This window comes from Leptolyngbya sp. FACHB-321, from assembly GCF_014695975.1.
Taxonomy (GTDB): domain Bacteria; phylum Cyanobacteriota; class Cyanobacteriia; order Leptolyngbyales; family Leptolyngbyaceae; genus Stenomitos.
In genome coordinates this window covers 1-115,343 of record NZ_JACJPI010000065.1, presented here as the reverse complement: position 1 = coordinate 115,343, position 115,343 = coordinate 1, and the positions used below count along the sequence as shown (strand labels likewise).

At 50.4% G+C, this 115,343-nt stretch carries 78 protein-coding genes and 2 pseudogenes (1 of these 80 running past the window's edge); 32 read left to right on the top strand and 48 right to left on the bottom strand.

Annotated elements, in window-relative coordinates:
- On the bottom strand, positions 1 to 1,690 hold the 5' portion of the coding sequence (locus H6F76_RS17490; protein WP_190510213.1) for a M48 family metalloprotease. 830 nt of this gene lie to the left of the window's left edge; only the first 1,690 of its 2,520 coding nucleotides appear in the window; its start codon is at positions 1,688 to 1,690; its stop codon lies beyond the left edge, outside the window.
- 66 nt (positions 1,691 to 1,756) lie between these two features.
- Positions 1,757 to 3,385 (bottom strand): peptide chain release factor 3, encoded by a 1,629-nt coding sequence (prfC, locus tag H6F76_RS17485; protein WP_190510211.1) that lies wholly within the window; start codon positions 3,383 to 3,385, stop codon positions 1,757 to 1,759.
- A gap of 43 nt (positions 3,386 to 3,428) precedes the next feature.
- Here prfC and H6F76_RS17480 point away from each other — a divergent pair, with 43 nt between their 5' ends.
- From H6F76_RS17480 to H6F76_RS17470, 3 genes are all read left to right on the top strand, one after another.
- A complete protein-coding gene (locus H6F76_RS17480) occupies positions 3,429 to 3,587 on the top strand; it encodes a hypothetical protein (protein WP_190510209.1) in 159 nt (52 codons plus the stop codon).
- 123 nt (positions 3,588 to 3,710) lie between these two features.
- Entirely contained in the window at positions 3,711 to 4,046 is a 336-nt protein-coding gene (locus H6F76_RS17475; protein ID WP_190510207.1) for a DUF4870 domain-containing protein, read from the top strand.
- 130 nt (positions 4,047 to 4,176) lie between these two features.
- Positions 4,177 to 4,530 carry a DUF4870 domain-containing protein gene (locus H6F76_RS17470; RefSeq protein WP_190510206.1) on the top strand — a complete coding sequence of 118 codons (354 nt, stop codon included), beginning with the start codon at positions 4,177 to 4,179 and terminating at the stop codon, positions 4,528 to 4,530.
- Between the two features lie 69 nt (positions 4,531 to 4,599).
- On the opposite strand, the gene H6F76_RS17465 is transcribed toward H6F76_RS17470, so the two are convergent.
- Complete coding sequence (locus tag H6F76_RS17465) at positions 4,600 to 5,619, bottom strand: class I SAM-dependent methyltransferase (protein ID WP_190510203.1); 1,020 nt, start codon at positions 5,617 to 5,619, stop codon at positions 4,600 to 4,602.
- A 164-nt stretch (positions 5,620 to 5,783) separates the two neighbouring features.
- Between H6F76_RS17465 and H6F76_RS17460 the strand changes: the two genes are divergently transcribed.
- The 3 genes from H6F76_RS17460 (at position 5,784) to H6F76_RS17450 (ending at position 10,810) form a co-directional block, all read left to right on the top strand.
- Complete coding sequence (locus H6F76_RS17460) at positions 5,784 to 8,381, top strand: M1 family metallopeptidase (RefSeq protein ID WP_190510201.1); 2,598 nt, start codon at positions 5,784 to 5,786, stop codon at positions 8,379 to 8,381.
- 267 nt (positions 8,382 to 8,648) lie between these two features.
- Entirely contained in the window at positions 8,649 to 9,209 is a 561-nt protein-coding gene (locus H6F76_RS17455) for a GDSL-type esterase/lipase family protein (RefSeq protein ID WP_190510199.1), read from the top strand.
- 104 nt (positions 9,210 to 9,313) lie between these two features.
- Positions 9,314 to 10,810 (top strand): glycosyl hydrolase family 57, encoded by a 1,497-nt coding sequence (locus H6F76_RS17450; RefSeq protein WP_190510196.1) that lies wholly within the window; start codon positions 9,314 to 9,316, stop codon positions 10,808 to 10,810.
- A 228-nt stretch (positions 10,811 to 11,038) separates the two neighbouring features.
- Here H6F76_RS17450 and yidD read toward each other — a convergent pair whose 3' ends face one another.
- Positions 11,039 to 11,731 (bottom strand): membrane protein insertion efficiency factor YidD, encoded by a 693-nt coding sequence (yidD, locus tag H6F76_RS17445; RefSeq protein ID WP_190510194.1) that lies wholly within the window; start codon positions 11,729 to 11,731, stop codon positions 11,039 to 11,041.
- Between the two features lie 295 nt (positions 11,732 to 12,026).
- On the opposite strand from yidD, the gene H6F76_RS17440 reads away from it, so the two are divergent.
- From H6F76_RS17440 to cobT, 4 genes are all read left to right on the top strand, one after another.
- Complete coding sequence (locus tag H6F76_RS17440; protein WP_199322174.1) at positions 12,027 to 12,407, top strand: hypothetical protein; 381 nt, start codon at positions 12,027 to 12,029, stop codon at positions 12,405 to 12,407.
- 54 nt (positions 12,408 to 12,461) lie between these two features.
- A complete protein-coding gene (locus tag H6F76_RS17435) occupies positions 12,462 to 12,959 on the top strand; it encodes a universal stress protein (protein ID WP_190510193.1) in 498 nt (165 codons plus the stop codon).
- A 167-nt stretch (positions 12,960 to 13,126) separates the two neighbouring features.
- Positions 13,127 to 13,960 (top strand): DUF2232 domain-containing protein, encoded by an 834-nt coding sequence (locus tag H6F76_RS17430; RefSeq protein ID WP_242036716.1) that lies wholly within the window; start codon positions 13,127 to 13,129, stop codon positions 13,958 to 13,960.
- A gap of 29 nt (positions 13,961 to 13,989) precedes the next feature.
- Positions 13,990 to 15,183, top strand: coding sequence for a nicotinate mononucleotide-dependent phosphoribosyltransferase CobT (cobT, locus tag H6F76_RS17425; RefSeq protein WP_190510191.1), 1,194 nt, complete (start codon positions 13,990 to 13,992; stop codon positions 15,181 to 15,183).
- Positions 15,184 to 15,254: 71 nt separating this feature from the next.
- On the opposite strand, the gene H6F76_RS17420 is transcribed toward cobT, so the two are convergent.
- Entirely contained in the window at positions 15,255 to 15,599 is a 345-nt protein-coding gene (locus tag H6F76_RS17420; RefSeq protein WP_242036715.1) for a hypothetical protein, read from the bottom strand.
- An 886-nt stretch (positions 15,600 to 16,485) separates the two neighbouring features.
- Here H6F76_RS17420 and H6F76_RS17415 point away from each other — a divergent pair.
- Both H6F76_RS17415 and H6F76_RS17410 read left to right on the top strand, forming a co-directional pair.
- A complete protein-coding gene (locus H6F76_RS17415) occupies positions 16,486 to 17,136 on the top strand; it encodes a phycobiliprotein lyase (RefSeq protein ID WP_190510188.1) in 651 nt (216 codons plus the stop codon).
- 3 nt (positions 17,137 to 17,139) lie between these two features.
- The gene (locus tag H6F76_RS17410; protein WP_242036714.1) at positions 17,140 to 18,375 is read left to right on the top strand and encodes an extracellular solute-binding protein; all 1,236 of its coding nucleotides are present in this window, start codon (positions 17,140 to 17,142) and stop codon (positions 18,373 to 18,375) included.
- On the opposite strand, the gene H6F76_RS17405 is transcribed toward H6F76_RS17410, so the two are convergent.
- From H6F76_RS17405 to H6F76_RS17360, 10 genes are all read right to left on the bottom strand, one after another.
- On the bottom strand, positions 18,320 to 19,117 hold the full coding sequence (locus H6F76_RS17405; protein ID WP_206754392.1) for a hypothetical protein: 798 nt from the start codon (positions 19,115 to 19,117) through the stop codon (positions 18,320 to 18,322). The two genes, H6F76_RS17410 and H6F76_RS17405, sit on opposite strands and share 56 nt — an antisense overlap.
- Positions 19,068 to 19,571, bottom strand: coding sequence for a late competence development ComFB family protein (locus H6F76_RS17400; protein ID WP_199305129.1), 504 nt, complete (start codon positions 19,569 to 19,571; stop codon positions 19,068 to 19,070). The genes H6F76_RS17405 and H6F76_RS17400 overlap by 50 nt, the downstream gene beginning before the upstream one ends.
- A gap of 312 nt (positions 19,572 to 19,883) precedes the next feature.
- Entirely contained in the window at positions 19,884 to 21,269 is a 1,386-nt protein-coding gene (locus tag H6F76_RS17395; protein WP_190510183.1) for an ATP-binding protein, read from the bottom strand.
- Between the two features lie 2 nt (positions 21,270 to 21,271).
- Complete coding sequence (locus H6F76_RS17390; protein ID WP_190510181.1) at positions 21,272 to 22,945, bottom strand: FAD-dependent oxidoreductase; 1,674 nt, start codon at positions 22,943 to 22,945, stop codon at positions 21,272 to 21,274.
- A gap of 181 nt (positions 22,946 to 23,126) precedes the next feature.
- Entirely contained in the window at positions 23,127 to 23,711 is a 585-nt protein-coding gene (locus H6F76_RS17385; RefSeq protein ID WP_190447449.1) for a cytochrome b/b6 domain-containing protein, read from the bottom strand.
- Between the two features lie 171 nt (positions 23,712 to 23,882).
- Positions 23,883 to 25,010 carry a trypsin-like peptidase domain-containing protein gene (locus H6F76_RS17380; RefSeq protein WP_190510179.1) on the bottom strand — a complete coding sequence of 376 codons (1,128 nt, stop codon included), beginning with the start codon at positions 25,008 to 25,010 and terminating at the stop codon, positions 23,883 to 23,885.
- A 63-nt stretch (positions 25,011 to 25,073) separates the two neighbouring features.
- Positions 25,074 to 25,790 (bottom strand): methyltransferase domain-containing protein, encoded by a 717-nt coding sequence (locus H6F76_RS17375; protein ID WP_190510177.1) that lies wholly within the window; start codon positions 25,788 to 25,790, stop codon positions 25,074 to 25,076.
- Positions 25,791 to 25,876: 86 nt separating this feature from the next.
- Positions 25,877 to 27,211, bottom strand: a complete 1,335-nt coding sequence (locus H6F76_RS17370) for an amino acid permease (RefSeq protein ID WP_190510175.1) — start codon at positions 27,209 to 27,211, stop codon at positions 25,877 to 25,879.
- 469 nt (positions 27,212 to 27,680) lie between these two features.
- Positions 27,681 to 28,076: a hypothetical protein gene (locus H6F76_RS17365; protein WP_199322172.1), complete on the bottom strand. Its 396-nt coding sequence runs from the start codon at positions 28,074 to 28,076 to the stop codon at positions 27,681 to 27,683.
- Complete coding sequence (locus H6F76_RS17360) at positions 28,076 to 28,447, bottom strand: DUF6152 family protein (RefSeq protein ID WP_199322171.1); 372 nt, start codon at positions 28,445 to 28,447, stop codon at positions 28,076 to 28,078. Before H6F76_RS17360 ends, H6F76_RS17365 begins: the two co-directional genes overlap by 1 nt.
- A 545-nt stretch (positions 28,448 to 28,992) precedes the next feature.
- On the opposite strand from H6F76_RS17360, the gene H6F76_RS17355 reads away from it, so the two are divergent.
- On the top strand, positions 28,993 to 29,412 hold the full coding sequence (locus H6F76_RS17355; RefSeq protein ID WP_190510173.1) for a hypothetical protein: 420 nt from the start codon (positions 28,993 to 28,995) through the stop codon (positions 29,410 to 29,412).
- Between the two features lie 23 nt (positions 29,413 to 29,435).
- Here H6F76_RS17355 and alr read toward each other — a convergent pair whose 3' ends face one another.
- Together alr and H6F76_RS17345 are read right to left on the bottom strand one after the other, a co-directional pair.
- Positions 29,436 to 30,599 carry an alanine racemase gene (gene alr / locus H6F76_RS17350; RefSeq protein ID WP_190510365.1) on the bottom strand — a complete coding sequence of 388 codons (1,164 nt, stop codon included), beginning with the start codon at positions 30,597 to 30,599 and terminating at the stop codon, positions 29,436 to 29,438.
- 255 nt (positions 30,600 to 30,854) lie between these two features.
- A complete protein-coding gene (locus H6F76_RS17345) occupies positions 30,855 to 31,682 on the bottom strand; it encodes a hypothetical protein (protein WP_199322170.1) in 828 nt (275 codons plus the stop codon).
- Positions 31,683 to 32,117: 435 nt separating this feature from the next.
- On the opposite strand from H6F76_RS17345, the gene ctpB reads away from it, so the two are divergent.
- Positions 32,118 to 33,437: a carboxyl-terminal processing protease CtpB gene (ctpB, locus tag H6F76_RS17340; protein WP_190510171.1), complete on the top strand. Its 1,320-nt coding sequence runs from the start codon at positions 32,118 to 32,120 to the stop codon at positions 33,435 to 33,437.
- Between the two features lie 107 nt (positions 33,438 to 33,544).
- On the opposite strand, the gene H6F76_RS17335 is transcribed toward ctpB, so the two are convergent.
- The 5 genes from H6F76_RS17335 to H6F76_RS17315 form a co-directional block, all read right to left on the bottom strand.
- A complete protein-coding gene (locus tag H6F76_RS17335) occupies positions 33,545 to 34,054 on the bottom strand; it encodes a MogA/MoaB family molybdenum cofactor biosynthesis protein (protein ID WP_190510170.1) in 510 nt (169 codons plus the stop codon).
- Between the two features lie 116 nt (positions 34,055 to 34,170).
- Positions 34,171 to 34,506 carry a photosystem II reaction center protein Psb28 gene (gene psb28, locus H6F76_RS17330; RefSeq protein WP_190447464.1) on the bottom strand — a complete coding sequence of 112 codons (336 nt, stop codon included), beginning with the start codon at positions 34,504 to 34,506 and terminating at the stop codon, positions 34,171 to 34,173.
- 318 nt (positions 34,507 to 34,824) lie between these two features.
- Entirely contained in the window at positions 34,825 to 36,792 is a 1,968-nt protein-coding gene (gene acs, locus H6F76_RS17325) for an acetate--CoA ligase (protein ID WP_190510168.1), read from the bottom strand.
- 116 nt (positions 36,793 to 36,908) lie between these two features.
- The gene (locus H6F76_RS17320; RefSeq protein ID WP_190510166.1) at positions 36,909 to 38,108 is read right to left on the bottom strand and encodes a PRC-barrel domain-containing protein; all 1,200 of its coding nucleotides are present in this window, start codon (positions 38,106 to 38,108) and stop codon (positions 36,909 to 36,911) included.
- 315 nt (positions 38,109 to 38,423) lie between these two features.
- Positions 38,424 to 39,821 (bottom strand): hypothetical protein, encoded by a 1,398-nt coding sequence (locus H6F76_RS17315; protein WP_190510163.1) that lies wholly within the window; start codon positions 39,819 to 39,821, stop codon positions 38,424 to 38,426.
- A gap of 544 nt (positions 39,822 to 40,365) precedes the next feature.
- On the opposite strand from H6F76_RS17315, the gene H6F76_RS17310 reads away from it, so the two are divergent.
- Positions 40,366 to 41,064: a glutathione binding-like protein gene (locus tag H6F76_RS17310; RefSeq protein WP_190510162.1), complete on the top strand. Its 699-nt coding sequence runs from the start codon at positions 40,366 to 40,368 to the stop codon at positions 41,062 to 41,064.
- A gap of 97 nt (positions 41,065 to 41,161) precedes the next feature.
- On the opposite strand, the gene H6F76_RS17305 is transcribed toward H6F76_RS17310, so the two are convergent.
- Both H6F76_RS17305 and H6F76_RS17300 read right to left on the bottom strand, forming a co-directional pair.
- Positions 41,162 to 41,905 carry a class I SAM-dependent methyltransferase gene (locus H6F76_RS17305; RefSeq protein WP_190510160.1) on the bottom strand — a complete coding sequence of 248 codons (744 nt, stop codon included), beginning with the start codon at positions 41,903 to 41,905 and terminating at the stop codon, positions 41,162 to 41,164.
- 95 nt (positions 41,906 to 42,000) lie between these two features.
- Positions 42,001 to 42,180, bottom strand: coding sequence for a hypothetical protein (locus H6F76_RS17300; protein ID WP_190447475.1), 180 nt, complete (start codon positions 42,178 to 42,180; stop codon positions 42,001 to 42,003).
- A gap of 414 nt (positions 42,181 to 42,594) precedes the next feature.
- Here H6F76_RS17300 and H6F76_RS17295 point away from each other — a divergent pair, with 414 nt between their 5' ends.
- Positions 42,595 to 45,135: a mannose-1-phosphate guanyltransferase gene (locus H6F76_RS17295; protein ID WP_190510158.1), complete on the top strand. Its 2,541-nt coding sequence runs from the start codon at positions 42,595 to 42,597 to the stop codon at positions 45,133 to 45,135.
- A gap of 30 nt (positions 45,136 to 45,165) precedes the next feature.
- Complete coding sequence (locus H6F76_RS17290; protein ID WP_190510156.1) at positions 45,166 to 45,660, top strand: single-stranded DNA-binding protein; 495 nt, start codon at positions 45,166 to 45,168, stop codon at positions 45,658 to 45,660.
- Positions 45,661 to 45,718: 58 nt separating this feature from the next.
- On the opposite strand, the gene H6F76_RS17285 is transcribed toward H6F76_RS17290, so the two are convergent.
- The 3 genes from H6F76_RS17285 to H6F76_RS17275 all read right to left on the bottom strand — a co-directional run bounded on the left by H6F76_RS17285 (position 45,719) and on the right by H6F76_RS17275 (position 53,311).
- Positions 45,719 to 45,994, bottom strand: coding sequence for a TIGR02450 family Trp-rich protein (locus tag H6F76_RS17285; RefSeq protein ID WP_190510154.1), 276 nt, complete (start codon positions 45,992 to 45,994; stop codon positions 45,719 to 45,721).
- 14 nt (positions 45,995 to 46,008) lie between these two features.
- Positions 46,009 to 46,353 (bottom strand): STAS domain-containing protein, encoded by a 345-nt coding sequence (locus H6F76_RS17280; RefSeq protein ID WP_190447481.1) that lies wholly within the window; start codon positions 46,351 to 46,353, stop codon positions 46,009 to 46,011.
- Positions 46,354 to 46,609: 256 nt separating this feature from the next.
- Positions 46,610 to 53,311: a HAMP domain-containing protein gene (locus H6F76_RS17275; RefSeq protein WP_190510152.1), complete on the bottom strand. Its 6,702-nt coding sequence runs from the start codon at positions 53,309 to 53,311 to the stop codon at positions 46,610 to 46,612.
- 251 nt (positions 53,312 to 53,562) lie between these two features.
- Here H6F76_RS17275 and H6F76_RS17270 point away from each other — a divergent pair, with 251 nt between their 5' ends.
- Together H6F76_RS17270 and H6F76_RS17265 are read left to right on the top strand one after the other, a co-directional pair.
- On the top strand, positions 53,563 to 53,940 hold the full coding sequence (locus H6F76_RS17270) for a hypothetical protein (protein WP_190510149.1): 378 nt from the start codon (positions 53,563 to 53,565) through the stop codon (positions 53,938 to 53,940).
- 254 nt (positions 53,941 to 54,194) lie between these two features.
- Entirely contained in the window at positions 54,195 to 54,977 is a 783-nt protein-coding gene (locus tag H6F76_RS17265) for a pentapeptide repeat-containing protein (RefSeq protein WP_190510147.1), read from the top strand.
- A gap of 394 nt (positions 54,978 to 55,371) precedes the next feature.
- Here H6F76_RS17265 and H6F76_RS17260 read toward each other — a convergent pair whose 3' ends face one another.
- The 3 genes from H6F76_RS17260 to H6F76_RS17250 form a co-directional block, all read right to left on the bottom strand.
- Positions 55,372 to 57,432 (bottom strand): amylo-alpha-1,6-glucosidase, encoded by a 2,061-nt coding sequence (locus tag H6F76_RS17260; RefSeq protein WP_190510145.1) that lies wholly within the window; start codon positions 57,430 to 57,432, stop codon positions 55,372 to 55,374.
- A 349-nt stretch (positions 57,433 to 57,781) separates the two neighbouring features.
- Positions 57,782 to 58,696 carry a histone deacetylase gene (locus tag H6F76_RS17255; RefSeq protein WP_190510143.1) on the bottom strand — a complete coding sequence of 305 codons (915 nt, stop codon included), beginning with the start codon at positions 58,694 to 58,696 and terminating at the stop codon, positions 57,782 to 57,784.
- 36 nt (positions 58,697 to 58,732) lie between these two features.
- Positions 58,733 to 59,167 carry a hypothetical protein gene (locus H6F76_RS17250; protein WP_190510141.1) on the bottom strand — a complete coding sequence of 145 codons (435 nt, stop codon included), beginning with the start codon at positions 59,165 to 59,167 and terminating at the stop codon, positions 58,733 to 58,735.
- A gap of 284 nt (positions 59,168 to 59,451) precedes the next feature.
- Here H6F76_RS17250 and H6F76_RS17245 point away from each other — a divergent pair, with 284 nt between their 5' ends.
- Entirely contained in the window at positions 59,452 to 61,779 is a 2,328-nt protein-coding gene (locus H6F76_RS17245) for a hypothetical protein (protein WP_190510386.1), read from the top strand.
- A 214-nt stretch (positions 61,780 to 61,993) separates the two neighbouring features.
- Here H6F76_RS17245 and H6F76_RS17240 read toward each other — a convergent pair whose 3' ends face one another.
- The 4 genes from H6F76_RS17240 to H6F76_RS17225 form a co-directional block, all read right to left on the bottom strand.
- Entirely contained in the window at positions 61,994 to 63,424 is a 1,431-nt protein-coding gene (locus H6F76_RS17240; protein ID WP_190510139.1) for a 1-acyl-sn-glycerol-3-phosphate acyltransferase, read from the bottom strand.
- 136 nt (positions 63,425 to 63,560) lie between these two features.
- Positions 63,561 to 64,928 (bottom strand): recombinase family protein, encoded by a 1,368-nt coding sequence (locus H6F76_RS17235; protein WP_190510137.1) that lies wholly within the window; start codon positions 64,926 to 64,928, stop codon positions 63,561 to 63,563.
- 7 nt (positions 64,929 to 64,935) lie between these two features.
- Positions 64,936 to 65,595 (bottom strand): signal peptidase I, encoded by a 660-nt coding sequence (gene lepB / locus H6F76_RS17230; protein WP_242036713.1) that lies wholly within the window; start codon positions 65,593 to 65,595, stop codon positions 64,936 to 64,938.
- On the bottom strand, positions 65,592 to 65,954 hold the full coding sequence (locus tag H6F76_RS17225; protein ID WP_190510135.1) for a VOC family protein: 363 nt from the start codon (positions 65,952 to 65,954) through the stop codon (positions 65,592 to 65,594). The genes lepB and H6F76_RS17225 overlap by 4 nt, the downstream gene beginning before the upstream one ends.
- 282 nt (positions 65,955 to 66,236) lie before the next feature.
- Here H6F76_RS17225 and H6F76_RS17220 point away from each other — a divergent pair, with 282 nt between their 5' ends.
- The gene (locus tag H6F76_RS17220; protein WP_190510133.1) at positions 66,237 to 68,024 is read left to right on the top strand and encodes an N-acetylmuramoyl-L-alanine amidase; all 1,788 of its coding nucleotides are present in this window, start codon (positions 66,237 to 66,239) and stop codon (positions 68,022 to 68,024) included.
- Positions 68,025 to 68,059: 35 nt separating this feature from the next.
- Here the strand turns inward: H6F76_RS17220 and H6F76_RS17215 are convergent, their stop codons facing one another.
- The 5 genes from H6F76_RS17215 to H6F76_RS17195 all read right to left on the bottom strand — a co-directional run bounded on the left by H6F76_RS17215 (position 68,060) and on the right by H6F76_RS17195 (position 73,852).
- Positions 68,060 to 69,988, bottom strand: coding sequence for a DUF3685 domain-containing protein (locus H6F76_RS17215; protein WP_190510131.1), 1,929 nt, complete (start codon positions 69,986 to 69,988; stop codon positions 68,060 to 68,062).
- A gap of 443 nt (positions 69,989 to 70,431) precedes the next feature.
- A complete protein-coding gene (locus tag H6F76_RS17210; protein ID WP_190510129.1) occupies positions 70,432 to 70,773 on the bottom strand; it encodes a HepT-like ribonuclease domain-containing protein in 342 nt (113 codons plus the stop codon).
- Entirely contained in the window at positions 70,770 to 71,063 is a 294-nt protein-coding gene (locus H6F76_RS17205) for a nucleotidyltransferase family protein (RefSeq protein ID WP_190510127.1), read from the bottom strand. Before H6F76_RS17205 ends, H6F76_RS17210 begins: the two co-directional genes overlap by 4 nt.
- Positions 71,064 to 71,456: 393 nt before the next feature.
- Entirely contained in the window at positions 71,457 to 73,454 is a 1,998-nt protein-coding gene (locus H6F76_RS17200; RefSeq protein ID WP_190510124.1) for a hypothetical protein, read from the bottom strand.
- A gap of 131 nt (positions 73,455 to 73,585) precedes the next feature.
- On the bottom strand, positions 73,586 to 73,852 hold the full coding sequence (locus tag H6F76_RS17195; RefSeq protein ID WP_190510122.1) for a hypothetical protein: 267 nt from the start codon (positions 73,850 to 73,852) through the stop codon (positions 73,586 to 73,588).
- 270 nt (positions 73,853 to 74,122) lie between these two features.
- On the opposite strand from H6F76_RS17195, the gene H6F76_RS17190 reads away from it, so the two are divergent.
- On the top strand, positions 74,123 to 77,254 hold the full coding sequence (locus tag H6F76_RS17190) for a PAS domain S-box protein (RefSeq protein WP_190510120.1): 3,132 nt from the start codon (positions 74,123 to 74,125) through the stop codon (positions 77,252 to 77,254).
- 5 nt (positions 77,255 to 77,259) lie between these two features.
- On the top strand, positions 77,260 to 78,420 hold the full coding sequence (locus H6F76_RS17185) for an ATP-binding protein (protein ID WP_190510118.1): 1,161 nt from the start codon (positions 77,260 to 77,262) through the stop codon (positions 78,418 to 78,420).
- Here H6F76_RS17185 and H6F76_RS17180 read toward each other — a convergent pair.
- Both H6F76_RS17180 and H6F76_RS17175 read right to left on the bottom strand, forming a co-directional pair.
- Positions 78,387 to 79,997, bottom strand: coding sequence for an ATP-binding protein (locus H6F76_RS17180; protein ID WP_190510117.1), 1,611 nt, complete (start codon positions 79,995 to 79,997; stop codon positions 78,387 to 78,389). The two genes, H6F76_RS17185 and H6F76_RS17180, sit on opposite strands and share 34 nt — an antisense overlap.
- 269 nt (positions 79,998 to 80,266) lie before the next feature.
- Positions 80,267 to 82,285: a sodium:proton antiporter gene (locus tag H6F76_RS17175; RefSeq protein WP_190510115.1), complete on the bottom strand. Its 2,019-nt coding sequence runs from the start codon at positions 82,283 to 82,285 to the stop codon at positions 80,267 to 80,269.
- Positions 82,286 to 82,822: 537 nt separating this feature from the next.
- Between H6F76_RS17175 and fbp the strand changes: the two genes are divergently transcribed.
- The 4 genes from fbp (at position 82,823) to opcA (ending at position 88,246) form a co-directional block, all read left to right on the top strand.
- On the top strand, positions 82,823 to 83,875 hold the full coding sequence (gene fbp, locus H6F76_RS17170; RefSeq protein WP_190510113.1) for a class 1 fructose-bisphosphatase: 1,053 nt from the start codon (positions 82,823 to 82,825) through the stop codon (positions 83,873 to 83,875).
- Positions 83,876 to 83,963: 88 nt separating this feature from the next.
- Complete coding sequence (tal, locus tag H6F76_RS17165) at positions 83,964 to 85,109, top strand: transaldolase (protein WP_190510111.1); 1,146 nt, start codon at positions 83,964 to 83,966, stop codon at positions 85,107 to 85,109.
- 106 nt (positions 85,110 to 85,215) lie between these two features.
- Positions 85,216 to 86,745: a glucose-6-phosphate dehydrogenase gene (gene zwf / locus H6F76_RS17160; protein ID WP_190510108.1), complete on the top strand. Its 1,530-nt coding sequence runs from the start codon at positions 85,216 to 85,218 to the stop codon at positions 86,743 to 86,745.
- 169 nt (positions 86,746 to 86,914) lie between these two features.
- The gene (opcA, locus tag H6F76_RS17155; protein WP_190510106.1) at positions 86,915 to 88,246 is read left to right on the top strand and encodes a glucose-6-phosphate dehydrogenase assembly protein OpcA; all 1,332 of its coding nucleotides are present in this window, start codon (positions 86,915 to 86,917) and stop codon (positions 88,244 to 88,246) included.
- A 146-nt stretch (positions 88,247 to 88,392) separates the two neighbouring features.
- On the opposite strand, the gene H6F76_RS17150 is transcribed toward opcA, so the two are convergent.
- Positions 88,393 to 91,395: a UPF0182 family protein gene (locus H6F76_RS17150; RefSeq protein WP_190510360.1), complete on the bottom strand. Its 3,003-nt coding sequence runs from the start codon at positions 91,393 to 91,395 to the stop codon at positions 88,393 to 88,395.
- Between the two features lie 136 nt (positions 91,396 to 91,531).
- On the bottom strand, positions 91,532 to 91,975 hold the full coding sequence (locus H6F76_RS17145; protein WP_190510104.1) for a hypothetical protein: 444 nt from the start codon (positions 91,973 to 91,975) through the stop codon (positions 91,532 to 91,534).
- A 1,136-nt stretch (positions 91,976 to 93,111) separates the two neighbouring features.
- Between H6F76_RS17145 and H6F76_RS17140 the strand changes: the two genes are divergently transcribed.
- Positions 93,112 to 94,734 carry an ammonium transporter gene (locus tag H6F76_RS17140; protein ID WP_190510102.1) on the top strand — a complete coding sequence of 541 codons (1,623 nt, stop codon included), beginning with the start codon at positions 93,112 to 93,114 and terminating at the stop codon, positions 94,732 to 94,734.
- A 208-nt stretch (positions 94,735 to 94,942) separates the two neighbouring features.
- Here H6F76_RS17140 and H6F76_RS17135 read toward each other — a convergent pair.
- Positions 94,943 to 95,080, bottom strand: a pseudogene (locus tag H6F76_RS17135) (LuxR C-terminal-related transcriptional regulator); the annotation flags it as partial.
- Between the two features lie 134 nt (positions 95,081 to 95,214).
- Between H6F76_RS17135 and H6F76_RS17130 the strand changes: the two are divergent.
- Positions 95,215 to 96,218, top strand: a pseudogene (locus tag H6F76_RS17130) (sensor histidine kinase KdpD); the annotation flags it as partial.
- Positions 96,219 to 96,280: 62 nt separating this feature from the next.
- Here H6F76_RS17130 and H6F76_RS17125 read toward each other — a convergent pair.
- Positions 96,281 to 96,541 carry a hypothetical protein gene (locus H6F76_RS17125; protein ID WP_190510100.1) on the bottom strand — a complete coding sequence of 87 codons (261 nt, stop codon included), beginning with the start codon at positions 96,539 to 96,541 and terminating at the stop codon, positions 96,281 to 96,283.
- Between the two features lie 117 nt (positions 96,542 to 96,658).
- Between H6F76_RS17125 and H6F76_RS17120 the strand changes: the two genes are divergently transcribed.
- The gene (locus H6F76_RS17120) at positions 96,659 to 99,784 is read left to right on the top strand and encodes a response regulator (protein WP_190510098.1); all 3,126 of its coding nucleotides are present in this window, start codon (positions 96,659 to 96,661) and stop codon (positions 99,782 to 99,784) included.
- Positions 99,785 to 99,884: 100 nt separating this feature from the next.
- Positions 99,885 to 100,286 carry a response regulator gene (locus H6F76_RS17115; protein WP_190510096.1) on the top strand — a complete coding sequence of 134 codons (402 nt, stop codon included), beginning with the start codon at positions 99,885 to 99,887 and terminating at the stop codon, positions 100,284 to 100,286.
- 152 nt (positions 100,287 to 100,438) lie between these two features.
- On the opposite strand, the gene H6F76_RS17110 is transcribed toward H6F76_RS17115, so the two are convergent.
- The 3 genes from H6F76_RS17110 to H6F76_RS17100 all read right to left on the bottom strand — a co-directional run bounded on the left by H6F76_RS17110 (position 100,439) and on the right by H6F76_RS17100 (position 107,887).
- Positions 100,439 to 105,925 (bottom strand): ATP-binding sensor histidine kinase, encoded by a 5,487-nt coding sequence (locus H6F76_RS17110; RefSeq protein ID WP_190510094.1) that lies wholly within the window; start codon positions 105,923 to 105,925, stop codon positions 100,439 to 100,441.
- Between the two features lie 205 nt (positions 105,926 to 106,130).
- Complete coding sequence (locus tag H6F76_RS17105; protein WP_347240405.1) at positions 106,131 to 106,913, bottom strand: ABC transporter permease; 783 nt, start codon at positions 106,911 to 106,913, stop codon at positions 106,131 to 106,133.
- Positions 106,910 to 107,887: an ABC transporter ATP-binding protein gene (locus H6F76_RS17100; protein WP_190510092.1), complete on the bottom strand. Its 978-nt coding sequence runs from the start codon at positions 107,885 to 107,887 to the stop codon at positions 106,910 to 106,912. The genes H6F76_RS17105 and H6F76_RS17100 overlap by 4 nt, the downstream gene beginning before the upstream one ends.
- A 202-nt stretch (positions 107,888 to 108,089) precedes the next feature.
- Here H6F76_RS17100 and H6F76_RS17095 point away from each other — a divergent pair.
- On the top strand, positions 108,090 to 115,343 hold a 7,254-nt coding region (locus tag H6F76_RS17095; protein ID WP_190510090.1), incomplete at its 3' end, for a non-ribosomal peptide synthetase.

Genomic DNA, 115,343 nt, shown 5'->3' with positions numbered 1-115,343 from the left:
CAGACTCAATGGGCGCGTAGGGGTAAACACTGCCGATCGTGGTTGCCATCCGCTGACCCAACGGCAGCAGTAGATCAAAACCTTCTAGTAAGTAGCTCGTTTGTTTCTGGGTTTGGGCTTCTTTTGCTGTGCCGATCGCAAGCTTCAGTAGGGCACGAGTGAAGCCATTAGGATTGCCCGTTAGCTCTGCCGCCACGCGATCGCTATAGTAGACTCGCTGGCGCGCTAGCCAGAGACCAGTCCATCGTATTAAGGCATAAACCCCATAGCTAACTGCTGCGATGAGACTGGCTGAGAAGCGTGAAATGGCTGCTTGTTTGCGATCGCCCCAGACACTAACCTGCCAGTAGATGGTGTAAGGAATTTGCATCAGCACCATCACGAGCGACAGCAGCGGCACGTTAAAGCGGGAGATATGCCCTACCTCGCTAGCGTAGATCGTCGCAATTTCATCGTCTGCCAGTTGTTCTAGGAGCCCCTGACTGACCACAGTACGTGTCACACGAGGCAAGCAGCCATAGCTGAACGCGAGTGGTGCAGCCGTTGGCAACAGCCCCAGTGTTGGTATGGGGATACCCTGTTGACGGCAAAAACGCTGTAGTGACTGGGCAGTTTCGGGGCTGTAGGTTGCCAGCTTACTTAACGTCAGTGGTTGCAACCCATAGCCAGTAGTCAGCAGCCCATCGAGCAGCCAGCGAGACGCGATGAAGAGAACCACCAAGAGTACCAAAACAGGTACAACGGGTGGACCGAAAATTTGATGCGGTATGTTGAGAAAGGGAATTGCAGTGAGCGCAATGCGGTAGTAAAACGCAGCGTAGTAAGCGATCGTCTGCACCATCCAGAACAACGCGATCGCCGTACCTGCCTGTAACAGCAGCAAGTGCAGCAGCTTAACTTTACCCAGCGATTTGCCTTGTTTAAGCCGCCCTGCCTGCCGCCAAACTGCTTGATAGAGAGACTGTGGCTCCTCTAACGCGGTCGGTTGCGACGGATTACTAGCGATCGCTGCTGCCGTTCCCTGTGGTCGCTTTTTGCCCGAAGAAACCGCAGGAGATCTTACCTTGCTTATGTTTTGCCCTTCTAAACGAACTGCCGTCTCTTCAGCGTTAGCAGTCGATCGATTGACCTTTGGCAACACTACGTCTGGTTGCTCAGAGCCACCGTCAACAGCTTGCGGCTCAGAACTTTGCGGGTGCAGCGCGGCAGGATCAAACGGCGTAAAGCCACTGCGATCATCTGTAAACGTCGGCGGAGCAGTAGGGTCAAAGGGTGTAAAGCCAGTCAGGTCAGCGTTATCTGAGGCAAGGCTGGATGATGACGGTGTTGCAGCCAGATCCGGGCCTGTTTCAAGCTGAGCGTCTCTAAGCCGATCGTCTTGAAGCTGATCGACCTGCGGGTAGCGTTCGGCTAGGCTTGCCAGCGTTTTACTTGCCCACTCGCTAACCTCAGGCGTTTCGCTTTGCTGGAGCGTTTGGCAAAGTGCAGCGGCTCGCAACGGTTCACCTGTACGGGCATAGGCAACTACTAGCCCCATCTGCGCTTTTGCAGTTAGAGGATGCTGGGGGAGCAGTGGTGCCGCTTCTAATTTGGCGATCGCGGTTTTATAATCACCCTGCTTTAGTGCTGACAGTCCGGCTTCCAGGTCGGAGTCATGGGCGATCGGTGACGGATCAGGAACCGGAGGCATAGCGCTTCTCCTACTCAAAAAGGGATAGTAGACTGCTGGGCATTCTACAACCTTTTTAGAATAGCTTTATGAAGCCGCTGGTTCGGTCCCAGAAACTACGGGGGCGATCGAGTTTAGTTGTAACTCCGGATGGTCTGCCTGTACTTGGCTCACGTTCCATTCGTTGCGGAATAGTAAAACGGGACGGTTCCAGCTATCTTTGACCGCAACCGTGTTGAAGAGACGACCGACCTTTGTGAGAGCCTCCCAACCGCCATCAACCCAACGCGCGACGCTGTAGGGCAACAGTTCAAGCTGCGTTTCGACTCCATACTCGTTTTGCATCCGAAATTGCACCACTTCAAACTGGAGTTGCCCCACGGCAGCCAGGATGGGATCGCGCTTTGCTTCATCAGCAGAATACATAATCTGTACTGCGCCTTCTTCCTGCAGCTCCGAAACGCCCTTGCGAAACTGCTTGAACTTAGACGGATTGGGATTTTTTAGGTAAGCAAAGAGTTCAGGTGAAAAGCAAGGAATGCCTTCATACTCTAGCTTCGAGCCAACATAGATGGTGTCGCCGATCGCAAATACACCCGGATTATTCAACCCAATGACATCACCGGGATAGGCTTCTTCAATCACCTCTCGGTCTTGAGCAAACAGTTTTTGCGGACGCGACAGACGCACTGTTTTGCCCGATCGGGCATGACTCACGGTCATATCTTTCTCAAACCTGCCAGAACAAACACGGACGAAAGCGATGCGATCGCGGTGTTTTGGGTCCATGTTGGCTTGCAGTTTAAACACAAAGCCCGAAAACTCAGGATAGGTTGGCGGAATGTCACCCTTATTGCTGGCGTGCGATCCAGGCTTGAGCGCATAGTCCAAAAAGGCGTTTAAGAACAGCTCGACCCCAAAGTTGGTCATGGCACTACCAAAAAAGACAGGCGTCATTTTGCCATGATGAATGCGCTCTAGGTCTAGCTCCGGACCCAAGCCTTCTAGCAGTTCTAAATCGTCTTTGAACTGATGGTAAAGCGACTGTTCTAGAAGCCCTTCAATACGGGGATCACCCAGATCAATCGCCGTATCAACTGCCTCTCGCTGACCGTGGGCACTCCGCTCAAACAGATGAATCTGAGCACTGCGACGATCGTACACACCCTTAAAGCGATCGCCCATGCCGATCGGCCAGTTCACCGCATAGGTCTGTAAGCCTAATTCCTGCTCAATCTCGTCCAGCAGATCCAGTGGTTCGCGTCCGGGGCGATCGAGCTTGTTAATGAAGGTGAAAATGGGCAAACCTCGCATCCGGCAAACCTCAAACAGCTTGCGGGTCTGTGGTTCCAGACCTTTTGCCGCATCAATCAGCATCACCGCATTATCAGCCGCCGCAAGCGTGCGGTACGTATCTTCACTGAAGTCCTGGTGTCCGGGGGTGTCCAGCAAATTGATCTGGCAGTTTTGGTAGGCGAACTGTAGCACTGTAGACGTGATCGAAATCCCCCGCTGTTGCTCCATTTCCATCCAGTCAGAGGTGGCGTGTCGCTGTGCCCGTCGTGCTTTGACGCTTCCTGCCTGGTGAATTGCACCTCCGTACAGCAACAGCTTTTCAGTTAGCGTCGTTTTGCCCGCATCGGGGTGAGAAATAATGGCGAAGTTGCGCCGCCGCTCGACTGCTGTTTGCAGTTCAGCCTGAAGTTCTGTAGACATACGTTTAACAAGTGGAGAGCCAATGGCTGGTGGAATTTAATTGGTGGCTGTGGTGGTGGAAGGAGCGATCGCGGTTTTCAGAAGCTGCTTAACCACCTGCTCTGCTGTCCAACCACTTCAAGGCATTGATGTCGATCGGGAGTTTGAGTTTAGCAATACCTTAACGATAGCGGCAATCGCCAGAGTGCAGAGAGTAAAATGAGGCAAACGATATTTGATAGCTCTAAGTCTGGAAACGTGATATCACTCACTGTTTCTTATGAGAGGGCAGTCTGCTCCCTTAACGAGCCTTTATCTGTCTACCACTGGTTTACAAAGGAGGGATATGGACGACTTTAGTCAACGTAAGCTCTTATCCGCCGCGTGTCACGGTGCCATTTTCTTCAGCTCTACCATTGTTTCAATCGGTATTCCGATCGCTATCCTCGTAGTTTCCGACGATCCAGTGGTTAAGGAAAACGCTAAAGAATCCATTAACTTTCATATCAACTTATACATCTACGGCATTATTTTTGCCTTGCTAATTCTCGTGGCGATTGGTATTCCGCTACTTATTCTGTTAGCGATCGCTAGTTTTCTCTTGCCCATTATTGCGATCGTCCGCGTTGCCACCGACCCACAAAAACCCTACCGCTATCCCTTTATCTTGCGATTGTTGTGAACACTAGGACTAATCATCTTTGGGATGGGTAAGTGATAACGTAACCGATGCAAGCGTTAGGTTAACTCAGAAAACCCAGCCTGCGATTACCTTTAGTCTCACTACACTCACATAAATAGCGAGAAACGATATGGATGACGTTCGTCAGCGCAAGCTCTTATCTGCTGCGTGTCACGGTGCCATTTTCTTCAGTTCCTCCATTGTTTCAATCGGTATTCCGATCGCCATTCTTTTGGCTTCCGACGACGCAGTGGTCAAGGCAAATGCTAAAGAAGCAATTAACTTTTATATCAACTTATACATTTTTTACGCAATCATTTTTGTCTTGCTAGTTTTCGGTTCGCTCAACAATCCAGGACCTATCCTGCCAGCGTTCCTTTTGCTAGCGATCGCTAGTTTTTCCCTGCCCATTATTGCGATCGTCCGCATTGCGAAAGACCCGCAAAAAGCTTACCGCTATCCCTTCATCTTGCGGCTGTTGTAACCCTTCAAACACTTCCACAGTTGACGCTTTTTTCGTGGCGGTCAGTAGCTTCATGTCAGGGACATTGACTTATTGTCGTTGAGCAACGATCGAGCGGTGGCGTGGACTGTTAAAGGTGACGGTCGGTTGGGTAAAACCAGCAGCGGCGATCGTCTCCTCAAGATCCAACGAAAAGTATTCATCCAAATACGGCTCCGTGCTTTTCAGCAACGTCTTCACGTAGGGCGGCATCTTCGCAAAGATTTCCGATTTGGGGTTCATGTCCATAATGGCGAGATGACCACCGGGGCGCAATAGACGGCGCGCTTCCCGAATGATGGCAATCGCGGCACTTTGTGGCAACTCGTGGAACAGCAAGCACGCAGAAACGAGGTCAAAGGACGCATCCGGTAAACCTGTCGACTCAGCCGCAGCGTGGAGCCAGATGGGGGAGTGGGGAGTAGGGATTGGGGCGTGGGGACTTGAGGGAACTGTTAGTTGTTGGTTATTAGTTGTTAGTTGCGATTCTTCTGCCTTCTGCCTTCTGCCTTGTGCCTCCTGCCTTCCCCCCTCTCCTCTATACTTCGCCACCGCCAAGAAGTACGGCGACAAATCTAAGCCCGTCACCTGCGCGTTAGGAAACGCGTTTTGTAGTGCGAACGTGCTCATGCCAACACTACAACCGATGTCTAGAATCGTAGTGGGTGTCTTTGGTAGCTGGGCTTTCAAAACATCGTGGTAGCTTTGGCGCAGTTGAGCATCTCCCTTCGCTCCAGCGTCCTTCCAGATACGGGCATGGGCAGCATAAGCCGCAACTTCGACTTCCAGCGCTGGCTGCCAGCCTAGATTACCTTCTTCATACGCATGGAACGAGGTGACGTAGTAGTCCGGGTAGTTTAGATCAGGCTTTTGCACCTGTGCCAAGTCAGGTTCCCAAGCTCTTGCGCGCAAGGCATCGACTTCGTTTGTCCAGTAAATGCCGATCGACTCTGCCCGTTTAATCATCATCTGACGTGCCTGACGTTTTGCCAGGTTTGCCAGCGGTTTAATGGCTAGAATACCGTTAATTAAACGCGAAGCCAGATGGGGAGAAACACTTGAAGCAGTCATAAGCGTGAAAGGATGATTGCAACGCACATAGCCTATTTACGCATATTAGCTACATCGCGGACGCAAGATACACGTTACGCTAAAAAGAACAGCCTTTACAGTCAAATTGGACTAAAAAAGCTTCCCCAGCATTCTTTCTCAGCTTTGCAGAGCATCCTACATCTATGTCACAGGTTTTTCTTGATTCCGAAAATAGCCATAAGTCCTTCGAGCTGCCTGGCGCGAAACCTCATTACAACCCCGATCGCCCCGGACAGGTAGAGCATATTTTTCTGGATCTAGCGCTTGATATTCCTAACCAAAGTTATCAAGGCACCTGTACCATTCGTCTCAACCCGGTGCGCGATGGCATCGATCGCCTGACGTTGGATGCCGTGAATTTGCAGATCGAATCTGTCCAGGTTGGCGAAACGAAACAGTCGTTTGACTACGACGGGGAACTCTTACACATTCAGCTAGAGCCAACGACGAAGGTTGGAGAAGCGATCGAAGTGGCGATCGCCTACAGTGTCAACAAGCCCCAGCGCGGCATCTACTTCATCGCGCCTGACAAGCATTATCCTGACAAACCCGTACAGGTGTGGACTCAGGGCGAAGACGAAGATTCACGTTTCTGGTTTCCCTGCTTTGACTATCCAGGGCAACTAGCCACCTCTGAAATCCGGGTGCGGGTGCCTAGGCAACTCATGGCAATCTCCAATGGCGAATTGGTGAAGACTGAAGCCGATGGCGATGACAAAATCTATCACTGGCACCAAAAGCAGGTGCATCCAACCTACTTGATGACGCTGGCAGTTGGTGATTTTGCCGAATTGCAAGACGAGTGGAACGGCAAACCTGTCACCTACTATGTGGAAAAGGGCAAAGAGCAAGAAGCCCGCATCAGCATGGGCAAAACGCCCCGCATGATTGAGTTCTTTAGCGAAAAGTACGGCTACGCCTATCCCTACCCTAAGTACGCGCAGGTCTGCGTGGATGACTTTATCTTTGGTGGTATGGAAAATACCTCTACCACGCTGCTGACCGACCGCTGCCTACTGGATGAACGGGCTGCTCTAGACAACCGGGGTACAGAAAGCCTGGTTGCCCACGAACTCGCGCACCAGTGGTTTGGCGATCTGGTCGTGATCAAGCACTGGTCGCACGCCTGGTTGAAGGAAGGTATGGCATCCTATTCGGAAATTATGTGGACGGATTACGAGTACGGTGCCGAAGATGCCGCCTATTACCGCCTTAATGAAGCCCGTAACTATTTGGATGAGGATAGCTCGCGCTATCGCCGTCCCATTGTCACCCACGTATATCGGGAAGCAATCGAACTCTACGATCGCCACCTCTACGAAAAAGGTGCCTGTGTCTATCACATGATCCGCGCCGAGTTAGGCGATGACTTGTTCTGGAAAGCGGTTGCCACTTTTGTGAATGACAACGCTCATAAGACTGTAGAAACGGTTGATTTGTTAAGGGCGATCGAAAAAGCCAGCGGACGCAACCTACTCTTCCTCTTCGATCAATATGTCTACCGTGGTGGACATCCCGACTATAAGGTTGCCTACTCCTGGGACAATGACAGCAACCTTGCGAAAGTCACTGTTACTCAAACCCAGGCAAAAGAAGGTAACGGCAGTCAGAGTGAGTTGTTTGATTTGAAAGTGCCGATCGGGTTTGGGTATGTGGGAGATGAAGCAGAAGGCAAAAACGCTTCAAAACTCAAAACTTTTTCCGTCCGCATTCATGAAAAAGAGCAAGCCTTCTACTTCCCACTCGAGAAGAAGCCGGATTTTGTAAGCTTTGACGTAGGTAATCACATTCTGAAAACGGTGGTACTAGAGTATCCGCTGCCAGAACTCAAAGTGCAGCTAAAGGCTGATCCCGATCCGCTCTCGCGCATTGTTGCTGCCGAAATGCTGGCTAAGAAAGGGGGACTAGAAGCAGTCAATGCTCTTAATGACGCACTCAAGCAGGAGCCTTTCTGGGGGGTGCGCTTTGAACTTGCTAAAAACCTTGCAACGATTAAGCTAGACCAGGCATTGGAAGGCTTGACGGCTGGACTTAAGGATGCGGATGCGCGAGTGCGACGGGCAACGGTGGAAGCACTGTCAACCATCAAAACCCGCGAGAGCTACAAAGCGCTTAAACCGATTGCTGAAGAGGGTGATGCCAGCTACTACGTGGAAGCCGCCGCGATTCGTGGGTTGGGCAGCATTGTTACGGGCAGCCTGGGTAGCTCGAAAGAAGAGAAAGTGCTGAAGCTACTGAAGTCGGTGCTAAGAGAACGGCAGGGCTGGAATGAAGTAGTGCGATCGGGGGCGATCGGTGCCCTCAGCCAGATGAAAACGTCTGAAGAGGCTCTGAATCTCATTCTGGAATACACGGCTCCCGGTACACCACAAGCACTCCGCCTTGCTGCCATTCGTGCACTCGGTGCTGTCTCAAGTGGACAAACCAATAGCAGTCTGGAACGGATTCTCGATCGCCTCCAAGAGCTATCGCGCGAAACCTTCTTCCTGACACAGGTATCAGTCGTCATTGCGCTAGGGCAGATGGAAACGGCACGGGCGATCGGTATTCTGCAAGCCCTTGCTGACCAGACACCAGATGGTCGTGTCCGCCGCATTGCCGAAGAAGCCGTCCAGCGTGTGCAGAAGAATGTTGGTTCCGACAAAGCCGTGAAGCAACTCCGCGAAGAACTCGATCAACTGAAGCAGGCGAACCAAGAACTAAGGAGTCGCTTGGAAAATCTTGAAGCGAAAGCAAAGTAATAGAGGTTAGCTCTCCAAAGTCTTCAAGGCTCCGGAGAGCTAAAGAAAAGATTGACTGTAAATCAGACTAATCAAGCCTTTTTTTGGCTTTCAGTTTTATTGAATGCGTTCTTTCTTGCTTTAGGCGTTTGGTTTATTCTCAAGCGTGGTGGTTTATCGTATCTGACAACGAGGCTACTACTACTAAGAAAGTTCGGCATAAAAAACATTCAGGGAACGTTCTTTATTTCTCCCTACTACTATCATCGTAAAAGCCAACTTTCTTTATTGCCCATTTATTCGTCTGATATCGTTTTTCTCGGAGACAGCATTACGGATGAAGGGGAGTGGGCAGAGTTATTAAGCCATCCTGCTATCAAGAACCGGGGTATTTCTAGTGACACAACGATCGATATGCTTGATCGATTGTCTGAAATTGTTACCCCGCAGCCGCAGAAACTCTTTTTAATGATTGGCGTGAACGATCTGTCAAATCTAGGGCGATCGCCAACTGAAATCACGCAGACTTATAGAGAAATTCTGACTCGTATCCATGACCTTTCGCCGCAGACTCACGTCTTTGTTCAAAGCGTTCTACCCATTAATTCAAGCCTTTTCTTTGGGCAGGCAACTAATAGCAGCATTCGCGAACTAAACAGCCAGCTTCAGACATTGGCGAAGGAATTTTCGTGCTCATACATTGATTTGTTGGCTCATTTTACTGATGCTCATGGTCAATTAGATGCTCAGTACACAACAGACGGCATTCACTTAAACGGTGTAGCTTATCAACGTTGGGCAAAACTCATTGCATCTCATGTTTTGTCAGAAAACTCGGCAGCCGTTTGACTGCTAAAACTGTTTAGAAAGTGATGACTTAGGGTTGGTTAAACTGAATGAGCGGTGTAGGGTGAAGTATTGGGATCATGAGTCCACTTACCTCAAGGCTTCCTATGGTTTCCTCCACGCTTACAACTAGCCCAGCGCCGATTCCCGAATTGATTGATGATTTGCCTAACATCTCAGGTTGGGAAGCAGATGTACAGGCAGTGACGAGTGAGCAGCATCCCGTCTTTTTGCCAACGACAAATCTGCGGCTAGACGATCTTGCGGCAACCTTTGCGATCGCCCTGCATATGCATCAGCCGACCGTTCCTGCTGGCTACAATGGCGCGCCGATCGGTCATCTGCAATATATGTTTGAGCATACAGGTGAGGGCGACAACCACAACGCAGGAGCCTTTGCCTGGTGCTATTCTCGCATGGGTGAATTTATCCCAGAACTGGTCGCCAACGGCTGCAATCCCCGCGTCATGCTGGACTATTCTGGCAACCTGCTGTGGGGACTACGGCAAATGGGGCGCGGCGACGTACTGGACAACCTGAAGCGCATTACCTGTGATGCCACCTATCAGCCCTACGTGGAGTGGTTAGGCACGATGTGGAGCCATTCTGTAGTGCCCTCCACGCCCATTCCCGACATCAAGTTGCACATTCAGGCGTGGCAGCACTACTTTGCGGCGGTGTTTGGCTGGGAGGCGTTGGCACGAGTGAAAGGCTTTTCGCCACCAGAAATGCATTTGCCTAACCAACCTGATACGCTCTACGCCTTCGTTAAAGCGTTGAAAGAATGCGGCTATCGCTGGCTGCTTGTGCAGGAACATTCTGTTGAAACGCTTCAGGGAGAACCGCTGCACGATAAGCATTTGCCTCACCAACTGATTGCCCGCAATTCGCATGGAGAAACGGTCAGTATCACGGTGCTAATCAAAACGCAGGGTTCGGATACCAAACTGGTGGCGCAGATGCAGCCTTATTATGAGGCAAAAACGCTGTCACGTCGATCGCTCAATGGCATCTCCATTCCCCCGATCGTCTCGCAAATTGGCGATGGCGAAAACGGTGGCGTGATGATGAACGAATTTCCGCCTGCCTTTAAGCAAGCCTGGTATCAGATGGCAGAAAATGGCGGCAAGTCTGGTGTCGTTGGTGTAAACGGGACAGAGTATCTGGAATTACTGGAAGCAGCAGGTGTAAAGCCAGAGGACTATCCTACCTGTCAGGCGATCGCGCAACACCAAATCTGGCAGCGTGTCTCGCCCGAAAACATCACGCCTGAAGCCGTAGCAGAGGCAATCGCGGCGATCAAGCAAGAAAACTCCAACTTTCATATGGAAGGCTCGTCGTGGACGAACGATCGTAGTTGGGTCAAAGACTATGACAACGTGCTGACACCCATGAATCAACTCAGCGCTCACTTTCACCAAACCTTCGATCCGCTCTTGCAAGCACAAGATACTGCTGAACCGCTTACACGCACATCCCATTACCGTAAGGGGTTGCTATACAATCTGCTACTGCAAACAAGCTGCTTCCGTTATTGGGGGCAGGGCGCGTGGACAGACTATGCACGGGAGCTTTATCAGCAGGGAGAAGTGGCGATCGGGTGAGGTGAGCTGGGGAAGTAAAAGAAGCAGGGGGAGCAAAGAGCAGGGGCAACAGGGGCAGATTGAAGTTGAATCTCTTTTAGGTTTATTTCCTGCACCTGTGAACGAAACGCCTGCCAGTGCTTGCTTTGTAGGTTTATAACTGTCAATTTTCCTACAGAGCCTTTAGAAGCGCTTCTCTTGCCTCCTCTGCTTTGCCCTTTACTGTCACGACTCTTTGACCGTCAATCCTTAACTACTACAGTCACAGCTACCGACATCACAACTGCCACAGTCGAGGCTGCTGCAATCACAGCCCTGCCAAGCACCAGTATTGCAGTCCATACTGCTACAGTCAGTACTGGAATAGTCGATTGCGTCACAGCCCAAGCTTGTACAGTCGAGTCCATCGCAGTTCCAGCCTGAGCCGGTGTTCTGGGTTGTGCCTGTAGAGTCAGCGTTGTTGACAGTGGGAGGTGTTCTAACACTGCCGCTCATGCCGTTGTGTTGTTGCTTGGGTTGAGTGTCATCTGGCGCAAGCGTTCCATCCGACGAGTCAGTTTCATTGCCGTCTAATGGCTCGTTGTCTAAGGGCACATCATCAAGAGGAGCCTCTTGGCTTGCTACCCAGGTCGGTAAGGTTGAGCGATCGCTTCGCTGTTTTGGTCGGCACTGACGTTGCACTTTAAGGGTTTGATTAGCAGCTTTGCAAGCCTGAAAGCGCTGCCGAATAAGGGGTAGTGCCTGACTAATGCCAAGCTCAGCAATAACACGCTTTGTGTACTGAGAGCAGGATTCACTGCAATGCAATACACGATATGCGCAAGAAAACCCTTTATAAGGAGAAAGCTGTTTTTGATAAATATTAATGAAAGTAGAGGCAGTTTGACGGGTTAGAAGGTCGAGCAGGCTAGGCGATCGACGTTGCGTTTCAGTCGTTTGCATGGGTTGAGCGAGTATGAAGCTGAATTCAAAGGCACATTGTCTAAGTAGCTGTGCGTCATTCAACGAAGGCTGGTTTTGAGGCAAGGGCTTGGCATGAGCGCTCAGCCAAACAGTACAACGCTCTGCCTTGAGGTAATGTCCTAAACCCCCTCCTACAAGTAGTTAGGGCTATCTACTTACTTTCGTCATTAGTTAAGCGAATCTTGAGATTTCTATCGTTTTGTTTGGACTTACTCCTATCTGAGTTACACATAGTGAACGCAGAGCTTACTGTTGAACTTACTTCACTGAACTAATGCTTGATTCCAGTCCTTTGCTTGAGTTTTCCCATACGCACTGCGTTGCTATCTGCGCCTTTTTAGTACCCGCAAATCTGCTGTCTACCTTGCAAACGATCGTCTATGTTGGGCTAAAACGTCCGGTAGGTCAGATCTGGCAAGCGGTTGGGCTGGCAAGTTTGTTTGCGTTGTTGATGGTGCTACACGTCTTGACCTGGTTTGTCGTTGGTGTTGTGATGCTACCGACATTTGTGCTGCTGGTGCTTGGTAGCGTTTGTTTAAGCACTAACCTGTGGGCAGCTCTGCATCCTCAAAGTATGCGCCGTTTGCTCCACTATCTTGGTTGCAAGTTGAAAGCGTTATGGGCTTTTACAGCGTCAGGTGCCACCTTAAGCTGATCCCTCTCCAGCAGCCTTGTAAAATAGAGGCATGGGGCGAATGGAGAAACCAGTATGAGTTTTCATAAAATTGTGGTTGCGCTTGACGACTCTTCACTCAGCAACGCTGTTTTTGAGCGGGCGGTTGCTCTCGCTCAAGCAACAAATGCCCAACTGCTACTCTTTAGCGGCATTAGTGAAGACCTAATGGTTTCACCTACGCCTTTTCCAGCGGAGCTGGGATCGTTAAACGCCGGTCTTATTAATAGTAACTATCAAGCCCAGCAAGTTAATTTTGAACACCACATGGAGGCTTTGAAAACGGTACTGAAGCGTTATCGTGAGGCAGCACAAGCAAAGGGTGTGCAAACAGAGACCGTGTTTCAACCTGGTGACATTGAAAAAGTAGTGTGTGCGATCGCTCAAGAATGGGGTGCTGATCTGCTAGTAGTGGGGCGGCGAGGACGTAAGGGCTTTTCAGAAGCGCTGTTGGGTAGCGTGAGTAACTACGCTGTCCATCATGCCCACTGTTCGGTTTTGGTGGTACAGGGCGAGGCTGAAGCGCATAGCTAAGGGGTTGAGTGATGCTGCTTGACGAGTGGGCTATGAGGAGTATCTGACGCAAAGTGAAGGGTAAGAAAGTGAAAAAGTTAAGTAAGGATGGCTGCCAGCCGAAGTGTTAGTGAACTACGATCGCGATTTTAGCTTTAGAGTAAAGCTGCTACCTTTTCTAAGACTGCATGACTGATTCGTCTGAAGACAACGCATCCAGGCAGACTGGCGACCCGGCACCTGATCCGGCAAACGTCGATCAGCGTGAAGCTGCTTCAGTAGAAGCATCCTGGCTAGAGGTAGAGGCTGAACTGTCGCGCCCTATTGAAGCGCTAGAAGCTGATGACCCATTAGAAGCAAAGATGTTTGGGCAGCGTCGTCTCCGGGTGCCACGGACGGTTGATCCAGCCGTGCCACTGATGATGGTGGAAACAGCATTTCTGGCAAGTGCGGCTAGTTTGGTTTACCTGGTGAACTATTACTTTCCGATCGGTCCTCTACTGCGGCTCTTTTTCTCGATTCCGATCGCGCTCATCTATTTGCGCTGGGGTAATCGCGCTGCCTGGATGGGTGCCCTAGTGTCTGGCTTGCTGCTGAGTGTGTTGATGGGTCCTGCACGCAGTATTCTCTTTGTCATGCCCTATGCGTTGCTGGGCGTGTTGTTGGGCGTGCTGTGGCACCGAAGCGCTCAATGGGCTTTTTCGATCGGCGTTGGCAGTATTCTCACTACGTTTGGTTTCTTTTTTCGCATTTGGCTGGTTTCCTTGCTGTTGGGTGAAGATCTCTGGCTCTACGCTACGACGCAAACAACAGAACTGCTGGAATGGCTGTTCATCAAGTTTGGTTTTTTAGCGCAGCCCAGCCTGGAACTGGTGCAAGCAGCGATCATTGTCATGGTTCTGCTCAACAGTCTGGTTTATCTCTTTATCGTTCACCTTGCAGCATGGCTGCTGCTCGATCGCTTGGGTACGCCTATCCCTAGACCACCAAAGTGGGTGCAGGTGTTGATGGACTATGAGTAAGGCTGAAGGCTAAAAATGAGGGATGAGGGATGAGGGATGACTGGCTGGGGGATGAAGGCAGAGGGAGCTTGAATCAAACTTCTACTGCTCCACGTCTCTGCGTCCCTGCGGTTTCCTCTCCTCCTGTTCGGGTCTATACACAACAAGAGCAGGGAAACCACTGGTTACAACAACACCGAGGGCAGCGGCCTGCTTTTGCATGTGTGTTGGGGTTTACAGCGACGGGGCTACTATCAGGTATTTCGGCAGCAGGCGCTACACCTGAAGATCGACAGTACACCGCGATCGCGGATGCCGAGTTTCTGTACCGTGGGGCACAACCGTCTCCCAGTTATCCGTTGCCACCACTGACGGTAGGAGCATCGCCTGTACTGATTTCACGCGCGATCGTGGCAGCACAACAGCTACCATTGTTTCTCTTTAATGCTGGACTACCAATCCCTCCAGCCGTACCCACGATCAATCTAGGTGGCACTCCTGCCTGCTGTCTGAGTCAGGGGCAAGCGTTACCGCTGTCAATCGTAGAACATTTACTGCATCAGGGGTTGCTCTGGGGGGCAAAACTGGCGGCAGCAAGCTCTGGCTATGTCATTTTAGGTGAATGCGTTGTAGGTGGTACGACGACTGCTTTAGCCGTTTTAACAGGGTTGGGGATCGCCGCTGCTGGCAAAGTGAACAGCAGCCACCCTACCTGTAACCACAGCCAAAAGTGGGCGCTGGTGCAAGCAGGCTTACAGCAATCGGGTCTCTGCTCCCCCTTCTCACCGCTTCAGCTTATTGCGGCTGTCGGCGATCCCATGCAAATTGTTGTGGCAGGGATGGCGATCGCAGCAAGCCGTACGGGCGGTGTTCTACTGGCAGGCGGTACGCAAATGCTGGCTGTCTACGCCCTCTCACGGGCGATCGCGCGATCGCGCAACCTGAAATGGCAACCCGATCAGGTCGTCGTTGGCACTACTCGCTGGGTGGCAGATGATCCCACCGGAGATACGGTCGGGCTGGCGCAGCTAGTAGGTGATGTACCCCTGCTGGCGACTCAGCTCAACTTCACATCATCGTGTTATGAAACGCTGCGGGCGTATGAGCAGGGCTTTGTGAAAGAAGGCGTTGGTGCAGGCGGTTGTGCAATCGCGGCTCATCTCTACCAAAACTGGTATCAAGCTGATTTGCTAGCGGCGATCGAAGCATTGGCACATCAGCAGCAGATGAGCCGTAGCGAGTGAATGCGTGATTATGAGGTAGCTAGAGATTGAGGCTTTTGGCTCGCTCATGTACGTAGCTACCTGCGATTGGGCTAGCTATGAATCCGTCTAGACAGCAGTTGCTCCTCTAAAGCGGCAATGCGATTGTAAGCAGCGGTTAGCTGTGCGGTCAGGCGTTGCACTTGCACTTCAGGGGCAAGCTGACGATCGCCATTATGGGTCATCGAATCAACCCCGTTGCGATCTGCCAAAACATCTTTGTGTTCCATACTAGAACCAAGCCCTACATAGGTTTGGTAAGACTGATGCTGAACGGTTTCATTACCCTCAGGGTGCTGTAGCTGAGTCGCTCCAAACTTGCATTCGACTGCAACATCCGATAGCTTGTTGCTAAGTTGCTCGATAAGCTGATATAAAGCATCAACCTTCGTGCTCATAATATTAATCTGCTGTTGCAGTGTATTCATTCAGTCTCTCAATAGCCCTAACGTTCTAAGCGTAATTCTAAAGAGTGAATGACGGTTATGAGAAGTATTCCTGAATCATTTAACGTTTGATAACGTTTGAGTTGAGTGATTGTTGATGGTAATCGAATGATATTGGTCTAGGTCAAACGCCTTTGCCACAACATTGCACAGAGCAAGAGATGACGTAAACTCGGTTGTTTTTTGCGCTTTGGGTAGAGAATCAAGCGCTGAACCAAAGATGACGCAAGTTCGGTTATTTTTTGCGCTTTGGGTAGAGAATCAAACGCTTTCAACACCTTAACGTGCTGCTCAATCTAAGTAGCTAGCGCCGCAGCAGTTACAACCACGTTCCGACAACAGAGAACTTAAACTTGAAGCAACTAGTGGTTTGATGTTAGCGATCGCTCTGTTCCGCAAAGCCAAAACATAGCAGTCGAAGAGAACGTTAGGACAGACATAAACCTTGAAACTTCCTTCGAGCAAGGGTTTCTATTCATCCCTCATCTGTCATCCTTTTGTATAGTCAGCCTTAAGGGGAACGATCGCGCTCCTCCCTCGGCTCCCGCCGCAGCGACAGCGATTAGTGGTTTAAACATGACTCCTAGCGCTCTTCGGATGACATTGCCGCTCATAGCTTGTAACGGCTTGCTATAGTTGCATTGTTGCTTGTCGAAGCAGATTGCCATGTCGCCTGAAGTTGAGTTTGATCAGGAGCGGAAAGGAGCGGTTTTGCATACGGCTTTAGCGCTTGTTCGCCCCAAGTAGGTACCCGCTGGAGTTGCCACAAACGGTTACAAACGCCTTTAAAGAATTTTGATGAAAGAGAGAATTAACCCCTTCAGATTGTCAGCGTAAGATGCTAAGTTTTCAAGCTTTTTTTGTTACTTGTACCGGGCTATGGACGACGGAACGCACGTATCACTCCACACTACGCGGTGAGGTCGAGCGGTCTTATACCGAATTTCGTGTTGATCCTCTGACGGCAGCAGATAAGCAAAAAGTTCTCTCTCTGTCTCAGGTTAATGGAGCTGCCCAAGCACCGTCCTTTGATCTAGTGACGCTGGCAAGTGATGAGACGCTTTGTCCTGGTTTTGCGATCGCCTTTGACACTCGCTCCGAAAAAGGTGAGCAGGTTTCGATGAGCCTGAAGGCGCTGTTTGTTCCCGATCGCTACCTTGCTGCACCCTTTTCAGACATACCACCGCCCCCACTGGCTGCTCAGGTAACGACAGAACCGGCGGGAGAAACCATCCAGGGTTTTTATCTGCGCGATGAAGGCTATTCTGAAGCAGGCGCGATCGCAGGACGCTTTACCTATCAGCCCACTCGCCAGACGCTAGAAATGACAACCTACTATCGGCGATCGTGTGCGGTCGATCAAATGCGAATCATTGCGCCCGATCTGCGACTCCGCACCATTGTCACTTATCAACGCCCAGAGGGAAATGTACCACCAAGCGTGATTGACTTGGTTGGCTTTGGTGTTGAGCGGAAGCAGCCTGCTTAAGGTATGACTTATAAAATGCCCGTAACCCATATATCCTACCGCTCACACTCTACAGCTCTGATCAACCGCCGCTCTTTTTTGACAGGGGCAGGCGGCGTTGCCCTTAGTAATCTACTGATGGGTTGTTCTGGGCAGAATCGCCAAAGGTTGAGCCTGCGAGTGTTGAATGGCTCGATTCCGCCTCAGATTGTAGGTGAGTACCGCAAGCACTTAAGGCAAGCGGCGATCGCTGGTTCGTTGGAGATTGCGATCGAGCCACAGTTGCAGTCAGCCTTTAACGGGTTGCAAGCATGGACGCGCAACGGGCAGGCAGATGCGTCTGCATCCGATCGCTTTGGCTGGGTGCCGTTCATTGGCAAACGCTCCAAGCCAATACCTGACCTGGTGACGATCGGCAATTATTGGCTTGAAAAGGCAGTGCAGCAAGGGTTGATTCAGCCATTCGACCTCAAGCTATTGTCGGGATGGCAGGCTTTACCACCAGCCTGGAAAGAGATGGCAACAAGATCTTCCGCTACACCGACTGAACAGCGGCTCTGGGGCGCACCCTATCGGGGAGGTAACACGGTCATTGCCTACCGTCAGGATATTTTTAAGGAAAAGGGCTTGCCGCCGCCAACGGATTGGTCTGACTTATGGCGATCGGACCTACGCGGACATATTTCTCTCCTTGATCAACCGCGTGAAGTCATTGGGTTGACGCTCAAAAAACTGGGGCAATCTTACAACACTGCCAACCTGGAGACGGTGCCAACGCTGCAAGGTGAACTAATGGCACTACACCAGCAGGTCAAACTCTATAGCTCTGACGCTTACCTGCAACCATTGCTGCTGGGCGATACCTGGTTAGCCGTTTGCTGGTCTACCGATCTATTACCGCTGACGCAGCGCAACCAGAAGCTGGCTGTTGTGGTGCCGAAGTCGGGTACGGCTTTATGGGCAGACCTCTGGGTGCGTCCAGCCGTTGCAACGCCTGCCTCGTCTTCACTTGCGGCGGATTGGATTAGTTTTTGCTGGCGACCAGAAATTGCCAGTCAACTCTCGCTGATTAGTCGAGCGATGTCGCCAGTGGTACTGACAACGCCAGTAGCTAACCTGCCGATCGAGCTGCGGCAAAATCCTGTGCTGTTACCTGCTGCTGCGACCCAAGCGGCAAGCGAGTTTCTCCAGCCCCTCGATCGCGCTACGGTTTTGCAGTATCAAGTGCTTTGGCAGCGCCTGCGCCAGGTAAGCGGTTAGAGCCACCTCGTAACCCTCCTCTGCCGGAGGAGTCGAGCAGGATGCTACAGGCGATCGTATCGGCTGGAGGGGTCGGTAGTGAAGCCTCTAACGCAGTAGGCTCAGTGTCTGCTAGACCCTCAGACAAGGGGCGGTTCTGCAAATCATCAATGTTAATGGTGCTGAAATCGCAAGTGGATGCGCCAAGCAACGTTGCCTGTCCATCAAAGACGCGCACATTGTAGCCGTAGTCGCGAGCCGTCTTGCCAAAACGGTGGATGAAGGCATAGCGATCAAGGTAGTCCAGCAAACTCCATAGCTGGCGATTTACCACCAAATCCACCCGACCGGGACGACCACTACTGGGATACGCTAACCAGTTCTCCAGCAAGTTATTGCCGTACGTCTCCTGGTCGGCAAGCTGATCTCTGAGCCACCAGAGGCTAGGAACCGTTAATTGTGTGAGCGAGATTTTGTTGGCGGTCACCACGTAGGCGGGCGTGTTTCCGAGTGCCAGGGCTTCTAGATCTAACGGTTCTAGATCGGGCTTCAACGTTAAGCCTGGTTTAGTCGGTGCATCAGTCTCGATCGTCTGAGCGCCAGCATTGACAGCTAGACCAGAACCGATTCCAGTTAGCCCAAGTGAAACTACCAGCAGAACACTGCTAAACTGCTTGCTACAGTGCATCAGCCGCTCTCTACAGGTAAGAGATCTACAGGTAATAGCGGCTGTCTTGCCATTCGTTGCGTTGCGCTGCTGCATTGCCTCGTTTTCGCCAGGTAACTTCTCCCCGTGCCGTACGGATCAGGGCATTTTCGACCGCATCTGCCACATTGCGCCAGGAAAGCTCCTTCTGACCCAACAATTCTTTTAACTCCTGAAGGCCGAGCTGTGACTCTTGATCACCACTACTTTTTAGAGGCACTACGGCTCGCAGTGGATCTCGCTGAACTGCCGCGATCGCCTGACGGACCGCTGCAATAACTTGGGTATGCAGTTCTTTATGCGCCCGGAGACGCTGCTGCTCTAAACCTTTCTCACTGGTAGCATAGAGCGCTGGCAGGCGATTAAGGGCAAAGGCAATTACTTCTGCCTTGTTCACATAATTGGCGACTTTGGCAGACAGTCTCTGAAACTGCTTTTCCACCTCTTCTACAACGAGCGACTCCATCACGTTGCAGTAAGTTTGAGCAAGATTGGATTGATTAGTAGCCATGACGAATTTCAGGAGTGAGAGGGCTGAACAAGAGCCTAAGAGCATCGTTGAAAATGCTTTTTCAGTAACTTGAAGCAATGCACCTGATCAATATAAGTACGTAGTATAACCTAGCTAAGATTGAACTCAGGCTAGCTCTACATTTCATCAGTATTTTCAAAACAATTTAATACTAAGTTTAATTTTTTCGAATAAAGATAATAGTGTCTTTATACGTTGCTAACTGATGATTCCGTGAATACACGCTTGTCAGAATACCGATCAAAATAGGCATGGGCTTTCTGCCTTTATGGGTATTGAACTGCGATCGCGTTACTTTTGGTGCATGGGTAGCCAGATCTGAAAGCGCGTGTCGCCCGGCTGAGAGGTCACGCGGACTTCGCCATGATGTCGATTGACAATAATGCGACGCACAATATCAAGCCCTAAACCGGAACCGTCACCCACACCTTTGGTTGTAAAGAATGGCTCAAAGATGTGAGTTTGCACGGCTGGTGGAATGCCTGATCCAGTGTCGGCAATCTCAATAAATACCTGGTCATGGTCGATCGCCGTCCGAATAGTCAAGCTGCCTTTACCGTTCATCGCATAGGCGGCATTGTCAATTAAATTTGTCCATACCTGGTTTAGTTCGCTGCCGTAAGCGCTGATGCGGGGTAGGTTGGAGGCGTACTGACGATCGATCGTAATGCCGTATTTGAGTTTGTGATTGAGGATCGTGAGCGTACTCTCCAGTCCTTCATGCAAATCGACTTCCTGTAACGGCGCTTGATCCATATAGGAGTAGGATTTGATGGCTTTTACCAGCGTTGAAATGCGGCTGGTGCTCTGCTCCACTTCGTTAACTAAGCTTGCTAGGCTCAATGTTTCAGCCAGCCAGGAAAGTCCTTCGGTCAGTGCCTCTGAGGTTAGCTGTTGGGTGAGTTTATCGAGCTGTGCTATGTCTACACCACCTGCAACCAGCACGGGGGCAAGCGTCCAACCGTTTGCAAAATCATGGTCGTCGAGCCAGTCGGTCAAGGCATCTTCGCGATCGCTCTGCTCTAGTGGTGCTAATCGATGACCGGCTGTAAGGTAGGCGATCGCCGACTGCTGTACTGTCACCAGCGCTTCTCGTTGAGCAGCGGGAAACAGCTCGTCGCAGAGTTTCAGCAAGCGCGTTTGAATGGTGGCGATCGCCTCCCGTAATTGTTGAGCAGCTCTGTGTCCGGCAGCGGCAGGGTTGTTTAGCTCGTGGGCAAGTCCGGCTGACAGTCTACCCAGCGCGGCTAATTTTTCTTGCTGCTGTAGTTGAAATTCGACTTCGTGTGCCCGCCCGACCATCGCGTTCAAAATCACTGACCCACCCTGAGAACACTCAACGAGAATGCGCTTGAAGGTGGGAGGGTCAATTTCTAAAACGCGACTGGAGCCTAGCGATCGTGCAGTGGCGATTGCTGGGGTACCCGTAAGCATGGACAAATCACCTGTGAACTGCCCCCGCTTGTGCAGGGCAAGGATCTGCGTTTCACCATGCACGGTTTTGGTAATCTGCACTTCCCCCTCTAGCACCACGTAGAACTGATAGACGGGGTCGCCTTCCTGAAAAATAGTGACCCCATCCATAAGCTGCAATTCGCGCCCGTGTTCCCGCAAGCGCTGGAGTTCTTCGTCAGATAGTGTAGGAAAAAGTCGATCGGCGTTGGGATCGTGGAGCATAGCTACACCTTACTGAGATAGCGATGAATGAACTGAACCGCGATCGCGCCTTCTCCAACACCAGAGGCAACTCGTTTTATGGAGCCAAAGCGAACATCGCCCGCCGCAAAGATACCGGGAACGTTCGTCTCCAGTAAGAAGGGGCTACGTTCTAAAGTCCAGCCGTGGGGTCGATCGCGATCAGGATGATCGCGCAGCAGATCTGGTCCCGTTAGAATAAAGCCCTGTTTGTCGCGCTCGACAAGACTATCGAGCCAATCGGTGCGGGGCGTGGCACCAATGAAGATAAAAAGTGATTTGGCAGCAACAGCCTCTTTTGTGCCCGTCGCTGCATTGGCAATAACGATCGACTCCAAATGCCCATTACCTCTGGCTTCCACCACGCTACACTCTGGGCAGACTTGAATGTTCTCCACTGACGCAATCTGGTCAATGAGGTATTGAGACATACTGGCAGTCAGAGACGTGCCTCGTAGCAACATCACGACACGGCGGGCGTATTTAGAAAAATGCATTGCTGCCTGTCCAGCCGAGTTTGCACCACCCACGATGTAAACATCCTCGCCTTTGCAGGCGATTGCTTCGGTCATCGCTGCGCCGTAATACACGCCAGCACCCGTCAGTGCTTCCATGCCGGGTACATCTAGCTTTCGGTACGAAACGCCCGTCGCAACCAGCAAGGCATGACAGCTGAGTTCACTACCATCTGAGAGGGAAACAATTCGGTAAGAGTCTTGCAGACGAACGCCTCGCACCTCTTGCGGTGTGAGAATCTCGACCCCAAAGCGACGCGCCTGGGTAACAGCACGACGTGCCAAGTCTGCACCACTCAGTCCCACCGGAAAGCCCAGGTAGTTTTCAATGCGAGAGCTAGAACCTGCCTGCCCTCCCGGTGCTTCACGCTCGATCATAACGGTGGTGAGACCTTCGGAAGCACCATAAACGGCGGCTGCCAGCCCTGACGGACCCCCACCCACGATTACTAGGTCGTAAAAAGGTCGCTCTGCCTGAGTTTGCAGTCCAATTTTGGCAGCGATGTCTAGATTGGAGGGCTGTACCAGACGAGTGCCATCGGGAAAGAGCACTAAGGGGAGCGATCGCTGCCCATCAGTTTCCGCATACGCCACCAGTGCTGGAGCTTCTGGAGCTAGTTCCATGTCAAGCCACTGGTAGGGCACCTGATTCCGCGCCAAAAAGTCCTTGACCTGGTGTGAGAGCGGCGACCAGCGATTTCCAACGACGCGAATGCCTTCAAACGGTGGGCTACTGGTTGCCTGCCAATCATCCAGCAGGTCGTCCAGCACGGGATATAGCCGCTCTTCGGGCGGGTCCCACGGTTTTAGCAGGTAGTAGTCGATGCGAGCGCTATTAATGGCACGAATGGCAGCATCAGTATCAGCGTAAGCGGTAAGTAGCGCGCGCTTGGCATCAGGAAAAATGGTGATCGCCTGCTCCAAAAACTCTACCCCGCTCATATGAGGCATCCGCTGATCAACGACAAACAGCGAAATTGGTTCATTTCGCAACTTCAATTGCTGTACGGTGTCGAGGGCTGCTGCGCCAGAGTCTGCCCGGATGACACGAAAGCGATCGCCATACTGCCGTCGCAAATCACGCGACACAGCTTGTAAGACTTCTGGATCATCGTCAACGCTTAGAATTACAGGTTTTGCCATGAAAATACCGCTTGACACGCATCCAAAGTCTAAACCCTAAAGCCGTTGCAGGGATGTCAACCAGATCGCACTTTGACACAAGTGCACGGAAAAATGTGATGGAGTGGAAGGGTGGAGGGGGAGAAGGGTGAAAGGGGATCAAAGCCTCGACTCATCCTTGCAACAGCTTTCCAAGAGGCTTTTAAGTAATGGTTTTGGTGATTGCCTTGTAGGAGCGTCGTGCGATCGCGCGCAAATACTTTTGCTGCTGCAAACCGTGAAGCAAAATGCAGCCAAGAAAGGTATAGCTTAACCAGAAATGAGCATTGCGACCGAACTCAGCCAGTGCTTGATTAGCGCCAATCAACGGCGGCAGCGCAATGCCTGTACCGAAAATAACGACACCTTTACCATATGCGTTGGAGAACAGATAACCACTTAGCGGCACCAGCAGCATAAAGGTGTAAAGAACGATGTGGAGTGCAAATTTCTGCCACCAATGAGCGGTCGTTTTAGGCAGTCGGCGACGATATTTGTGCAGCACAACGCCTATCAAGACGGAGATTCTGGCTAATAGCAAGCTCATTACTACAACGCCCAAGGTTTTGTGGAAGGTGTATAAAGAGCCGCGATACGTCACTTCTCTAGACAGATCAGCCATATAAATGCCGCCTGCAAACAGCACTAGATAAACGACTGCCATCAACCAGTGCAAAAACCACAACCGTTGAGCAGCAGACTTTTGAGGCTTAGGGGCACTTGAATTGCTTTGCTGGGCAACTGCCACGTTCAAACCTCCTGGTGTTAATTACTACTCAGTATGAAATAGGACTTTTACATAAGGTGTTTAGATCCCTGGCTTCTAGTTAAGAGCCAGCCTTATAAGCTGACCCTAACGTAGAAGTCGGGAATCTCTGTGTACCCTAAAAAGCTTGCAGCCTTAACGCTTTACGCTTGCTTAAGACTGAGCTTGAGTCGGAAATTCGCCTGGGCTAACCGAGATAGTAAGCGGTTGACCGTTGCGATCGACCTGAATTGGCAAGCTAGCACCAATTTTGCTAGCTTCAATCACCTGCTGCACGTCATCGGCTGTTTTGACCGATCGCCCATTCACCGATTGAATCACGTCTCCGGCTTTGAGTCCGGCGCTGGCAGCGGGTGAGCTACGTGCGATTCCCACCACGACAACACCCTGATCGGCTTTGACTGTTGTCCCCAATTCGGCATCCTGGTTCAAGGCTTCTTTTGTCGCCGCAGTCAGGTTTGTCATCTGCACGCCGATGTACGGATGATCAACCTTGCCGCTGGCAATCAATTGGCTAGCAACTTGCTGTGCTCGGTTGATCGGGATGGCAAACCCAAGCCCCTGAGCGCCACCAATGATGGCAGTATTCATGCCAATCACCTGCCCTTTTTGGTTGAGCAACGGACCGCCAGAATTGCCTGGATTAATGGCGGCATCGGTTTGGATGAAGCTAACGCGCTTATCGGGTGCGCCGACAATGCCGCTCGATCGTCCCGTACCACTGATGATCCCAGCCGTCACCGTGTTATCTAAACCAAGAGGATTGCCGATCGCGATCGCCCATTCGCCTGGTTTGATTTGGTCTGAGTTGCCGAGCGGCGCGATGGGTAAGTTGGTTGCCTGAATTTTCACCACTGCCACATCCGTCAGCGTATCTTTGCCTAAAACTTTCCCTGTAAATTCGCGTCCGTCCTTAAGCGTAACGGTGACACTGGTAGCACCATCCACCACATGAGCATTCGTCAGAATCAAGCCATCTGCCTGGGTAATGAAACCAGAGCCGCTACCCCGCACCATACGACCATTCGACTGGGGCGATCGACGGACGGTGCGAGAAGAATCAATCCGCACAACAGCAGCACCCGTTTTATCAGCTACTGCTGCAATGAAGTTGTCACCGGAACCAGTCACCGGGGCAGAGGGTATTTGGGCGATTGACGGTTGGGTCGATACCGCATTCGTTGGTACAAACTGTGTGCCGACCAACAGTCCACCAAGAGCACCCATAGACAATAACGACAGGGATTGCAGCGACAATTTGCGCGAAAGAGGTTGAGACATGATACGTTTCCTTAATGAGAGAATGAGTCGTTTGAGCCTACCCTGATGCTGGTTCCAGTCCTGCTACCGTAAATTGGCAGGAACTTCGTCAGGGATCACCCAGTAGTAGACAGTGTGTTGGCGACCGCCAACGTCAATTTTTTCAGTCCGTTCGGGCTTCCAATCACCCATGTCAAAGTCGTGGGAGACAACCCGCGTTCCTGGCTTGAGTTCCTTGAAGAGCTTGGGGCGCAGTTTCAAATTCAGATCAGGTAGAAGATAGAGCGTGACGACCGATGCCTGGCTTAAGTCAGTTTCAAACAGGTCTTGCTGGCGAAACTCCACGCGATCAGTCACTTTTGCAGCTTGAGCATTTTCATTTGCCTCTTGAATGCGCTGGGGATCGATGTCAATGCCGACCCCTTTAGCACCAAGCTTTTGAGCTGCCGTGATGACAATACGACCATCGCCACTGCCCAAGTCATAAATAACGTCGTTGTTTTTCACCTTTGCTAATGCCAGCATTCGAGCAACCACCTCATTAGGGGTTGGAACATAAACCACATCGGGTCGTCGCTGTGCCGTTTCCGGTGCTGGTTCTGCTGTGGTCATTGCTGGTGTTGAGGCGGAAGCAGCAGGGGTTGAGGCAGAGGCAGCAGGGGTAGAAGCTTGTGCGTTGCCTTGAGCGCCCTCTTGAGTACTGTCTCGTTGCTGTCCACAGCCTGCTAATGTCAGACTTCCAGCGCTTAAACCGATAATGAGCAAGCGTGCAATGTTTTGTCTTTTTTGTTGTAGACGCATGGTGCTTTCTCCTAATGAATAGTGTTGTGTCAAGTAACTGAGAGCTGAATGACTGTTGTAACGTCAGGTACTTGCTGACGATCGCCCTACGGTTGAACCCGCTTTCGCATCAGCCACAGGATGGGAACGCCGATCGCTAGCACTGCCACCCCCACTAGCGCACCCAAGCCTGTAAAAACGAGGCTGGAGTAAAGCAAATAGAGGCAAACGCTACAAAAGAGCAGGGGCACTAGGGGAAACAACGGCACCCGAAACGGTCGAGGAGCCTCTGGTTCACGCCAGCGCAGCACGAACAACGCAATGCCTGACAGCAGAAAGAAGAACCAGAACACTGGGGCAGTGTAGTCCACCATCGTTTCAAAGCCTTTGCGGGTCAAAGCGCCCAGCAGTACGAGCGCCAGCGCGATCGCGCCCTGTACCAGCAGCGCATTAGCAGGGACGTTTGCGCGATTGTTCCAGCGTCCCAATAAGGCAAACGCTGGAAAGTCCCGCCCAAGTGCGTAGTTTGTGCGTGCGCCCGTAAAAATGGTGGCGTTTGTCGCGCCCAAGGCTGAAACGGCAATCAAAAAGCTGATGAATTTAGCGCCACCCTCGCCAGCGACCTGTCGCATGAGGTCGGCTGCTACTGCCTCGGAGCCTGCCATACCTGCTAGACCTAACCCTTGTAGATACGCTAGGTTAATCAGCAAGTAGATGCTGACAATAATGCCAATGCTCCACAATAAGGCTTTCGACATATTGCGCTGAACGTGGCGTATTTCTGCTGACAAGTGAGCTGCTTCATTCCAGCCGCCGTAGGTCAGCAGTACAAAGAGCATCGCTAACCCAAATGACCCTTGAGACGCTGGCTCTGCTGGCACAGGTGCAGTAGTTGTCGTTGCTGCTAAACCTGCCACAATAACCAGTAGCAGCCCTAGCACTTTTGCCAGTGTCAGCAGGTTCTGCGTCCACTTCCCTTGCTCGACGCCTGTAAAATTCAGCCCTGTCAACACGACAATACTGAGCATGGCGTAGAGAAACGAACTGTAGCTGCCCAACGGCAAAAGCTGTGCAGCGTAATCACCAAAGATAAATGCCAGTAGCGCGATCGAACCTGTTTGAATCACTGCCATCCGCGCCCAAGCAAAGAGAAAAGCAAGGTTTGGACCATACGCCCGCATGAAGTAGTGATAGCTACCGCCCGCATCCGGAAACGCGCTTGCCAGCTCTGCATAGCACAGTGCACCCACTAGCGACATGGCACCACCCAGAACCCAAATCGATAGCGCCATACCTGCACTACCCGCATTAGCAGCCACTAACGCAGGCGTCTCAAAAATGCCTGCCCCCACGACCATGCCAACAATGATGGCAGTGGCATCCGTGACGGAAAGCGTTGACTTTAGCAGGGTTGGCTGTGGCTCGATTGACTTGATTGTCATGTCCTACTACCTGAACGTTTTTGCATAAGAGACTTTGGACACTGAGCTAATTAGAAATTGTCAGGAACGCATCAAGGGAATGGCGATCGCTGCACCAGTGCCTGAACCAAAGCTGCTCTAACTCAATTTCAAAAGTACTGCTGGTAGCTTCCCTCTCAAGAGAGAACTATGACTAAAGATGGACGGAGCTAGAGATAACATCTGCTTTTAGAAATAGCTGTTGTTAAAAAGGACAGAACGCTGGGATCAAAGGGAGGTTTAGGTCTTAGCCAGGGGTTTTACGCTGTATCTTGTCCTAATTAATCTGACTGCTGTTGATCCAGCTATCCTCTGCACCAGTAACGCTGGCTGCAAAGCCTGTAAGCAATAGGAGCATGACTTTAGATATAAGCAATCAAACGACCACAGATAATGACAGCTACCCAGAGCAGCAGCGAGACAACAGCGATCGCTCGTACAGTCCATGGAGTCACGACCCCACGATTCCACATTCGAACCGAGCGATAGTGGAAGTGAAACAGCGCTGCATTGATGCCAGTCGCGGTAATAAGCAGTAGCTTGAGGCGGAAGGCAGGATTAGTGGCAAGCTGGTTGGCATCAACCGCAAACAACAAAAACCAGTTACAGCAGCGATCGCAAAACCCAGGTATGCCCAGGGCAGCAAATGCCACGCCATATCAGTAATCCAGAGCTGACGCGAGAAGCCTAACAGTCGTAGATCAAACATGACGATCGACCCAAACAGTAGCGCCAAGCCTAAAAGATGCAGGCTCTCGATCGCCGGATACAGCCACAGCCACTGGCGAATCGTGTGAGATAAAACACTTTGTTCTAGCCATAGCCAGCCAGATACCGCCAGCAGCATCAGCGCAGTTCAACGGTGCGATCGCCGACAATGAGCCGCTCCACTCGCATCTCATTTGCTTCACTACGATGCGGATACCCTACTAATCTCACTGTTTGTCCTGCCTTTAGTGACCCTTGTGGCAAGCCTCGTCGCTCCATCCGCGTTGGTGGCGCCAAAACAGCCGTCCAGACTTTATTCCCAGATTTCAAGCGAATTGTTGTGTGTGGGTTCCCAGCACTAACCTGCTGAATTTTGCCCGTCACATTAAGCGTCTTCTGATCGTTGTATTCACTCCAACCATGATGAGCGCTGGCTTCATTAGCATCAACCGTCAGAGTGGCGATCGATGCTGCTACGACTGCTGCGTACATCAGCCCTTGTTTGGACATAAATCATTAGCTCCTACTGCTGTGATAGTCCGACTGTTGTGATATTTCTACTGTTGTGATGGAGAAAGCGTTAGCTGCTAGAGAGTGACTAACAGCTAACGACTGATCGCTTCAGTTGTGTAACCGTCTCGCAGATCTGGGTGCGATGTTGCAGTTGTTGTGACCCAACTCATCTCACCCATGTCCTTAGTGTGAAGACTGAATATGACAGAAAAATGTCAGGGGCGATCGTGCTAGAGATCAGCAGCCAGCCGTACCAATGCAAAAAGTGCTGGCAACAGATTCCCCTTTTGTTTCCCCTCAATCTCCCTTTACGGTAGGGAAGCTGCGGCAGGAGGCTCTTGCTTCGTAGCGTGTCAAACGGGAAGGGGTAGAGTCTGCGATCGCCGTTAGAACACTGCGGCTTCAGAAGTTGTAGTTAAATCGACCTTACAAACAGCGTCATGCTCTTGAAAATCCTGGCGGTTTATGAATAATCTTGAAGTAAATAGACAGCAATTTTGCCCTTCCTGGCTCTTGCAGCCATTCCCATAAAGGAGTCGTGAGTGAACGCAGCCGAACAGGCAACGTCCCTGGAAACAACCAGCAAAATCGCCGCCGCCGCCAACCTCTTTAAAGCCGAGTTTCCTGATGCCAGATCAGACCTGAAACCCTGGGTGAACGATTCTGACACGCGAGAACTGGTTGATCCCGAGTCGATCGATATTGGGTTTCACTTTCCTGGGTTTTCGCGTTTGCTCCAAAGCCGTAGCCTGTTGCTGCAAATCCGCTTTTACCAAGAAACCCAGACTGGAGAACGCCGGGCGATCGGTGCAGAGATTGCAGGTTTTGACCATCGCGGCAAACAGTGGTGGCTTTCTACCGTAGATAACTGGGCGTTTGAAGGCAGCAACTACCCCACGCCCGAAATGGGAGAGAAATTGAAAGCGTTTCTAAGAAACGTTTTGGCACTGTTTAACAGCTAGACTCAGCCGTTGCTCCTCACGTCTCACTTGCCGATCGCAATTCTCGGCAGTCGATGCTTGAAGCCACAGAGGATTTCCCACGAAATGGTATCAAGCATGGCTGCCCAGTCGTCTGCTGCGATCGATTCGTTGCCGTCTTTCCCTAACAGCGTCACAACTTCGCCTTCCCGCAGATCGGGGATCGCACTCACATCCAGCATAAGTTGATCCATTGTCACCGCACCAATTTGCGGTACTCGCTGCCCCCGAACGATCGCCTCCATTTTGTTGGATAGATTGCGCGGCACACCATCGGCATAGCCGATCGCCACGACAGCAATTTGTCGTTCCTGGTCTGCCACATATCGGTGTCCATAGCTCACGCCCGTTCCAGGTGGAATCGTTTTCACTTGCGTCACTCTTGCTCTCACCTGTAGGGTAGGCTGGAGGTCAAGTACAGCTTTCAAGTGGTCTGCCGGATACAGCCCGTAGATTGCCAGACCAACCCTTACCATGTCGTAGTGAAACGTTGCATCTGACAAGGTGCCGCCAGAATTCGCCAGATGCAACCGCGGTGGGTAAATGCCGCAAGCGTTAATTTGGGCGATCGCCGCTTCAAACCGCTGTTGCTGCTGCTTGGCAATGGTTTGGTTTGGGTCTTCTGCCGTTGCCAAATGGGAGTAAACGCTGTCAATTTGCAGCTTTGGCAACCGCTGCACCAGTTGCACAAACTCGGCTGCTGCCTGCCAGTCAGTACCCAACCGCGACATACCAGTATCTAGCTTGAGATGCACTGATAGAGACGGCTGTTGAGTTTGTGCCAGCACGTCTGCAAAGATAAGCGCCTGACGCGGTGTGCATAAGGTTGGTTGCAGTTGCCAATGGACGATCGCCCGAATTTGCTCTGGAGTGTGGTTTGCGCCCAACACCAACACTGGCGCATTGATCCCGGCTTCCCGGAGTTCAATCCCTTCAGGGATCGTGGCAACGCCCAGCCAGGTTGCTCCAGCGTGCAGCGCTGCCTGAGCAACGGTTGTCGCACCATGACCGTAGGCATCTGCTTTGACCACTGCCATTAGCTCTGTCTGGTCTGACAGCAGCCTGCGAATTTGCTGGACATTTTGGGCGATCGCGCTGAGGTTTACTTCAACCCATGCCCGTTCGCGTCGCATCAACGCAATTCCTGGGCTTTGCTCCCAACTCAACATGGCACTTGGCTCCTCCACTCGTATCATGAAAGCGTTTAGCGATGAGCTTATAAGTCCGATCGCTGACCGCTTTTTATAAATGAACAGAACCTTACCAGCTTTTTGCCGACTTGCAAAATGGTGGACGATCGCAAACAAGCAGCAAGACATGAAGCCTATGTAGCGATCCTATCTGGATTGTGAGCAAGGATTTTACTGGAATCCTTGCTCACAAAGCCTCTCAATCTCACAACTGATTTAGGACTGCTATACCATCTAGGGTTGTGGTTTCGGTGGGGTGGCATTGGGTAAGAAAAAGATTAGCTCTCCATCTTTCACACGCGTTTGACCACCCAGCGCCAAAATTTCCTTCTTGGCTCGCTCTTGCGTCGTTTTGTCATTCGCAGCAACAGCCTGGTAATAAATTGATGTCCAGGCTTGAAACCGTACTGATATGCTATTCGGGTCTTGCCGCAAAAACGTTACTGTTTGTTGAAAGATGGGTTCAAGCTCTTGATAAGAAGTGCCCTGTACCCATTTGGCTGCCATTGCGTGCGAGTTGATTGAACCAGGAACATCGCCTAGCAATAGTAGTTGATCCAGCCCTTTAAACCGCCAGACTTGAAAGGCTCTGGGGTGAATTTGGGGCGATAAGGCAGCAGTACCCCGATCCATAAACCGCACGGCAGTTCGTGGTTCACCTAACTGATAGGAGATAGTCCCTGAAAGGAACAGATAAACATCGACAAAGCGCGGGTCTAAGTGCGTAATGATATCAAAGTACTCAGTACTAAGGGCATAACCAGTGTTAACGCGAACCGCATCGTCGCCGTAGTACTGCAAAAAATTGAGGAACGTCCAGTCTGCAACTAGGTTATTGAAGCCAAAGGTGGGGAGTTGCTTTAGCAGGCGTAGCCGAACGGCTTCTTGTTGCTCTGCCTGCTTCGGGTTAGAGAGCCAGACGGACGGACGGGTTAGCTGCGATCGTTGCATCAAAACTACGCCAGCCAGAGCTGCGATCGCGATCGCACCACCAACAAAGGGCTGCCACCATCGTGATTGTCCTCTCCCTGCTGCACTTGCCTTGATGCCTTTAGCTACCATGTCTCGCCCATTCTGTTCTATACACAGCAATCTTTTTTATCCAGTTGTCCCGCTTTCTCCCAGCACAGGCTCACAACTTTCAAAAACTTTACAAAACTCTACCAAACTCAAAATAAAGGTTTAGCAAAGTTAATGGCGTTCCCCCTATGCCAATCTCTTGAGATTCGGTTAGATTGGCTGAAAGGTTTCAATCTAAATCCTATCAGGGTGTTGGTATGAGCATACGTTGAGTGCTTGGGGATGATTGTTAAACCGTCTTCTCTGCACTGGGCTATAGTCATGCTAACTGGATATTTTGCATTCACAATTTGTTGAAATCACCTAATGCCCTCGCTGCGATCGGGTGAGCGCTTTCGGTGATACTGCTCGCTTCAACCCAGTCCGGCTGCTACCGCGCCTATCTACCTTTTAAGCCAATTCATTTATTTACCATCAATGAACCGACCCTCAAAGCGCGCTCCTTTGTTTCACCTTGCTCTCTGTGGTGGGGCTATCGCTGCCACAGCGGCTGTGTCTCTTTTTGTGCCTAGTCTGACCCGTGTACGTGCGGCGCTGCAAGAGAGTCCGAAGACGGTTGTTGATGAAGCGTGGCAGATTGTCAACCGCGAATACGTTGATGGCACTTTCAATCAAACCGATTGGCAGGAGATCCGTAAATCACTGCTTGGCAAGAACTACACATCGCGTGAGCAAGCATACGTAGCACTGCGATCGGCATTGGAGAAGCTGAACGATCCCTACACTCGCTTCATGGATCCCAAGCAGTATGAGGCACTGAGTAGTCAAACCTCTGGGGAACTATCGGGCGTTGGTATCCGGTTGGAGGTCAGCGAGCAAACGAAAGTGCTGACGGTCGTCGAACCGATCGAAAACTCTCCAGCGATTAAAGCGGGGCTTCAGGCGGGGGATCAAATTCTGGCGATCGATGGCAAGCAAACGAAAGGCATGACCGTTGAGGATGCTTCCAACCTGATTCGTGGCGACGTAGGTACAAAAGTAAAGCTTGAGGTTGGGCGGCAAGGCGCAAGCAAAAAGAGCGTAGCCCTCACCCGCGCCCGCATTGAGCTACCGACTGTGCGCTATGCACTCAAGCAAGAAGGTGGCAAGCGCATCGGCTACATCCGCTTGAATGAGTTTAGCGCTCATGCTGCCGACCAAATGCGGCGCGCCATTCAGGATTTGAACAGCCAGCAGATTGAAGGCTATGTACTCGATCTGCGTGGTAACCCTGGTGGGCTGCTCCAGGCAAGTATTGACATTAGCCGGATGTGGATGGATAAGGGATCAATCGTGCGCACGGTCGATCGCCGAGGCAACAATGAGGAAATTGGAACCAACCGCACGGCTCTGACTAAACTACCGCTTGTTGTTTTGGTTGATGGCAACTCAGCTAGCTCCAGTGAAATTCTCACGGGTGCGCTAAAAGATAACGGGCGTGCAACGGTAGTGGGTAGCCAAACTTTTGGCAAAGCGCTGGTACAGTCAGTTCATTCACTCTCGGATGGATCAGGTCTGGCAGTGACGATCGCGCACTACTACACGCCTCTGGGCACTGACATCAGCCACAAAGGCATTACGCCAGATGTCAAGATTGACCTGAGCGACGAGCAGCGGCAAAAGCTGGCTTCTAATCCCAAACTGGTAGGGACTAAAGATGATCCGCAATATGCGCGTGCTCTCGCAACCTTACAAAAAGTTGCCCTGACGCAACCTGCGCCAGCTACAGCACAGCAAGCCATTCAAAGTCAGAAGTAACAACGTCTGGCTCTCAAAAGTTTGGCTGTTGAGAAATGGGGTTAACAGTCGCTTGCCGATCAGCGACTGTTAACCCCACTTTTTTTGGAACTGTCGGTTATTGTTTGTTACTGGTTGTTTGTGTGGATCTGGCCCACTAAATGTCTTAGCTCTGGCAAGATTAGCGTCTGCATAGCAAGCGTCACAGCACCTGTAGAGCCAGGAATCGAAAACACGAGCTTGGCACGAAAAACTCCTGCGATCGCCCGTGATGCCATTGCCCGCGAACCAATGTCTTGATAACTAAGCCAGCGAAACAGTTCGCCAAAACCAGGTAATGTCTTTTCTAGGAGTGCAGCGATCGCGTCGTAGGTGGTGTCTCTTGGCGCAATACCAGTGCCACCGTTAATAATGACGGCTGCTACGTCTGTTCGTTGACTAAGTTGCTCAAGCTCGGTCTGAATCTGCACAGGCTCATCTTTGAGAATGACATAAGCAGCAACCTCATGCCCTGCATCATGCAGCAGTTGTCGGATTAGCTGCCCACTGCGATCTGTTTCGACGGTGCGGGTATCACTGACGGTCATGATCGCACAGTTAATAGCAACGGCAGAGTCAGGATGAGGAGTGGCTACCATTGCTTACCGATAATAGTGAGAGTTCCTTTAAAGCTTGTTGAGGGGTTGAAAACGTGCAAGAAACAACCCCAAGCTAATCAGTGATCGATCGTGCAAGAACAACCGCTAACGCGCTTCTACGATTTACTAAACTCCAGCCCATGGTCGTTCGCATAGCGCTCCATAAAGCGCATAAAGCGATCCCATTCCTGAGGCGATCGAATAATATAAGTTGCTTCTAACGCATCAGGCTGACCGTTCACAAATTTAGCATTTACTTCTCGTGAAACCAGTTCACCTTCTTCGTCCACTAAATACATCCCGGTGATGGCATCAGTGCTGGTGCTGCTGAGTGCGGTAGGGCTTTGAAAGTAAAAAATGGCTTTGCCGTTGCTACCGTCACGGGAGCGAGTCAAACTAATATCAGGGACGACATCTTCATCAATACCTCTAGCAAATTGAATTTGAGCCATAATTCTCAATCAGCGTTTGTGTTAGGTGGAAGACTATTCTCCCATGTTACGGTAGGCGCAAAAACAGGCTGTTTAAAAAGGCAGCTTTTGCAAGCCTAAATGCCTTGCTGCTGAAGCTTAAGAGCGATCGCGTCACTGTTATGTAGTGCCTGGAGCAGTTGAACAACCTCAAAAAAGCATCACGAAAAATCCAGGTTTCGTTATAGGTCGTGAAAAAATAGGAGAGTTACTGCTTCATCAAGTACTGCTTTGCTTCGGTCTACAACGGCTGCTTGCGATCCCCAACTAGTTAAGAAAACGGGGATCGTTTCTTTAGGGCTAGCCTTGGCGCAGTTTTTCTAGTACGCTGCGGTCCTCCAATGTGGAGGTATCGCCTGAAATTTCGACACCGCTTGCCAAATCGCGCAGCAGGCGACGCATGATTTTGCCAGAACGAGTTTTGGGTAAGGCATCGGCAAAGCGAATCTCACCAGGACGGGCGATCGCACCAATCTCTTGCACGACGTGCTGCTTGAGTTCCTTCAGCAGGGCATCACTGGAACTATACGTGCCTTCCAGCGTGACAAATGCCACAATCTCTTGCCCTTTAAGCTCATCTGGTTTACCTACGACAGCGGCTTCAGCAACGGCAGGATGGGACACCAGCGCCGACTCAATTTCCATTGTGCCGAGGCGATGCCCAGCCACGTTGATCACATCGTCTACCCGACCCATCACCCAAAAGTAACCATCTTCATCACGACGGGCACCATCGCCTGCAAAGTAGGTGTACTGTCCATCTTTAGGTGGGATATGCTCCCAATAGGTACGACGGAAGCGATCGGGATCGCCATAGACTGTGCGTAGCATACCGGGCCACGGATGCCGTACAGCTAGATAGCCTCCCTCGTTTGCACCGACAGAATTGCCATCCAGATCAACCACATCTGCCAGAATGCCGGGAAACGGTAGCGTTGCTGAACCCGGTTTGGTGGGGATCGCACCTGGTAGCGCTGTAATCATGATGCCGCCTGTTTCCGTCTGCCACCACGTATCTACGATCGGGCAACGTCCACCGCCAATAATTTGTTGATACCAGATCCAGGATTCTGGATTGATCGGCTCGCCGACTGTGCCAAGCAAGCGCAGAGACGATAAATCCCGCGCTTTGGGATGCTCGTCACCCATTTTAATAAAGGCTCGAATTGCTGTAGGCGCGGTGTAGAAGACGTTAACACCATGCTTTTCAATGACATCCCAAAAGCAGCCGGGGTTGGATGCTCGGGGCGCACCCTCGTACATGACGGTCGTTGCACCATTGGACAAGGGACCATAGACAATATAGCTATGTCCCGTAATCCAGCCGACATCGGCAGTACACCAGTAAACATCGGTGTCTTGCAGGTCAAAAATCCACTTAGTGGTGATGTGGGTGTAAAGGTTGTAGCCACCAGTCGTATGCACAACGCCTTTTGGCTTGCCAGTGCTGCCGGAGGTATAGAGAATGAAGAGCAGATCTTCACTATCCATTGGTTCAGCGGGGCAGTGGGCAGAAACCTGGGACTGAAGTTCGTGCCACCAATGGTCACGATCGCCCTGCATTTGCACATCCTGCCCAGTACGCTTAACGACGATCATGGCTGAGACGCTGGGCACGCTACCATTTGCCAACGCTTTATCAACCTGTTCCTTTAACGGCACGATCGCATCTTTACGCCAACCGCCATCTGCTGTAACGACGACTTTTGCTTCGCCATCGACCAACCGATCGCGTAATGCCTCAGCGCTGAAGCCACCAAACACAACGGTATGGGCAGCACCAATCCGCGCACAGGCTAGCATGGCGATTGCCGCTTCAGGAATCATCGGCATATAAATGCCCACGCGATCGCCTTTCTGCACACCCAGATGCTTCAAGGCATTGGCAAACTGGCACACTTCTCGATGCAATTGAGCGTAGGTGAGGGTGCGCGAGTCTCCTGGTTCACCTTCCCAAATCAGCGCTGCCTTATTGCGTCGCCAGGTAGTGAGATGACGATCGAGACAGTTGTAGGAGATATTTAATTTGCCATTCACAAACCATTCTGCAAACGGCGGTTGCCAGTCCAGCACTTTATCCCATTTTTGAAACCAGTGCAGTTCAGTTTCTGCCAGGTCTGCCCAGAATGCTTGAGGATCGGCTTTAGCCTTCTCGTACAGGCGCTGGTAGTCCTCCAGGCTCTTGATATGTGCCTTCTCGGAAAACTCGCTCGCTGGATGAAAGAGACGATTCTCGTGCAGGATGGATTCAATAGTCGGCTGTGACATGGCGTGTTAAGGGATTGAGTCTACGCACTCAAACAATATTACAGCATACCGATTTGCGACCCCATCACTCTCATCTGTTGACATTTGTTGCACACCTAGGAAGCACTGGTCACGTGTTAAATCCAGGGTTCATCATCGTCCAGGTCATCGACTTTAGAATCAGGCTGTGTAGAAGCAGGCGGTTCGGTTGTTGGCTGGGGAGGCTTGATTGGAGTGGGTGGGGCGATCAATTCATCGGCAATCCAGGGTTCGTCATCAATCCAGGGCGCATCATCGTCAAGGTCAGTTGCTTCAGAAGGGATTGCTGAAGGAGCAGTTGAGAAAGTCTCTGGGGACGCTTGGCGGCTGTCGGGTACGCTGGATTGCTTTGCAGCGTCTTCTGGTGCCGATGGGGCATCTAACTCATCGGCTAGCGTGGGCTCGAGGATTTCCTTCGCCTGCACTGTGAGCGTTTGAATGCCGTCTTCGACTTGTTCGGTGAGGATTTGAATGCTGTCTCCAAACTGGGCGCTGAAAGTCTGAGTGCGTTCTTTCATACGCTCGGTAAGCTGTTGGCTGTTTTCTCGAGTCTGTCCAACGATCGTCTGCGCGTCTTCCTGAAGTTGTTCGTTGAAGGTTTGGATGGTCGCTTGCGCCTGTTGAGAGAGCGATCGCGCCCGCTCTTTAAACTGCCCAGTCAGTGATTGAAGCCGTCCCTTTGCCTGTTCGGTAACGGTTTGTGCCTGTTGAGAGAGCGATCGCAATTCTTCGGTTGCTTGACCGTAATCTTCTTGTAGCACTGCCTTCGCTTTCGCCAACGTTTGTTTAATGCCTGTCTGGTACACCGCCAGATTTTGGGCAACGCTTTCAGTCACCAGTACGCGCCTGCGCCCAAGGCTAAGTATTTGTGATGGAGGCAGTTGGTAAAGATCGCCTGCAATGCCTGCCCACCCGCTAGATGCCAACAAATAGCAGTTAATTTCACCCGTCCTCAGGCTAAACAGGTAGTCAATGATTTTGCCGCTTTTATTGCCGGTATCGCTCCAGACTTCGCATTGCAGAAGTGATTCGAGCTGGCGGACTTTGGTAGCATCCGTTTCTTCAGGCTGGTTGTGGGTCAAAATGCCGTTAGAACCTAACGTGCTGATTTGAGCTAACCTAAAGGCTGTTTTTTTCGTTCCAAAGCTGCCTGCTTTGCAAACAAAGCCCAGTACGCGATGGGCAGAGGGATACATCCACATCACTTCTACTCGCCCCAGGGTTTCCATTGTGCTGCGATCGAGCACCAATTGGTTGAGCAAATCACTTTGCCGGATCAGGTCTGGTGGTGTCGTCATCGTCTCTTTGCGCCTGTTGCAATCTCTGCCGTCAGAATTGATCTCTCTTTCGATTCTATGCTGCCCAAAGTCAAGTGGTTGGCTGAAGCACCTGCAAGCTTGACGCAGTTATAGCATCGGCTTCAGTTTGAGTTTCAAATAACTACTGAGTCGGCTGCCTCGCAACCAACTGCAACATTACGTCTAGCAGCGTTGTTCGATGGAGCTTCATAGAGAGGAAATTAGGCTTGTCGCTTCACTTTTTCACTAAAGAAGTTGCTGATTTCTTTGAACGTTGTTGGGTTCTGGCTCCTGCTGATTGGCTTTATAGTGCCTCTACACCTTACTTTCTACGCTTAACCCACGTACAGCAATCTTACGGTTTTCAAAGACTTGCACAATGCCGTTCGTGATCGTTTCAACCACAGTGCGATCACACGCCTTTAAAAAGGCTTCTGCCGTCAGTGTGCCTTTGAAAAACTCCTTTGCCTGCGCCAACAAACGACGCGACTCTGCAAACCCAATGGACTTAATAATGTACGTTGCTACAGGTGAATTTTTGATGTCGTAAGACGATGCCTGCCCTCGTCCTTTTTCTACCAGACTCAACACATCCCATTCCAGATCGGTTGCTGGGGCAACGGCCATCGACAGTTGAGGCAAAAAGTTTTCTAGCTGCGCCACAGATCGCCCCTGCGACGGCAACTCTCCCATCATGGTTGCCAGGGGAATATCGCGCCCAAGACGCTGCGAGAGGGCTTCAATGACGGCGATCGACAAGAGTTTGCTGCCTAGATAGAGACGTGCGACATCGAGATTTCGCTGAGTGCGTGTAATAAGTTGCTGATAGACCAACGCGCTCGGTTCTGCCCCAAAGGTCTGAAAAACCAGTTCGGGCTTCAGATAGTACATGAAGCCCTCCATCTTTTGCAGCGATACGCGATAGCCATGCACTGTATAGGAGTTCGCATTCTTTAGATCGTGATTGGTTTCAGGCAGCAGGTTCCAGGTGTTGTCAAGAAAGTCAGCCGCAGAAGGATAGGCAAAATTTTCTACATCGCGGTTTGCCAATCGTACCGATCGCTGCACCACACTGCTTAACTGCTCATCGTTCCAGCCAAAGTTCATGACCTGGTTAACATAGTGCAATCGCTCGTAGAGGCTATCACTTGGGCTTAACCCTGAAGCCGAATGCTTACGAAACGGGATAGTCGCCTCAATACAAGCCACTACTTGAGCAATCTGTGCCGCTGGAAGCGCGTGCTCCAAAAACTTGGCGGCAATCACAGCGCTGAGAAATTCATTTTGCCCAGCCGTAGGCAACAACACTTGCTCTGGCACAAAACCAAAAAGCTGCGATACTATCTCGAACATGATGTCGTTAGGCAGTTCTGTACGATCGCGAATGACCAGTTGCCCTGTAATTTCCTTGACGAACGCAGAAATATAGCCACTGATGTTGACGCTTACGCCTTGATCGACCTGGACGTACACCAGATCATGAAACAACGCTGCCAACACTTCGATCGCGTCGCCCGACTCACCCACCTCAAAGATATGCTCAGGCGTATGAAAAAACCGCCACGGACCCGTCATGGTCTGAATCACAAGTTCGGCAGTTTTGCTCAACTGCGCGGGATCAGCCTTCCCTTCTAACTGCTGAATCGCCCACTGCAACTTTGCTAGGCAGCGTTCTTGGTCCTGTCCTGCCTCCCAGTCCCGTTCAAGCGCCATAGGGGTTTCTCCACTCAGATTGAGCACGATGCACAAGTTTGTTGCATGGTAGCAGGAAGACCTATCAGGTACGACACCGCTTGATACCATTCCTTACGTTTCACCATTACATAGTCAGAATATATTCAGACAATGCAATGGAAGGTGGGGGGTAGGCGATACCCAAATAGCTTTCTGCACCGCCTGCTTCACTACCCAGAGATTAGCAGTTTTAGCTAAAGCTGATTCTCTGCAATTAGGTTAAGCGTGCCCCAAATTCTGGCTGAACTCGCACAGGCGCTACTGCATTAAAATGAACCTAGAATGCTCAACCTGTTTCAACCTGTTTCTGTCATGACAGAACGGTTTCACTTACCCCACAGTGCTTAATATCTTACTTGTTCCACCTGCTTGATTATTAGATAGTCATAATAAATTGTAAGAGAGAGTTTAGGGGCGTGGCTTGCAGGCAGGGGCTTCTACCCCTCCACCCCAAAAGCATCTTTAGCTCTATGCCATCCGGTTACTTCTTCCCTATACCCTCTGTCTACTCCCTACCAAAAATATGATTGATCTTTATTACTGGACAACGCCAAACGGTCATAAAATTACTCTTTTTCTAGAGGAAGTTGGCTTACCTTACAATGTGATCCCGATCAATATTGGTAAAGGCGATCAGTTTAAACCTGAATTTCTTAAGCTTGCGCCCAATAACCGCATTCCTGCCATTGTGGACAACGATCCAGCTACAGGTGATGCGCCTCTTTCGGTCTTTGAGTCGGGTGCAATCCTGTTATACCTGGCAGAGAAAACGGGCAGGCTCATTCCTACCGATCTGCATGGGCGTGTTGAGGTGTTGCAGTGGTTGTTCTGGCAAATGGGGGGTTTGGGACCGATGGCTGGGCAGAACCATCACTTCAGTCAATATGCGCCAGAAAAAATACCGTATGCGATCGCACGCTATGTCAACGAGACAGGGCGGTTATATGCCGTAATGAATCAGCGACTTAGCGATCGTGAGTTTCTAGCAGGCGACTACTCGATCGCCGATATTGCCTCTTATCCGTGGATTGTGCCCTACGAGAAACAAGGGCAAAACCTCGCAGACTTTCCTCACCTGAAGCGATGGTTTGAAGCCATTCAGGCGCGTCCTGCTACGGTGCGTGCCTATGCAAAAGCAGACGCATTCAAAAACCAGACGATCGATCCAACCCAGGCAAGAGACTTGTTGTTTGGTCAGTCAGCGAAGACGATTCAGGATTGAACCTGAACCTTTCATACTGTACAAGCCCCTTATAAGGTAGACCTAGGCAATTTTAGCGCTCGCGCTTGAAAAGACTCATACCTAAAACTGCACGTTCTTAAAACTGCACTTTGAAAAGCTGGAAAAGTTCTCCAGGGAGCGTCTTCACAATTTTGCCACCAGATGCATGGACGGTTTTCTGCCAACTGGCGATCGGCTCTAAAAAGACTTCGGTGCCCAGGTACATTTCTAGAATCGCCCAGTTCTCAGCCAGGGGTGTTTCTGGATCGAGGGCATCAAAGACAAACACGCCGCCTGGTTTTAACACGCGCTTGACTTCTGTTAGTACCGCTGCCCAGTAATCGAGGGGATAGTAACAGCTAACGCCTGTGGCGATCGCGAGATCAAACTGCTTGGCTTCGTAGTCTAACTGGTGCGCCGCACCTAACGCCACGCCTTTAAACAGCTTCGAGTTGAGCTGCGGTCCACGAGCGTTCAAAATATCGCGCGCGACGTTGCTGATTTCTTGCCCATAAAAGAGTGCTTCCCACTCGCGCCACGGGTAAATCAAAAAGCTGACCCCGCAACCTAAATCCAGGCATTGCTGATTTTTCTTCGGTTTGGCGAGTTCCCAGAAGGGCGAAGTCAGCTTTGCCTGAAGCGAACCGGATGCTCGCTCTCGAAAGATCGGCATAGCTTCCACTTCTTCTGGCAGTTCAAACGCTTCGCCCCGATATTCGCGGTTAAAGCGGGTTGTGACGGCAACCATCTGGGTCTGCCAGTCCTGCAGGGTACTTAGTTCGCTGAAGTAGCTGTTGCTAGAAAATGCTCCTTGGGAGTCAGACGCTTGTTTTTTTGCCATGCCCAGATCGATTCCTCTAGCAACGGTATTTATTGAGCTAGCAGCTAGCAGCTACCAGTCGCACTTTATCAAACGGCTAAGCGCTAGCGCTTCCATCAACGTCCGGTCAGCGCTCGGGTAAAGTTCTGACGGTAAGGCTTATTAAAAATGAGGACGGGCCACAGCAACGCTAGATAAACGCGACCACTGCTGAAATTGGTGCGTCTGAAGCCCGTCCAGAATTTCCAGATGCCAATGCTATAGCCGATTAGTGCCAGAAAACCAATGATTCCCATGTCTCGATCCTCAATTAACTTACAACAGTTGACTGACAAACCTTGCAGTTGAAGCTACACCGATCGCATCGGTCACTCCGGATAGATGCGATCGTCAAAAACAGCGTTCCACGATGCGGTAAACAGCGCAAGTGTGAAATAGCAAACAGACCTCAGCTTTCAATTGGAGTAACCTTGACCAATCAAAGTATGACTTTGGAGTGGCAGGTATCCCCTACGATGGCTGAGAGACATGCTTTCCCTAGTTCTATCCTATCTGTAGCGACGATCGCACGACCACTTTTGCTGGGATGATTGCTCCCGATACGCTCTCGACCCCAGGTAAGGATGTCTAAATCGCTGTAAACATACGACACTAGAGGGGAGCGGTTGTGCCTTTCTTTAACAGCTTGGAATCAACAGGATGGCGATCGTATGCGAGCAGTTTTGATGGCGGGTGGATCGGGCACGCGATTGCGACCGTTGACGTGTGATTTGCCCAAGCCGATGGTGCCAGTATTAAATCGCCCGATCGCAGAGCATATTGTCAACCTGCTCAAGCGCCACCGTATTACCGAGATTATTGCAACGCTGCACTACCTGCCCGATGTGATGCGCGACTACTTTCAGGATGGTAGTGATTTTGGCGTGCAAATGACCTATGCCGTGGAAGAGGATCAGCCGCTCGGCACAGCAGGCTGCGTGAAGAATATTGCCGAGTTGCTCGATCGCACCTTTCTGGTCGTCAGTGGCGATAGCATTACTGATTTTGACCTGAGCGCTGCTATTCGGTTTCACAAGCAGCGCCAGTCGAAAGCAACGCTGATTTTAACTCGCGTGGCAAACCCGATCGAATTTGGCGTGGTGATTACTGACCGGGACGATCGCATCCTCCGCTTTCTCGAAAAACCTTCGACCAGTGAAGTGTTTTCGGACACTGTGAATACAGGTACATACATTCTTGAGCCAGAAGTACTGGATTATTTGTCTGAAAATCAGGAAGCCGATTTTTCCAAAGATCTATTTCCGTTGCTATTAGAGAAACGGGAGCCAATGTACGGCTATGTTGCCGAAGGCTACTGGTGTGATGTCGGTCATTTGGATACCTACCGCGATGCTCAGTACGACGGCTTAGAGCGAAAAGTAAAGCTGGACATTGCTTACGAGGAGCGATCGCCCGGTTTATGGGTGGGTCAGAATACTTTCCTCGACCCCACTGCCAAAATTTCAACGCCTGTAATGATTGGCAGTAATTGCCGCATTGGTGCGCGAGTGCAGCTTGAAGCGGGCACCGTCATTGGCGATAACGTGACGATCGGTGCCGATGCCGACCTCAAGCGTCCCATTATTCTCAATGGCGCAATTATTGGTGAAGAAGCCCATCTGCGAGCGTGTGTAATTGCACGCGGTACACGGGTTGATCGTCGTGCCCATGTGCTGGAAGGTGCAGTCGTGGGTCCTTTATCGACGATCGGCGAAGAAGCGCAGGTTAGTCCGGGTGTACGGGTGTGGCCCAGCAAACGAGTTGAATCGGGTGCCACGCTGAATATCAACCTGATCTGGGGACACGCTGCTTATCGCAATCTTTTTGGGCAACGTGGTGTATCAGGCTTAGCGAATGTCGATATCACGCCAGAGTTTGCGGTGAAGTTGGGTGCGGCGTATGGTTCCACGCTTAAGCCTGATGCTCAAGTTGCTGTCTCGCGAGATCAGCGCAGCATTTCACGGATGGTGTCGCGATCGCTCATTGCTGGGCTGATGTCCGTTGGCGTGAATGTGCAAAACCTGGAAGCCACTGCCATTCCACTAGCGCGTACGATTGTCCCCACACTGTCGATCGCGGGTGGCATCCATGTGCGAATGCATCCTGATCGTCCCGACCACATTCTGATTGAGTTCTTCGACTACAACGGCATCAATATTTCTAAAGCCCGTGAAAAGAAGATCGAAGGTGCTTATTTCAAAGAGGATTTCCGCCGCGCCCAAATTCAGGAAATTGGCAATGTTGTTTATGCCAATCAAGTCGTAGATATTTACGGTACCTGCTTTGAAAAACATCTGAATGTTGAAGCGATTCGCCACAGCAGTTCAAAGGTGGTTATCGACTACGCTTATGCGGTTTCGGGTGCCGTGCTGCCACAGCTACTAGCTAAATTTGGTTGCGATGCTGTCGTGCTCAATGCCAGCCTTAGCCACACCGCGCCCAACCCCTCCGATCGTGAAGTCTTGCTGAGTCAACTGGGTCATGTAGTGGAAGCGTTGAAAGCCACTTTTGGTGTGCAGGTTTCTGCTAACGGCGAGCAACTGATTCTGGTTGATGAAGCGGGTAGCGCTATTCGGGGCGAAGTGTTAACAGCACTCATGGCAGATATGCTGCTGGTACATCATCCAAGAGGTACGATCGTCGTCCCAGTCAATGCTTCTAGCGCTGTCGAACAAATTGCTCATCGACATGACGGCAGGGTGATTCGCACAAAGGCAAATCCAACTGCGCTGATGGAAGCATGCCACGCTAGCCCCAACGTAATTTTGGGTGGCAGTGGCGATATGGGCTTCATCTTTCCGCAGTTGCATCCCGGCTTTGATGCCATGTTTTGCATTGCTAAGCTGATTGAAATGCTGACGATTCAGGAGCGATCGCTCGGTCAAATCCGTGCTGAACTCCCTCGTGTTTGCCACAAAACCTGCATGGTTCGCTGCCCTTGGACGGCGAAAGGTGCCTTAATGCGGCATTTGGTTGAGACCCATCCTATTGATAGTTTGGAACTGGTAGATGGCGTGAAAATCTTTAATCATCAGCACAATAGCTGGGTGCTCATTCTGCCCGATGCTGGCGAACCGCTGGTTAATATCTATGCCAATAGCAACGATCGCGGTTGGGTTGATGAAACGCTGCGCGAATATCGCCTCCGTGTACAAGAATTCGTTAACCAGCACCAGGAGGCAGAAGCAGCGAAAGCGGAAAGCCAGTATTAGAATAGAGTATTAGTTTTTAGTTGATGCTCCATGAATAGCTGCATCTTGATGGCAGAAATTGTCCAGGCTCCCGAATTGCGCTACACGTCTGACACTCAAACTCCGATCGCGGAAATGTTTGTGGAGTTTCCTGGCTTGCGTGCCGAAGACCCACCTTCGCGGCTCAAAGTAGTGGGTTGGGGCAACCTGGCTCAGGAGATTCAAGAGCGCTTCCACCAGGGCGATCGCGTGGTCATTGAAGGAAGTTTGAGAATGAATACGATCGATAGACCCGAAGGCTTCAAAGAAAAGCGCGCCGAACTCACTGCCCAACGCATTCATAGCCTTGGAGCCGATACCGCTCTGGAAACCTCTACTGCCTCTACACCCGCGCCTGCCAGCAATCAAGCTGCTAAACCAAGTGGTGCAGCACCATCGGCAAAACCAGCTCCAGCAACCCCTACCGCTAAAGCTAAAACAGGCAAATTTCAGACACAACCTGAACCAGCGACTGCAACACCAGACTTTGATGATATTCCGTTCTAAACGGGCGATCGCCCTATAAGTTTGCTCGTACGGCGGTGCCCGATCGCCGCTCGTTCTACTAAGCGTTGCTCTGCTTAGCGGCTTGGAGTACTTGATCCCACGACTCTTGCTCTTGAAGCGACTGCCAGCCTGCCTGCCAGAGTGCTTGATCCTTCAAGAGCCGCGCATTGACCCAGAAGCGTACCGTTGGATCGCAGGCAGCAACCATTTCGGCGAACACCCACTGTCCTTGATTTTTGCGATTAGCAACCTGAAAGTGCCGCCAGCCGTCAACGGCTTGGTGCGCGGTCCACTTGGATTGCAGTAGGTGCGGAAACTTTTGCTTACGTGGCATACCGCCATTATCGTCTACTTTGCGGACGGTTCGCCTGTATTGCTACTATCCAGAGCACGATCGAACGCTTCTGGTGTGTCGTAAATGTCAAACACCTGATCCATCCCGCTATGCTCAAGCACCATATATGCCTGTCCGTTGAGTCGGCAAAGCCCCAGACGACCATTTGCCTCGTTCACTTGCTTCAGCAGTAGCACCATTGCTGACAGACCAGTGCTGTCCATAAACATAACGTGCTGAAAGTCAATCAAAATATTGGTGATGCCATCCTCAAGCGTACGGGTGATGTCTTCAAGCAGATTGCCCGTCGTTGAAGAACTCAAAATTCTTTTGGGATAAAACGTTTGTACAACAGCCATCGATCAACCCTCCAGAACTTCTATATCGTTAGATCTCCCAGTACGGCTGGGTCAGCAGAAGTAGGAATGTTCTTTACACCAAGGGGGTAACTCTGATTCCTACCTGCTCTCCCTCTAAGGACTAAAGACCGAGCCTTAAATACTCTGTGAACCTCACAATCTGTAAGGATACGGATTGCCACCCTTACATAAAAAAGCTAACTCTATTTAAGCAGAACCCTTAGCCACAAAGAGGGATGAAAGTACAACGACATTACTATTCGTATAGCCAAACCCGTAGTAACGACAGTAACTGTTCCATATCGACTGGTTTTGTAATGTAATCGGACGCACCTGCTTCGATGCATTTTTCACGATCGCCCTTCATCGCTTTGGCGGTCAAGGCAATGATAGGCAAGGTGCGAAACTGCTCTAGCTGACGAATGGCACGCATTGTTTCGTAACCATCCATGTCTGGCATCATGACATCCATTAACACAAGGTCGAGGTCAGGGGTGTTTTGCAGCAGTGTAATGCCGTCTCGTCCATTTTCGGCATAGGTCGTTCGGATCTGATACCGTTCCAGCATACTGGTTAGCGCAAAGATATTGCGTACATCGTCGTCAACAATGAGCACAGTCTTGCCCACCAATGCGGGATCAACCTGCTGTAATTGCTCCAGCATCAAACGCTGAGGCGCGGGTAGATTTTCATGCACTCGATGCAAGAACAGCGCGGTTTCGTCTAGCAGTCGTTCGGGCGATCGCACATCTTTCACAATAATTGTGTCGGAAATGCGCCGCAGTTCGGTTTCTTCTTGAGCAGTCAGTTCTTTGCCCGTGTAGACGATGATGGGTAGACGCTGAAGACCAGGTTCTTGCTTAATCTGTTCAATCAGTGCAAAGCCAGCAATATCAGGTAGACCCAGATCCAGTACCAGGCAGTCGAAATGACCCGTTTTGAGTGCTTCCAGGGCTTCTGCACCTGTACCGACAGCCGTGCTTCTCACGTCACTATTGCCAATCAGCTCTACAATGCTGTGGCGTTGCGTTTCGTCGTCCTCAACAATCAGTAGATGCTTGACCGGACGTTCGATAAAGCCCTTAATATCGTTGAGTGCTTTCGAGAGCGCTTCGCTGCTAGCAGGCTTTTGGATGAAGGCGATCGCACCAAGCTGTAAGCTGCGCTTCTGACCCTCCTCAACCGACATCATATGCACCGGAATATGCCGCGTAGCAGGATTATGCTTGAGTCGATCTAAGACTGCCCAACCCGTCATAAACGGCAGCCGGACGTCCAGCATAATGGCGGCTGGTTTTAATTCTTGCGCCATTGCTAAGCCCACATCACTACGAGCGGCTACTAGCCCTTTAAAGCCTTGTTGTCGTGCCATATCCAGAAGGATCTGGGCAAAGGCAAGGTCATCTTCGATGATGAGGAGTACCTGATCGTCGGGCTGAATCGTATCGCGATCATCGTCAATGGCTGGTTCACTCAGTAGTGACGCAACGATGGCTTCCTCTTCTTGCAGGCTTGTGCGCCGTTCGCTGTTTGTAAGTCGCTGCGCTGTCTGCCTTGATGGCGAAAGTAAACCAGTAGTCTGTGCCTTAAATGTTCCTCCCTGTGTTGGATGGCGATCGTCGAGCAGGTCGCTGTGAGCGTCTGTTGAGATGTAAGACAGTGGCAAATAAAGCGTAAAGGTGCTGCCTTGACCGGCTTCACTTTGAAGTTTAATTTCACCACCCAAGAGTTGAGCAATCTCCCGGCTAATCGACAGCCCCAAGCCAGTGCCCCCGTATTTACGGGAGGTGGTGCCATCCGCTTGCTGAAATGCCTCAAAAATGACCCGTTGCTTGGCAGCTGGTATGCCCACCCCGGTATCGCAAACCGCAAAGGCAATTACTGTCTCTGCCTGATTCAGTTGTTTTTGGTCGCGGCTCCAACCGTGGGTAGCAACGCTAATCTGTAAACTGACTTCCCCTTGCTCTGTAAATTTGAACGCATTCGCAAGTAGATTCTTCAACACCTGCTGAAGGCGCTTTGAATCGGTATACATCAAACGTGGCAGGTGTTCATTGAGGTGAATGTGGAAGTCTAACCGCTTCGTTTGCGCGATTTGGCGGAAGGTGCGCTCCATATGGTTACGAAGGTCGGTAAAGAGGGTCTGGTCAATGTCTACCGACATCGTGCCTGACTCAATTTTCGCCAAGTCGAGAATATCGTTAATGAGCGTGAGTAAATCGCCACCAGAAGCATGAATCGTGCGGGCGTATTCGACTTGTTTAGCAGTCAAATTACCTTCACTGTTGTCACCCAGTAGCTGTGCCAGGATCAGCAGGCTGTTAAGCGGTGTGCGTAGCTCATGGGACATATTCGCCAGAAACTCAGACTTGTACTTGGAGGTCATCGCCAGTTGTGTGGCTTTTTCCTCTAAGGACTGTCGAGCTTGCTCAATCTCTCGGTTTTTGCGCTCCACTTCTTGATTTTGCATTGCCAGTAGCTCGGCTTTTTCTTCCAACTCTTCGTTGGTTTGTTGAAGCTGGTCTTGCTGGTTCTTGAGCAGTTCTTCAGAGGCAGTGAGGGATTGCGCCTGTTGCTCTAGTCGCTGGTTGGTTTCAGTCAGCTCCTTCTGTTGCATTTGCAGCTCTTCTGCCAGGGATTGCGATTGCTTCAGCAGCTCTTCTGTCCGCATACTGGCGGCGATCGTGTTAAGGACGATCGCAATACTCTCAGTTAATTGATCAAAGAACGTGAGGTGAATTTCACTGAAGCGACGGAAGGACGCTAATTCGACCACTGCTGTGACTTGTCCCTCAAACAGTACGGGCAGCACAACGGCATTTAGTGGAGTCGCTTCGCCCAAACCGGAACTAATTTTGATGTAGTCGCTGGGCACTTCGGTAATCAGAATGCGCTCCTTCTCCAACGCGCACTGACCGACCAAACCTTCGCCTAAGTGGAACTGGTTTGCCAGGTGTTTGCGTTCGCGGTAAGCATAAGTGCTGAGCAGTTTTAGGTAGGGAGGATGCAACTCGCTGCTTTCCATCAGGTAAAAGACCCCATGCTGTGCCGAAACCAGCGGAGCCAATTCTGAGAGGATGAGCTTAGAAACCGCTTCTAGATCGCGCTGCCCCTGTAGCATACGTGTGAACTTTGCCAAGTTGGTTTTGAGCCAGTCTTGTTCAGTGTTCTTCTGAGTGGTTTCGCGCAGGTTGGCAATCATCTGGTTGATGTTATCTTTCAGGATTGCCACTTCGCCTTCTGCTGCGACGGAAATCGATCGTGTCAGGTCGCCCTTCGTCACTGCCGTTGCCACTTCTGCGATTTCGCGCACCTGGGTCGTGAGATTCGCTGCCAACTCGTTCACGTTATCCGTCAGGTCACGCCACGTTCCCGATGCACCCGGCACTTTCGCTTGACCGCCTAGCTTCCCTTCAATACCCACCTCACGCGCTACGGTTGTCACCTGATCGGCAAAGGTTGCCAGCGTATCAATCATCTCGTTGATCGTGTCGGCAAGGGTTTCGATCTCACCCTTCGCTTCCAGCATGAGCTTCCGCTTCAGGTCCCCGTTAGCTACTGCCGTCACCACTTTCGCGATGCCTCGTACCTGCGCGGTCAGATTGCCTGCCATAAAGTTCACGGAGTCGGTCAGATCTTTCCAGGTGCCTGCCACACCACGCACCTCTGCTTGTCCACCCAGAATCCCTTCCGTGCCCACTTCACGTGCGACCCGCGTTACCTCAGAGGCGAAGGAATTAAGCTGATCCACCATGACATTGATAGTGTCTTTCAGGTCGAGAATTTCGCCCTTCACATCCACCGTGATTTTCTTGGAGAGATCACCATTAGCAACAGCTTTCGTTACTTCGGCAATGTTCCGCACCTGTGCGGTCAGGTTGCCAGCCATTGAGTTCACGTTATCGGTCAAATCCTTCCAGGTGCCCGCTACACCACGCACATACGCCTGTACACCGAGTTTTCCTTCGGTGCCCACTTCCCGCGCCATCCGTGTTACTTCAGAGGCAAAGGAACTGAGCTGATCCACCATTGTATTAATCGTGTTTTTTAGCTCCAGGATTTCGCCCTTCACATCCACGGTAATTTTCTTCGACAGATCGCCATTCGCCACAGCAGTCGTCACTTCGGCAATGTTTCGTACTTGCGCTGTGAGTGAGCCTGCCATGAAGTTCACCGAGTCGGTCAGGTCTTTCCAGGTGCCTGCCACACCACGCACCTCTGCCTGCACACCGAGTTTTCCTTCGGTGCCCACTTCGCGTGCGACCCGCGTGACTTCAGAGGCGAAAGAGTTGAGCTGATCCACCATCGTATTGACGGTGTTTTTTAGCTCGAGAATTTCGCCTTTCACATCTACCGTAATTTTCTTGGACAGGTCACCGTTTGCCACAGCAGTCGTTACAGCAGCAATGTTCCGCACTTGTGCGGTTAAGCTACCCGCCATGAAGTTCACCGAGTCGGTCAGGTCTTTCCATGTACCCGCTACACCACGCACATCGGCTTGCACACCCAGCCGTCCTTCGGAACCCACTTCGCGTGCGACCCTAGTTACTTCTGAGGCAAAGGAGCTGAGTTGATCGACCATGACGTTGATGGTGTCTTTTAGCTCCAGAATTTCGCCTTTCACCTGCACCGTAATTTTCTTGGAGAGGTCACCGTTTGCCACAGCAGTCGTCACTTCGGCAATATTTCGTACCTGTGCGGTCAGGTTGCCTGCCATGGAGTTCACACTGTCGGTCAGGTCTTTCCAGGTGCCTGCAACCCCTCGCACCTCTGCTTGTACGCCCAGCTTGCCTTCCGTGCCCACTTCGCGTGCGACCCTGGTTACTTCTGAGGCAAAGGAGCTGAGTTGATCGACCATGACGTTGATGGTGTCTTTTAGCTCCAGAATTTCGCCTTTCACCTGCACCGTAATTTTCTTGGAGAGGTCGCCATTTGCCACAGCGGTCGTCACTTCGGCAATATTTCGTACCTGTGCGGTCAGGTTGCCTGCCATCGAGTTCACACTGTCGGTCAGGTCTTTCCAGGTGCCTGCTACGCCTTTTACGTCTGCCTGCACACCCAGTTTGCCTTCGGAACCCACTTCCCGTGCCACTCGCGTCACCTCAGAGGCGAAGGAGTTGAGCTGATCCACCATGACGTTGATCGTGTCTTTTAGCTCCAGGATTTCGCCTTTCACATCCACAGTGATTTTTTTGGACAGGTCGCCATTCGCCACCGCAGTGGTTACTTCCGCAATGTTTCGTACCTGTGCAGTCAAGCTGCCTGCCATGAAGTTTACGGAGTCGGTCAGGTCTTTCCAGGTGCCTGCTACGCCTTTTACGTCTGCTTGCCCACCTAGTTTGCCTTCGGAACCCACTTCCCGCGCGACCCGCGTCACTTCAGACGCGAAGGAGTTAAGCTGATCCACCATAATGTTGATGGTGTTTTTTAGCTCCAGGATTTCGCCTTTGACATCCACCGTGATTTTCTTGGAGAGGTCACCATTGGCGATCGCCGTTGCCACTTCGGCAATATTTCGTACCTGTCCCGTCAAATTGCCTGCCATTGAGTTCACGTTATCGGTCAGGTCTTTCCAAGTGCCTGCTACACCCTGAACTTGTGCCTGCACACCCAGTTTCCCTTCGGAACCCACTTCTCGTGCGACCCGCGTGACCTCAGAAGCGAAGGAGTTGAGCTGATCCACCATCGTGTTGATCGTGTTCTTCAGCTCCAGAATTTCGCCTTTCACATCCACTGTAATTTTTTTGGACAGGTCGCCGTTTGCCACAGCGGTCGTCACTTCCGCAATGTTTCGCACCTGCGCCGTCAAACTACCTGCCATGAAGTTTACAGAGTCCGTCAGGTCTTTCCAGGTGCCTGCTACACCCCGGACTTCTGCCTGACCACCCAGTTTGCCGTCAGCGCCCACTTCTCGCGCGACCCTGGTTACTTCTGAGGCGAAGGAGTTGAGCTGATCCACCATGATGTTGACGGTGTTTTTCAGCTCGAGAATTTCACCTTTGACATCCACCGTGATTTTTTTGGACAGGTCGCCATTCGCCACCGCAGTGGTTACTTCCGCAATGTTTCGTACCTGTGCGGTCAGGTTGCCTGCCATCAGGTTCACGCTGTCGGTCAGGTCTTTCCAGGTGCCTGCGACACCTTTGACTTCTGCCTGCACACCCAGTTTGCCTTCGGTACCCACTTCCCGTGCCACCCGCGTGACCTCAGAGGCAAAGGAGTTGAGCTGATCCACCATCACGTTGATCGTGTCTTTCAGCTCGAGAATTTCACCTTTGACATCCACGGTGATTTTTTTGGACAGGTCGCCATTCGCCACCGCAGTGGTTACTTCCGCAATGTTTCGTACCTGTGCGGTCAGGTTGCCTGCCATCGAGTTCACGCTGTCGGTGAGGTCTTTCCAGGTGCCTGCGACGCCCCGGACTTCTGCCTGTACGCCGAGTTTGCCTTCAGTACCTACTTCTCGCGCGACCCGCGTTACTTCAGAAGCGAAGGAGTTAAGCTGATCCACCATTGTGTTGACAATGCGAGCCGTTTGAAGGAATTCTCCTTGCAGAGGTCTGCCTTCAATTTCGGTGGCGATCGTTTGCGAGAGGTCACCATTTGCCACCGCTCGAATTACTCGTGCGGTCTCTGCTGTGGGCTGCACAAGATCTGTAACCAACGTGTTGACTGAGTTTACGCAGGCTTTCCAGGAGCCTTTCGCGTTGCCTAAAGAGGCACGTTCACTGATCTTGCCTTCTTTACCAACGACGTTACTAACGTGCTCTAATTCGTTGCTTAACCGCTCATTCATCTCAATGATGTCGTTGAGCGTATCGGCAATTTTGCCAGCCATACCTGTTTGGTCGATCGACATTCGTACCGAGAAGTTGCCCTTCTTAACCTCTGCCAGAACGCTCAAAAGCTGCTTGGGGTCAAGATTGTCTGTGCTCACTGGTGCTTGTGCAGTTGACATGGCTTAATTCTTCTAGAAGGTGCGATGACTCTTAACAGGTGGCAATGCAAACTCTACCGAATGATAGAGCCAGAGATCTACCCCAGAATAACGTTAGGGTCACTCTAAATACTTATTATGATGTCAGTACTCTGCTTTAGGCTGTCTCTCCTAGGATAGATGCTGATTAAGTAGCTAAGATGCATTGAATACATACACTCCCTATCGTCCCTCTTACCACTCAGCGAGCGAGACGACTAGAGCAACTGCTAATGCCCAGATGGCGATCGCACCCGACCAATTTACTCTTTAGCAAGTGGCTAGAACTTTTGACCAACAGTATGGATGATGTCAAGCCAAACCTAGACGAGCTGATTGCAGTGGTTGTTAAGGCTGTTGCTAGTGCTTATCAGACTCAAGAGCTTGACAACGCTTTAGTGATTCGAGATGAACTGAAGCGCCTTCCTGACCATTTGACGACAGAAGTACTCAACGGGGTGATTCTTAGCTTGGTAAACACAGATCCCGACCTTTGTCGCTGGTTTATTCTAGATATTTTTCTACACGGCTCTGATCCTGAGGGACGAGCTGATGTTGCAGAACGCATTAATCTCCTAATGGCTGATTTGAATACCCAGCAGGATGTCTAGAGATTCAAAGAAAAATGTCGCTGGTCTTGCCTGTTTCTTTGCCCACTACTCATTCACCTGGCATTGCTGATAACCTTTGACCGTTGCTTAATTAGGCAAATGGGTCACTCTCTATGCCTAACATCCGTGCTTTTGTATCTTTAATCTATATAAAGGTGCAAAAATTGCTTGAATTTTTGGGGTTGGTGTGCTGTCAGCGTCAACTTAGAGTTAAATAGTGAGACACTGCTGCAAATCTTTTTTAGCCAATCGCCATGAGTTTCAACCTGCCAAGCAAAACAGCAATTCCTGTAGGCTTCACAGCTTTTCTGACAGCTAGTATGGCGGTGCCTGTATGGGCAGAAAACCTAGAGCATACGCAAAAGCTGCTGGCAACCAGGCAATGCTCTAGCTGTGAATTACGCAATGCTGGCTTGGTATACGCCGATTTGCGTGGTGCGGATCTGAGGCAGGCAGACTTGACTCAGGCAAATCTGAGTCGGGCAAACTTGCAGGGAGCCGATTTGCGTGGCGCAATTTTGGTCGGTGCCAGTTTGTCTGGTGCCAATTTGACTGAGGCAAAGCTTGATGGCGCAAACTTAAATGCGGTTGACCTGCGCCATGCTTACATGATTAACGCGACTGTTGCAGGAGCTAATCTGGAGCAAGCAATGTTGCAGGGTGCGATCGGTCTGCCTGCTGAGATTGGTAAGGCAGAGGATTTTTACAAGTGGGCGGTCGCTCATGGCGAACAGAAAAACTATGCGGCAGCCGTTGAGAACTTCAATCAGGCGCTAGCGCGGCAACCAGATTTTGCTCAGGCATACCTGGGGCGTGGCTTGGCGCGGCTCCAAACGAGCGATCGTACAGGGGCGATCGCTGACCTTAAACAAGCAGACAAATTGTTCACTGCCAGCGGTGACACCAAAACAGCACAGGGCATTCAACAGTCGATTAAAGAATTAGAAACTCCTCCAGCCAAACCCAAAAAAGGAAATGGCTTTGGCATCAACTTACTCAGCGCGTTTGCCACCCTTTTACAGTTCTTTTTGCCATAGGAAGAAGAGGCAGCGTCTGGGAGCAATGGGAGCAGGGGGAGCAGCGGTAAGCTCAAACGATTACCTCTCTTCGGGACACTGCCTATAGCAAAAGGATGGAGGATGAGGGCAAAGTTTCTTTCCCAAGAGGAGAGGGATTGAGGGTGGCTCGATTGATCTGTAACGTCTAGTTTTAGATTTGGTATTACTCAAAGGAAGTTTCAAGGTTGATGTCTGCCCTCACGTTATGTTCGACTGCTATACCTCGTAGAACACTAAAGTGCCACAGGCTCGTCGCTCTGAACTGCTCTTTGCAAAAGGTTGCTCAGAACATTCCACAAATTTCCACGGAACTTAAACTCCTGCTTTCTCTGCTCCTCTTGCTTCCTCTGCTCCTCCTACTTACCACCTCTTCCTATACCAACTCCTCCCATTGGCGCAGCAGTTCAGCGATCGCGCTGGCACTGGCGATCGCGCCGCGCGGTTGATGGGGTGCATCACCATCAAAAATTTCGGCGATCGCATCAAAGCAGCCTTCGTGCTGAAAGTGCGTTAACAATGGCTGTAAATCAAGTGGCAGTGGTTCTCCTTCTGCGGTACAAAAGCGGCTCCAGGCACGACTAAAGGGACCAAGGAGCCAGCTCCAGACGGTGCCCTGATGGTAGGCACGATCGCGCTGATCAGGGGTGCCGTTGCACATACCGTGATATGCAGGATCAGCTGGGTCTAACGTGCGGAGTCCGTAGGGCGTAAGGAGTCGCGCGCGTGCTGTATAGAGCACCTGACGCGACTGCTCGGTGGAAAACGCGCAGTGGTGCAGTGATAAAGCCAGTACAGCATTAGGGCGGATCGTGGCATCCAGGCGATCGTTTGGCTCCAGGCGATCGTAGAAATAGCGTTGCTGGGCATTCCAGAACTTTTGCATTGAGGCTTTCACCTGATCTGCCTGCTGAGCATAGCGTCGTGCCAGATTGAGGAGGCGATCGACATTCTCGACATCGGGGCGATCTGCCAGCAAGGTCGCCCACTGGGTAGCCCAGCAGAGTGCCGAGTACCAGAGTGCATTAATCTCAACTGGCTTACCGTTGCGTAAGGTAACTGCTTCACCCCCGACGATCGTATCCATCCAGGTCAACGGCACACTGGTGTCATCCCAGGTAATCAGCCCGTCGGAGGCATCAATGCGAATGTTATATAAGGTACCAGTCGTAAATGCTTTGTAAATTTGCTTGACGACTTCGTATTGCTCCAGCAAAAACTCCCAATCTTGCGTTGCTTCTAAATAAAGCCCCAGTGTTTCGATCCACCACAGCGCACAATCAATGTTGCGATAGCTGACGTCACCACCATAGACAGGCAGTAGGTTGGGGATTAGCCCCTGACAGCACAAGCGCCCAAGCCGATCAAGCATTTTGCGGGCTAGCGAAAACCGTCCAGTCGTGAGGGTCAAACCGGGTATGGAAAGCAAGGTATCGCGGCTACGATCACCAAACCAGTGATAGCCCGCAACGATCGTCGGCGTTTGCTGAACGGGTTGCCAGGCAAAGAAGCGATCGCTTGCTTGTAGCAGTCGTTCCCACAGCACCATTGTTTCTGGTGCAGTAGAGACAGATGAGACAGCGTGGAAGGGCAGGAATGCTTGCTCCAATCGCTGTTGCTCTGCCTGCATTGTCCAATCGACGATCGCTGGAAGCTGGTCTGGCAAAGTTGTGGAAGGTAAACCTACCCTTGCTTCTAGCGTGACCGTTTCACCCGGTTGTAGCCAGACCGTTAAGTAGCCAGGGCTAAATAAATCCTCCAAATAATCTAAGCCACGACGCGCTTCGACAGGATAATAGTAGCTCCAGTACCAGGTTTCTTCAGGATGGTACTGCCCTTGGCTCCAGGAAAGACTCCAGGGTGTCCCTGTTTTACCAGCCTGTAGCGCTTGCAAAAAAACTTGATTCGCACTGATCAACTGAGAGAACGAAAGCGCAGGTATTTCTTGCTGGTGCTGATGGAAGTCACGATCGCCAATAATCGGTCGCAGCCGCAAAAGCGCCTGTTGGCTGCCCATATAGCGATACTGCACCAGCACACGATTGACAAAAGGCGGCATGGCTTCGAGCGATCGCTCCTCTGTCACCATGCCGTAGGGCATCATGATCTGACGATGCAACTGCCACTGATCGCCTAAACTCCAAACCCAGGTTGGTACAGGATCGACGCTAAATTCACGCAACAGACGGTAGCCCAACGGCTCAACTTTCTCAACCTGATTAGCGAGCCAGAAGTTTGTTCCAAGCGCAAAAATGAGTCCGCCCACTTCCAGGCTGGCTTCCAGGTGAGAAAACAACAGCATTCGTTGAGCGGGTGGGTCGAGTGCCGCGACGAGCCAACCGTGGTAGGTGCGTGTACGGGCATCACAAACCGTGCCACTGGCAAAACTACCCAACCCATTCGTTAGCAGCCATTCGCGCGTATCCAGCTCATCCATTGCAATTTAGTCTTAATCAGCGCTCTTACGTAATTCGGTCTGCAAAAGGCTCGACGAGTTAAAAATATCACACCGTACTGCACTTGATCTTTTTGAAGACGAGATCGAGCAGTTACTTATTTAGAGAGGCGCTCACTAAGAAGTCTAGACACAATGACCGAGCAGTCTAGCACCAGGCAAAAGTAAGTAAGGGCGATCGTTGCGGGTGTAGATACTTCTTGTTAACGGCTTGCTGACAGCTATAGATTTCTTTTCTGCAGAAGTCTGCTGACTGCACGATAGATACCCTACTCCTCACAGCCAAACTCATACTATGGGCTGACCTAGCAATAGCAGTAGCAAACCTGCTTTACAAACACGGCTCGATGGTTGCGACGACTGATCGCCCGATCGCATCCAAATCATAGCCACCTTCTAACCCAAAAAGAAGGCGATGAGTGAGCGCTAGACAGTAACGTGTAAACACGCCGAAGTCCTCTGGTTTCAAAGAAATGCCAGCCAGTGGATCGGCATGAGTTGCGTCATACCCTGCGCTAATAATTAGCAAGTCAGGCTGAAAAGCAGTCAAAAACGGCATCACTTGCTGGACAAAAGCAGGTTCGTAGTCTGCCATTGTGCTACCGGGCGACATTGGCACATTCAGTACATTGTTATGCAGCCCACGCTCCTGCTGGGCGCCTGTACCGGGATACTGCGGCGACTCGTGCAGCGAACAGTACGCAATCTGAGGCTGTTTCTCAGTAATCGCCTGTGTACCGTTACCGTGATGCACATCCCAATCGAGAATGGCAACGCGAGCGACACCCGGTTGCTTCAGCGCATAATGAGCCGCGATCGCAGCGTTGGAAAAAATGCAAAAGCCCATACCCATCTCGCTTACAGCATGATGACCGGGAGGACGCGCTAACACAAACGCTGGCTGATCGGTTGCCAACACACGATCGACTCCATCCATCCAGGCACTCACTGCCAGCAGCGCTACATCATAGGTCTGCGCCGAAACAGGTGTATCCGCATCAATATAGCCACCGCCCCGCTTTGCCAGCCGTTGCACTCCTTCGATATAGCGCTGAGAATGCACTTGCTGTACGTGCGGCATTACCGGACGGGTTTCAACGGGAGTCGGCGATCGCCAATCAAGCTGATCTGCCCAGGGCGAAGCTTGCAACGCTGTTTTGATAGCTGTCAAACGGGCTGGCTTTTCAGGATGAAAGGAACCTGTTTCGTGCAGCAAAAAAGCGTCAGAGTAAATAATCGGCAGCATAAGGCGTAGGGAGACTGGCAATGCTTTGATTTTAGGCTACTGGCTGGATTGCTGCGGTGTTGTCTGAGTGGCTTGCTTAAGGCTGTCTGGGTCGAGCCGAATGCTCCAGAGGTACTCTGTTGTAGGCACAACTGAGGCCGCAACGTCACTACTGGAGCGATCGAAATCAAGCCCTACACTGAAGACTCTACCAAGATACACCTGCCCCAGTTTACCAATACCTTCGATCTTGTTTGGGTCAGTGATGACACGCTGCGTGAGGCGAATGGTCGTTTGTCCGCCATGCGAGAAGTAGATCGTAGCGAGGTTTTGCTTAAACTGCACCTGCACGTCATACTCACCGCCCGTTTTGTATGACGTTACTTTGGCAGGTAGTTTGATGCCATCTAAATTCTTGCCCTGATACTCAACGGCATGGGCAGGTGCTGTCAGCAGTAATAAGGCAGTGAGAATGAACCCAATTTTTTTCATTGCTTCCTCTTTTATCGCGGTTCGCACGCCTTCTCTAGCGTAAAACAGCCGATGGCGTTTGTGTGTCGATCGCCTCGCTTCCTACCGACGCTCGCTAGATAGCCCATGCATCAGCTGTTCATCATGGCTAATCAGCGTCAGAAGGTATTAATTACCGAGGCTATGAGTTTAAGATCGAAGGAGCAGGATAGGATGGCTGAGTCACTAAATTTTGTTTAAGTAAACAGATGTTTTTGGCATAGAACTATATAGTGTTCTTGCTCATTCATCTACTGTAGTCTTGAATGAAGCATCTCACTATCGGGGCAGTTTTTATGGGTTTACCGTTTGTTCTGGATATTGCGATTGGCTTAATTTTCATTTATTTGATTCTTAGCTTACTCGCGTCAGAGCTTCAAGAGCTACTAACTACTTTATTTCAGTGGCGAGCAAAGCACCTTAAGGAATCGATCGAAGTCTTTCTTGCTGGTGGCAGCGCTACTCCTGAAGAAGAAAAAGTAAGAGAGCTGGTTAACAAACTCTACGACGATCCGCTCCTTAAAAATATTAATCAAGAGTCGAAAAGCCTTGTTGCTAGAGGCGCACGTAGAATCACTCGCTGGTTCATTCCTAGTAATAGAAAGGGTGCTTTTGGCACCAATCAATCTACTGGGCCGTCCTACATTGCTCCCGAAACGTTTTCAACCTCTTTACTAGAAAGATTGGGGCTTTCAATCCTGTCGAAAAAGCTTATAGAAGTCAGGCTAGAAAAGTTTGCTACGAGGATTGTAGGGAGCCTTAATGCAGATACGATCAAAGCCCCTGTAAGCAATTTTGAAAAAGGAAGAATTAGAATCATTGCCGAAAAAGCGAACAAAGATTTAGCAAGTGATGCTAACTTCATAACGCTTGTAGAGGAGTACAATGACATTCTTCACGACTTTAATATTGGAGAAATAACCTTAGTAACGTGCGTCGAGCGGATGGGTGAAAGCCTTGATGCTTACATTACTAACTATCCGTTATCAGCTGCTCAAACTCCTGCACTTACTGTTGCACCAGAGGCATTGCAAGCAGCTCGCTTTAATACTTACCAGCCAGAACCCGACCCGTCGGCTGCTTATGCATCAGAACCGTATCAGTTAGATGCAACTCAGCCTGACCAACCAGAAATTTACTCATCCGAAACGGTTTCACCCACAGAGCCTCAGCCGGAGGTAACAATGCCTGCGGACGGTGCAGGCGATGAAGATTTGCTCTACTTTGCCAAACGTCTCAGGGCTTTTAAGTTAAGTATTTTTGGTGAAAAGAACGAAAGAGCAATTTTGTCCGGTGGGCTGCGTCCAAGTTTAGCTGAAATCGCTCAATTGGTAGATGAAACTAGCACCACACATCGAGAAGTGTTTGGTGCCTATGAAGCAATGCTTGCACAAGCAGAGCCACTAGAAGCACAGGTTAACCCTGAACTGGAACAACAGCTTTTAGAAACATATCCAGAAGCGATCGAGAAAGAGATTGTGCAGGCGTATCCTGAAACTGTAGAAGAGCAATTTTTGTTAGTAGCACCTGATGTTTTTCAAAGCGTTGAAAAGCAGCTTATCGATCGCAGACGTAGGATTTATCGCGCTAACTTGAATTCGCAAACTAATCTGCTCAAGCAACAACAACGAGCGCTTCATACAGCGTTAGGTCAGTTGGGCGGCGGGCAACGGCAACAGATTTTGAGCGCAGTTCTAAACCAGTTTGGGGGCGAACAACGAACGTCTATTATTAGCCAAAGCATGGAACAACTGAGCAATGAGCAACGGTATGCTGTCATCGATCTTGCTTTTACAAAGCTAGGTTTAACGAACGACGATCGCTCAACCTATGACAATTACCAAACCTATAAGTCGATTCAACAAGTCTTAGGTAAGCTGCCCAATTCTATTAAGGAAAGCTTTTCCATTCTTGCCAGACGTGCTCAGTCTAAGGTGCAGCGGACGGGTCATGATCTCAATCAATTTCGTGAAGAGATTTCAAGCTGGTTTGACAACTCTATGTCTCGGGCTTCGGGCGTTTACAAACGCAATGCAAAAGGCGTAGCCATCTTAATTGGGCTAATACTGGCAAGCTCTACTAACTCAGATGCCTTTTTTATTGTCAATCGCCTCTCAAATGATGGCGATTTACGGAAGGTCATCACTGACCGAGCCAGCGGCATTTATCTTAACCAAAACCTTGCTGACGGCACGATCGCCCCTAATGCCTCGACGGCTCCTGCGGTTGCCAATTCACTCGAAGCGGTAAAGCAGCAAACTGATGCCGCACTAAAAGATCTTTCCTTGCCGATCGGCTGGAAACCAGAAAACCTGGTTCAACAATTTGGCTGTCAGCCAGCAGCATTCAACGTTAATGCTAATGCTTGTCAAGCTTTTTCTAATCAGCCAGGAGCGGTCAATCCTGTCACAATCGCTCAACTTCTGATCGCGAAACCGCTCGATTTACTAAAGCTCGTTTTTGGCTGGGTTGTTAGTGGGCTTGCCATTGCGATGGGTGCGCCCTTCTGGTTTGATTTGCTTGGCAAGGTGATGAATGTGCGAAATTCGGGTGGTAAACCGAAAACAGAGGCAGTGAAGGAAACGGCTAAGTAGGTGAAGAGTGAGGGGAAGCAGAGGGAGCAAGAGGGGAGTAGGGGAAGCAGATGTTAGTTGGGGTATTGCGTGTGTTTGCTAGAACATCAATCAAGTTCTGAACTGATTTTCGTTACCGCCCTCTTTTACTGCCCTTAGCCGCTCTCGCCTTCCTAACTCTCTCAATTGCCCTTGCTCCCCTGCTATCCTCGCTCCCTCAGCCGCCCCCTTCGTTTTACTCTCGAACTGCCATTTGCTCTAACGCCGTTTGCAGGTCTTGCGTAAGAGTCATAACGGCTTGTTTGGCGTTGCGGCGGTTGCCTTCATAGTCGTGCCAGCGATCGGACACAGAGAGGGGTTGACCGATCGTTAGAACAGCCTTGAGTCGACCAAGTTTGGGGCGATCGAAAGGATTTTCACCTTTGATACGGGCGACCATATCCCACATCAGCAGGGTGGTTTCAGCGAAGCGCTCAACGCTAGGTTTCTCCAGGACGTACTTGCCTGTGACTGCAACAAAGCTTTCGACCATGCGCATATGCCAGAGACAGTGATTTGCCTCTTCAGCGATCCGATCAGCTAGGCAGTGCTCCAGGGGCGAAATTTGCTCGATCGCCTTCAGGTCTTCGCGGTAGATATAATCCCAGCCTGCTTGCTCTAACCGCCGACAGCGATCAATCACGCTACCTTTGGGCTGGAGGTTAAAATATTGTTCTGCGACCTTAAGTGCGGCATCCATCAACGTGTTTAGACGCACCGCAAACGCTTCATGGGAAAGAGGTATACCGGGATCAGTCGGAGCGGCAGCACGATTATCTTGCTCGAGCGATGGGGGCGTAGACAACGGTTGCTGGTAAAAGCGACTATAAAACTCCTCCATTAACGACAGTAGATGTTCACCCAAACGATACAACCGCCCATACAGTAAACGCTCGTTTGGAGCATCTTGAGGATTAACCGCCGTCACCACTAACCCAGTATCCGCTTCTAACTGACTTAAAAGTTGGTCAATTTCCCGCCAGGGTGGCGTGATGTAGCGATACTGAATGCCGATCGGCACAACCAGTACGTCTTCAGTCCGATTCGCTTTGCGTAAGTCTTCTACGCACCAGAAGGCAAGCTGGCTGAGTCCGGGTTCTAGTGGGCTAACAATTTCGGTATGACCGTTGGTGGCACCTTCAGGCGCGGCTGCAAGCGGGAGGGAGCCATTGGCAAACAAATCGCGGGCAGACCGCAAGCCAACGCGATCGACCTTGCCCCGATGAATTGGAGTGCCGCCCAATTGCGAATACAGCCAACCCATAAACGAGCCAGCCCAGAGCGGAATGCCGCGATCATACATAAAGTGGGCATGAATCGGTCGGTGCAGCGCGACTCGTTGCTGCCGTGCAACCTTTGGCACGATACGCCCGAGGAGGTATGCCATCGAGAACGGATCGTTAACGCTGGGATGCCGAAATGCTAGCAAAAACCGAATTTTTCCCTCATGAAATTGGCGCAATAGATCAACCAAAACTTCGACGTTAGTTGCTTCGACCCGGCGAATGGCTGTCCGCGAGCGCATGATGGCGGGCAACAGCCATTGCAACATTTTCACGACAAAAAGATTGAGCTTTGGCGGAATAAATTCCAGGGGCGGTTGCGCTTGGCGAATGGTGCGAGGCAAGAGGGTCTCCTTTAGATGGAAGGCAGAGGGTAGAAGGCAGAAGGCAGAAGGCTAAGGGCAGAAGGCTAAGGAAAGTTTTGAGCTTTGAGTTCTGCTCCTGGCTTCTGACTCCTCTCCCCTCACTCCTGACTCATCTCTAAAAAATAAACATCAGCTTTAGTTTCCACGTTTCCTGATGGCGGATCAGGTCAATTTGGCGGATAAATTCGCGGAAGTAGAAGCGGCGCTCCGCTTCGGAGAGATCGAGCCAGAACTGCGGGATGGAGACAGTTTGGGCGATCGCCTTTAAGTTGACTGGGGGTAGTTGTGCCAGCTTTCCCTGAAGGGCGGCAATTTCAGTCTGTAATTTGTAGCGCCGTAGATCAGCCGTTTCCTGATCCAGTACGCCACTCATAACCAACGGCGGTAGTTGCACCAGGATGGCTTGCTTGGCAGCGATCGCTCCATCAAGACGTTGCTTTATTGTGCCCATATCGGGGAGATCTACACCTGCCACAGCGCGAGGCAGGTCTTCACAGATGCGCTCGATCGCCTGCTGGAGTATCTGTTCGTAAGCGATTGCTCCGCACTTGGGTTGTTGGGTGCATCCCGTTGGGCGTAGGTAGAGATATTCGCGATCGCGCCGGGGTGCTGAAACGCGGGTAACGGTCATTGGCGAGCGACACTCGCTGCATACCACTAAGCCTGCGAGCGATCGGGGGGCACTGGCGGTACGAGGTGGCAGTCGTCGATTGCGTCGCAGCAGGCGATCGATTTGGGCGGCTTCTTCTCGTGAGAGGATGGCAGCATGGGTATCGCTGACAAGCTCACCATTTTGATACGCTAGATCGCCTCGATACACAGGATTGGTCAGCCAGCGATGCCCGGTGGAGACAGCAATTTTTTTACCATAGCGCTTTGCCAGATAGCGAACTGCGCCGCTGAGTGAACCGTAAAGTAAAAACTGCTCAAAAAAGTCTTTGACTACTGGGGCTGTGCTGCGATCGACTACATAACGATGTTTGCTACGCCGATAGCCATAGGGCGCTTTTCCAGGTGGCGGCAGTGCCATAACACGATTTTGTGCGTGTCCCTGCCGGATGCGTCGACTCCGCTGTTCGCGCTGTACCTGCTGCAACAGCTTTAACAAATCTGCCTGCAAGCCCGCACTCTGTAGAATCGGCTGCGCGGCTAGTGTCGGTGGTATTGCCTCAGTCGCTTGCTCTGTAACGATGAGCCGGATATGCAACGCTTCAAGTTCAGCCAGTCGCTCGCCCACTGCCTGTACCGAATCGCCCAATTCCTCAACACGACGCAGCAGCAAATAGTCTGCCGGTGCTGCCTGACAATCCTCTAAAAGCTGTTGCCACTGCTGACGGGGAACGATCGCGGTTTCTTTTCCTTGTTTGGGTACGGTTGCGATCGCCAAATCTTGATAGACGCGATCGACCTCCCAGCCCCACAGGTCGCGATCAGGCGTTGGTTCTAGCAAGGGGTCGCTGTAGAGGTAAGCAATGATTCGCATGTGACGACTAACGTTCGAGCGAGCCTGTGCGATCAAAGGGATAATAGCGCCAGATGGCTTGCCCAATGATTAGCTCACGCGACACAAACCCCCAATAGTGGCTATCGTAAGAGTTATTGCGATTGTCCCCTAGCATAAAATATTGCTTTGGCAGTACAACCTGTGGACCCCATTTGTAGTCCGGCGGTTCTGATATGTAAGGTTCTTGCAACGGTTTGCTATTAACGTAGACTTTGTTTTGCTTCACCTCTAAACGTTCGCTCGGTAAGCCAATAATACGCTTGGTAAAAGCATCTTTGAAATTCTGCCCTCCTAGGCGTTTGGTTGGTTGGAAAACGATTAAATCGCCTCGTTTAGGAGCCTGGGAACAGTAAGCTGTTTTATCAATAATGAGGCGATCGTTCACTTGCAGCGTTGGCAACATTGCCTTTGAAGAAATGTAGCGAGCTTCGGTGACAGCAAGACAATTTTTTAGCGAAGGGTCTAGCCAACGAGTGATGTTTTTGAAAATAGCAATACATTCAGCCGCTGTCGGTTTCTGATTGAGTGTAGGACAAACCGCAAAGGCAGGGTCGCTAAAGATGCCAATTAGCCCCAGCACAGTCATCAAGGAAAAGAGCTTAGACGATCGCAACTGGAACTGTCTCAAGCAAAAGCTTTGATTCATAGTTCCCCCAGTTCAATTACATTGCCGTCTGGATCTTGGGTGAACAGTGCTGCGCGTCCAGAGGCACTCATTTGCAGCGGGCAGTTGTGAGCCAGCAGGCGTTCCTTCGCCGCTTCCAGGCTAGCGACCGAAAAGGCAATGTGTCGGTTCCGTCCCCACTTTTCGGGATTATCTAAGCCTCCCTGGCTGTTACTAGCAACCATCAAATGAATCTGAAAGCCAGCCACTTCATACCAGGCTCCAGGGAAGCGCAGATCACGATCGATTTTCTCTAACTCCAGTACTGATTCGTAAAAGTGCTGCGATCGCTCCAGGTCTGAAACCAGCAGTGCTACGTGCAGACAGCGAGTAATATTCATAATCAGTCAGTTTTTGCATACTTACGTTCAGCATACCGAACTGCTTCTTCAGCGAAAAACATTTGGTAACGCAACGGCTGCTGACAAGCCAGAGTCAGCAATTCGCTGTCCAAGGCGTTTGAACAGCGTTCTCTACCGCCGAATGTATGCGCGTTTGCGATCGCAATCCGATACAATGCGACTGCAACTCAGTACCTTGTCATTGCCGACGGTGGCATTACATACGGTTAGCCTTGCAGAAAGTTGCTGCCTCAAACTTTGATACGCCGTTCTACGCAGTTGATGAAACAATTCTTTGTCCCACTCTCCTTTTGTTTGACGATCGCTAGCAGCATCGTCGCAGCCCCTACCCATGCTGCTCAACCGCTCTATGTTGCCTATCCACCGGCTAACCACGAGACTACGTCCGATCGCATTTTTCTGATTGGTACGGCACCACCCGGAGGAACCGTTTTGGTAAACGGCACGGCGATCGTTCGTAACACTGCTGGGCATTTTGCGCCAACCTTTCCGCTGCAAGTTGGGGTGAATCAGTTTGATCTGCGCTACGGCAAGCAATCTGTCAAGCTGACGGTAACGCGATTAGCCGCTGCATCAGAGTCGCCACAAGGATTAACGTTTGGCACTCTTAGCCCTGCTGTCGATGTCGCTCGCCTACCCAATGAATTGCTTTGCTTTACGGCGATCGCACCGCCTACCGCCACCGTGGCAGTCAAACTCGCCGACCAGACGATTCCCCTTGTGCCCCGCCCACAGTCGATCGCCCTGCCCGACAACGCTGCCGTTCTAACTCAGCAAAACCAGCCCACGATCGCGGCTGGACGTTTTGAGGGCTGTACACGCACCGTTTTATTGGGCGACCTGGGTAAACCTGAATGGCAACTGACGCAGAATGGACAGACGATCAAGCAAACTGGCTTTGGCAGCATCAAAATTTTGTCGCCCACTCGGTTAGAAACTGCCGTTGTTACAGCAGAAGCAGGTACGGCTCGTACGGGGGCAGGCACAGATTATTCTCGTTTAACACCCTTACCGAAAGGGACGCAAGCCCTCGTAACAGGCTCTGAAGGCGACTGGGTGCGGTTAGACTATGGCGCATGGATACGACGCAGTGAGGTACAAATCTTGCCTGCTGGCGCACCACCCACGTCGCTCATTCGCAGCATTAAGGCGAGGCAGACAGGCGGCTGGACAGAAGTCATGTTTCCGCTGCAAGTACCCGTGCCCGTAAGCGTGCAGCAGGGCGATCGTACCTTCACGCTCACTCTTTACAACACCACGGCGCAAACCGATATTATCCGGCTGGATGACGATCCACTCATTGCCCGTCTCGACTGGCAGCAAAGCGCTCCAGGGCAAATTCAGTACACTTTTAACCTCAAGTCGAGCCAGCAGTGGGGTTACAAACTGCGGTACGAAGGCACGACCTTAGTGCTATCGCTGAAGCATCCGCCCACTGTCGGGAGTCGAGAGTCGGGAGTTGGGAGCAGGGGAGCAGGGGAGCAATTCAAAACGCTCTCTGGCACCAAAATCCTGCTCGATCCAGGGCACGGTGGCGCGGAGGATTTGGGTTCCAGAGGACCCACGGGCTATCCTGAAAAAACGGTAGCGCTGCTGATGGCGAAGCTGGTGCGAGAGCGTCTACAGCAGCGGGGTGCAATGGTGTATCTGACTCGCGAAACAGATGTTGATGTGCCGTTGCAAGACCGGGTGGCAATGATTGAGAAAGTGCAGCCAACGGTGGCTCTTAGTTTGCATTACAATGCACTGCCTGATAATGGTGATGCGGTGAAAACGAAGGGCATCTCTATGTTCTGGTACAACACTCAAGCCCACAGTCTGGCAGTGTTTTTGCACAATCACCTGACTAAAACCTTGAAGCGATCGTCCTATGGCGTGTTTTGGAATAATTTGGCGCTGACTCGTCCCGCAACAACTCCAGCGGTGCTGCTAGAACTCGGTTTTATGATCAACCCAGATGAGTTTGAGTGGATCACCAACCCAAGAGAGCAACAACGACTGGCAACGGCGATCGCTGATGGTGTCACACTATGGCTACAGAAACCGTAGGCGGACAGCCGTCAGCTATCAGCTATCAGCCCAAATCACCGCCAGCGTTCACTGTTGCGGTTGGGCTTTGTATCCTGCAGGGCGTTGCCAATCCCTTTGATCATGCCGCGCCCAATGAGACCAATGCCGCGCCCAATGACTTCAGTCAGTACATAGACCACACCTCTACCCAAAAACGAAATCGCAATGCGTAGTCGAGGCGCGATCGCATCGCGGGCTTCAAGCGCTAAGGTCACGAGAAACGGTAGACCAGCTAGTTGCGCTAACTCGTCGCTACGCGGTGCATAAATGGCGGTTTTACTAATACCGTTGTCTGTCAAGACGAGCAAATTAAACTGGCTTTCAAAAATAGCCGTTGGTTCTGCAAATAGGCGATCGGTGCGATATTTCCAGGATAAGTCATTGCGAAAACGTTCAACATCACGACTGGAAAGCAGCCGTTTGTCATAAAACGTTTGCTTGATCGCTACAAGATCACCAAAGCGATTAAGTAACGGCTGCATCACTGCATTGGCAATTTGCAGCATCACATTTTGTAGCAGCAGTTCCATACGTGCCATTGCTTCTACAGTGCCAGCCGCGTAGTTCGCATCATCGATCGTAAGTGGCGTTTGAAACAGTAAGTGAGCTAAAAACTCTGGAAACAGCGGCATTTTGTCGAGAATTGCAGTCTGCACAATATCTAGATCTTGCAGCAAAACAGCAACGACATCGATCGGCTGTGTCCCCATCTGCACCGTATAGTATTTGCCAAAAAAATCAATCACTGTTGCTTGCCAGATATCTTGCAAAATAACGCGGTGCCTTATTTCAAGCTGTTCTGGCGGCAGGTTTGAAAGACGCAATGCTTCCAGGCTAGCTTGCAGCGATCGCAGCACCGTATAAAGCAATTCGCGCTTTTTTTCGTCCTTTAAAACATCAATTTCTAAAGCTGTGGCAGTAAGGTTTGGTAACCTGTTTTGCAGCTTGGCAACTGTTGCCTGAAATAGGGCTGTTAGTGGTGATTGAATGTCGTTGACGATCGTCTCCGCGAGTGCAGTGGAACGCTCGTCTGCTAAGGGTTCGGAGGGGTTGGCTATGGCTTGGCTACGGTGATCGGGCTGAAGTGATCGGCTTGCATCGGTTGGCAGTGACACTTGTGAGCCGAGTTCTGGTGCTGGCTCATCTGACGTCTTTAACAACCGCTTGACCAGCCAACGAGCCGTACGCAGCTCACGTCGTTGCCCTTCTAAAACTAACTGATCCAGGACTGACCGATCAGCCGTTTGCAATTGGTCATCCAGTTCGGCGATCGCCCGCTCAATTTGCCGCACGCCTGACTCCCGCACGTTACGCCGCCAGACCGTCAGCAGATTTTGGCTTCCTGAGATTGCCGGGAGCGTGTTTTGGGGAGCGCGATCAGTGAGTGGTCGAGCCGTTTGCGCTGTTAGTGAAGTGGTATTCGGAACTGGTGTATTGAGGGACTGGGCGATTGCCTGGATGCCTTCTGTCCAGTAAGGCTGCCCGGACGCGACTTGACGGATGGCTGTCACTAGTTCCGTCACGCTCGTTCCTTTCAAGCAGTAGCCACCCGCACCTGATTGAAATGCAGTCGCCAACCGCGTCAGTTCTAGCGTTGCTCCTAACAAGAGCAAAGGTGTATCGGCATACTGCGTCCTAAGCTGCTGACACAGCGCCAGCCCAAGCCCCTGACTGGCTGTTGTCTGCCCCAGGTCAAGGTTAAGGATGATTAAATTGAGCGATCGTGCGGGTGCAACGGACCGATCGGCTGTCTCCATTTCATCCGGCAACTCTCGCAGCAGTTGCAGTGCCCTTGCAGGCGAATCTGCCTCTAGCACGACCTGCAAATCGTCAAACGACTGTAGACAGGCAGCTAGCCCCAACCGAAACACTGGATCATCCTCAATCAGCATGAGCCTGCACACACGGTTCTGCTGACGATCGGCATCGCGTGAATGGCTCATACGGTCGCCCACCCTGCGGTAAAGAGCAAACAGCAAACAGCAGAAGACAAAGAATCCGCTCCAACAAGGATACTGTATAAGTTCAGTGGCAGTGAGTTAGGAACCGGAAAGGGGCAAACAGAAGGAAAAGCGGCAAGCAAAAAGCGATCGTTCTAGATGAACTACGGCAAATCAGCTAAAACACTTAATAAATAACCTTTCAGCGGTTAGCGTCATCCAGTAGTTGTTCAGCTGTCTCTGGTTAATTAGCATGAGCATTACACCCCTCTTTGGTGAGCCTGCCTTCAGTGGCATAGTTCAAAACTGACTGACTATATATGTTGAGTTGCTCTTGAGCAGTTTTCAAGTGTTTAAACCCTTTATTAAGTTCCAAAAAAGCTCCCCAATTTTTGCAATAATGCGCCGGTGTTTATTGATGGGAGCAAGCAAAATTTCAACTTACTTCAATAATCCCTTAAAACTTCAGATATCATTGTTTTCAACTGAGGAACATCCTCCTGAACAGCTTTCCAGATAATTTCTACATCTGTATTGAAATAATCATGGATTAGTTTATCTCGCATTCCGGCAATATCTCTCCAGGGAATATCAGGATATTGGCTCCTCACTGAATTTGGGATTCGCTTCACCGCTTCCCCAATAATTTCGATCGCCCTTGAAACCGCAAATACCTTTTCTAAATTTTGTGAGAAAGCTTCAAACTCAATAGCTGTTGTAAACTGCTCGATCGCCGCAATCGCATCCAAAATATCCAGTAAATAATCTTCAACTTCCCGCTTGGTCACAGATAGACTACCTCTGCCAAAATCCGCTCTTCGATGCGTGGCTTTAAACCAGTCTTGTGCACCAAATCGACCTTGACTCCCAGATTGTCGCTAAGGTAGTTTTCTAAATTGATAAATTTCAATAAGCTTGGTGTCTCCGAAAATTCTACCAGCACATCCACATCGCTGGCTTCTGTCTGCTCCTGCCTTACATAGGAGCCAAAAACACCTAATTCCCGAACTTTATAATGTTCTTGCAACAATGGCTTCTGTTGCCCAAGCTGTTGCTTTATTTCTTCTAGTGTCTTCATAGGCTCTATCTTCCCCTAAGGTACACACAGTGCATGATCTAGCTTACCCTGCTCTTTTCTAAGGGATAAAAAGGGTATCAAAAGCTACTTAACTGTCTTGGTTCTCTACTGAATGGATGTCGTTATCTCGCTTATAGCAAAAGGATGAGGGATGAAGAGAAGTTCTTGCTTAAAGGACGTTTCAAGGTTTAGGTTTGTCCTAACGCTCTCTTTGACTGGCTGTATAAGTGCAGTCGTCAGTGATTCAAAAGGCAGAGGGTAAAAGGCAGAAGGACTAGCTAGCTGCGCTAGACGTTACCATCCTCTTTCCGCTTGACCCTTTCACTTCTCCACCTCTTGTCCCCTTCACCTCATTACTCTTTCACTCTTCCACTCGTTCACCCTTCTACACTCCTACGGCGGCGGTAGATCTTGCGAGTCGGGCGCTTCAACTGGAGAGTTATAGCCTGAAGAGGGGCGACTAGGTTCTGGTAATGAGGATGGCTCATCGCGGCGGGAGCGACGTTCCCTTAGGATGGTGTCGCGTTGGTCAGACCAGCGAGCGATCGCGCTTTGAGCATCGTCATACAAAGCTCGTCCGTAGCCAATTTCAGAGGCAAAGCTGATGGCTCTGGTGAGACGACCTCGATCAGCTAGCGCTCTCGCTTCATCAAGCAGGGATTGGTCTTCGGCAATTTGAATCTGAGCAATCCAGTCGTTGGCAGCGGCTTGCGCGTCTTTGTAAAGCGCTCGATCGGCGCGAATTTTGTTGGCTGTTTGGATGGCTTCTGTCAACTTGTTCTGCTTTGCCAGTGCTCGTGCCTGGTTCAGAATGGGTTGGTCTTCAAGGGTTTGAATCTGGCGTGTCCATTTAGCAATCAGGTTTTGAGCTTCTAACCGTAGCGCCCGTCCCGGTGCAACTTGCCGTGCTTGAGCGATCGCGGCATTAAGCTTCGGCAGTGTGCCCGCCGCTGCTAACTGCTGCGCCTGAGTGAGGTAAGGGCGATCTTCAAGCTGCTGAATTTCTTTGCGCCACTGAGCAATGAGCGTTTGAGCATAGAGCCGCCGAGGACGACCGGGTGTAATGGGTTGCACCAACGCGATCGCGCTCTGGAGCGTTGGAAGCTGCTTTAACCTGCCAACTGTCTGGGCCAGTTGAAGCTGGAGCAAATCTTGCGTCTGCTGCTCTAGCCGAGGTATAAGGACTTTCGTTTGGGCAGCAAGGGGGCTATCTGCCCGAATTTGCCGCACTTGAGAGAGTGGTAGCCAAAGCTGCCAGAACTGCTCCAATGGGGGCGTGGTCATCAGGTTACTGGTTGCTAACGGCTGGGCACGACCAATCCAGAGCAGATCGCGAGCAACGGGCGGCAACGGCAAACTAAAGGGCAATGACTGAGCAGTGACGATCGCCCCTGCCATATCAGCCTGCCCTAACTGGGCTGTCAGGCGATTGAGTAAAAACTGTCCCCAGGTCTGAATATCCAACTGGGCAGCGCTACGGGCATAGCTGGCAGGAAGACGCTCTGCCAGAGCGATCGCCTTGCCAATCACGACTACATCTTCGGGTGCACTGGCTGCGATTTGGCGGGCTTGCTGCAATTGCTGGTAGGTCGTGCGTTCGGTGACCAACTGCTGACGCAAGCGATTGAGATTTTGTCGCGCATACTCGTCATCCAGCCGGGTCAAAGCCTGCATCTGTAGCGTCGCTGTTTGCCAGTCTTGTTGCTTCAAAGCTCTTTGAATCGCAGCATTGATCGTCTGCCCAAGATTTTGCGCTTTTTGCCAGCCCAGCAGCGCTGTTTGCGCGTCGGCATGAAGGGGGCTGCTAGCCGGAATTTTTTTTGCCAGGGCGATCGCCCCTGCCAGGTCGCCTTGACCCGCTTTGGTGTCTGCGATCGCTAACAAGGACTTTGACCATTCTGTAACATCACGGTTAGCGCGATGGCGGAGGGGATGATCAGGCGACCAATTTTTGACCAGTGCCAGTCCTGCCAGCAGGGCTTCTACCTTGCCCGATCGCGAGGCTTGCTCGGCGCAGTAAAGCTGCTCACTATCAGAAGCAGGCGATGGCATTGTTTGGCAATTGGGCACAGGTGGCAGCGTCGTCAGCCACAAAAAGGCTGCCACACCCGTACCACCACAAAACGCCAAAAGACATAGCCAAACGAGTGGTGCTGCCAAAAACCGTAAGCCTTTGGTGACCTGAGCCGGGAAGCGAGGGCGACGTAACGGCTGCACGACATTTGTGCCACGTTGTTTCCTGGCGGTGCGATCGCGCTCCTTGCTGGCTGCCGTTGGTGCTGGTTTAGCAACCGTGTCAGCAGTCTGCTTTTCCACTTTGGACTTGCCTGCTTTTTGAAGACGAAATTTAACGGCTTGTACCCGCGATCGCTTAACTGTTTTTCCTGCCATAACACCAGCTTCCGCACTCTAAAAATCTAGCGGTTAGCCCAGCACCCCTACTAGAACCAACGCGATCCCACATCCTAAGACAGCCAGAAGCAAATGGTCACACTGAAGTCAGATAGGCGGATGGTTTGCAGCTACCAGCTTTTAGCCATTTGCCGTTGCTTTAGTGTCTCTACTGACTGTTTATCAAGTGACCGTTCATCGAGAACATAGCTATCAAACCTGCAAGCAGCTTGCCGCTCTCTTGCAGGTTGAGTGAACGATGTTGATGGGAGCGATGCCACTGTAGACCGTGCCGATATTGTATTAGCTACAACTTGTTTTGCGGCGATCAGGCAAAAAACTTCTGCAAATTTGCCACAATTGAAGCGATCGCTAGCTGATGCAAAAATCTGCCACATAGCAAAAGGATGAAGGATACGGAAGCTTCAGGGTTTATGTCTGTTCTAACGTTCTCTTCGACTGCTAGACCATCCTCCTGACGATCGCAATCAATGTGTCAGCATCAGTATCGTTAGTTAGCAAAATTCTCTGGTTAATCACTAGCTGCCTTCGGCTAAGCGCTGACGTTGAAACTCGTCCTCTCCTAACGCCTTAACTCCTACTGCGCTTGTAGAGCGAACTGCCTTTTCTGCCCCCTGACCGCTTACAAACGCCTGAGGATGGCTGATATGCCTAAGTCTGTTTCATCAGTTGACAGTAGCCCTATGCAGGCAACCCTGAGCCAACTAGCACTAGCGCTGGATCGTATTGAAGAAGCCGTTGTCTGGACAGACGCACATGGGCGAATTCAGTGGTGTAATGCAGCCTTTGAGCAGCTTGTTGGTGCCACCAGTGCTTTAGCCGGACAATCGCTCGTGCAGGTGTTGCCTCTGACGGTTAAGAGTGAACGGCTCTCTTCAGCGTTGCATCCAGTAAGCCACTGTCTAGCAACCAACCAGGAGCTAAACGGGCAGTATGGCTTTTCTCGGCACGATCGCAGCTTTAGGCTGACCCTTACCGTTACCCCCTTACCAGGTGTAGAGAGTGAGGAATCTGGTGAGACTGACTCTGGTGAGACTGGTAGCAGCAAAGGCGTAATGGTGGTGATCCGCGACATCATGATGCAGCTTCTCCTCCATCGATCGCTGCAAAAAACGGCTCTGGAGCTAGAGGAAGCGGTTCGTAGCCGCACTGCCGAGTTAAGCAAAATCAACCGGCGGATGATCAATATTCTCGAAAGCATAACTGATGGTTTTTACACCCTGGATGAAAACTGGTGCTTTACTTACCTCAATCATCAAGCGGAACAGATCTTGCAGCGATCGCGAGTAAACTTGCTGGGCAAAAACATTTGGGCAAGCTTTCCTCAAGCTGTAAACACCATCCTTGACAACAAATATCACCAGGCTGTAACCGAGCAGTGCAGTGTTACCTTTGAGGTCTTTTATCCGCCGCTTAATGCCTGGTTTGAAACGCGCGCTTACCCGATCGCTCAAGGACTGGCAGTGTACTTTCGAGACATCAGCGATCGTCAACGCCTGGAATCTGAGCGTCAACAAGCCGAAGCTGCCCTGCGTAAGAGCGAGCTATGGTTTCGTAATGTGTTTAACACCACAGCCGTTGGTATGGTGGTGATGTCGCCTGAGGGTGTGATGTTGCAGGCAAATGCCGCCTACTGCCGCATGATCGGCTATACCCGCACTGAACTTTTAACCAAAACCTGTCAGCAGATTGTCTATCCCGATGATTTTGAGCAGGGGCAGGTGCAACTGCAACAACTCCTCGCAGGAGACGTGACTGCGTACCACCAAGAGCGGCGCTACTTTCATAAGCAAGGGCACATTGTCTGGGGCTTACTGAGCGTCTCAGCCGTGCGCGATGAGCAGCAGCAAGTCCTCTACGTTGTGTATCAGATCCAGGACATTACGGATCGCAAGCAAGCCGAAGCCGACTTACGTGAGAGCGAGCAACGCTTTCGGAGTGTGTTTAACACGACTGCGGTTGGTATGGTCGTTGCTTCCCTTGACGGTGCCTTTATGCAGGTCAACGCTGCGTACTGTCAAATGCTGGGTTATACCGAGGCAGAACTGCTGACGCGGACGTTTCACGCCGTTACTCACCCTGATGACTTGGGTCATAACATAGCGCAAACCAAAAAAGTGCTGACAGGAGAGCTTTCGGCTTACCACATAGAAAAGCGCTACTTGCATAAAAAAGGGCACATTGTCTGGGGTTTGATGTGCCTTTCGCTGGTGTGCGAAGCACAGCAACCCTTGTATTTTGTTGTCCAGGTGCAGGATATTACCGATCGCAAACAGGCAGAACTGGCGCTCCAGACACTCAATCAAGAGCTAGAGGAACGGGTGCAAAGCCGTACTGCTCAACTTGAGGTGTCGAATCAACAGTTGCAGGCTGAGGTCGCTGGGCATAAGCAAACTGAAGCCGCATTGCGTAAGAGTGAAGAGTGGTTTCGCACTATGTTTGACAATGCGCCGATTGCTATCAGCCTTGCCGATGTCTACACCTACCACGTTTTGAAGATTAATCAGGCTCATCATGCCCTGTTCGGTTACAGCGATGCGGATCTTGCAACCATGACGTATATGCAGTACACGCACCCGGATGATGTTGCCCTGAGCCTTGACCTAATTCAACAACTGCTAGACGGCTCGATTCCCCGGTTCCAAATCGAAAAGCGGTTTTGTAAAAAGGATGGGACTTGGATCTGGGCAAATTTGACGGTCACCCTCCTACGAAATCCCGATGGTAGCCTCTACAGCATGGGCATGATTGAAGACATTACGGCGCGTAAGCAAACCGAAGCTGCACTACAATTGACACAATTCTCGATCGATCGAGCGGCTGACCCAGTCTGGTGGGTGCAACCAGACGGCTCCATCTATTACGTCAATGATTCTGCCTGTCGGGATTTAGGCTATCCCCGTGAGGCAATCGTTGGCAAGCAGGTATCTGACTTTAATCCAGATTGGTCAATTCAAGACTGGCAACAGCACTGGCGCGACGTTAAAAAACAGGGTTCCTTAACGTTTGAGACACGACTTCAAGGCAAAGATGGAATGCCTTTTCCGATCGAAGCAACAGCTAATTATGTTGCCATGAACAATAAGGAATACTACTGTTCGTTTGTGCGAAATATTACGGCTCAAAAACAAGCTGAAGAGCAGCTAAAAGCATCTTTAAAAGAAAAAGAAATTTTGTTAAAAGAGATTCATCATCGTGTCAAAAATAATTTGCAAACTGTTTATAGCCTATTGAGTTTGCAAGCCAACGCGCTCCAAGATCCTCAGCTAGTCTCACCATTTAAAGACAGCCAGTATCGAGTGAAAGCGATGGCGTTGATTCACGAAAAGCTTTATCAATCCGAGAATTTAGCTAACATTAATTTTAATGAGTATGTGCAGCGTTTGGTTGCAGATCTGGTGCAGTCTTATAGCACTAATCCTGCGATTCATGTCGCGATCGAGATTGCTCAGTGTGAGCTGGCAGTAGATGTCGTCTTGCCGTGCGGCTTGATGATCAATGAATTAATTTCTAATGCACTGAAGTATGCGTTTCCAAGCGATCGCGGCGGCACGATTCAAATTAGCTTTTCTGCACCAACCCCCCAGCAGTATCGGCTAGTCATTGCTGACGATGGAGTGGGTCTTCCAGAAGACATTGTGTTTTCTCACGATATATCTAGTTTAAGCACACTTGGTCTTCAGCTTGTCCATGCGTTTGTGCGTCAGTTGCAAGGCACCATCACGCTCGATTGCACTGGCGGTAGTCGCTTTGAAATTTTGTTCCCCCCCGCAGGCTAACAAAAATGAGTGCCAAAATTCTTGTTGTTGAAGATGAACCCATCATCGCGCTAGACCTTCAGCAACAGCTAACCAAACTGGGGTATACAGTGGTGGCGATCGCCGACTGTGCTGAGCAAGCGCTGGCAGCCGCAGCACGCTATCAGCCGCATCTTGCACTGATGGATATTCGCATTCGAGGCGACAAAGATGGCATCGAAACAGCTGCCCTTTTAAGTGAACGGTACAGCATACCGATCGTTTTTCTCACTGCCCACGCAGATGCTGCTACCATCCAGCAAGTGAAGGCGGTACAACCGTATGGTTACATTGTTAAACCGTTTGAAATTCATAATCTCTCAACTGCCATTGAAATTGCACTGACCAAGCATGAGGCAGAAAAAGTTACGCAGGCGGCGCTTGAAAAAGAGAAAGAACTCAATCGCTTGAAGTCTAATTTTATTGAGGTTGTTTCTCACGAATTTCGCAACCCTTTAAGTGCAATCCTGTTAGCGCTAGATCTGTTAGAGCGTCACGATAGGCAGTTAACGATCGAAAAAAAACAGGTCTACTTACAGCGAGCCAGAGTTGCGGTCAGTCGTATGATGCAACTATTAGAAGAAGTGCTAGTGTCGAGTCAGATCGATGCAGGCAAGCTCACGTATAACCCAGAACCGCTGCTGGTAGAAGCGTTTTGTCGTCAATTAGTTGCCGATTTCCAGCTTGCTATTGATACTAAAGCTGATCCTAAGCACACTATCACTTTCACGCAGATTGGTAATACGGTCGATCGCCCAACGCTCTGCAACCTAGATGAAAAACTGCTGCACCATATTTTGACCAACCTACTTTCAAACGCGATTAAATACTCTCCTCATGGTGGCAGCGTCACTTTCAAGCTGATCCATGAAGCCGAGTCAATTACGTTTCAAATTCATGATTGTGGTATTGGTATTCCCAAAGGCGACTGTGACCAACTGTTTAATCGCTTTTATCGCGCCAGCAATGCCAAAACTATTCCCGGTACTGGGCTAGGGCTGTCGATCGCCAAACAATGCGTCGATGCTCACTACGGCAACATTACAGTCCAAAGCGCTATCGGCATCGGGACGACGTTCACCGTCACCCTTCCCCTTTTGGTGAACGGAACCCCTCACCCTGGAGGTGGCAACGGTTGTTTGGGATGAATGGGCAGGAGTACGGTAAAGGTAGACCCTTCGCCCGGTTTGCTTTTTACTGAAATAGAACCACCACAATGAACCAGGAGTTGCTGAACGATCGTCAAACCCAAGCCAGCCCCGCTCGTCTCTTCTAAGGATGCCTGCCGAACGCGGTAGAAGCGATCGAAGATTTTGGGCAGATCGTTAGGAGCCATGCCAATGCCTGTATCGCGCACTTCCAGGTTGACATAACTACCCTGTTTTTTAGCGCGTACCCATACATTTCCCCCAGTAGGTGTAAATTTAATGCCGTTATGCAGCAAATTGATCACAATTTGCTTGAGCCAGTTAGCCATGCAGGCGATCGATGGTAGGTCTTCTGGTACTGTGTATGCCAGCCGCACACCCTTTTCTTCTGCCAGTGGTTGATAAGTGCTAACCACACCGGGAACGATGTCTGCCATGCGGATCGACTCAAGCGCAGTAGGGCTAACAGCTTGGTCAAGCTGCACTAAGTCGAGCAGGCTAGTAATCAAGGAACTCTGGCGATCGCACTCTTTTTCAATAAGTTCCATATAGCGCTGACGCTGTGGTGGCTTTAAGCTGGGCGAATTGAGCAGCGTGAGAGCCGTTTTGATTGTAGTCAGCGGTGTTCGCAGTTCTTGCCCTACCGTGTTGATAAAATCTGCTTTCGCTCGCAGTGCGTTGCTCAACTCCTCTTTTTGGATTTGGAGTATTTCTACCAGATCTGCCTGCCGTCGGTAGGCGGCATTGCGTTGCCAAACCTCTTCCTGCCGCTGCACCTGCTTCATAAAAAGCTGCCCCAGCGTAGCTGGATTACTTGGGGTGATAGCCATTTCACCCGTTAGCTTCTGCCATTGTGTAACCGCATCAGCCAGTGCCAACTTAGGCTGTGTCTCGCCTCCGCTAGCAGAGGCGATCGATGATGTAGGAACAGTCATGGTTTCTGCGTGCGCCAAGCCACCAATCACCTGTGCAATTAAGCCTGCGTCAAACGACGAGAGTACCAGTAGATGCTGTCGTCGCTCCTGACTGTCGCCGATCGCACCAGCAGCCATTGCCTCTGCCAACCCGACACCAGCTTCTATAGCGTTAACAGGTGCTTTTGCAGGCTGGGCAGAGCGTGGACGGTGCGCGAGAATGCATCCCTGAAAGTTTTCTGCCCATACCAGCAGAAAGTACTCTCGTCGAAGTTGGCTTTCGGGTGCCAGCAAAAGTTCCTGCCATGCAGCGGGTGGAGTCTCTGCCACACCCGCTAAGAGTGAGTCAGGGTCAGCAGCAGGATCGGCGATCGCGCTGACTAGAGTATCATCCGTGCCTTCTTCTCGCGGGTTCTTAAAGACGTACAGTGCTTTAGCCACGCCTGCTAAGGCGCTGTACTGTGCCAGTTCCGTTTGCCAGACTGCGCCCCTAGGTAGCTTTGCCCACACAATGGCTGGCAGTTCGCGATCAATCAGAAGTTCTAGTACGGCGCTGAAGGCGGCTTTGAGCGTGGTCGGGCTAACTTGAAGGAGTGGGAGCGCCGGATCAGTAGCAAGCGCTAACTCGTACAGCGATTGGTCGGGGGCTGGGGATGGTGACATGGGTTGCAGATAGAAACAGAGTGGCAAACTTTAGCGCCTCAACTCTGATCGAACGATGACCAGGGCAATTTCAGAGCAAGCGGTAATCAAAGCAAGCGACAACTTATTGTAGAGAAACGCAGTGATTCTGCTCATTCTTTTGTTGTTATGCCCTTAACACTACTTAAATACGAGGAGAGCGCCGATCGGGGTCATCGCTCTTGCCTGCTGCTTCATCAACACACACGTTGAACGCAATTCTATCAACTCTCAACCCAAGTGCAACTGCGTTACTCTGGTTTAGCTCGCTCCGGCGCTGCTTCTACTAGGGGTGCATCAGGTGGCAGTATATTGGATGGCAGAACGCTCACGGTTGCCAAGGCTTCCTGCTGCGGCGCTATCTCAGTAGCGATGCTGCTAGCGGTGACGGGAATACTCTCAACTTCGGGCAGTGTTTCAAGCATGAGGCGGGGCTGGCTAGAACCAGATAGTAGCTTCAGCAGCTTTGGCTTGGGGTCATGTAGCAGGTAAATGAGGCGATCGTCCGTCTGCAAAACTTCTTCAGCCGGAACAATCTGTAAGCAACCCTGCCGTTCGAGCAACAACGGTAACAGCGTGCCACCCGTAATGAGCGATCGCAAATATGCTTGTTGTACCTCTGTGTCTGTCTCCCGCAGAACAGTCTCACCCAACTTCACGGCACCATCGGTAATGTACTCATTCCAGGTTCTCAGCATGGTATATGGTGCAAATGCCTGCTGAATCTTCGGTTCGCTAGTTACACCAGTCCCCGTACTAATCTGTGGATCGCGGGGAAAGACTGCCAGCACGCGAGGCGGACGAAATTCTTCAGCCGCTTGACACGCAATCACGAGATTCACTGCGCCATTGTTCGTCATGGCGAGAAAGGTGCCAACCTGACCCAGACCCGCTTCTTCCAGTACTTCGGCATCCAGGGCACTGCTAATAAAAATGCGTCGCTGCTCTCGTTCTGCTTGTTGTCTTGCTTCCGGTGCGGTGTCAATTAAGGTAACTGGTTCATCCCGTTCATCAAAAAGGCGAGCAATTAGCAAACTGAGTGGATTACAGCCAACGATCACGGCTCCAGTGACTTCGCTTGAGGTGATTTGCAGCAGATTGGCAGCCCACTGCGCAGTCAGCGCCTGCACAAAAACGGTCAGAATAATGGTTAGAAAGACTAGCGCTTTGATCGAGTCGCCGCCATTAATCCCATTTTGGGTCAGCGAAAGGGCAAAGAGTGACGCGATCGAGGCTGAGACGATGCCTCTAGGCGCAATCCAGCTGACAAACATTTTTTGTCGCCAGTTTAAGCCGCTCTTCCAGGTGCAACACCAGACATTCAACGGACGCACGATGAACATCAGGCTCAGGACAGTGATCACCCCACCCCAGCCCAAGGCGATGACACCGGCGATCGACAGATCGGCTGCCAGGAGAATGAATAATACTGACACAGCCAAAATAGTGAGTTGCCCCTTAAACCGCTTCAGCAGCCGCTCTTCTGGCACCGACGACGCTCTCAAGACAATGCCTGCCGCCACCGTTGCCATTAACCCCGCCTCACTTTGAATGCTTTGTGCTAACCCAAACAGTCCCCACAAGCCCGCTAACACTGAAAGAGCCTTTAAATCGTCAGACAGGAACCGTGACTGTTTAAGGATGAAGCCGAGTAGCCAGCCTCCCACAATGCCGAGGCTGCTACCCGTGCCTAACCGTACCATCAGCCCACTTGCCACACTAAGCGGATCGGCATTGCCGTTCAGCAGAATGTTTAGCACTACCACTGCTAAAATCGCGCCGACCGGATCGATGAGCACGCCCTCGCCTTCAAGCAACGCCGAAACCCGTCGATCGACCTTTACCTGCCGCAGCAAGGGGTTAATCACGGTAGGACCCGTGACCACAACCAGCGACCCATAAAGAAACGCGATCGCCCAGGGAAATTCGCTTAAATAGTGCGCCGTTATACCGGCACCTATCAGTGTTATCAGTGTCCCAATGGTGACCAGATTCCGCAAACTGCCAGAAACCCTTCCCAGATCTCGCAACTCTAGATTGAAGCCGCCTTCAAACAAAATCACTGCCACTAAAAGCGAGACAATTACATCCAGCCCCACGCCGAGGCGATCGGGATACAGTAGCCCCAAGGCACTTGGACCCAGCAAGATGCCAAACAGCAGTAAAAAAACAATGCCAGGAAGCTTGAGAAACTCCGCCAGCACCTGCGCCCCAATGCCCGCAATGACGGTCAGAATGATTTGCAGCGTGATATCTAGCGATGATTCCATAAAGGCGATGGCGACAGACGATCGAGCAAGGCTAAAACGAGCAACGCTAAAGTCTCATTGTACTGGTGTGTGTCATTGCCAAAAGTGTAGCGATTGCTCCCAAAAGGCTTGTCCAGCAGTGGAAAAGGGCGATCTAGATAACTGCTTCTAGATCCAAAATCATGCTCAGATAATTGGAAAGAGGCGATCGCTCATCGATTTGACAAACCTGAGACTTAATCGCAATCAAATTGCTGACCCTAGCTCACTGCAATCACTTACTAAATGCCAGAGACCCGATCGTGCTGACAATACGATGGTTAGGCCGGTTGGCTTTCTCAGATCGGAGTTTAGCTGCCATTTTTAAGCTTACGCTGCAAGCTAAGTGCTGCACGCTACAAAGCATGTGCGCTGCACTACCAGAACTGCGATCGCTTTCTGTAGTTGTTCTAAAGGAAGTGCCATTCTTCTCATGCCTTCCTAAGATAGAAGGTGGAACCACGATGCATACTAAGGCAGAGTTGTTCCGACCAAGCTCGGCTATCAGGAGGTTAACCAATGGTCGAAGCCCACGAATCGCTAGATTATGAGTACGCGCTCGATCACGACTGCACAACCCTGTCACGTCACGTTTTTCAGCAACTTCAGAGCTTTTCCGCTGATGCACAGGATTTAAGTGCTCTCATGAGTCGCATTGCGCTGGCAGGCAAACTCATTGCCCGTCGTCTCAGCCGTGCAGGATTGATGGAAGGTGCTCTGGGCTTTACGGGCGGCGAGAATGTGCAGGGCGAGTCTGTGAAAAAGATGGATGTCTACGCTAACGAGGTGTTTATCTCCGTCTTTAAGCAAAGCGGCTTGGTGTGCCGTCTGGCATCCGAAGAGATGGAGAAGCCGTACTACATTCCTGAAAACTGTCCGTTAGGACGCTATACGCTGCTTTACGATCCGATCGACGGCTCCTCCAATGTCGATATCAACATTAACGTTGGCTCCATTTTTGCCGTTTGCCAGCAGGAAGGAGAAGACCTCGACGGTACCGCAAGTGATCTGTTGCAGAGTGGACGCAAGCTGCTTGCAGCAGGCTACATTCTCTATGGTCCCAGCACGATGCTAATTTACTCGATTGGCAAAGGGGTTCATGCGTTCACCCTTGATCCCAGCCTGGGCGAGTTTATTTTATCTAGCGAGAATATTCGGATGCCCGATCACGGTCCCATTTATAGCGCAAATGAGGGCAACTTCTGGCAATGGGATGAGTCAATTCGCGATTACATTCGTTACGTTCATCGTCATGAGGGTTATACCGCTCGCTATAGCGGTGCGTTGGTAGGAGACTTCCATCGCATTCTGTTCCAGGGTGGTGTCTTTCTCTATCCCGGTACAGTCAAAAAGCCAGAGGGCAAGCTGCGGCTGCTTTATGAGACAGCTCCATTGGCATTTTTGGCAGAGCAAGCAGGCGGCAGAGCCAGCACTGGCACTCAGGACATTCTGGATGCAGTGCCTGAAAAACTCCATGCCCGAACACCACTCATCATTGGCAGTAAAGAGGATGTGGCGTTAGTGGAGTCGTTTATTCATGAGCGATCGCGACAAGCGATCGCCGCCCATTGACGAAAGAGTTGTTGGTTTTTGGTTGTTAGTTGTTAGACCAGAATTTGACGCTGATCGCTAGGAACTTTAGATATTAGGAGTAGAGACGATGGCAACGAATCATCTGTTAGAGATTAAAGAGTTGGGTCAGAGCATCTGGATGGATAATCTGGCGCGGGATCTCATCAAATCTGGCGACCTGAAGAAGCTAATTGAAACCCGTGGACTGCGGGGCATTACTTCTAATCCCGCTATTTTTGAGAAGGCAATTGCGGGTAACGCCATGTATGATGCCGACATCGAAGCCGGGATCAACGCGAAGAAGCCACTGCTGGAGATCTATGAGTCTCTAGTTTTTGAAGACATTCGCAATGCCTGCGATATTCTCAAACCGATTTACGATGAATCGGGTGGGTTAGACGGCTACGTCAGTATTGAAGTACCACCCGACATCGCACACGATACCGAGAAAACGATTTCGGAAGCCCGTCGCTACTACGCCGCGATCGGCAAAGAAAACGTCATGATCAAGATCCCTGGCACCTCGAAAGGGATTCCTGCTGTGGAGCAGGTGATCAGCGAAGGGATCAACGTTAACGTTACGCTGCTATTCTCCGTCAACAGCTACGTGGAAACCTTCTGGGCATACATCCGGGGGTTAGAAAAGCGTGTTGAGAAAGGCGAAGACATCAGCAAGATTGCGTCTGTTGCCAGCTTCTTCTTGAGCCGCATTGATTCCAACATTGATGAAAAAATCGACGCAAAGCTGAAGCAAGGGGCATCTGAACCCGGTAGCCGTGAGCGCCTGTTGACAATTAAAGGAAAAGTAGCGATTGCTAACGCAAAGATTGCTTACCAGGAGTATAAGAAGATCATCCAGAGCGATCGCTGGCAAGCCCTCAGCGCCAAAGGTGCAAACGTGCAACGCCTCCTCTGGGCAAGCACAGGCACCAAAAACCCTGACTACAGTGATGTGATGTACGTCGATGAACTGATTGGTTCTGATACAGTCAACACGTTGCCACCAGCTACGATCGAAGCCTGCGCCGATCACTGTAATGTCGCTGACCGTATCGAAACTGACATTGAGGAAGCGTATAACCTGATCGAAAGCCTCAAAGATCCTGATATCAACATCAACCTTGATGAAGTCATGGACGAACTCCTTGTTGATGGCATCGATAAGTTTGTCAAACCCTTCCAGTCGTTGATGAAGTCCCTCGAAGACAAAGTGAATCGACTGGCAACTGTATAGTTGTTGGTTTTTGGTTGTTAGTTGTTAGGGGTTTCTGTCTAACAACTAACAACTACCAACCTCTCCTTAAGTCAACTTCTCAACTCCAACTTACCTGCGCTCATCTATGGTTACTCTGCTCGAAAATCCCCTTCGCATTGGTCTCCAACAAGACCGCATTCCTGAACCGCAGATTCTGATCATCTTTGGTGCCTCTGGTGATCTCACCCAGCGCAAGCTCGTACCTGCCATCTACCAAATGAAGCGAGAGCGGCGGTTACCTCCAGAGCTGACGATCGTTGGGGTCGCCCGTCGCGATTGGAGCCATGACTATTTCCGTGAGCATCTGCGCGAAGGGGTTGAGGAATTTGGGGGCGGGTTGGGTTCGCAGTCAATCTGGGATGACTTTGCCAAAGGTTTGTTTTATCAGCCCGGCGATATTGACAACCAGGACGATTACCAAAAGCTCAAAACCTTTCTGGCAGAACTTGACCAACAGCGTGGCACACGCGGCAACCGTGTCTTTTACCTCTCCGTTGCGCCCAAATTCTTTGCCGAAGCCATTCAGCAGCTTGGTGCAGCAGGGATGATTGAAGATCCTAAAAAGCAGCGCCTTGTCATCGAAAAACCCTTTGGTCGCGATTTGAATTCGGCTCAGACGCTCAATCGAGTGGTTCAAAAAGTCTGTGATGAGCAGCAGGTTTACCGCATTGACCACTACCTGGGCAAGGAGACGGTACAAAACCTCATGGTGTTCCGCTTCGCAAACGCTATTTTTGAGCCGCTGTGGAACCGCCAATTCGTTGATCACATTCAAATCACAGTTGCAGAAACCGTTGGGCTAGAGGGTCGTGCAGGCTACTACGAAACGGCTGGTGCGCTGCGCGACATGGTGCAAAACCACCTGATGCAGTTGTTTTGTCTAACTGCAATGGAAGCGCCCAACTCGCTAGAGGCAAACAGCATTCGCAACGAAAAGGTGAAGGTGCTGCAAGCTACCCACCTGGCTGATCTGGAGACGCTCGGTAATTCTGCCGTTCGGGGTCAGTACACAGAAGGCTGGATGAAGGGTAAACAAGTACCAGCGTATCGGCAAGAAGAAGGGGCAGCGGCCGAGTCTACTACGCCTACCTATGCGGCACTCAAGCTGACGATCGATAACTGGCGCTGGAAAGGCGTACCGTTCTACCTGCGGACGGGCAAACGTATGCCTAAAAAGATCTCCGAAATTGCCATTCAGTTTAAAGAAGTGCCGTTTTTGATGTTTCAGTCGGCAGCAAAGCAGGCAAACCCAAATGTCCTCACGATGCGAATTCAGCCGAATGAGGGGATTGCGCTTCGTTTTGAGGTAAAAACGCCTGGAACCTCGCTGCGAACGCGATCGGTTGAAATGGATTTTCGCTACGACACTGCGTTTGGACAAGCAAATACTGATGCCTACAGCCGCTTGCTTGTGGACTGTATGCTCGGCGACCAAACCCTCTTCACTCGTGGCGATGAGGTCGAAGCCTCCTGGCGCATTCTGACTCCCCTTCTCAATGTCTGGGATGCTCCCGCTCCGCCCGAAAGTATTCCTCTCTACGAAGCTGGTACCTGGGGACCCGTCGAATCAGAACTGTTGCTTAATGCCGATGGGCGAAACTGGAGACGACTTTAAAGAAGGGATGAGGGATGAAGGCTAAAGGATGAAGGCTGAAAGCTTTAAATTTCGAGTTTTGAGTTGAGAAACCAGACATGAGGAACCGTTCTAAGTTCAATCCTCTGCCTCCTGCCCTCTGCCTTCTGCCTTTCTCTAACCACTAATAATTAATCACCAACCACTGACTATGACGACTACTCCACTTGTTGCCCTACAAAGACCTAAAGACATTTCTCTCGACGAAATCGAGGCAGAGCTAAGTGCGATCTGGCATAGCCAGAGTGCTGATTCGCTGAATCAGGGTCCTACCAGAGCCTCGACTTTCAGTATGGTGATCTATGAGCCAGAGGAGTTTCAGCAACTGTTGGCAGCGTTGGGGTTTTATGAAGGTCCGATCGATGGCATTCATGGACCAATGACCAAAGCGGCAGTGCAGGATGCTCAAAAATCCTACGGACGCTCCATTACGGGACGGGTTGATCCTGGCACACTTGCCAAACTGCGAGAGGAGTTTGCTAAAAACCCGATCGATCGCATCAAATTTGACAACCCCAACACGCGGGGCTTTAGCATTAGCGATGCGATCGCGGTGCAAAATCCTGGCCGCATCATTACCCTGTGTCCTGTTTTGGGCGAAGATCAGGGCGTAACGGCTCAAGTGTCTGCTTACTGCCCGGTGCAGCAAGGCAGTAGTAATCACCTTATTTGCTGCGAGTACATCACCTTACGAGGCACCAAAGCAGCCTTAGAACGAGTAGGTGGGTTAGTGGCATCGCTCATGATGCCAGACCTGCCCAAGTTTGTCTGGTGGAAGGCAACCCCCAATCCCGATCAAGTCCTTTTCAAAACGCTTGCCGACTCGTGCAACTGCTTGATTTTGGATTCCTGTTACTTTAGTGATCCAGAATCGGAGTTTCTCAAGATTCACGAGTTGATTGATGAAGGCACCTACATTGCTGATCTAAACTGGCATCGCCTGCAACCCTGGCAGGAACTCATGGCAGCCGCGTTTGATCCGCCTGAGCGCCGCGCTTCTTTGATCGAAGCAGACCAGCTTGCGATCGACTACGAAAAAGGCAACGCAGCCCAGGCGCTCCTTTATCTGGGATGGATCGCTAGTCGGCTTGATTGGCAACCGATCGCCTTTGAAGAGACGGGCGGTGACTATGACCTCAAACACGTCACTTTTAAAGGAGCCAATCAGCGCGAGATCACCGCAGAGCTAGCTGCGATCCCCACAGCCGACTGGGGGGAAATTCTGGGTGATCTGGTGGGTATTCGTATTACGTCTACCAATCTGCAAGCAGACTGCTGCACGATCCTCTGTTCTGAAACTACAGGCTGTATGCGGATGGAAGCAGGCGGTAGTGCCCAAGCGTGCCAAACAGAAGTTGTTTCATCACTGTCTGATCAAAAGGCTGAGTTCCTGTTGAGTCAGCAATTGCAGCGTTGGGGACATGATGTACTGTACGAAGAAAGTTTGGCAGTCGTTGCCAAAATTCTTAAGCTGCGTGGGTAAGCAGCTAGGCGTAGTTATTGGTAAGACGCATTTCGACTTCGCTCAATGCTCTCAGTCTTGTGTATGGGCGGGTTGAGCGCAGTCGAAACCCGATTTCTAATGGCTTCAGGGTCAGTTTGCAAGGTCTGTTGGAACGCTGCTTAAGACTACTGAACCGCAGGTTCTTCTACAGGACGAACGATCGTTGAGTCTGGAGTAACCTGGGGTCTAAAGATGGCTTGCAGCGATTCTTCTAGGGTGGGAGCCATTACAATCCGGTTTTCGTAGGCAACAATGACTCGTACCAGCGTTGGCAGACTATTTTGAGCGGCTTCCAGATACAGGGGTTCTACATACAGCAGCGATTGTTCGATCGGCACAATGAGTAAATTGCCCTGAATTGCTTGTGAACCCTGGCGATTCCAGAGGGAAATTTGTTGCGAAATCACTGGGTCCTGGTTAATACGCGCCTCGATTTGCTCAGTCCCATAAACCAGGCGTTCTTTTGGAAAGGTATATAACAACAATTTGCCGTAGTTCTCCCCGTCCGATCGCGCAGCTAACCAAGCAATCAGGTTGGTACGTTGGCGCGGCGTGTAAGGCAGCAGCAGAATGAACTCTTCAAACGGCACACCCGGCAAACTGGTAATGAGGTAATAAGGTTCAACGGGACGAGCTTTGTTACCATAAACTTCATTGGGAATCTGCCACTGGTCTTCCCGGTTGTAAAACACCTGGGGATCAGTCATGTGATAAACCAGTAGCCGCTCTGATTGCAGCTTAAAAAAGTCCACCGGGTAGCGAAGATGGCTCTGCAAACTTGCGGGCATCGCCGTGAGCGGTTTGAAGAGACTGGGAAAGATGCTTGACCAAGTGGCAATGATTGGGTCAGTGGGATCAGCAACATAAAAAGTTACAGAGCCGTGATAGGCATCAATGACGGCTTTTACAGAGTTGCGGATGTAGTTAATGCCTTCACTTCCTAAGTCAGAGTAGGGATAGCGATCGCTCGTCGTATAAGCATCCACAATCCAGTAAAGATAATTTTGATCCGCCGCCCCAGCTTCAGAAGCGTCGGCTGTTACCAGATAGGGATCGCTGTCATAGCGTAGAAAGGGAGCGATCGCCTGAACCCGATGTTTGATGTTACGCCGGAACAATACCTTCGTTTCGGACGAAAAGTTGCGGGTAAACAAGATTCGCCAGTCGCGCAGATAACCAGCAAATAAGCCCTGCCGCCACCAAGAACCAATGTTGATGCCCCCCCGACCACTGTAGACAGTGTAGGCATTGTCGCTGCCGCTGGGATAATCTAACTCCCGCGTTAGCGTTTGAGTCATGACGTAGGTGTTGGCAATTTCACCGTAATAAATGCGGGGTTGACCAATGGGAATACTGGCACGAACCGCAGGGCTAGAGGTTGTCAGCGCTTCTGCTTCGCCCCCCGTAATATCCTTCACAAAATACTCCGGCAGACCGCCAGCCCCAACGGTATTCACTGGGCTAAGGGTAAAGCCATAACCGTGTGTGTAAATGAGATGACGGTTGACCCAGGTCTGTGCTTCTTGAGGAACGGCGCTGTAGTCAAGTTCCCGTGCAGCGATGAGCACCTGCCGTTCTTCTGTTGGAGCCTTACCAGCATTGGGGACTGGGCGATCGCGGGGTGTTGTAGGCGGACGAGCAGGCACATCAGTTTGCAGGGTGTAGCGATCAATATCTGCGGCAGGAAAACGGTAGTAGGGACGAATCTGTTGCAATTGACGATTCGTTTCCAGCAGCGGTCGTTGATCCCACAAGCGAATGTTGCGAATGGTCAGCTCATTGGCAGCTAGGTCTGCTTCGGTCAGGTTTCCCTGGGGGTCAAAGTTCTCAGCGTCGATTACTTCCAAGCCAAACGCCTGACGGGTTAGCGCGATCGTGCGTTCGATAAAGGGACGCTCACGCGCCAGTTCATTCGGTTGCACAATCAAATACTGCACGGCTTCAGGCACAACGACCCCGGCAACAACCAGCAAGCCCAGCAAACCCAAGCCTACGTTCAGCCCAAACCAATGGGGCAACCTGCGAGACGACTTGGGTCGCCAGAGAACGGTACGCCACAGTAGATAGAGCGCGATCGCCAGAGCGCTCAGACTCAGCCCCGTATAGATGGGAAGTTGCGCCACCACATCGGTATAACTTGCACCAAATGCCACGCCACGGGGCGAATACAACAATTCATACCGACTCAACCAATAGCTCAACGCAATGGCACCCAGCAAACCGCTGCCAACCCCACATAGGTGCCGCTGCTGCATGGACGAAAACCCAGCAAAGTAACCTTGACTCAAGCTGCCGCCTGACAACAAGTAAGTCAGTGTGACCGCAAGAAAGGTATACAGAAACAGCCCAAACAGCCACAGTTCAATTAATTCCCATAGCGGTAGGGCAAAGATGTAAAAACTAATATCCCGCCCAAACAGCGGTTCTGATGTGTTGAATGCAGTAGGATGCCAGGCTTGCAAAACGATCGCCCACTGTTTTGACAACAACCACCCAAGCAACGGAGTGAAGGCAACCGCGAGCGCCCCCAAACAAAAGCGAGGATAAAGGAGCAGCACGATCGCCAATCCCAATACTCCACCCAGCAGCCAGCTTTGACCAAGCAACGGAGCGGTCGTCTGCCAGAGGTGTCTGGGGTTAAGGCGAGACGCAAAGGTGCTAGAAAGCGTGGCACCATCCTGCCAGTAATGGATGGCAAGCTGACCGTAATACAGCAGCAACAACCCCACCAACACGCTAAGTCCCAAGACAAGGGGCAGGAGCGATCGCAGCCCTAAAGCAGCACTTGACGGAAAAGATGATGGGGAGACGCGCGATCGCAGGACATAAGGAGCAAAAAGCGACGATTTGCGTGCCTCACTTCTAAGTCCATCACCGTCACGAGCTGTCGGCGCAGGAGCAGTCCGTAATCGCTGGGCTAAGACCAGATTACTCAGCAAGTAAACGGCTGTGAACCCCGTCACCACGACTAAAAGAACCAGTTGCACCTGAGATTTGAGTAGGAAGACAGAAAGGTAAGCGACCTCCTGAAACCAGAGGAACTCGGCTCCTAAACGGCAAACTAAATCAAGTAGTAGCCCTATTCCCAGGAGAACAGTAACCAGTTGAAAGAGGCGTTTCCAGTTCACAGGCATAACCAGCCACAACAGCGGCAGCAATCGCTCCAAGAGCAAGTTCTCAAAATCATCCTCATCCTTACAGCTTTGCAAGCTAATCAGCGATGATGCTGATCTAACAGATCGGTTCTGAAGACAAACGTTGGGCTTAAATGATGCTACTAACCGACCATCCTAGAGTTAACCCTAGCAAGGCAGTGATCATCAAGAGCCAAAATGATTTAACCACACTGAAGCCGCTAGAGCTTAACTCTAATCTGGTTAACGTTTCGGCTGCAAGAATAGTAACCAGCTTCAGAAAAATGTGGATCCATAACAGCATGACAGACAGTAACGCCGCTGCAACAACTAGCAATATAAAAGCGCTGGTATCTGACCGTAACCAATGCGAAAACCACTGTTTAGACTGAAACTGGGGAAAGGTAAAAACCATTGTTACTAAAAAGACTCCAGCGATCGCTAGTGTCCAGTTAACCCAGATAAAGGGGAACTCTGCCAGGAACATCCCTACCGTACTGTAGGCAGAAAACAGCAGGATTAGCGCAGCCCATGGAAAGGTTTTTGTTAATGATCTTGAAGAAGAAAGTAGCATAGTGGTGATTTCCTTAAAGAATGGGAATTAAATAAGTTCGATATTTAGTACAGGCGAGTTTTGCTGTCAAAGCCTTTGCAGGATGCCGTTTGGTCTGCTAAACCCGCCTGTATAGTTTGCGGCTTGATTAAATTCACGATCCTAAGTAAGTTTTTCAGCGTCTTCAAGTGAAGGATGCCCCAGAAGGAGAGGTGAAACCTCCCACTTAAGAAAAGTCTTTAACGATGCTTTAGCTAATTTCAAACATTTAATAACGGTCTTTCTAGCGAACGTTGAGAATGGGGAGTTGCAATAAACTCTTTCCCTTCTTTCCTTTTTGTCTATTTATTAGTTGGAGCAAGTCAATTTCGATCGAGGCAAAATTTCTGTTTGTTAGCAGCATACTGATGGTTTCTCTCGCCACACCAGTTTCAGTTCCCATTGCTATGTCAATATGCACTTGTTCTAAGCAGGGGTATCATGCACTCCTCCTGTCATGGTGCCAATTGCGTCTCTTGACTGCAATGCGTCCACCGGGCATCGTTTTTGTGCAGGCACGACTCTGACGAAATCTGGCGAAGGTTGAATTCAACAAACACTTGCAACGATTTAGAGTTACTCATCTCGGCTCATTGCTGCTCAATAACCAATGAGTTAACTGCCTCGCGATATGACCCGTGCGATCGTGCCTCTTTTGACAACGGTTGAGAACAGTTTCCAGAGGGCTTTGGAGGTAAATGATTTTGCTGTCACCGCTCTGATGCAGCATTGCCAGTACTGCACTGCGACCTAAACGGAGTGGTATCTAAACGAGGCAACGATTGTTGATCTGAGTTTGCTCTGGTGCTGCTTTACACCTCATAAATTTTCTCTCTTGAGAGATAGCTGCTGCAAACGCTTAATGTGATTTGCGATACAGAATTACGGTTAGCAGAATTGATGAAATGTACCCATCAGTTGTTCCTCAAGAATCTGCACTTCGGTTAAGGGGAGTATTCAAGGGGGTTCAGCGTCGGTAGATTTTCTCCTCGCTAGTGAAGCTCATGAGTCCAGGGTAAACCAGGCATCTATGGGTACTTATCCGATTGGGGTTTGCTTGAGCTATCTTCACCACCAATTCCTGTTTTCATTCAGTTCAACCAAGGAAGCTTAGAAGCATGTATAAACTTTTGCCTAAGTCGCGATCGAGGCAAAGAAGGCGTAGGTTGCCTTTCAATTTAAAAACCCTCCGGCTCCATCGCGAATGGCTGTCGCCTGAGTGGTATAGCAAACGGCTTTCTCCAAGCTGGCAAGCCTGTATTCCTTTGGCATTGCTTATTGTCGTCGGCTGGAGTGTTGCTGCCTCTGCTCAAGCGCCGACGCCGCCGACAGTGGAAAGTGTCGCTGAAAGCGTTGGCGGCTTGAAAGTTGGACTTGACACCATGTGGGTTATGGTGGCTGCCATGCTGGTATTTTTCATGAACGCTGGTTTCTGTATGTTGGAAACTGGTTTTTGCCGTCAGAAAAATGCAGTGAACGTGCTGGCAAAGAACCTTATTGTGTTCGCCTTCTCCAGCATTGCCTTCTGGGTTGTAGGCTGGGGTCTCATGTTTGGCAACGGCAACCCCTTCTTTGGCACAGAGGGTTTACTTTTTCTGTCTGGTGCTGACAACAGCCCTCTGACGGGTGATGCTTACCAGGGTGCCTATAAGTCCATTGCTTGGGCGGGAGTACCACTGCTAGCTAAGTTTTTCTTTCAGCTTGTCTTCGCTGGCACGGCTGCCACAATCGTCTCTGGGGCAGTAGCAGAGCGAATCAAGTTTATTGACTTTCTAATTTTCAGCGTGCTGCTGGTTGGTATTGCTTACCCCATCACAGGGCACATGGTCTGGGGCGGTGGTTTACTAGCTACCTCTGGATTCTGGGACTTTGCAGGCTCTACAGTCGTTCATTCAGTAGGCGGTTGGGCTGCTTTGATGGGCGCGGCGCTGCTTGGTCCCCGGATTGGCAAGTACAACAGCGATGGTTCGTCAAATGCGTTTCCTGGACACAATTTGTCGATCGCCACGTTGGGCTGCTTGATTCTTTGGCTCGGTTGGTTTGGGTTCAACCCTGGCTCGACAATGAGTGTTAATCCTTTAATTGCACACATTGCCATGACCACAAACCTTGGGGCAGCGTTTGGTGGCGCAGCAGCAACCATTACGGCATGGATTGTCTTGGGTAAGCCCGATCTATCCATGGTAATTAACGGTATTCTGGCAGGTTTGGTTGCCGTTACTGCTAGTTGTGCTTTCATTCCAGTCTGGGCTGCGGCTGTCATCGGAGCGATCGGCGGTGTTATCGTTGTCTACGCTGTCTTATTGCTTGACAAGCTCAAGATTGATGATCCAGTTGGAGCTATTCCTGTGCACCTGGTTAATGGTCTTTGGGGTACGCTAGCCGTTGGTCTTTTTGCCACTGGTCCTGGTGTCACGAAATTTGGCACCGAGCTATACGCAGAAGGGTTCGGTCCTAAAGCGGGTCTATTCTTAGGCGGTGGCATTGCACAGCTCTGGACTCAATTCATTGGTGCAGCTTTAGTTGGTCTCATCACAGTTGTATTGTCCACCCTCTTCTGGGTCGCGCTGAAGTCAACGTTGGGCATCCGAGTCTCGCCAGAGGAAGAAGTGCTAGGTTTGGATATTGGCGAACATGGCATGGAAGCCTATGCTGGCTTCATCAAAGATCCAACTGACGTTCATGCTGGTGAACCTGCTGCTGTACAGTCTACAAGGGGTGTTGCTGGTTCTCCTTACTAGCGTCAGAGCTAGTACGTCACAGCCAACGTGTTTTGTCCGTGTTGTAAACGGTAGAAGGCTAAGGTTGGATGGGTGAGTAACTAATCTTCTGGGCACAGTATCAAAGCTTGTCAAATACCGATGCCACTGCACTCTTGGAAGCAATTTCAAGGATGCGGTGGCATCAGTGTTTGAGTTGCTTCAAAGCATTCATAGAAACCTAAAATCTTTAAAGTCCTGGGTGAGACAGTAACTGCTGGTTAATGAAATGCGTTTGAACGGCGATAACGGCGGCTTGGGTGCGATCGCGCACATCTAGCTTTTGCAAAATGGCATGAACATAAACTCGTACTGTTGCAGGTGGCAATATGCGCGGCAGACCATTGGGTAACTGTTAGGTTGATTATGTTCGTACCAGAGAAGTTCTAAAGAGTTTGGTACGCGAGGCAGGTAGAGCGATTTGGTCTACCCTGATAAATGCCGGAGGAGGGCGATCGGTGGCAAGAAGGCATTGATGTGGTGATTGGTTTACTCGAAACCCATAATCGGCAGGAGACGGCACAACGGGCAGACGGGTTAGAAGTCCTGCCCCGGCAACAAATTAACTGCTCTGGCACGCTTTTGTCCGAGATGGATGCGGAGGCAATTGTTGCTCGTCACCCACAACTGGTTCTAATTGATGAACTGGCACATACCAATGCCCTCAGTTCTCAGCGAGAAAAACGCTATCAGGATGTGGAAGTTGTTTTAGCAGCAGGAACTGATGTTTATTCAACGGTCAACATTTAACATCTAGAGAGCCTGAATGATCTCGTTGCTCGGATTACAGGTGTTGTGGTACGAGAACGAATTCCCGATCGTCTGTTGGAAGCCGCCGATCAGGTAGTACTCATTGATGTCACACCAGAGACGTTAGAAGAACGGTTGAAGGACGGTAAAATTTATGCCCTTGAAAGGGTTGATCAATTCTTGCAAAGCTTTTTCCAACAGCGTAATTTGATTGCCTTGAGAGAATTAGCGTTACGAGAAATTGCTGACAACATTGAAAAAGAGGCACTTGAACACGCCTCAAATAGAACAAAGCTTGATGCTTCTTATTGCAATATTCATGAACGAGTTTTAGTCTGCGCTTCAACCTATCCAAATGCGATTCAACTGATTCGACGGGGTGCTTGGACTGCCGAATATATGATATGTTCGCCCCTTTGTATTGCCTGTTTGTCGCTAGCTTCGATCGCTTCCTCACTAAAGTAGAGAGTTTGCATATTAAAACGTGTGAACGGTTCTGTAAAGAGTTTGGTGGCGAGTTTATCCGAGTGAGAGACGATGACAAAGCAATGGCGATCGCAGCGGTCGCTAGAAGCTATCACATCAGTCAAATTGTGATTGGTGAAAGCCAACGCTCACGATAGAAGTTAGTGCTGCATGGCTTACTCACCCATAAGCTGCTGCGATTGCTCAAAAACATTGACGTTCACATCATCGCAACGGATAAAACAGATTGAATGCCTCTGTATACTCGATCGCTGCGATACTTTGAGTTGCGTGTGCACGCGCTACGGTACAGTTAAGTAATAGTCATACATGGATGCCGTAGCCAGCTTTCCCTTAACTGCAAGCTGCGGGCAATCCTTACCAGTGCCATCTTTTGCCGCCGCCGCCAATCAATAATGGGTTGTGTATCACTGATGTGCTGCGGCTTCGGGTGTTCCACAAGCTGTCGGTTACAATCAGAGTGCTTGTGGCTTTGATGGCTATGACGGGTAGTGCCGTCTTGATTGATGCCGCTTGAGCTAAGAACCGGGCACCTTAACAGCAGTATTGTCATCGAGCCACACGTTAAGTAATCACGCTACTGCCTTCCCTTTCACTCTTTTTTCTACAACCTGGATTAAATGGGATAACCCAAAACCTTCCTTTCCCCACTCCCGCAAAAGACACACTAATGTCAGCACTCCAGTTTCTCCTGCTCGAAGACAAGCTACAGGATACAAAAGCTATCCAAAGTATGCTGACGGACGGCGGTATTAACCATGAGCTGCTGCGGGTAGACACTCGTGCCGACTTTGTAACAGCGCTTAAAAACCAGGTGTTTGACTTGATTCTGGCGGCTTATGCCCTGCCTGGGTTTGATGGCATTACGGCACTAGAAATTGCCAATAATCTATGTCCTGATGTGCCCTTTATTTTCGTCTCTGCCAGTTTGGGCGAGGAAGTGGCGATCGAAACCCTCAAACGCGGAGCAACCGATTATGTGCTTAAACAACGGCTGGGGCGGTTGGTGCTCTGCGTGCAGCGAGCCTTGCAGGAAGCCCAGGAACGACGCGAACGCAAACAGGCAGAACAGATGCTGGTCGAGCAGAAACAACTGCTGGAACTCATTGCCTCAGGGCAACCTTTAGAGGTCTGTCTTGCAGCGGTATGTGCCTCTGTGTCTCGGCTGAGTCCCCGCACGTACGCCTGCTTCTTGCAGCCGGATGTCCAACAAGATTTGTGCGAGGCTCACGGTACTCTAGCGTGTCATTGTACACCTGTGCTGGGCGCAGACGGTCTACCTCTCGGTTCGCTGATGCTAGCGTTTGATGAGGCGCGGCTGCCAACCCCCTGGGAAAATCAATTGGCAAACTTTGGCACTCAAATTGCCAGCATTGCGTTTGAGCGCGATCGTGCCAGTCTTGCTGTGCGCCAGAACGAAGCCCGCTTTCGCACAGTGGCTGCTAACTTGCCGAATGCGGCTGTCTTCATTGTGGATCACGAGTTGCGCTATCTGCTGGCAGAGGGCAAAGCACTCCAAGAGGCAGGTCTGACGGCTGGAGACTTTGTGGGTAAAACGCTCTGGGAGGCCCTCGACCCTATCCTTGCTAAACGATACGAACCCTCCTACCGCCAAGCCCTTGGTGGCGAATCATTCACCGTGGAGCATTATAGCCACGATCGCTATTACGTCTCACATGGTGCACCGTTACGCAACAATCGGGGTGAAATTGACGCAGCGCTAGTAGTCTCCTACGATATCAGCGATCGCAAGCAAACCGAAGCTGACCTGCGCGCGAGTGAAGCCCGCTTTCGGTTAGTGGTTGACAGTGCCAAAGAATATGCCATTTTCACCCTCGATCTCAATGGCATGATTACAAGCTGGAACGCTGGTGCTGAACGCTTAGTAGGGTATCAAGAAGCCGAAATCATTGGTTGTCACGGCAGCATTATTTTCACGCCAGAAGACATTGAACAGGGAAAAGCCGACCTGGAGATGAAAACTGCCCTGGCGGAAGGACAGGCAATCAATGAACGCTGGCATGTGCGAAAAGACGGCAGCCGCTTTTGGGGCAGTGGCTTAATGATGCCCTTGCAATCGGAAACAGGCGATCTGCAAGGGTTGGTCAAAATCATGCAGGACAAAACGGCACAACGGCAAGCAGACGAACGCTTCCGGTTGCTTTATAACACTACCAGCGATTTACTCGCGACCGAGCAACCGCTCATGCTGATGCACAACCTGTTTAGCAAACTCTCAGCCCAGCTAGATTTGCATTGCTACTACAGCTACCTGGTTGAGGAAAAAGACAACTGCCCTATGCTGCATCTGAGGAGCTATGAAGGGATTACTGATGCAGAAGCGCACTCGATCGAGTGGATTGAGTTTGGTCAGTACCTCTGTGGACAGGTTGCCCTGCATAAGCAGCAAATTGTCCTTGATCAAGCGCAAATTGCTACCCATCCCAGTGCCAAGCCGCTTTGCTCAAGTGCCTTTACCGCTTATGCAGGGCAACCCTTGATTGTGCAGGGACAGTTACTAGGAACCCTTTCTTTTGCAAGCCGCACTCGCACTAGCTTCACCCCTGAAGAACTCGACCTGTTGCAATCTACTTGCGACCAAATGGCGATCGCCCTTGAACGAGCCAATTTAATCCAGTCGATTCAACAACAGGCAGAGGAGCTACAACGAGCCAACCAGGTTAAGGATGAATTTTTAGCCGTACTGTCGCACGAGCTGCGATCGCCCCTCAACCCTATCTTGGGTTGGGCACGGATGCTGCAATCAGGCAAGCTCGATGCTGCCCGTCAAGCTGACGCACTGGCAACGATCGAACGCAACGCTCTACTGCAATCACAACTGATTGAAGACTTGCTTGACATTTCCCGCATTATGCAAGGCAAGCTGTTGTTAACAGTGGCTCCTGTCAATTTGACCTACGTGATTGCGGCAGCGGTCGAAACCGTGCGCTTGACAGCAGAAGCGAAGAACATTCGGATCACGCTTGACATTGCCAGCCCGCTTGCACCCGTCTCTGGCGATGTCGCTCGCTTACAGCAAGTGGTCTGGAACTTGCTAACTAATGCAACTAAGTTCACACCCAACGGTGGACAGATAACGGTTGAACTACGGCAACTGGGTCAAGTCGCTCAACTGCGGGTGATGGATACAGGTAAGGGCATTCATGCCAGCTTTCTGCCTCATGTCTTTGAGTATTTTCGGCAAGAAGACGGTTCTACCACTCGCCGCTTTGGTGGGTTAGGGCTGGGGCTGGCGATCGTCCGCCAAATTGTGGAAATGCATGGCGGTACCATAACGGCAGAAAGCCAGGGTGAAAATCAAGGTGCTACCTTCATCGTGCAATTACCAGTCGTGCAGCAGGCAGTGTCGATCGTCTCTGAGCAAGCCCGTGACCAAACAGAGACAGAAACACCGTTAGAAAACCTGCAAATTTTACTTGTGGATGACGACCCCGATACCCGTCAGTTTCAAGCCTTTCTGCTGCAACAAAAGGGGGCAATCGTAACAGCGGTTGATTCTGGTTTAGCAGCGTTACAAGCGCTGGAGCAATTTATACCAGATGTGCTCGTTAGTGATGTCGGTATGCCAGGCATTGATGGCTATATGCTGATCCAGCAGATTCGCTTACGCCCAGCTGATCAGGGTGGCACCGTGCCAGCAATCGCGCTGACAGCCTATGCTGCTGAAGTAGATCGGCAAAAAGCACTACAAGCAGGGTTTCAAACTCACGTTACAAAACCTGTAGAGCCAGCGATCTTGGTAGAGGCGATCGCTAGTCTCCTTAAGCACAAGTAATCTTAAAGAGGGATAGCTCTACCGTTAGAGTCTGTAAGCCGTTTCTATGGAGACAATCAAGTGAGTTCTTCAGCAACTTCACTAAGTAAAGCTTCACGCCATGCAGGGTAACCCGTCTGAAAGACCGCCTAAAGTCGATCGCATTCTGGTGGTTGATGATCTTCCCGATAACTGCTTTCTCCTGCAAACTATGTTGAAGAGCGAAGGGTATCAGGTGGAAGTAGCTGATAGCGGTCCTGCGGCACTGCATAAAATTACAACTTGTCCGCCAGATCTGGTACTGCTGGACGTGATGATGCCTGGCATGGACGGCTTTGAAGTGACTCGTCAGCTACGACATGATCCTGCGCTGCCGTTTATTCCAGTGCTTCTGGTGACAGGTCACAGCGACCCCGAACCTGCTGATGGTTTTGATGCCGGAGCTGATGATTTTGTTCGCAAACCCATAGATTTCGATCTGCTGCTGAACCGGATACGAGCCATCCTACAGCCTGTGTCTTGAGGAACGTGCCAATGCTGGAAAGTGCAAGCTGTTGCTGTCAAACCGCTTAACCGCTTCTAGGCTTCAGCTCAGCCCTTCTTCTTTTGGAACGACGAACAACACCGCTGTAAGCTAATTCTTCCCCTAGTAAGCTTTTGCAAGCGGGGCACGCTCTAGGAGAACTTAGTTTTCTGCTGAACAGGAATTTCAACGATAAACTCTGCACCTTGTCCTGGAGCTGACTCACATTGGAGATGACCACGATGCTTGTTAGCGACAATTTGATAGCTAATGGACAGCCCCATACCTGTACCAGCACCGATAGGCTTTGTGGTGAAAAACGGGTCAAATAACTTACTACGCACTTCCTCACTCATTCCAGGTCCATTGTCAATAATGCGGATTCTGACCCAATCGTTGCTGAGTGTTTCTGTACAAATTCTGACAATGCCAAAAACGGGCTGAGGCTGCTCGGACTTCTGTAATAGTTTATGAGTCTGCTGCTGGTTGTAGATCTCTAGTGCGTCGATCGCATTACTGAGAATATTCATGATCACTTGATTGAGCTGCCCGACGTAGCACTCAACGAGGGGTAAGTTACCGTACTCTTTCACAACTTCAATGCTAGAGCTTCCTTTCCGTTGGAGTCGGTGCTGTAGTAGAAGTAAGGTGCTTTCAATTCCTTCATGAATATTGACTGACTTCATGTCAGACTCATCTAAACGCGAGAAATTTCGGAGTGATAAAACAATTTGACGAATACGATCAGCCCCAACATGCATCGAATTCAGGATTTTAGGAAGATCTTGAATAAGAAACTCTAAATCCATCTCCTCTGCTAACTTTTGAAGCTCAGGAGTTGCATGAGGATATTGCTGCCGATAACGCTGAATCAGGTCTAGCAAATCATGCGTATAGCGACTCGCATGATCTAAATTGCCATGAATAAAGTTAACTGGGTTATTAATTTCATGAGCAACACCCGCTACTAACTGACCCAAGCTTGACATCTTTTCTGTTTGAATCAACTGAATCTGTGTCTGCTTCAGCTCATCTAAGGTTGATTCAAGCTGTCCGTTTTTCGCTTGCAATTCCAATGTCCGTTGCTCTACTTTTTGCTCTAGTGTGCGGCTGTGGTCTGCTAGCTGCACATTCGCTTGCTGCAAGTCTTGAGTCACCACTTCTAAATTGCTATATAGTAGTGCATTCTCTAATGAGATTGCGGCTTGCGAGGAAAGCAATTTCAAAATTTCCAGCCGTTCGGGCGTAAAGGCTCCTGTAGTTAAGTTGTTTTCAAGGTAAAGCAGACCAATCAGCTTGCCTTTATTAACAATGGGGGTACATAGAATTGACTTCGATCGTGTTTTAGCAATATAGGGATCACGTGCGAATTTTTCTTCTTGTGTCGCATCGTTAAGCACCAGCGTTTCTTGGGTTCTTGCCACATAATTAATGACTGTTATCGGTAGCTGCTGGTTTGTAGAAACAAGCTGTGGTTGCCACAGTGTAATGCCATCTTTTTCCACACTTCCAGTTGCCTCCACCATGAGCTGACCCGCTCGTTCCAGAATCAGGCAACTTGTCTGAGCACCTGCATTTTCCATCACAATTGTTAGCAATTTATCCAGCAGTTTACTAAGCACGATTTCGCCTGCGATCGCTTGCGATGCTTTTACAATCGTCGTTAAATCTAAAGCACTCAAGCCACCTGTAATTACGGTCGAAGCGGTTTTAGAAGTGGTCAGCCTGATCGTTGGTGAATCAAAGGTGGGTCGAGCCGCTAGGTTAGAATACGTTTTCTCTAGGGCTTTCACTTTAGTGATCGCACCCCAGTGGACATAGCTGTGATACGCCTTCGTGAGATAGAGATGGGCAATTTCTTCTCGTCCCTGTGAACGATAGAAATTTTCTGCCGCCTCGTTCGCGATCGCCTCTTCGTGAAGATAGCCCTGTTCTTTTGCCGCTTTAATAGCGTAATCGTAGCCGCTCATCGCCTCTAGCGCTTGACCTAAAACCCTCGCTTTTTCTGCTTCTACCAACTCATACTTGTGCTGATAGTTTGCCGGGGCGTGAAAAGCCCATTGTTTAAGTTGAATCTGATTGCTATTAACTTTTTCCAGATATTGTGCCTTTTTCTCTGTGCCTACACTCTCGTAAACGGCTAGAAGTGATAGCGAGTAGTAGAAGTTATACTCAACAAACTGCATAAAACCTACCATGTTGCCGTGGTAGGGTGCTGCTTTCTGAGCATAGGCAAGTGCCTGGTCATAATCTTTGAGAATATAAAGCAGAATCGTTTTTGCAAGATAGGTAAGAAAAAGCAGTGTACCCATTTTCGTTTCGATAAAAATGGGCACCATTTCTAGCTCGTTAAAGCTTTTACCGACTAGACAAGTGCAATCATCCACTTCATCAAGCAGATTTAAAACAAGCTGCCGGATAATCTGAGTAAAGTAAATTTGATACTCCTGCTTGAGGCTTAGCAGCAACTCGATATACTTTGCTTGCTTTTGATTAACCTCACCTAACGGTTCTCCAACGAAAAATAGATAGTTACAGTAGGATGTGGAGTTGTAGCAGGCATACTCTATATCGCCCGTGTTTAGCCCTGCCTGTATTCCTGCCAATAAAGGATTAATAGTAGTTTGTGCAGGCTCTTTCCAATGTCTGATAAAGACGTTAAAAATGTTGATTACTTTTGCCTCTAACTCTTTAGCATGAAACTGCTCCTGCAATTTCAAACCTAGTTGACCAAAGCGGTATCCTTCTTCAATGCGGCTTAAACCGCCACAGAGAATTAACCCGTACAAGGCATAACCCATTGCCGCAAAGGACGAATTACCGTGACGCATCGCCAGGCTAACTAGCGTAAACGACATTGCTGGAATTAGGTCTGGTTTAGCATTGAGGCAAGGAGTTAACAGCGTAATCAAAATTTCCATTGCTGCTAGTTTATAAGGATCAGTCATCTCTGGCAGATGAATTAAATCCTCAACTACGATTTCCTTGGGTGCTTCTTGAGTTAAACTTTCACCTAACATCTCCAACACTTGTAAAGAAGTGGCGATCGCGTTCAACATTTGATTCCGAGCAATGTTGAAATAAATCTTGGTCTGGTATACCTTGACTTTCTGCAATAGATCTTGAGTATGTTCTAGAACGACTTCAGCAAGCTGCTCTGCTCGTTCAAAGTGGGTATTCAAGTACTCAACTTCAACCGTCTCAATGTATAGAGCAGAAGTTAGCTCATACTGGTTCTGCCAACTATCATCTGCTAATAAAGCTAAACCTGTGATGAGATACTTTAGCGCGGGTTCATAAGCCGTTGCTGCTTTTGCTTTGCGACCAGCCAGCAAATTCAATGCTGCTAATTTGATTCTTTCAGCTTGATGATTCATCAAGTCAATGCCGATGTTTAGCTGATTGACCAGATCGAAAATTTTTTCTTCTCGCTCTGCTGGTTTTATAGATTTCAGCAGCAATCGCCCCACTTTTAAGTGCGTTTCCTTTTTACGTTCCTCAGGAATCAAAAAATAGGCGGCTTGCTGCACGCGATCATGGAGAAATTGGTAGCTGATATCTAGTTCATCTTCTCCAGTGGAAAGGTCAGACTTTAAAGGATCAATAAGCGCTAATTTGTAGGTATCGCTGAGCGGTAAGACTAGCCCAGTCTGTAAGGCTTCCCATAATTCTGCTGCTGTCGTAGATAACGCTTTTTCATTGACGATCGCCAGCAAATTGAGGTTAAACGTGCTGCCAATACAAGCCGCCAACTTTAGTACGTTTTGCGTCACATCGGGTAGCTTCTGTAACTTACTAACCATTAACTCCACAACATTGTCTGTACTTTTCACCTGCTGAATTTGCTCAAGCGTCCACTGCCAATCTCCAGAGTTCACATTATAAGACAGCAAGTTTTCTTGATACAGCGAGGAGAGCATCTGAGTTAAGAAGAAGGGATTTCCCTCAGTTTTACGAAGCAAAAGTTTAGCAAGCGGTCTAGACTTAGCTGTGTTGCAGTGCAATGTATCAGCCACTAATTGATTTACATCATTGACGGCTAGTGGAGCCAAAGTAATCGTATTAACAACCGTCCCTGTGTTCTGAATTTCTTCTAATGCCAGCGTCAAGGGATGCGTTGCATTCACCTCGTTATCGCGATAGGCTCCAAGCAACAGTAAGCATTGCTGTTCTGAAGCCGTCATTAGCCGTTGCAGCAGCTTGAGGGAAGCAGAATCAGCCCACTGTAAATCATCAAGAAAGAGAACCAGAGGATGCTCTTTTTGAACAAAGACATTCAGAAACTGTTGAAAAACTAGATTGAAGCGATTTTGAGTTTCCGATGAGCCTAATTGAGGTACTGCTGGTTGTGCTCCAATGATTAGCTCAACCTCAGGAATAACATCAATGATCACCTGACCATTTGGGCTAAGAGCCGTGATTAGTTGATCTCTCCAAACCTGAACTTGAGTTTCACTTTCTGTAAGGATTTGACGAATTAATGCTTGAAATGCCTGAATTAGAGATGTATAAGGAATGTTTCGCTTAAACTGATCAAATTTCCCGGCAATAAAATAGCCGCGCTGGCGCACAACTGGCTTATGAATTTCATTGACTAAAGCCGATTTGCCAATGCCAGAATAGCCCGCCACTAGCATGAGTTCACTACGTGAGGGAGTGGGGAGAGATTCCTGCCCACTCCCGACACTTGCTACGCGATCGAAGGCAGCGAGTAGAACCGCAACTTCTTGCTCCCGACCATAGAGCTTCTGTGGAATTTGGAATTTAGCAGAGATATCATGGAGACCGAGTGTAAAGTCTTCAACGACACCTGTAGTCTCTAGCTGCTTCAGGCAAGTCTCTAAGTCTACCTTAATGCCGTAAGCGCTCTGGTAGCGATCTTCAGCCGTTTTTGCTAACAGCTTCATAACGATCGCAGAGAGAACTTGAGGAATCTGTGGGCTAAGCCCATGAGGTGGAAGAGCATTTTTGGCAATGTGGCAGTGCACTAGTTCCATTGCGTCGGTTGCGACATAGGGAAGCTGCCCTGTAAGCATTTCGTAGAATGTAACTCCTAGCGAATAGAAGTCTGTGCGGTAGTCAAGGGAACGGTTCATGCGCCCAGTTTGCTCCGGCGACATGTAAGCCAGCGTTCCTTCTAGTAAATTGAGATCATTAATGGTTTGGTTTTCTCTAGACAGGCGAGAAGCGATCGAGAAATCTGTAATCTTGACCTGCCCTGTAGCAGGATTAATAATAATATTTTGCGGCTTAATATCTTTGTGAATAATATTTTTCTGGTGTAGTTCCCCCAGTGTTTCTGCTAGTTGAATGGCGATCGACAAAAAATCTTTTATAGCGAGCGTTCTGGCAGACAAAAATACTCTTAAAGACTCACCATCAAAATCCTCAAGAATTAATGCTTCTCCTGCGCCGAACTTATCTAAAGCATACGGCTGGACAATACCTTTGATATTGAGGTCCTTTGAAAGCTCATATTCATGCCGTAGTCTAGCGATTTCTCTATGTGTCGGATCATCAGATCTTAAGGTTTTAATGACAACAGGTTGGCCGCTCTCTTTCGCTTGACCACGATAAATAACAGTGTTGACATTCTCATAAACTTTGCTTGTAATACTGTAATTTGAGCTATTCATCATAATCGTGCCAATTGATATAGGTTTGTATGTAACGTGAAACACTGCAATTAGTAGGGCTCTGTCTTGCAAGCATCCCACCATTACAGCGTTTTACGTTTTTATTGTCTGATACGTCTTGCTCTGTCAACTTCGACAAAATTACTGAACTCTATTGCCCAAAGTGCTGGTTTAGATAGTGTTTCAAGCAAGCCTTTGTGTCAAAAAATTAACGAAATAACTGAGGATAAATTCGTCGCCAAGCTAAAATACCAAAGACTATCGTACATAGAAACATCCATAGCAATTCCAATAGCCAAAAACTAGGTAAACCCAGTGACCACCGCAACAGATCTGTAAAGGCAGAAAGCGGGAAAAGTCCGGTAATGGTCTTCAACAGAGGTGGGAGAGTATTGCGAGGAAAATAAGTACCGCAAAATGTGAACATCGGGATAATAAGCAGAAAGACAGGGATATTCACCTGATCCATCGTTTTAACGCAACCGGCTGTAAACAGTCCGATCGCGGCAAACAATAAGCTACCTAAAAAAATAAGTGGTAGTGACAGGAGTAGATGCCAAAACGAGTAAAGTCCCCATACAACGGCTACCATGCCTGTCATAAAGCCGACCACCGTTCCACGCGTCGCTGCCCATAACCAATCGCCCAAAAACACTTCTGTAAAGGTTAGGGGCGCGGTCAACATTGCCTGCCAAATCTTTTCAAAGCGTAACCGAATGAAGGTGCCATAAGACCCTTCAAAGAAGGATGGGTAGAGTGCCCCTGCGGCGATCATACCGGGAGCGAGAAAGGCAAGATAACTAATGGTTTGTCCTTCATAGGTAACGTTGCCGATAAGTGGAGTTAAACCGATGCCGAATGAAACTAAGTACACGATCGGCTCAAGAATTGGCGGCAAAAAGTTGACAATCCAGGTATTTTGAAACACCTTTACGTGCCGCCGCCAGACAGAATAAACACCCCAAAGCGTAACGGTTGAACGAATTTTCACTGTAAAGACCGACCTGTAAGCCGGAGAAAGACATCTTCTAAATTGGCGTGGCGGCGAGTCAAGCTGGTTGGCTGTGTACTGACCAGTTGTTGCCATAGCTCATCGGATTCATGGGGCAACGTTAATAGGTAACTGCTGCCAAAGGGACGACACCACACGCCCGTTTGTGTTGCAAGTTGTTGCAGCAGCGGTTCAGCAACTCCAGCAATTTCCACGACTTCTGACCCAATAATGCGCTCAATCAATGCTGCTGGTGTACCTTGATCAACAACCTGACCTTGCTGTAGCAGCAGCAGTCGATCGCACAAGCGCTGCACTTCATCCATATAGTGGGTCGTCAACAGTACTCCGCAGCCGTCTTGCTTCAATTGACTCACTAGCTTCCAAAATTCCTGTCGTGCATCGGGGTCAAGCCCGGTGGTGGGTTCATCCAAAAACACAATGCGGGGTCTGTTGATTAACGCTCTTGCCAAAACGGCGCGGCGCTTCAAGCCGCCAGAAAGCTCATCAGGCGTGTACTTACCGTACTCTTGCAGCCCCACTTGAGCCAGCAATTCTCCAGCCCGCAGACGCGCCGCTTGCCCCGTGATGCGGTAGTAATTGGCGAAAAAGACGAGATTCTCAAAGACCGTTAGTTCGGGGTCAAGGTTGTCTTCCTGGGTGACAATGCCCATGTGGGAACGCGCTTGCTGCCCTTGAGTTTGCACCTGCCAGCCGTCGAGCTGTACGAAGCCGCGATCGGGAATTACCGCACCGTAAAGCATTCCGATCGTGGTGGTTTTGCCAGCACCATTGGGTCCTAGAAAGCCCAAAATTTCTCCAGCTTCCAGCGTGAAGGAGACATCTTGTACAACTGGGCGATTGCCGTAGGACTTGCACAAATTATGAGCAACCAGTGCTGTCGGCGATAGATGCCCTGCGATCGGTTCATGGTCAACCTTCGCTCGACGGTGATTTAGGAAGAGTTGACGCATAAGCATTACACCAGACACCTAGAGAGACGTTGCCACATTGTTCTGTAGAATGCCCACGTTGCTAAGGAAAGCTCAGCTTTGCTCCAAAATCTTGTTTTATTGCAACTCTTTCTATCAATCTGGCTTTGTAGGTCAGTCGTTATGTTTATAGGGAACACTACGGTGGCTTAATTTATTGACCTGTTCTAATCATAAAAACTGCATGACCAGCAACATCAGGGAAGCATTGATTCACAGCCTGTTTGAAGCCCAAGTACAGCGATCGCCTTCCGCAATTGCAGTTACTTGCGAACAAGGGCAGCTAACGTATCAAGCGTTAAACGCCCGCGCTAATCAGCTTGCTCGGCATCTTCAAACGCTGGGGGTTGGTCCTGATGTGCTGGTGGGCTTGTGTGTCGATCGCTCTCTGGAAATGCTGGTGGGCATCCTTGCCATTCTTAAAGCGGGTGGCGCTTACGTGCCGCTAGACCCGGCATATCCTAAAGAGCGGCTTGCCTGGATGTTGGAAGATTCTCAAGTATCCGTGCTGCTGGCTCAAACGGGAACGCTGTCATCGTTGCCTGATCATCACCTTCAGGTGCTTTGCCTTGATGCCGATTGGGAGACGATCGCTCACTATGACGTGGAGAATTTAGCATCGCAAGCAACGGCAGCAAATCTGGCATACATCATCTATACATCAGGTTCAACGGGAAAACCCAAAGGGGTGATGATTGAGCATCGATCGCTCATGAACTACACGCAAGCCGTGATTAATGCTTATGAAATGACCGATCGAGATCGGGTTCTGCAATTTGCGTCGATTAGCTTTGATGCCAGTGCCGAAGAAATCTACCCATGTCTCTGCATTGGGGCAACTCTGGTGCTGCGATCTGAGTTCATGTTGGCATCGGTTTCCACCTTTCTACAAGCCTGTGAAACCTGGAAGCTGTCAGTCCTCAGTTTGCCAACCGCTTACTGGCACGAAGTTACTGCTCGCTTAGACGATCGGCTAACCATGCCTGCGAATCTCCGCCTTGTCATTATTGGTGGAGAGAAGGCGTTACCCACACGCTTGGCACTGTGGCAACAACAGGTTGGGAAACGAATTCGTCTGTTAAACACTTACGGTCCAACCGAATCCACTATTATTGCCACGCTGTATGATTTGTCTGAGGTCGCGATCGATCCAACCGTTGAGTTGCCAATTGGGAAAGCGATCGCCAATATTCAAACCTACGTACTGAATCAACATTTAGAGCCTGTTTCTCCAGGTGATCCTGGCGAACTCTGCATCGGTGGAGCCGGTCTTGCGCGGGGTTATTTAAATCGTCCTAATTTAACGGCTGAAAAGTTTATTCCCAATCCCTTCTTAAATTGTGGGGAAACATCCCCCACTCCTCACTCCCCACTCCCCACTCCCATTCTCTACAGAACTGGCGATCTCGTTCGTCAGCTTCCCGATGGCAACTTAGAGTATCTGGGGCGAATTGATGATCAAGTCAAGATTCGGGGCTTTCGGATCGAATTGGGAGAGCTAGAAGCGCTGTTAGGACAACATCCTCAGGTGGAAACGGCTGTAGTTGTTGCGCGGGAGGATATTCTGGGTGATAAACAGTTAGTGGCGTATGTGGTGCTGAAGTCAAGAAGCCTTGACCCATTGACGCTTCAGCTTCGCGTCTTTATGCAGGAGAAACTGCCTGCTTATATGGTGCCTGCTGCTTTTGTTCTCTTAGAAACATTGCCACTGACAGTGAATGGCAAGATCGATCGCCGTGCGTTGCCCGCACCCAATCCCACCACGATTGAATCCACCGAATATATTCCTCCCAATACCACGACTGAAACTCAGTTGGTGAGCATTTGGGCAGAGGTGTTGAAGCTAGAGCGGGTTGGCATTACCGATAACTTCTTTGAACTGAGCGGACATTCTCTGTTGGGAACGCAAGTTGTGTCGCGCATTCGGGATGTCTTTCAGATGGAATTACCGCTGCGACATTTATTCAATGCGCCCACGATCGCTGCACTCGCCGAGCATTTAGACGCTATGGGAATAGAGCGATCGCGCGTTAACACCATCCAGCCCATTCCCCGCACCAAAAACCTACCGCTTTCCTTTGCACAACAGCGATTGTGGTTTCTGGATCAATTGGTGCCGAATAGCGCGTTTTACAATATTCCACAAGCATTACGATTAAATGGATCGCTGAATTTGGCAGCGCTTGAGCAAAGTTTAAATGAAATTGTTCAGCGTCATGAATCCTTAAGAACAACATTTGTCGCCTCAGAAGGGCAACCGTTTCAGGTCATTGCGCCAACGCTAAGAGTGCCGTTATGCGTGATGGATTTGCGATCGCTGCCACAACAGGAGCGGGAAGCCATCGCCCAAAACCACGTCATTGAAGCCGCACAACAACCATTCGATCTGGCTCAGGGAGCGCTGTTTCGTTGTCATCTCTGGCAGATAGACGACGCAGAATACATCCTTCTGCTGACGATGCATCACATTATTTCTGATGGATGGTCGATCGGGGTGTTGATTCAAGAGTTGGCAGCACTTTATGAGGCGTATGCGCTCAATCGACCCTCGACCTTACCTAAACTCGCAATTCAATATGCTGATTTTGCCCAGTGGCAGCGGCAGTGGATGCAACATCACGGGCTGGAGCAACTTGCCTATTGGAAACAACAGCTTGCAGGTGCTCCTGCGGTGATGGAATTGCCCACCGACTATCCGCGTCCCTCAGTGCAAACGTTTCGGGGTGGTGTTCAGTCGTTTCTCTTACCCGCTGCGCTCAACCAATCGATCGAGCAGTTGAGTCGGCAGATGGGTGTCACGCCCTTTATGACGCTTCTGGCTGCGTTTCAACTCTTGCTGTATCGCTACACGCGGCAACCGGATGTAGTGGTGGGTTCGCCGATCGCCAATCGTCATCGAGCAGAAGTAGAAGCGCTGATTGGCTTCTTCATCAATACATTAGTGCTGCGGACTGATCTATCGGGCAATCCCACAGCTCTAGACTTGCTGAAGCGAGTGCGGGAAGTTGCATTAGAAGCTTACGCTCATCAAGATTTGCCCTTTGAGCAATTGGTTGAGGCACTTCAGCCCGCTAGAAATCTGAGTCATACGCCCTTGTTTCAAGTGATGTTTGTCTTGCAAAACGCACCCACCCCATCACTCGAATTAGCCGGCGTAACGCTGCATCCCCTTCAGCTTGAGAATGGGGCACGGTTAGATTTGACGATTGCAGTGGAAAATACGGAACAGGGATTGGCACAGTTTGATTTAACGTTGTCACTGGAATACACCGAACACGGACTGCTGGGCATTTGGGAGTACAATGCTGAACTGTTTCATGCCGACACGATCGCTCGAATGGCAGACCATTATCAAACCCTGTTGGAAGGAATGGTTGCTTATCCTGAACGCCGCTTGTCGGAATTGCCAATTCTTACTACAACTGAACAGACATTATTGGCAGCATGGAATAAGACTGACGCTGCTTACACCACAAATTTGTGTATTCATGAGCAATTTGAAGCACAGGTCAAACAGTCACCACACGCGATTGCTGTGGTGTTCCATCAAACACAATTGACCTATCAAGAGTTGAACGATCGCGCCAATCAGTTAGCACATTACCTCCAGCAGTTGGGCGTTAAACCAGAAAGTCTGGTTGGTTTGTGTGTGGAACGATCGCCTGAGATGATTGTGGGTTTGCTTGGCACCCTCAAAGCGGGCGGAGCCTACGTGCCGCTTGATCCAACTTATCCTAAAGAGCGAATCGCCGCGATGGTGAACGATTCTCAGGTTGAAGTCTTGCTAACCCAAGCAAAGTGGTTGGCGACATTGCCAGAAGCCAACGCACCCATTGTTTGCCTCGATCAAGATTGGACAACCATTGCTCAACAACCGTGTGGAAACCTCATTCATCACGTACAACCCAACCATCTTGCTTATGTGATTTACACCTCTGGGTCTACGGGCAAACCAAAAGGGGTGATGATTGAGCATCGATCGCTCGTCAACTTCACCCAAGCTGCGATCGCAACCTATGAAATAACAGCCCGCGATCGCGTGTTGCAATTTGCTTCCATCAGTTTCGATACGGCGGCTGAAGAGATCTATCCCTGCTTGACGACGGGTGGAACGTTGGTGCTGCGTACCGATGAGATGTTAGGTTCGGTAGCAACCTTTCTCCACCAGTGTCAGGCGTTGAACCTAACTGTGTTGGATCTGCCAACTGCCTACTGGCATCAACTCACCACGCAGTTAGCATCAGCCCGGCTCAAATTGCCAGAATCTCTGCGGTTGGTCATCATTGGCGGCGAAGCGGCACTTCCGGCACAAGTTACAACCTGGAATGCCTATGTTGGTGATTATCCCAAGCTGATGAATACCTATGGACCAACTGAGGCTACGATCGTAGCGACAGCAGCTTCTCTCTCGCATCTTTCTATCACTGACAAAACAACTATTCCCATCGGTCGTTCTTTATCTAATGTTGAAGTCTATGTGTTGGATCAGGACTTGCAGCCTGTGCCGATCGGCGTTCCTGGTGAACTTCACATTGGGGGTGCAGGCTTAGCGCGAGGCTATCTCAACCGTCCAGAATTGACCACAGAGAAGTTTATTCCCAATCCATTCTTAGAGCCTGGAAACGCATCTCCCACTCCCCACTCCCCACTCCCCACTCCCCGACTTTACAAAACAGGTGATCTTGTTCGGTTCCGTCCCGATGGCAATCTAGAGTACTTTGGTCGCCTTGATCAGCAGGTAAAAGTGCGTGGCTTTCGAGTGGAGTTGGGTGAAATTGAATCCGCCTTGGGACAACACCCTGATGTGCAAGAAGCGGTTGTCCTTGCCAGTGATGATGCTCAAGGCAATAAGCGACTGGTTGCTTATGTCGTTTCCAACCTTATTCCCGATCGTGTGCCGATGCAGATTCCCTGCCGGGTAGAAAGTGGCGATCGCACCCTGGAGCTATGCACAGAAGACCTCTCTGTAGGAGGGATCTGTTTTGTGGATGCGCCTGACGATTGGCAGCACGGGCAGCCTGTGCAGCTATGCCTTCAGTTGCCAAGCACCTCAGAACCTATGTTTTTAGAAGGGCAGATCGCCTGGAACCAAGAGCAGCGATCGGGCATTCAATTGAACTTAACTTCAGACCAGCAGGCGTTGCTGCAACAAGCCGTACATCACTTGCTAGAAGCACAAGGCTTTTTAAGAACGCTACAGCGAACGTTAACTGCAACTGTGCGGCAATTTTTGCAGGCAAAGCTGCCGGACTACATGATTCCATCTGCCTATATGTTGCTCATGGCGTTGCCCATGACGCCCAATGGCAAAATTGATCGCGCCAGCGTTGCAGAGCAGCATCGAAAAGCGTTACCGACGTTTAGTCCAACTTCAGCAGCAGCCGAAACCGATTTTGTGGCTCCCCGTACAGCCGTTGAAGAAGTGATGGCAGGGATTTGGGCAGAAGTTTTGGGGTTAGAGCAGGTCAGCACTCACGCCAATTTCTTTGAGTTGGGTGGACACTCGCTGCTGGGCGTGCAGATTATTTCTCGGTTACGCACGATCTTTCAGGTCGATCTGCCCCTACGCAGTTTGTTTGAAGCGCCCACGATCGCCAGCCTTGCTCAATATCTGGAAACAGAAAGCGCGCGCAACGACCAACAAACGGCTCCCCCATTGCTCCCAGTGCAGCGTGATCGATCGCTGCCTCTATCGTTTTCGCAGGAGATGATGTGGGTCCTGGCACAACTCCAGCCTGACGTGCCTTACTACAACCATACGTTTGCTCTGCGCTGGTCTGGGTCACTCAATCAGATAGCGCTAGAGCAAGCACTGCAAGAAATTGTGCGACGACACGAAATTTGGCGCACGACTTATACAAGTGTGGATGGATTACCCATTCAAGTGGTGCAGGCAGCAACAAAATTCACCCTACATCGCATTGATCTACAAGATTTACCAGAGGCAGAGCGAGAGGCAGAAGCCATTCGGCAGGTGACAGAAGAGGTTCAGCGTCCTTTTGATCTCGGCTCAGATTTACTGCTGCGATCGACCCTGGTGCAAGACACCGAAACCGACTATCAGCTTTTCATCACGCTGCATCACATCAGTTACGACGGGCTTTCTCTTTATATCTTTCTACAAGAATTGGACACCCTCTACGCGGCGTTTCATGCTGGCAAACCCTCTCCCCTGCCTGAACTACTGATTCAATATGCAGATTATGCTGTCTGGCAACGACGCTGGTTACAGACAGACATTCTGGAACCTCATTTAGCGTACTGGAAGCAGCAACTCGCCGATCTGCCTACATTGCAGTTGCCTACCGATTACCCATCGCCTGCGAACCCGACCTTTGCTGGAGCCAGCCACAGCCTCGCATTCTCTAAGGCGTTAACTGACAAGCTGAAAGCGCTCTGTCGTAAAGAGAGCGTGACGCTGTTTATTACCTTGCAGGCAGCGTTTCAAACGTTACTCGCTCGCTATACTGGGCAAACCGATATTCCGGTTGGCTTTATTACGGCAGGGCGCGATCGCCCAGAGCTAGAGAACGTGTTGGGCTTCTTTGCCAATTTCCTGGTGTTGCGGTCAGATCTGTCTGGCAATCCCACTTTTCGAGAACTTTTGGTAAGAGTACGCGAAATTGCCCTGGCTGCTTACACCCATCAACATGTTCCTTTCCAGAAGCTAGTCGAAGTGGCGCGATCGGATCGACGCTTGGGGCAAAATCCTCTCTATCAAGTGATGTTGCTCCTTGATCCCCCCTTGTCGGATGACACTGCTGGTTGGACAGTGCAGTACCCCAGCCCAATAGACAACGGCACCGTGACCTGCGATTTGTTGATCACGCTCAGCGAAGGGGCAGACGGGCTGACTGGTCAATTGTCATATAGCACAGAATTGTTTAGCGCCGCGACGATTGCTCGGATGGCCGGACATTTTCAAACCTTGCTAGAAGGCATTGTGACCAATCCGGATGAAACGCTTGCAGCCTTACCGTTGCTCACGATCGGCGAACAACAACAGTTGCAAACCTGGAACCAAACCCAGGTGGATTATCCGCTCGACATTTGTTTGCATCAGTGGGTCGAAGCTCAAGTGGCACGCACTCCAGATGCAATCGCCGTTAGCTTTGAAGGACAACACCTCACCTATCAGGCATTGAATCAACGGGCAAACCAACTTGCTCACTACCTACAAACTCTCGGTGTGCAACCCGATGTCCTCATCGGTATCTGCATCGATCGCTCCTTAGAGATGGTCATCGGACTCCTCGGCATCCTCAAAGCCGGTGGAGCGTATGTCCCCTTCGACCCCAGCTACCCATCCGAGCGTCTGGCGTTCATGCTCGACGATGCTCAAGTGCCGCTTTTACTGACGCAGGCTCATCTAGTCGATCGGCTCCCGCCCCATCAAGCACAGATGCTTTGCCTCGACATCGATTGGCATCAACTGGCT

Bases quoted from the DNA above. Each gene is read 5' to 3' on its own strand.
- prfC (WP_190510211.1), bottom strand. From the start codon at position 3,385: ATGTCTACAGAACTTCAGGCTGAACTGCAAACAGCAGTCGAGCGGCGG.
- H6F76_RS17475 (WP_190510207.1), top strand. From the start codon at position 3,711: ATGGACGACTTTAGTCAACGTAAGCTCTTATCCGCCGCGTGTCACGGT.
- H6F76_RS17470 (WP_190510206.1), top strand. From the start codon at position 4,177: ATGGATGACGTTCGTCAGCGCAAGCTCTTATCTGCTGCGTGTCACGGT.
- H6F76_RS17465 (WP_190510203.1), bottom strand. From the start codon at position 5,619: ATGACTGCTTCAAGTGTTTCTCCCCATCTGGCTTCGCGTTTAATTAAC.
- H6F76_RS17460 (WP_190510201.1), top strand. From the start codon at position 5,784: ATGTCACAGGTTTTTCTTGATTCCGAAAATAGCCATAAGTCCTTCGAG.
- H6F76_RS17450 (WP_190510196.1), top strand. From the start codon at position 9,314: ATGGTTTCCTCCACGCTTACAACTAGCCCAGCGCCGATTCCCGAATTG.
- yidD (WP_190510194.1), bottom strand. From the start codon at position 11,731: ATGCAAACGACTGAAACGCAACGTCGATCGCCTAGCCTGCTCGACCTT.
- H6F76_RS17440 (WP_199322174.1), top strand. From the start codon at position 12,027: ATGCTTGATTCCAGTCCTTTGCTTGAGTTTTCCCATACGCACTGCGTT.
- H6F76_RS17435 (WP_190510193.1), top strand. From the start codon at position 12,462: ATGAGTTTTCATAAAATTGTGGTTGCGCTTGACGACTCTTCACTCAGC.
- H6F76_RS17430 (WP_242036716.1), top strand. From the start codon at position 13,127: ATGACTGATTCGTCTGAAGACAACGCATCCAGGCAGACTGGCGACCCG.
- cobT (WP_190510191.1), top strand. From the start codon at position 13,990: ATGAGGGATGACTGGCTGGGGGATGAAGGCAGAGGGAGCTTGAATCAA.
- H6F76_RS17420 (WP_242036715.1), bottom strand. From the start codon at position 15,599: ATGAGCACGAAGGTTGATGCTTTATATCAGCTTATCGAGCAACTTAGC.
- H6F76_RS17415 (WP_190510188.1), top strand. From the start codon at position 16,486: ATGCTAAGTTTTCAAGCTTTTTTTGTTACTTGTACCGGGCTATGGACG.
- H6F76_RS17410 (WP_242036714.1), top strand. From the start codon at position 17,140: ATGACTTATAAAATGCCCGTAACCCATATATCCTACCGCTCACACTCT.
- H6F76_RS17405 (WP_206754392.1), bottom strand. From the start codon at position 19,117: ATGCAGCAGCGCAACGCAACGAATGGCAAGACAGCCGCTATTACCTGT.
- H6F76_RS17400 (WP_199305129.1), bottom strand. From the start codon at position 19,571: ATGGCTACTAATCAATCCAATCTTGCTCAAACTTACTGCAACGTGATG.
- H6F76_RS17395 (WP_190510183.1), bottom strand. From the start codon at position 21,269: ATGCTCCACGATCCCAACGCCGATCGACTTTTTCCTACACTATCTGAC.
- H6F76_RS17390 (WP_190510181.1), bottom strand. From the start codon at position 22,945: ATGGCAAAACCTGTAATTCTAAGCGTTGACGATGATCCAGAAGTCTTA.
- H6F76_RS17380 (WP_190510179.1), bottom strand. From the start codon at position 25,010: ATGTCTCAACCTCTTTCGCGCAAATTGTCGCTGCAATCCCTGTCGTTA.
- H6F76_RS17375 (WP_190510177.1), bottom strand. From the start codon at position 25,790: ATGCGTCTACAACAAAAAAGACAAAACATTGCACGCTTGCTCATTATC.
- H6F76_RS17370 (WP_190510175.1), bottom strand. From the start codon at position 27,211: ATGACAATCAAGTCAATCGAGCCACAGCCAACCCTGCTAAAGTCAACG.
- H6F76_RS17365 (WP_199322172.1), bottom strand. From the start codon at position 28,076: ATGCTGCTGGCGGTATCTGGCTGGCTATGGCTAGAACAAAGTGTTTTA.
- H6F76_RS17360 (WP_199322171.1), bottom strand. From the start codon at position 28,447: ATGTCCAAACAAGGGCTGATGTACGCAGCAGTCGTAGCAGCATCGATC.
- alr (WP_190510365.1), bottom strand. From the start codon at position 30,599: ATGTTGAGTTGGGAGCAAAGCCCAGGAATTGCGTTGATGCGACGCGAA.
- H6F76_RS17345 (WP_199322170.1), bottom strand. From the start codon at position 31,682: ATGGTAGCTAAAGGCATCAAGGCAAGTGCAGCAGGGAGAGGACAATCA.
- ctpB (WP_190510171.1), top strand. From the start codon at position 32,118: ATGAACCGACCCTCAAAGCGCGCTCCTTTGTTTCACCTTGCTCTCTGT.
- H6F76_RS17335 (WP_190510170.1), bottom strand. From the start codon at position 34,054: ATGGTAGCCACTCCTCATCCTGACTCTGCCGTTGCTATTAACTGTGCG.
- psb28 (WP_190447464.1), bottom strand. From the start codon at position 34,506: ATGGCTCAAATTCAATTTGCTAGAGGTATTGATGAAGATGTCGTCCCT.
- acs (WP_190510168.1), bottom strand. From the start codon at position 36,792: ATGTCACAGCCGACTATTGAATCCATCCTGCACGAGAATCGTCTCTTT.
- H6F76_RS17320 (WP_190510166.1), bottom strand. From the start codon at position 38,108: ATGACGACACCACCAGACCTGATCCGGCAAAGTGATTTGCTCAACCAA.
- H6F76_RS17315 (WP_190510163.1), bottom strand. From the start codon at position 39,821: ATGGCGCTTGAACGGGACTGGGAGGCAGGACAGGACCAAGAACGCTGC.
- H6F76_RS17310 (WP_190510162.1), top strand. From the start codon at position 40,366: ATGATTGATCTTTATTACTGGACAACGCCAAACGGTCATAAAATTACT.
- H6F76_RS17305 (WP_190510160.1), bottom strand. From the start codon at position 41,905: ATGGCAAAAAAACAAGCGTCTGACTCCCAAGGAGCATTTTCTAGCAAC.
- H6F76_RS17300 (WP_190447475.1), bottom strand. From the start codon at position 42,180: ATGGGAATCATTGGTTTTCTGGCACTAATCGGCTATAGCATTGGCATC.
- H6F76_RS17295 (WP_190510158.1), top strand. From the start codon at position 42,595: ATGCGAGCAGTTTTGATGGCGGGTGGATCGGGCACGCGATTGCGACCG.
- H6F76_RS17290 (WP_190510156.1), top strand. From the start codon at position 45,166: ATGAATAGCTGCATCTTGATGGCAGAAATTGTCCAGGCTCCCGAATTG.
- H6F76_RS17285 (WP_190510154.1), bottom strand. From the start codon at position 45,994: ATGCCACGTAAGCAAAAGTTTCCGCACCTACTGCAATCCAAGTGGACC.
- H6F76_RS17280 (WP_190447481.1), bottom strand. From the start codon at position 46,353: ATGGCTGTTGTACAAACGTTTTATCCCAAAAGAATTTTGAGTTCTTCA.
- H6F76_RS17275 (WP_190510152.1), bottom strand. From the start codon at position 53,311: ATGTCAACTGCACAAGCACCAGTGAGCACAGACAATCTTGACCCCAAG.
- H6F76_RS17270 (WP_190510149.1), top strand. From the start codon at position 53,563: ATGCCCAGATGGCGATCGCACCCGACCAATTTACTCTTTAGCAAGTGG.
- H6F76_RS17265 (WP_190510147.1), top strand. From the start codon at position 54,195: ATGAGTTTCAACCTGCCAAGCAAAACAGCAATTCCTGTAGGCTTCACA.
- H6F76_RS17260 (WP_190510145.1), bottom strand. From the start codon at position 57,432: ATGGATGAGCTGGATACGCGCGAATGGCTGCTAACGAATGGGTTGGGT.
- H6F76_RS17255 (WP_190510143.1), bottom strand. From the start codon at position 58,696: ATGCTGCCGATTATTTACTCTGACGCTTTTTTGCTGCACGAAACAGGT.
- H6F76_RS17250 (WP_190510141.1), bottom strand. From the start codon at position 59,167: ATGAAAAAAATTGGGTTCATTCTCACTGCCTTATTACTGCTGACAGCA.
- H6F76_RS17245 (WP_190510386.1), top strand. From the start codon at position 59,452: ATGAAGCATCTCACTATCGGGGCAGTTTTTATGGGTTTACCGTTTGTT.
- H6F76_RS17235 (WP_190510137.1), bottom strand. From the start codon at position 64,928: ATGCGAATCATTGCTTACCTCTACAGCGACCCCTTGCTAGAACCAACG.
- lepB (WP_242036713.1), bottom strand. From the start codon at position 65,595: ATGAATCAAAGCTTTTGCTTGAGACAGTTCCAGTTGCGATCGTCTAAG.
- H6F76_RS17225 (WP_190510135.1), bottom strand. From the start codon at position 65,954: ATGAATATTACTCGCTGTCTGCACGTAGCACTGCTGGTTTCAGACCTG.
- H6F76_RS17220 (WP_190510133.1), top strand. From the start codon at position 66,237: ATGAAACAATTCTTTGTCCCACTCTCCTTTTGTTTGACGATCGCTAGC.
- H6F76_RS17215 (WP_190510131.1), bottom strand. From the start codon at position 69,988: ATGAGCCATTCACGCGATGCCGATCGTCAGCAGAACCGTGTGTGCAGG.
- H6F76_RS17205 (WP_190510127.1), bottom strand. From the start codon at position 71,063: ATGAAGACACTAGAAGAAATAAAGCAACAGCTTGGGCAACAGAAGCCA.
- H6F76_RS17200 (WP_190510124.1), bottom strand. From the start codon at position 73,454: ATGGCAGGAAAAACAGTTAAGCGATCGCGGGTACAAGCCGTTAAATTT.
- H6F76_RS17195 (WP_190510122.1), bottom strand. From the start codon at position 73,852: ATGTGGCAGATTTTTGCATCAGCTAGCGATCGCTTCAATTGTGGCAAA.
- H6F76_RS17190 (WP_190510120.1), top strand. From the start codon at position 74,123: ATGCCTAAGTCTGTTTCATCAGTTGACAGTAGCCCTATGCAGGCAACC.
- H6F76_RS17185 (WP_190510118.1), top strand. From the start codon at position 77,260: ATGAGTGCCAAAATTCTTGTTGTTGAAGATGAACCCATCATCGCGCTA.
- H6F76_RS17180 (WP_190510117.1), bottom strand. From the start codon at position 79,997: ATGTCACCATCCCCAGCCCCCGACCAATCGCTGTACGAGTTAGCGCTT.
- H6F76_RS17175 (WP_190510115.1), bottom strand. From the start codon at position 82,285: ATGGAATCATCGCTAGATATCACGCTGCAAATCATTCTGACCGTCATT.
- fbp (WP_190510113.1), top strand. From the start codon at position 82,823: ATGGTCGAAGCCCACGAATCGCTAGATTATGAGTACGCGCTCGATCAC.
- tal (WP_190510111.1), top strand. From the start codon at position 83,964: ATGGCAACGAATCATCTGTTAGAGATTAAAGAGTTGGGTCAGAGCATC.
- zwf (WP_190510108.1), top strand. From the start codon at position 85,216: ATGGTTACTCTGCTCGAAAATCCCCTTCGCATTGGTCTCCAACAAGAC.
- opcA (WP_190510106.1), top strand. From the start codon at position 86,915: ATGACGACTACTCCACTTGTTGCCCTACAAAGACCTAAAGACATTTCT.
- H6F76_RS17145 (WP_190510104.1), bottom strand. From the start codon at position 91,975: ATGCTACTTTCTTCTTCAAGATCATTAACAAAAACCTTTCCATGGGCT.
- H6F76_RS17140 (WP_190510102.1), top strand. From the start codon at position 93,112: ATGTATAAACTTTTGCCTAAGTCGCGATCGAGGCAAAGAAGGCGTAGG.
- H6F76_RS17125 (WP_190510100.1), bottom strand. From the start codon at position 96,541: ATGACAATACTGCTGTTAAGGTGCCCGGTTCTTAGCTCAAGCGGCATC.
- H6F76_RS17120 (WP_190510098.1), top strand. From the start codon at position 96,659: ATGTCAGCACTCCAGTTTCTCCTGCTCGAAGACAAGCTACAGGATACA.
- H6F76_RS17115 (WP_190510096.1), top strand. From the start codon at position 99,885: ATGCAGGGTAACCCGTCTGAAAGACCGCCTAAAGTCGATCGCATTCTG.
- H6F76_RS17110 (WP_190510094.1), bottom strand. From the start codon at position 105,925: ATGATGAATAGCTCAAATTACAGTATTACAAGCAAAGTTTATGAGAAT.
- H6F76_RS17100 (WP_190510092.1), bottom strand. From the start codon at position 107,887: ATGCGTCAACTCTTCCTAAATCACCGTCGAGCGAAGGTTGACCATGAA.